General features: G+C 43.4%; 102 protein-coding genes and 4 pseudogenes (1 of these 106 running past the window's edge). 52 read left to right on the top strand and 54 right to left on the bottom strand.

The features are described from left to right. From RM347_RS16750 to RM347_RS16740, 3 genes are all read right to left on the bottom strand, one after another. On the bottom strand, nt 1-390 hold the 5' portion of the coding sequence (locus tag RM347_RS16750) for an SET domain-containing protein-lysine N-methyltransferase (RefSeq protein ID WP_322716171.1). 24 nt of this gene lie to the left of the window's left edge; only the first 390 of its 414 coding nucleotides appear in the window; it begins with the start codon at nt 388-390; the stop codon falls past the left edge of the window. 68 nt (nt 391-458) lie between these two features. Next, nucleotides 459-1,835, bottom strand: a complete 1,377-nt coding sequence (locus RM347_RS16745) for an MATE family efflux transporter (RefSeq protein WP_322716170.1) — start codon at nt 1,833-1,835, stop codon at nt 459-461. Between the two features lie 774 nt (nt 1,836-2,609). Next, nucleotides 2,610-4,805, bottom strand: a complete 2,196-nt coding sequence (locus RM347_RS16740; RefSeq protein WP_322716169.1) for a transglycosylase SLT domain-containing protein — start codon at nt 4,803-4,805, stop codon at nt 2,610-2,612. A gap of 706 nt (nt 4,806-5,511) precedes the next feature. Between RM347_RS16740 and RM347_RS16735 the strand changes: the two genes are divergently transcribed. Beyond that, nucleotides 5,512-6,132, top strand: a complete 621-nt coding sequence (locus tag RM347_RS16735; RefSeq protein WP_322716168.1) for a Uma2 family endonuclease — start codon at nt 5,512-5,514, stop codon at nt 6,130-6,132. Nucleotides 6,133-6,368: 236 nt separating this feature from the next. Here RM347_RS16735 and RM347_RS16730 read toward each other — a convergent pair whose 3' ends face one another. Both RM347_RS16730 and RM347_RS16725 read right to left on the bottom strand, forming a co-directional pair. Next, the gene (locus RM347_RS16730) at nt 6,369-6,935 is read right to left on the bottom strand and encodes a phycobiliprotein lyase (protein ID WP_322716167.1); all 567 of its coding nucleotides are present in this window, start codon (nt 6,933-6,935) and stop codon (nt 6,369-6,371) included. A 75-nt stretch (nt 6,936-7,010) separates the two neighbouring features. Beyond that, complete coding sequence (locus RM347_RS16725; RefSeq protein ID WP_322716166.1) at nt 7,011-7,691, bottom strand: HEAT repeat domain-containing protein; 681 nt, start codon at nt 7,689-7,691, stop codon at nt 7,011-7,013. 816 nt (nt 7,692-8,507) lie between these two features. Here RM347_RS16725 and infC point away from each other — a divergent pair. The 3 genes from infC (at nt 8,508) to RM347_RS16710 (ending at nt 13,033) form a co-directional block, all read left to right on the top strand. Then, complete coding sequence (infC, locus tag RM347_RS16720) at nt 8,508-9,041, top strand: translation initiation factor IF-3 (protein WP_086687969.1); 534 nt, start codon at nt 8,508-8,510, stop codon at nt 9,039-9,041. A 409-nt stretch (nt 9,042-9,450) separates the two neighbouring features. Continuing rightward, nucleotides 9,451-12,456 carry an MFS transporter gene (locus RM347_RS16715; RefSeq protein ID WP_322716165.1) on the top strand — a complete coding sequence of 1,002 codons (3,006 nt, stop codon included), beginning with the start codon at nt 9,451-9,453 and terminating at the stop codon, nt 12,454-12,456. A 235-nt stretch (nt 12,457-12,691) separates the two neighbouring features. After that, the gene (locus RM347_RS16710; protein WP_322716164.1) at nt 12,692-13,033 is read left to right on the top strand and encodes a hypothetical protein; all 342 of its coding nucleotides are present in this window, start codon (nt 12,692-12,694) and stop codon (nt 13,031-13,033) included. A 64-nt stretch (nt 13,034-13,097) separates the two neighbouring features. On the opposite strand, the gene RM347_RS16705 is transcribed toward RM347_RS16710, so the two are convergent. The 5 genes from RM347_RS16705 to RM347_RS16685 form a co-directional block, all read right to left on the bottom strand. Further along, complete coding sequence (locus RM347_RS16705; RefSeq protein WP_322716163.1) at nt 13,098-14,102, bottom strand: transaldolase; 1,005 nt, start codon at nt 14,100-14,102, stop codon at nt 13,098-13,100. Nucleotides 14,103-14,250: 148 nt separating this feature from the next. Further along, nucleotides 14,251-15,681 carry a pyruvate kinase gene (pyk, locus tag RM347_RS16700; RefSeq protein ID WP_322716162.1) on the bottom strand — a complete coding sequence of 477 codons (1,431 nt, stop codon included), beginning with the start codon at nt 15,679-15,681 and terminating at the stop codon, nt 14,251-14,253. A gap of 249 nt (nt 15,682-15,930) precedes the next feature. Next, entirely contained in the window at nt 15,931-16,974 is a 1,044-nt protein-coding gene (gap, locus tag RM347_RS16695) for a type I glyceraldehyde-3-phosphate dehydrogenase (protein ID WP_322716161.1), read from the bottom strand. 328 nt (nt 16,975-17,302) lie between these two features. Then, complete coding sequence (locus RM347_RS16690) at nt 17,303-19,150, bottom strand: vWA domain-containing protein (protein ID WP_322716160.1); 1,848 nt, start codon at nt 19,148-19,150, stop codon at nt 17,303-17,305. Between the two features lie 91 nt (nt 19,151-19,241). Then, entirely contained in the window at nt 19,242-19,415 is a 174-nt protein-coding gene (locus RM347_RS16685; RefSeq protein ID WP_322716159.1) for a hypothetical protein, read from the bottom strand. Between the two features lie 136 nt (nt 19,416-19,551). Here RM347_RS16685 and RM347_RS16680 point away from each other — a divergent pair, with 136 nt between their 5' ends. Further along, nucleotides 19,552-19,911: a Rieske (2Fe-2S) protein gene (locus RM347_RS16680; RefSeq protein WP_322716158.1), complete on the top strand. Its 360-nt coding sequence runs from the start codon at nt 19,552-19,554 to the stop codon at nt 19,909-19,911. Between the two features lie 140 nt (nt 19,912-20,051). On the opposite strand, the gene RM347_RS16675 is transcribed toward RM347_RS16680, so the two are convergent. Next, nucleotides 20,052-20,594, bottom strand: a complete 543-nt coding sequence (locus tag RM347_RS16675; protein WP_322716157.1) for an Hsp20/alpha crystallin family protein — start codon at nt 20,592-20,594, stop codon at nt 20,052-20,054. Nucleotides 20,595-21,013: 419 nt separating this feature from the next. Here RM347_RS16675 and RM347_RS16670 point away from each other — a divergent pair, with 419 nt between their 5' ends. Then, nucleotides 21,014-21,223 (top strand): hypothetical protein, encoded by a 210-nt coding sequence (locus tag RM347_RS16670; RefSeq protein WP_322716156.1) that lies wholly within the window; start codon nt 21,014-21,016, stop codon nt 21,221-21,223. On the opposite strand, the gene RM347_RS16665 is transcribed toward RM347_RS16670, so the two are convergent. After that, a complete protein-coding gene (locus RM347_RS16665; RefSeq protein WP_322716155.1) occupies nt 21,220-21,462 on the bottom strand; it encodes a hypothetical protein in 243 nt (80 codons plus the stop codon). The two genes, RM347_RS16670 and RM347_RS16665, sit on opposite strands and share 4 nt — an antisense overlap. Before the next feature lie 264 nt (nt 21,463-21,726). On the opposite strand from RM347_RS16665, the gene RM347_RS16660 reads away from it, so the two are divergent. Further along, the gene (locus tag RM347_RS16660) at nt 21,727-23,031 is read left to right on the top strand and encodes an O-acetylhomoserine aminocarboxypropyltransferase/cysteine synthase family protein (protein WP_322716154.1); all 1,305 of its coding nucleotides are present in this window, start codon (nt 21,727-21,729) and stop codon (nt 23,029-23,031) included. 107 nt (nt 23,032-23,138) lie between these two features. After that, complete coding sequence (gene metX, locus RM347_RS16655) at nt 23,139-24,218, top strand: homoserine O-acetyltransferase MetX (protein ID WP_322716153.1); 1,080 nt, start codon at nt 23,139-23,141, stop codon at nt 24,216-24,218. A 142-nt stretch (nt 24,219-24,360) separates the two neighbouring features. Here metX and RM347_RS16650 read toward each other — a convergent pair whose 3' ends face one another. Next, a complete protein-coding gene (locus tag RM347_RS16650; RefSeq protein WP_322716152.1) occupies nt 24,361-24,537 on the bottom strand; it encodes a hypothetical protein in 177 nt (58 codons plus the stop codon). A gap of 270 nt (nt 24,538-24,807) precedes the next feature. On the opposite strand from RM347_RS16650, the gene RM347_RS16645 reads away from it, so the two are divergent. After that, complete coding sequence (locus tag RM347_RS16645) at nt 24,808-27,420, top strand: tetratricopeptide repeat protein (protein WP_322716151.1); 2,613 nt, start codon at nt 24,808-24,810, stop codon at nt 27,418-27,420. Between the two features lie 539 nt (nt 27,421-27,959). Here the strand turns inward: RM347_RS16645 and RM347_RS16640 are convergent. Next, nucleotides 27,960-29,480 carry a PLP-dependent aminotransferase family protein gene (locus RM347_RS16640; RefSeq protein ID WP_322716216.1) on the bottom strand — a complete coding sequence of 507 codons (1,521 nt, stop codon included), beginning with the start codon at nt 29,478-29,480 and terminating at the stop codon, nt 27,960-27,962. A 216-nt stretch (nt 29,481-29,696) separates the two neighbouring features. On the opposite strand from RM347_RS16640, the gene RM347_RS16635 reads away from it, so the two are divergent. Beyond that, on the top strand, nt 29,697-29,912 hold the full coding sequence (locus RM347_RS16635) for a hypothetical protein (protein ID WP_322716150.1): 216 nt from the start codon (nt 29,697-29,699) through the stop codon (nt 29,910-29,912). A gap of 375 nt (nt 29,913-30,287) precedes the next feature. After that, the gene (locus tag RM347_RS16630; RefSeq protein WP_322716149.1) at nt 30,288-30,968 is read left to right on the top strand and encodes a DUF2996 domain-containing protein; all 681 of its coding nucleotides are present in this window, start codon (nt 30,288-30,290) and stop codon (nt 30,966-30,968) included. Nucleotides 30,969-31,083: 115 nt separating this feature from the next. Here RM347_RS16630 and RM347_RS16625 read toward each other — a convergent pair whose 3' ends face one another. Continuing rightward, nucleotides 31,084-31,578 carry a TM2 domain-containing protein gene (locus tag RM347_RS16625; protein WP_322716148.1) on the bottom strand — a complete coding sequence of 165 codons (495 nt, stop codon included), beginning with the start codon at nt 31,576-31,578 and terminating at the stop codon, nt 31,084-31,086. 667 nt (nt 31,579-32,245) lie between these two features. On the opposite strand from RM347_RS16625, the gene acsF reads away from it, so the two are divergent. Further along, the gene (gene acsF, locus RM347_RS16620; protein WP_322716147.1) at nt 32,246-33,322 is read left to right on the top strand and encodes a magnesium-protoporphyrin IX monomethyl ester (oxidative) cyclase; all 1,077 of its coding nucleotides are present in this window, start codon (nt 32,246-32,248) and stop codon (nt 33,320-33,322) included. A 168-nt stretch (nt 33,323-33,490) separates the two neighbouring features. Here the strand turns inward: acsF and hisD are convergent, their stop codons facing one another. The 3 genes from hisD to RM347_RS16605 all read right to left on the bottom strand — a co-directional run bounded on the left by hisD (nt 33,491) and on the right by RM347_RS16605 (nt 36,652). Then, entirely contained in the window at nt 33,491-34,771 is a 1,281-nt protein-coding gene (hisD, locus tag RM347_RS16615; protein WP_322716146.1) for a histidinol dehydrogenase, read from the bottom strand. A 171-nt stretch (nt 34,772-34,942) separates the two neighbouring features. Further along, entirely contained in the window at nt 34,943-36,319 is a 1,377-nt protein-coding gene (locus RM347_RS16610; RefSeq protein ID WP_428850567.1) for a type I restriction endonuclease, read from the bottom strand. 150 nt (nt 36,320-36,469) lie between these two features. After that, nucleotides 36,470-36,652 (bottom strand): hypothetical protein, encoded by a 183-nt coding sequence (locus RM347_RS16605; protein WP_322716144.1) that lies wholly within the window; start codon nt 36,650-36,652, stop codon nt 36,470-36,472. Nucleotides 36,653-37,185: 533 nt separating this feature from the next. Here RM347_RS16605 and RM347_RS16600 point away from each other — a divergent pair. Continuing rightward, nucleotides 37,186-37,698 carry a hypothetical protein gene (locus tag RM347_RS16600; RefSeq protein ID WP_322716143.1) on the top strand — a complete coding sequence of 171 codons (513 nt, stop codon included), beginning with the start codon at nt 37,186-37,188 and terminating at the stop codon, nt 37,696-37,698. Between the two features lie 155 nt (nt 37,699-37,853). On the opposite strand, the gene RM347_RS16595 is transcribed toward RM347_RS16600, so the two are convergent. Both RM347_RS16595 and RM347_RS16590 read right to left on the bottom strand, forming a co-directional pair. Then, complete coding sequence (locus RM347_RS16595) at nt 37,854-38,435, bottom strand: thioredoxin family protein (protein ID WP_322716142.1); 582 nt, start codon at nt 38,433-38,435, stop codon at nt 37,854-37,856. 150 nt (nt 38,436-38,585) lie between these two features. Further along, nucleotides 38,586-38,801, bottom strand: coding sequence for a chlorophyll a/b-binding protein (locus RM347_RS16590; protein WP_322716141.1), 216 nt, complete (start codon nt 38,799-38,801; stop codon nt 38,586-38,588). Between the two features lie 197 nt (nt 38,802-38,998). Here RM347_RS16590 and thyX point away from each other — a divergent pair. From thyX to RM347_RS16570, 4 genes and pseudogenes are all read left to right on the top strand, one after another. After that, nucleotides 38,999-39,519 (top strand): annotated as a pseudogene (thyX, locus tag RM347_RS16585) (FAD-dependent thymidylate synthase); the annotation flags it as partial. An 80-nt stretch (nt 39,520-39,599) separates the two neighbouring features. Beyond that, nucleotides 39,600-40,501, top strand: a pseudogene (locus RM347_RS16580) (Rpn family recombination-promoting nuclease/putative transposase). A gap of 134 nt (nt 40,502-40,635) precedes the next feature. After that, the gene (locus tag RM347_RS16575; RefSeq protein WP_322716140.1) at nt 40,636-42,129 is read left to right on the top strand and encodes a thymidylate synthase; all 1,494 of its coding nucleotides are present in this window, start codon (nt 40,636-40,638) and stop codon (nt 42,127-42,129) included. A gap of 340 nt (nt 42,130-42,469) precedes the next feature. Beyond that, entirely contained in the window at nt 42,470-43,036 is a 567-nt protein-coding gene (locus RM347_RS16570; protein WP_322716139.1) for a deoxycytidylate deaminase, read from the top strand. A gap of 231 nt (nt 43,037-43,267) precedes the next feature. On the opposite strand, the gene RM347_RS16565 is transcribed toward RM347_RS16570, so the two are convergent. After that, on the bottom strand, nt 43,268-43,948 hold the full coding sequence (locus RM347_RS16565; protein WP_322716138.1) for a tetratricopeptide repeat protein: 681 nt from the start codon (nt 43,946-43,948) through the stop codon (nt 43,268-43,270). 128 nt (nt 43,949-44,076) lie between these two features. Continuing rightward, nucleotides 44,077-46,050: an acetate--CoA ligase gene (gene acs, locus RM347_RS16560; protein ID WP_322716137.1), complete on the bottom strand. Its 1,974-nt coding sequence runs from the start codon at nt 46,048-46,050 to the stop codon at nt 44,077-44,079. A 268-nt stretch (nt 46,051-46,318) separates the two neighbouring features. Here acs and RM347_RS16555 point away from each other — a divergent pair, with 268 nt between their 5' ends. From RM347_RS16555 to RM347_RS16540, 4 genes are all read left to right on the top strand, one after another. Further along, the gene (locus RM347_RS16555) at nt 46,319-46,963 is read left to right on the top strand and encodes a restriction endonuclease subunit R (RefSeq protein WP_322716136.1); all 645 of its coding nucleotides are present in this window, start codon (nt 46,319-46,321) and stop codon (nt 46,961-46,963) included. A gap of 30 nt (nt 46,964-46,993) precedes the next feature. Further along, entirely contained in the window at nt 46,994-47,731 is a 738-nt protein-coding gene (locus RM347_RS16550; protein WP_322716135.1) for a Uma2 family endonuclease, read from the top strand. A 105-nt stretch (nt 47,732-47,836) separates the two neighbouring features. Beyond that, the gene (locus RM347_RS16545; RefSeq protein ID WP_322716134.1) at nt 47,837-48,529 is read left to right on the top strand and encodes a hypothetical protein; all 693 of its coding nucleotides are present in this window, start codon (nt 47,837-47,839) and stop codon (nt 48,527-48,529) included. Between the two features lie 67 nt (nt 48,530-48,596). After that, a complete protein-coding gene (locus RM347_RS16540; RefSeq protein WP_322716133.1) occupies nt 48,597-49,037 on the top strand; it encodes a hypothetical protein in 441 nt (146 codons plus the stop codon). A gap of 107 nt (nt 49,038-49,144) precedes the next feature. Here the strand turns inward: RM347_RS16540 and RM347_RS16535 are convergent, their stop codons facing one another. From RM347_RS16535 to RM347_RS16525, 3 genes are read right to left on the bottom strand one after another with little or no spacing between them, the layout of a single operon-like run. Further along, nucleotides 49,145-49,396: a type II toxin-antitoxin system RelE family toxin gene (locus RM347_RS16535; protein WP_322716132.1), complete on the bottom strand. Its 252-nt coding sequence runs from the start codon at nt 49,394-49,396 to the stop codon at nt 49,145-49,147. Continuing rightward, nucleotides 49,393-49,662 carry a DUF6887 family protein gene (locus tag RM347_RS16530; RefSeq protein ID WP_322716131.1) on the bottom strand — a complete coding sequence of 90 codons (270 nt, stop codon included), beginning with the start codon at nt 49,660-49,662 and terminating at the stop codon, nt 49,393-49,395. Before RM347_RS16530 ends, RM347_RS16535 begins: the two co-directional genes overlap by 4 nt. Further along, entirely contained in the window at nt 49,659-49,718 is a 60-nt protein-coding gene (locus RM347_RS16525; protein ID WP_416211866.1) for a hypothetical protein, read from the bottom strand. The genes RM347_RS16530 and RM347_RS16525 overlap by 4 nt, the downstream gene beginning before the upstream one ends. A 7-nt stretch (nt 49,719-49,725) precedes the next feature. Between RM347_RS16525 and RM347_RS16520 the strand changes: the two genes are divergently transcribed. Next, nucleotides 49,726-50,361 (top strand): EH signature domain-containing protein, encoded by a 636-nt coding sequence (locus RM347_RS16520; protein WP_322716130.1) that lies wholly within the window; start codon nt 49,726-49,728, stop codon nt 50,359-50,361. Continuing rightward, complete coding sequence (locus tag RM347_RS16515) at nt 50,324-50,575, top strand: hypothetical protein (RefSeq protein ID WP_322716129.1); 252 nt, start codon at nt 50,324-50,326, stop codon at nt 50,573-50,575. Before RM347_RS16520 ends, RM347_RS16515 begins: the two co-directional genes overlap by 38 nt. A 225-nt stretch (nt 50,576-50,800) precedes the next feature. On the opposite strand, the gene RM347_RS16510 is transcribed toward RM347_RS16515, so the two are convergent. From RM347_RS16510 to RM347_RS16500, 3 genes are all read right to left on the bottom strand, one after another. Continuing rightward, the gene (locus RM347_RS16510) at nt 50,801-53,329 is read right to left on the bottom strand and encodes a mannose-1-phosphate guanyltransferase (RefSeq protein WP_322716128.1); all 2,529 of its coding nucleotides are present in this window, start codon (nt 53,327-53,329) and stop codon (nt 50,801-50,803) included. 222 nt (nt 53,330-53,551) lie between these two features. Then, nucleotides 53,552-55,243 carry a glycosyltransferase family 39 protein gene (locus RM347_RS16505; RefSeq protein ID WP_322716215.1) on the bottom strand — a complete coding sequence of 564 codons (1,692 nt, stop codon included), beginning with the start codon at nt 55,241-55,243 and terminating at the stop codon, nt 53,552-53,554. A 279-nt stretch (nt 55,244-55,522) separates the two neighbouring features. Then, the gene (locus RM347_RS16500) at nt 55,523-56,761 is read right to left on the bottom strand and encodes a glycosyltransferase family 2 protein (protein ID WP_322716127.1); all 1,239 of its coding nucleotides are present in this window, start codon (nt 56,759-56,761) and stop codon (nt 55,523-55,525) included. A 473-nt stretch (nt 56,762-57,234) separates the two neighbouring features. Here RM347_RS16500 and RM347_RS16495 point away from each other — a divergent pair, with 473 nt between their 5' ends. From RM347_RS16495 to RM347_RS16445, 11 genes are all read left to right on the top strand, one after another. Continuing rightward, complete coding sequence (locus tag RM347_RS16495; protein ID WP_322716126.1) at nt 57,235-57,408, top strand: hypothetical protein; 174 nt, start codon at nt 57,235-57,237, stop codon at nt 57,406-57,408. Nucleotides 57,409-57,955: 547 nt separating this feature from the next. Beyond that, nucleotides 57,956-58,879, top strand: coding sequence for an energy-coupling factor ABC transporter permease (locus RM347_RS16490; RefSeq protein WP_322716125.1), 924 nt, complete (start codon nt 57,956-57,958; stop codon nt 58,877-58,879). After that, complete coding sequence (locus RM347_RS16485; RefSeq protein WP_322716124.1) at nt 58,872-59,525, top strand: energy-coupling factor transporter transmembrane component T family protein; 654 nt, start codon at nt 58,872-58,874, stop codon at nt 59,523-59,525. Before RM347_RS16490 ends, RM347_RS16485 begins: the two co-directional genes overlap by 8 nt. Before the next feature lie 11 nt (nt 59,526-59,536). Beyond that, nucleotides 59,537-60,301 carry an energy-coupling factor ABC transporter ATP-binding protein gene (locus RM347_RS16480; protein ID WP_322716123.1) on the top strand — a complete coding sequence of 255 codons (765 nt, stop codon included), beginning with the start codon at nt 59,537-59,539 and terminating at the stop codon, nt 60,299-60,301. 168 nt (nt 60,302-60,469) lie between these two features. Then, a complete protein-coding gene (locus RM347_RS16475) occupies nt 60,470-60,949 on the top strand; it encodes a hypothetical protein (protein WP_322716122.1) in 480 nt (159 codons plus the stop codon). A 273-nt stretch (nt 60,950-61,222) separates the two neighbouring features. After that, nucleotides 61,223-63,115: an iron uptake porin gene (locus RM347_RS16470; protein ID WP_322716121.1), complete on the top strand. Its 1,893-nt coding sequence runs from the start codon at nt 61,223-61,225 to the stop codon at nt 63,113-63,115. A 139-nt stretch (nt 63,116-63,254) separates the two neighbouring features. Beyond that, nucleotides 63,255-64,433: a hypothetical protein gene (locus tag RM347_RS16465; protein ID WP_322716120.1), complete on the top strand. Its 1,179-nt coding sequence runs from the start codon at nt 63,255-63,257 to the stop codon at nt 64,431-64,433. A 508-nt stretch (nt 64,434-64,941) separates the two neighbouring features. After that, nucleotides 64,942-65,598 carry a DUF1361 domain-containing protein gene (locus RM347_RS16460; RefSeq protein WP_322716119.1) on the top strand — a complete coding sequence of 219 codons (657 nt, stop codon included), beginning with the start codon at nt 64,942-64,944 and terminating at the stop codon, nt 65,596-65,598. A 229-nt stretch (nt 65,599-65,827) separates the two neighbouring features. Continuing rightward, entirely contained in the window at nt 65,828-67,000 is a 1,173-nt protein-coding gene (locus RM347_RS16455) for a hypothetical protein (RefSeq protein ID WP_322716118.1), read from the top strand. Nucleotides 67,001-67,290: 290 nt separating this feature from the next. Then, a complete protein-coding gene (locus RM347_RS16450) occupies nt 67,291-68,391 on the top strand; it encodes an AAA family ATPase (RefSeq protein WP_322716117.1) in 1,101 nt (366 codons plus the stop codon). Further along, the gene (locus RM347_RS16445; RefSeq protein ID WP_322716116.1) at nt 68,391-69,071 is read left to right on the top strand and encodes a DUF4276 family protein; all 681 of its coding nucleotides are present in this window, start codon (nt 68,391-68,393) and stop codon (nt 69,069-69,071) included. The genes RM347_RS16450 and RM347_RS16445 overlap by 1 nt, the downstream gene beginning before the upstream one ends. A gap of 57 nt (nt 69,072-69,128) precedes the next feature. On the opposite strand, the gene RM347_RS16440 is transcribed toward RM347_RS16445, so the two are convergent. Continuing rightward, nucleotides 69,129-71,474, bottom strand: a complete 2,346-nt coding sequence (locus RM347_RS16440; RefSeq protein ID WP_322716115.1) for a putative PEP-binding protein — start codon at nt 71,472-71,474, stop codon at nt 69,129-69,131. A gap of 652 nt (nt 71,475-72,126) precedes the next feature. Between RM347_RS16440 and RM347_RS16435 the strand changes: the two genes are divergently transcribed. Then, nucleotides 72,127-72,594 carry an MgtC/SapB family protein gene (locus RM347_RS16435; RefSeq protein WP_322716114.1) on the top strand — a complete coding sequence of 156 codons (468 nt, stop codon included), beginning with the start codon at nt 72,127-72,129 and terminating at the stop codon, nt 72,592-72,594. A gap of 39 nt (nt 72,595-72,633) precedes the next feature. Here RM347_RS16435 and RM347_RS16430 read toward each other — a convergent pair. The 9 genes and pseudogenes from RM347_RS16430 to RM347_RS16390 all read right to left on the bottom strand — a co-directional run. Then, a pseudogene (locus RM347_RS16430) lies at nt 72,634-73,096 on the bottom strand (IS1634 family transposase); the annotation flags it as partial. A 155-nt stretch (nt 73,097-73,251) separates the two neighbouring features. After that, complete coding sequence (locus RM347_RS16425; protein ID WP_322716113.1) at nt 73,252-74,259, bottom strand: aldo/keto reductase; 1,008 nt, start codon at nt 74,257-74,259, stop codon at nt 73,252-73,254. 170 nt (nt 74,260-74,429) lie between these two features. Next, nucleotides 74,430-75,266, bottom strand: coding sequence for an SDR family oxidoreductase (locus RM347_RS16420; protein ID WP_322716112.1), 837 nt, complete (start codon nt 75,264-75,266; stop codon nt 74,430-74,432). Between the two features lie 72 nt (nt 75,267-75,338). Continuing rightward, a complete protein-coding gene (locus RM347_RS16415; RefSeq protein WP_322716111.1) occupies nt 75,339-76,130 on the bottom strand; it encodes a carboxymuconolactone decarboxylase family protein in 792 nt (263 codons plus the stop codon). Between the two features lie 46 nt (nt 76,131-76,176). Next, nucleotides 76,177-76,335: a hypothetical protein gene (locus tag RM347_RS16410; protein WP_428850566.1), complete on the bottom strand. Its 159-nt coding sequence runs from the start codon at nt 76,333-76,335 to the stop codon at nt 76,177-76,179. Further along, nucleotides 76,322-76,477 carry a hypothetical protein gene (locus tag RM347_RS16405; protein ID WP_428850565.1) on the bottom strand — a complete coding sequence of 52 codons (156 nt, stop codon included), beginning with the start codon at nt 76,475-76,477 and terminating at the stop codon, nt 76,322-76,324. Before RM347_RS16405 ends, RM347_RS16410 begins: the two co-directional genes overlap by 14 nt. Nucleotides 76,478-76,504: 27 nt before the next feature. Further along, nucleotides 76,505-77,563: an NAD(P)-dependent alcohol dehydrogenase gene (locus tag RM347_RS16400; protein ID WP_322716109.1), complete on the bottom strand. Its 1,059-nt coding sequence runs from the start codon at nt 77,561-77,563 to the stop codon at nt 76,505-76,507. A 220-nt stretch (nt 77,564-77,783) separates the two neighbouring features. Next, a complete protein-coding gene (locus RM347_RS16395; protein ID WP_322716108.1) occupies nt 77,784-78,560 on the bottom strand; it encodes an SDR family oxidoreductase in 777 nt (258 codons plus the stop codon). A 119-nt stretch (nt 78,561-78,679) separates the two neighbouring features. Then, entirely contained in the window at nt 78,680-79,051 is a 372-nt protein-coding gene (locus RM347_RS16390; protein WP_428850569.1) for a (R)-mandelonitrile lyase, read from the bottom strand. A gap of 317 nt (nt 79,052-79,368) precedes the next feature. Between RM347_RS16390 and RM347_RS16385 the strand changes: the two genes are divergently transcribed. Beyond that, nucleotides 79,369-80,397: an AraC family transcriptional regulator gene (locus tag RM347_RS16385; protein WP_322716106.1), complete on the top strand. Its 1,029-nt coding sequence runs from the start codon at nt 79,369-79,371 to the stop codon at nt 80,395-80,397. A gap of 210 nt (nt 80,398-80,607) precedes the next feature. On the opposite strand, the gene recF is transcribed toward RM347_RS16385, so the two are convergent. The 3 genes from recF to RM347_RS16370 form a co-directional block, all read right to left on the bottom strand. Beyond that, entirely contained in the window at nt 80,608-81,747 is a 1,140-nt protein-coding gene (gene recF, locus RM347_RS16380; protein ID WP_322716105.1) for a DNA replication/repair protein RecF, read from the bottom strand. 125 nt (nt 81,748-81,872) lie between these two features. Continuing rightward, nucleotides 81,873-84,731, bottom strand: coding sequence for a cation-translocating P-type ATPase (locus RM347_RS16375; protein ID WP_322716214.1), 2,859 nt, complete (start codon nt 84,729-84,731; stop codon nt 81,873-81,875). A 153-nt stretch (nt 84,732-84,884) separates the two neighbouring features. After that, nucleotides 84,885-85,037, bottom strand: a complete 153-nt coding sequence (locus tag RM347_RS16370; protein ID WP_428850564.1) for a hypothetical protein — start codon at nt 85,035-85,037, stop codon at nt 84,885-84,887. Between the two features lie 174 nt (nt 85,038-85,211). Here RM347_RS16370 and RM347_RS16365 point away from each other — a divergent pair, with 174 nt between their 5' ends. Both RM347_RS16365 and RM347_RS16360 read left to right on the top strand, forming a co-directional pair. Then, nucleotides 85,212-86,879, top strand: coding sequence for a transglutaminase family protein (locus RM347_RS16365; RefSeq protein WP_322716104.1), 1,668 nt, complete (start codon nt 85,212-85,214; stop codon nt 86,877-86,879). 599 nt (nt 86,880-87,478) lie between these two features. Continuing rightward, nucleotides 87,479-87,970: a hypothetical protein gene (locus tag RM347_RS16360; RefSeq protein ID WP_322716103.1), complete on the top strand. Its 492-nt coding sequence runs from the start codon at nt 87,479-87,481 to the stop codon at nt 87,968-87,970. 60 nt (nt 87,971-88,030) lie between these two features. Here RM347_RS16360 and RM347_RS16355 read toward each other — a convergent pair whose 3' ends face one another. The 3 genes from RM347_RS16355 to RM347_RS16345 form a co-directional block, all read right to left on the bottom strand. Beyond that, entirely contained in the window at nt 88,031-88,333 is a 303-nt protein-coding gene (locus RM347_RS16355) for a hypothetical protein (protein WP_322716102.1), read from the bottom strand. Nucleotides 88,334-88,397: 64 nt separating this feature from the next. Next, complete coding sequence (locus RM347_RS16350; protein WP_322716101.1) at nt 88,398-89,069, bottom strand: hypothetical protein; 672 nt, start codon at nt 89,067-89,069, stop codon at nt 88,398-88,400. 145 nt (nt 89,070-89,214) lie between these two features. Next, nucleotides 89,215-90,069, bottom strand: coding sequence for a PD-(D/E)XK nuclease family protein (locus tag RM347_RS16345; RefSeq protein WP_322716100.1), 855 nt, complete (start codon nt 90,067-90,069; stop codon nt 89,215-89,217). Between the two features lie 146 nt (nt 90,070-90,215). On the opposite strand from RM347_RS16345, the gene RM347_RS16340 reads away from it, so the two are divergent. The 4 genes from RM347_RS16340 to RM347_RS16325 all read left to right on the top strand — a co-directional run bounded on the left by RM347_RS16340 (nt 90,216) and on the right by RM347_RS16325 (nt 92,647). Then, on the top strand, nt 90,216-91,640 hold the full coding sequence (locus RM347_RS16340; protein ID WP_322716099.1) for a phosphoglucomutase/phosphomannomutase family protein: 1,425 nt from the start codon (nt 90,216-90,218) through the stop codon (nt 91,638-91,640). A gap of 72 nt (nt 91,641-91,712) precedes the next feature. Further along, nucleotides 91,713-91,988, top strand: coding sequence for a LapA family protein (locus RM347_RS16335; RefSeq protein ID WP_322716098.1), 276 nt, complete (start codon nt 91,713-91,715; stop codon nt 91,986-91,988). A gap of 12 nt (nt 91,989-92,000) precedes the next feature. After that, a complete protein-coding gene (locus RM347_RS16330) occupies nt 92,001-92,207 on the top strand; it encodes a DUF433 domain-containing protein (protein ID WP_322716097.1) in 207 nt (68 codons plus the stop codon). Beyond that, nucleotides 92,204-92,647, top strand: coding sequence for a DUF29 domain-containing protein (locus RM347_RS16325; protein ID WP_322716096.1), 444 nt, complete (start codon nt 92,204-92,206; stop codon nt 92,645-92,647). The genes RM347_RS16330 and RM347_RS16325 overlap by 4 nt, the downstream gene beginning before the upstream one ends. A gap of 45 nt (nt 92,648-92,692) precedes the next feature. Here RM347_RS16325 and RM347_RS16320 read toward each other — a convergent pair whose 3' ends face one another. Together RM347_RS16320 and RM347_RS16315 are read right to left on the bottom strand one after the other, a co-directional pair. Then, nucleotides 92,693-92,935, bottom strand: a complete 243-nt coding sequence (locus RM347_RS16320; RefSeq protein WP_322716095.1) for a CopG family ribbon-helix-helix protein — start codon at nt 92,933-92,935, stop codon at nt 92,693-92,695. Nucleotides 92,936-93,205: 270 nt separating this feature from the next. Then, the gene (locus RM347_RS16315; protein ID WP_322716094.1) at nt 93,206-94,249 is read right to left on the bottom strand and encodes a hypothetical protein; all 1,044 of its coding nucleotides are present in this window, start codon (nt 94,247-94,249) and stop codon (nt 93,206-93,208) included. Between the two features lie 267 nt (nt 94,250-94,516). Here RM347_RS16315 and RM347_RS16310 point away from each other — a divergent pair, with 267 nt between their 5' ends. Next, on the top strand, nt 94,517-94,717 hold the full coding sequence (locus tag RM347_RS16310) for a type II toxin-antitoxin system HicB family antitoxin (RefSeq protein WP_114084373.1): 201 nt from the start codon (nt 94,517-94,519) through the stop codon (nt 94,715-94,717). Further along, nucleotides 94,714-94,923: a type II toxin-antitoxin system HicA family toxin gene (locus tag RM347_RS16305; RefSeq protein ID WP_322716093.1), complete on the top strand. Its 210-nt coding sequence runs from the start codon at nt 94,714-94,716 to the stop codon at nt 94,921-94,923. Before RM347_RS16310 ends, RM347_RS16305 begins: the two co-directional genes overlap by 4 nt. 37 nt (nt 94,924-94,960) lie before the next feature. On the opposite strand, the gene RM347_RS16300 is transcribed toward RM347_RS16305, so the two are convergent. Continuing rightward, nucleotides 94,961-95,671, bottom strand: coding sequence for a hypothetical protein (locus tag RM347_RS16300; RefSeq protein WP_322716213.1), 711 nt, complete (start codon nt 95,669-95,671; stop codon nt 94,961-94,963). A gap of 150 nt (nt 95,672-95,821) precedes the next feature. After that, the gene (locus RM347_RS16295; protein ID WP_322716092.1) at nt 95,822-96,544 is read right to left on the bottom strand and encodes a Uma2 family endonuclease; all 723 of its coding nucleotides are present in this window, start codon (nt 96,542-96,544) and stop codon (nt 95,822-95,824) included. Between the two features lie 414 nt (nt 96,545-96,958). On the opposite strand from RM347_RS16295, the gene RM347_RS16290 reads away from it, so the two are divergent. Both RM347_RS16290 and RM347_RS16285 read left to right on the top strand, forming a co-directional pair. Next, nucleotides 96,959-99,559 carry an ATP-binding protein gene (locus RM347_RS16290; RefSeq protein ID WP_322716091.1) on the top strand — a complete coding sequence of 867 codons (2,601 nt, stop codon included), beginning with the start codon at nt 96,959-96,961 and terminating at the stop codon, nt 99,557-99,559. Continuing rightward, nucleotides 99,559-99,750 carry a DUF4351 domain-containing protein gene (locus RM347_RS16285; RefSeq protein ID WP_322716090.1) on the top strand — a complete coding sequence of 64 codons (192 nt, stop codon included), beginning with the start codon at nt 99,559-99,561 and terminating at the stop codon, nt 99,748-99,750. Before RM347_RS16290 ends, RM347_RS16285 begins: the two co-directional genes overlap by 1 nt. A gap of 183 nt (nt 99,751-99,933) precedes the next feature. On the opposite strand, the gene ndhD1 is transcribed toward RM347_RS16285, so the two are convergent. From ndhD1 to RM347_RS16265, 4 genes are all read right to left on the bottom strand, one after another. Then, complete coding sequence (gene ndhD1, locus RM347_RS16280) at nt 99,934-101,511, bottom strand: photosynthetic/respiratory NAD(P)H-quinone oxidoreductase subunit D1 (RefSeq protein WP_322716089.1); 1,578 nt, start codon at nt 101,509-101,511, stop codon at nt 99,934-99,936. Between the two features lie 311 nt (nt 101,512-101,822). Beyond that, nucleotides 101,823-103,925 carry an NAD(P)H-quinone oxidoreductase subunit 5 gene (locus tag RM347_RS16275; protein ID WP_322716088.1) on the bottom strand — a complete coding sequence of 701 codons (2,103 nt, stop codon included), beginning with the start codon at nt 103,923-103,925 and terminating at the stop codon, nt 101,823-101,825. 199 nt (nt 103,926-104,124) lie between these two features. After that, on the bottom strand, nt 104,125-104,511 hold the full coding sequence (locus RM347_RS16270) for a thioredoxin family protein (protein ID WP_322716087.1): 387 nt from the start codon (nt 104,509-104,511) through the stop codon (nt 104,125-104,127). Nucleotides 104,512-104,946: 435 nt separating this feature from the next. Then, the gene (locus tag RM347_RS16265; RefSeq protein ID WP_322716086.1) at nt 104,947-105,663 is read right to left on the bottom strand and encodes an NnrU family protein; all 717 of its coding nucleotides are present in this window, start codon (nt 105,661-105,663) and stop codon (nt 104,947-104,949) included. Nucleotides 105,664-105,875: 212 nt separating this feature from the next. Here RM347_RS16265 and RM347_RS16260 point away from each other — a divergent pair, with 212 nt between their 5' ends. The 5 genes and pseudogenes from RM347_RS16260 (at nt 105,876) to RM347_RS16240 (ending at nt 111,902) form a co-directional block, all read left to right on the top strand. After that, nucleotides 105,876-106,889, top strand: coding sequence for a LysR family transcriptional regulator (locus tag RM347_RS16260; protein ID WP_322716085.1), 1,014 nt, complete (start codon nt 105,876-105,878; stop codon nt 106,887-106,889). 261 nt (nt 106,890-107,150) lie between these two features. After that, nucleotides 107,151-108,554: a serine/threonine-protein kinase gene (locus RM347_RS16255; RefSeq protein ID WP_322716084.1), complete on the top strand. Its 1,404-nt coding sequence runs from the start codon at nt 107,151-107,153 to the stop codon at nt 108,552-108,554. 26 nt (nt 108,555-108,580) lie between these two features. Continuing rightward, nucleotides 108,581-109,105: pseudogene (locus RM347_RS16250) on the top strand (substrate-binding domain-containing protein); the annotation flags it as partial. Nucleotides 109,106-109,178: 73 nt separating this feature from the next. Next, complete coding sequence (locus RM347_RS16245; protein WP_322716082.1) at nt 109,179-110,564, top strand: ABC transporter substrate-binding protein; 1,386 nt, start codon at nt 109,179-109,181, stop codon at nt 110,562-110,564. Between the two features lie 291 nt (nt 110,565-110,855). Continuing rightward, nucleotides 110,856-111,902: a PstS family phosphate ABC transporter substrate-binding protein gene (locus RM347_RS16240; RefSeq protein WP_322716081.1), complete on the top strand. Its 1,047-nt coding sequence runs from the start codon at nt 110,856-110,858 to the stop codon at nt 111,900-111,902. Nucleotides 111,903-111,980: 78 nt separating this feature from the next. Here RM347_RS16240 and RM347_RS16235 read toward each other — a convergent pair whose 3' ends face one another. Then, on the bottom strand, nt 111,981-112,700 hold the full coding sequence (locus tag RM347_RS16235; protein ID WP_012412419.1) for a Crp/Fnr family transcriptional regulator: 720 nt from the start codon (nt 112,698-112,700) through the stop codon (nt 111,981-111,983). Nucleotides 112,701-113,225: 525 nt separating this feature from the next. On the opposite strand from RM347_RS16235, the gene RM347_RS16230 reads away from it, so the two are divergent. After that, nucleotides 113,226-114,017, top strand: a complete 792-nt coding sequence (locus RM347_RS16230; protein ID WP_322716080.1) for a DALR anticodon-binding domain-containing protein — start codon at nt 113,226-113,228, stop codon at nt 114,015-114,017. A gap of 179 nt (nt 114,018-114,196) precedes the next feature. Here RM347_RS16230 and RM347_RS16225 read toward each other — a convergent pair whose 3' ends face one another. Further along, nucleotides 114,197-115,066, bottom strand: coding sequence for a Cof-type HAD-IIB family hydrolase (locus RM347_RS16225; protein WP_322716079.1), 870 nt, complete (start codon nt 115,064-115,066; stop codon nt 114,197-114,199). Nucleotides 115,067-115,343: the final 277 nt, after the last annotated feature.

Here is a 115,343-nt window from a genome sequence, read left to right as displayed (position 1 = left end):
TGCTTGCTCGGACATTGGCTCCAAACGCACGTCTATCATTATTTCCTCATTGGGTTGAATATCTATCAAAGCAAATACTTTGCGTTTTTCAAGGTCAACCACGGCATTGGGATTTCGAGAATGATTTACTGCTGCGAACTTAGTTGAACCCTCAGCCGTTAAACAAATTTCTTCACTAATTCCAATAAATTTACCCTCCCTCAGAAATTCATCGGTTTGATCGGCATATCTAACCTCTTGGTAAAAATTGGAAAAGCTAAAGTCTATTATTTGCTCTCCTTCTAATATCAACTCCTTGGCAAAAAGCCCGTAACCGTCAATTATACTCTTACGAACTTCACATTTTGGCGCATTATCAATGAAGTTTTCTATCTCTTGAGGAGTCAACATAATTACAAGTTTCTATATCTTCAATTTTTTAGTTTTTCTAACTTAAAATTTATTTTATCAGGACATATTCAAGCAGACTCAATCTCAGTAGTCAAAAGATAAAAACGCCCAGTTAAAAGCACTGCACCCATGAGTAGCCCTAGTACTAAACCCAACCATAAACCTATAGCACCCCAGCCAAAAGTGAATGCCATCAGATAGCCCCCACCTAGACCTACTCCCCAGTAAGCGAACATAGTAATTAACACTGGCACTTTGGTGTCCTTCAACCCGATTAAAGCACCAGCAGCAATAGTCTGAATAGAATAAAATATCTGGACTATTGCCCCCACAGCTAGAAAAGAAATTGCCGTTTTAACTATCTCGATATTATCCAAATTACTGGTGTCCAAATACATTGCCACAATATAGTTGGGAAACAGCCAAAAAATTAGTGCGACAATACTCACAATTGGAGTAATAAGCCCAATGCAGACAAATCCGGCTATGCTTGCACCCTTGAGATCATTTTGTCCCCTCAACTGCCCTACTCTCATCGTGACGGCATAGGAAATACCTATAGACACCGTTTCAACAAAACTTTCTGTCTCAACGGTAATTTCATGGGCTGCTAATGTCTCTGTCCCAAACCACCCCATCAGTAAAGCAGTGGCTGTGAATACTCCAATTTCTGCTCCATACTGCAACCCCAAGAACCATCCAGTTTGGAAGATATCTATAAACATATCTTTATCGAACTGATGCAGAGCGCAATCAAGCTGGTAGTCTTTAAAGTATTCGTCGAAGCAAATCCAACTAGCAGCGGCGATAAAATTCAGCCAAAAAATGAGTGTGCTTCCCCAACCGATACCGGCTAAACCAAGGGCTGGTAAACCAAATTTACCGAACATTAACACGTAATTAGCAACCGCATTCAATAATAGTCCAGCTACCGTAATTACTGTTAGGAATTGGGGACGATTGAGGGCAGAGCTAACTTCTTTTAAAATACAGAAACCGAGTGCAGCAGGAAAACCCCAAACAATAGACCGCAAATATGTTTGAGCCAATAACACATTACTTTCTTCTTGGCCAGTCAGCAGTAGGATATAGTCAAAGTGCCAAATGATAAACATCACAGGTAAGCACATCGTCACAGCTAACCAAATTCCTTGACCGGTAGCACGGCTAACTTGGTCTATTTTTCCTGCACCAAAAGCATTTGCGACACTCACACCGGCGGCTGAAAGAATAGAACGACAAACGGAAGCTAGAGTAGAAAAGGTAACAGCGCCTAAAGCACCCGCAGCTAAAGCTTGGCTGTTAAGTAAGCCCATCATCACCCCATCCAATAAAGGAATGCCCGCTTCTAATATTTGAGTAATTACCAGAGGAACTGCCAATTGCAGGCAGGCTTGGACTTCTAATATCAGTTCTGACTTAAATTCTTTTGAAGTTAACTCCATTGGGCACAAAAATTAAGGAGGGTGCTAAAAAAGTAACGCTTAATGTATTAAGATATGTTACCACTTACAGATGCGCTTAACTCAAGCTATTAGCGATCGCCTGATCCTCTCAACAGAAAAACAGCGTAGGCGCAGCCCGCTATAGGCATCGCCCAACCTTGATTATGTATAAAACTTTGCCTTGGAGCCGGAGATTGGGAAAAGTAAAATTATATATAGCAATCGGATTTGATTTATGAAAAAATATAACTATGTGTAGGGTGTGTTACGGTTTCCGCAACGCACCATCCGAAGGTTTTGGTGCGTTAGCCTACGGCATAACACACCCTACGTGTATTTCAAAAATCAAATACTAGTCCTATATGTGCTTCCCTACTCCACATTTTTACCGTGATAAAATCTTTCCAAACTTTTAAAGTTATGCGGTTACGAACTTCAGCTTAATTGATTAAAGTAACTAGCGGGGCACTCCAGCAACAGCCTATGCAGCCCACTAAAGGCGGTAACTAAGTAACTGATTATTCTTTTAATAGATATAAAAAAATCATTTTTTCTAATTAATAACATCTGCCTCAAGAGATATTTTAAAATTATCTGCAAGCAAATATGCTGCTAATAAGAATTTATAGACTTAATTTTCCTTGAAATCTCTGTAAGTCTTAGCTTAGTAGGCTAACTAATTGACGGTAAATTAAACAGATATCACTATGAGTTGTGAACTTTGAATTAAAAAATTGCTTTAACTCAACACTCACAACTCATAACTTTTTAACATTATTGCGTTGGTATTTGTGGGTGTTGAGCAGAATATTTTGTGACGATACCAGAAATCTCAGGGTTGTAAAGTCTCAAATAATTCCAGTAGTTGCCAAATACTTGACGCACGTAATTTTTAGTTTCATCAAAGGGAATTTCTTCAACAAACTCGTCTGGATCTTGTGTGGTTAGAGTTTGCAGCCATTTGGAGACATTGCCAGGGCCAGCATTGTAACTGGCGATCGCCAGCAAGGAGTTATTGTTATATTGATCGTGGGTATGACCCAAATACCATGTACCCAGCATAATGTTATCGTTGGGATTTTCTAGATTTATTGTTTTGAAATCCAACTTGATTTGTGGGGCAATCCATTTAGCTGTACTCGGCAACACCTGCATTAAGCCAGTAGCATCAGCGACGGATTTGATTTTTGGTTCAAATCGTGACTCTTGACGCATCAGAGCAGTCACTAGCAGAGGATTGAGTTTACGCTCAATAGACCACTTTTCAATCTCCCGGAGATAGGGAAATGGATAACGGGCTTGCCAGTAGATGATTTGTTTGCTCAGAGTCTGATATTGGGCAAGTTCTGCTGGTATTTCCCGGTCTTCCAATTTAGAAATTTTGTCGATTCCGATGAGATTTTCTCCCTTAGCCTGCCGCATCAACCCTTCAGTAAATTGCTCTGCTACCGTTGGCTGAATTTTGTTCTGAAATTCCGTTTGCCATTGTAACCAGGCATCGCGGTCTTGACCTAGCAAATACAATTCTTTGAAAGTTTCAGAACCAGCAGGAGGTAGTGGACGCTGGGGCGCGATTACTTCTGGGTTCATGACGCGCACATTGTCAAAGTTGCCGACATTTAGCCCTAACATTGTCGCGGCTCGCCATGCATAGTAAGAGTAGGGAAACTGGCTAATCACATACTCATAAGCAGTTTTAGACTCCTGCTGTTTGCCTAGTGAAGCTGCCCATTTGCCTACCCAAAAGCCTGCTCTCGGAGCCAAAATACTATTGGGGTTATTGGTGACAATTGGTTCTGCCCATTGCCAAGCACCGACGTAATCTTTGGCATTGGCTTTATCTTGGGCGATTTTCCAGCGATACTCTGCCGCTTCATCAGAATTACCGTATTTGGCTATGAGTAATTGCCATGCGGCGCTAGCTGACTTTTGATCCTTGAGAGTTTGGAGAGTTTTGGCTTTTTGTACCAGGGCAGTACCAGCTTGTTTCGGAAATTTACTAATTACTTGATCGAGATAGGGTAAGGCCTCTTTACCTGTTTTTGTGGTTTCTGCTAACCGCAGTAAGGCAGTCCCACTTTCCTCAGTATTGGGAAATTGCTGTACTAGTTGTTTATAGGTAGCGATCGCTTTTTCTTTATCTTTGCCTCCCACCTGTAAACCCCGTGCATTCCGGTAGAGGTTGCGCGATGTTTTGGGTGCTTTGGCGTAAGCATTCGCCGCTTTCAGAAATTGATTATTTTCCCAATAGCTTGTACCAATGAGTTCCCAGTCTTCGGGTTTGAGGGTGGGCTGTTTGACTAGCTGATCCAAAACGCCCACTATGCCTGGTTGATCGTAGGCATATTTAGCCAAAATCAATTGTAATTGTGGCTGATTGGGATTTTCTTGCAACCGTTTGCGGATAATTTCCCAAGTCAAAGGATTGGAAGGAAATTGAGCGATCGCAGTTTCTTGTTGCTTTGGTTGGGCAATCAGATATAACGCTTTCACTGTGGCCGCTTCTTTGGGATACAGTTTCAGCACTCTTTGTCTGAGATCCGAGGCTTTGCCATCCTCGCCTAGCATATCCTCTGCCTGGGCTTGTTTCAGCAAAATGTAAGGCGCGAGGATGGCATAGTCCTTCTCTAGTCCTTGGAGTAAAACCAGAGCTTTTTGCGCTTGGGTTCTTTCAATATAATCACTCGCCAAAAGATAACGAGCGCGATTTCGGTCTGGCGATCGCGATTCTTGGGCGATCGCTGCTAGTTTTGCTGCTCGTTCTGGCAGAGATTGCGATATCAGTGGAAAGACCGCTGATTGGGCAATGCTACCCTCTGATGTTGACTCTAGTTGATTATTACCCAGTTTGAGCCATTTTCCTAGAGATTTACCAATCTCAGGTGCTGATACCATTGCCCCAGCTAAAAAGGCAAACAGTGCTGCACCCGCAATTATCGAAATTTGCTTTTTCTGTAGTTTCTTCAGCATGAATACCCGCTGAAAAGTTCCGGTGAATTTCTTGAAACTCTAGCACTCCTACCCATCAGTGTGTCCAATTTTTAATTTTAGATTTTTAATTTTATGTAGAAAAATACTAATTTTCAATCTTTTAGGTTGCCTGTAATGAGTGAATAGCACATATTAAAGTCTATTACATCTATCTTGGGTATATCATAAATGGAATTGGTCGCTATCACTTGTGCGCTTTTTCCAGGTCATTAGCTGCTGTGCTTTCGCCTGAGATTTAGGTAATTATCGTGGTTTAGAAGAATGGCAAGTATCCATAATTGACCAGATTCAAGGGAAAACTAGTATAGGTAGATGTAGCATCGTAATGAATAATGTGCATTTAGGTGCAATGATTTTTTGCAATTAGCTTGATCGTTTAGCGATCGCATTTTCTGGATCAAACTTGAGTGATTATTGCCAAGATACGCCTTGTAATGCCCATAATTTCCCAGCCAAAGCATGGAAGTCTGCATTGCTGGAATACAAAGCAATAGCTCTATTGTTGCGTGCTACTGCTTCAGAATAACTATTTTATGTGAATAAATACAGCGCTTGTCTGTGATACCAGATGGCTTGGTCATGTACACAGAGCAATTAAAACCAGTATCTTGAACGTGGTGGAAAATCTGTCCGCATTCCCTGAGATTAGAGATAATATTTTTATCATCAGTAATTCTGAAAAGCCATGACTCAAGCCATACCCAAGCTAGTAACCTTTGAGGAATTTGTCGATTGGCTACCTGAAAATTCAGGGATACGCTACGAACTGCATAATGGAAACATTGTTGAGATGGCACAACCAGTAGGGGAACACGAGGAAGTAAAGGGTTTTTTAGCAAGAAAAGTAACAGTTGAATTTGACCGATTAGACCTCCCCTACTTCATGCCCAACCAAGTTATAGTTAGACCTCCTGAAAAAGATTCTGGTTACATCCCAGATGTGTTGGTGCTAAATCGGGCAAATCTGGCAAACGAAAAATTATGGCAAAAAGAATCTACTGTTAGTTTGGGTGCATCGATCCCTTTGGCAATTGAGGTTGTATCAACCAACTGGCGGGACGATTACTACTTGAAGTATGCTGAATATGAAGAGATGGGTATCCCGGAATACTGGATTGTCGATTATGCTGCCTTGGGTGGACGTAATTTTATCGGTAATCCCAAACAACCGACAATCTCTGTCTGTAACTTAGTTGATGGAGAATATCAGATAAGTAAGTTTCGAGATAGCGATCGCATTATTTCCCAAACTTTTCCCCAATTGAATCTTACCCCAAACCAGATTTTTCAAGCTGGTGTGATATAGCGTTTAGATTCGTAATTTCTAAGTGTTCCGTTGACACAACTTACACGACTGGCACAGTGTTTGCACTAGCTTTACAGATGGCTGGAGAGAGAAGAAAGCTAGCAAATGAAGCGATCGCAAGTGAGAAAATTAAATAAGTTTATACCAGCAAAGCAAATAATAAAAAAACTTTCCCTAATACTAACCCATCTCTACTTAATTCCCCCCAGAAGCGGGGGGAATATTTTGTAATCAAACTAACTAGATACTGAATTAGCCGCTTCCGAAGTTTTCGCGGCTGGTGGAAAGCCACCCATGCGAATCTCAGAAGTGAAGGAAGTGATACTAAATCCACCAAAACTCTTGAGGACATTTACCCGCATTCGCAAATTGGGGCTAGCAAACCACAGGCGTTCTTCTGACGACATGGTTTCATCCTCTGTAGTTAGGATTAAAGCACCATCACTGTCAATTTTATAGCGTCCGGCAACTGGAGTTTTATTGGCATCAACTATTTCTCGCAGTAACTTGCCTTGGCCCGGATTATCTGCATCAGGCACAGAAACTAAGACAGTTGAACCACTATGTTTTGCTTGATCCTTGTCCATTGTGCCGTTCCAGGTAATTTTGGTAGCACAGGAAGCAGAACTAGGATTAATTTTGTAATTTTGACAGAGTTTGATCGCTTCTGGATGATCTACTGCCAGCGTCTCAATGATGATGTCTGACTTGCTATGTTCGGATTGGTTAAAAGCCAAATGTTGACTAGTACGATGAGAAAACCATTTACCAGCACTTAACTGAAAAAACTCTTCAATATTCATGAATGAAATTACCCTGCATCAAAATGCTAAAATTCCCACTTAATTATTATTAAAAGGTAGCAGGAGGCTTTAATATTAAGCTTGATTGCCTATTTCTTCAAGCTTCTTGAGACCAATTCTGGCTGCCTCAGCAACATTGAAATGATTGTCTTTTTCTAAGTATTTCAAAGCTGAGACACTCTTGGTAGTGGGAAGATTTCCCAAGGCTTCTGCCAGACGCTGCCTTACTAACCAATCATCTGATTGGGCAAAGCGCAGGATTTTATCAACAGACTCAATGTCTTGAATTTCTCCCAGTGCAGAGATTGCAGCTTGTTGCAACACTACTTCTTTACTATCCAATGCCTGAAGAAGAATTTGACGGGCACGGGGGTCTTTAATATTACCTAGAGAAACAGCTGCACTAAAGCGCACTAGCCAATCAGTATCTTCATAAAACGCCCGTGAAAGCACCTCAAAGGCTCTGGCATCACCCAAATATCCTAAGGCACCGGCGGCATCAGCGCGTATACCATAATCTGGGTCATTTTCGAGAATTCCGACCAAAATTGCATAACATTCTGGCGTCGGCTTGATTCCGAGAGCAAATATTGCCATCGATCGCAGTTGCAAAGATTCGTCGTCTAGTACCTTTTTAATCAAAGGGACTGCATCCTCAGGGGGTACATTACGCAGATTAGCAAGGGCTACCATGCGATCGCGTAAATTCGGACTTTCTAACTGAGTAGAAATTTCTTGTAAGCTTAGAGCTGCCATTTAGTTCAAAGCGTTTTCTTTACTTATCTTAATTTACCTGATCCGTTCCTCAGGCTGTCGCCATAGTGAAGTAGGAGTTTGGCGACTTTACAAAATGGCTCGATTATGAGTGAAAAATAAACAAATGTTACTTACTGCTTGATTGGGGATTGGGGAAGAAGCAAGGGAGCAGGGAGCAGGGGGGAAAATCCTTCTCCCTACCCCCCACTGAGCGCAGCCGTACCACTTGCCTACGGCACGCTACGCGAACGTGGAAGCAAGCTACGCGCAGCGTCTCGTAGAGAAGTGTGCCCCTCTGGCTCTTTTGCCCAGTCCCCAACAAACTGTCATCTGAATGCAAGTACGTCTCGTAGAGAAGTTGGGAAATCCTGAGCGCGACCAGTTGAATTTAGCAGTCAGAAGTAACACTTAGCTGTCTCTAAGGTATGAAGAATTTCAACTTGACAGATTTCACCTAATCCAAGGATTGGGCGATCGCACATGGCAAAATTGCACCGTGCCAATGTTAGCTTAAACTGCCCCACAGAGGACTCAATCTCCCAAGCCAATTGTTGCTGCGATTGGGATAAAGTATTGCTAAATAATTGTAATAATATTTAATATGAGTCTAGGTTGTGTAATTTAGATTAACTATTGCAGAGAAATTCTCTCAGAGTGAGTAGAATGACAAATACTAGCGACGCAACTATTTTATGGATTAGTTACCCTAGAACTGTAGACGATGTTTCCAGTCTTGAGTTACTTCAGTATTTTGCCTCTGAGGCATACCAATCTAGACCACACCAAATCATTTATTAAGAGCTCCCACAAATCATAATGCCTGTGATTGAGAAGAAAAGAACTCGCGATCTGCCCCAAATTAACGAACGAATTCGCTTCCCTAAAATTCGGGTCATTGACACTGACGGTGCCCAACTGGGAATTATGCCCCCACAGGAAGCACTACAACTAGCAGAAGAAAAAGAGCTAGATTTGGTGCTACTCAGTGACAAAGCTGACCCGCCAGTTTGTCGGATTATGGACTACGGGAAATACAAGTTTGAGCAGGAAAAAAAGGCGCGGGAAGCCCGGAAAAAGCAGCACACAGCTGATGTCAAAGAAGTTAAGATGCGCTACAAAATAGAAGAACACGACTACAACGTGCGTGTTAAGCAAGCAGAGCGCTTTTTGAAAGATGGCGATAAAGTCAAAGCTACTGTGATGTTCCGGGGTCGAGAAATTCAACACAGCGACCTAGCAGAAGATTTGCTCAAGCGAATGGCAACGGATTTGGAGCCATTTGGTGAGGTTCAACAAGCGCCTAAAAAAGAAGGGCGAAACATGATGATGCTCATCTCGCCTAAAAAATAATCTTCTAACTGTATTAATAGACCAAGTTTGAAAATCCCCTAGCTATAAGTCAGGGGATTTTTCGTTTAGGGACTTCCAGAAAATAAATTATCCAAATTTACTTAGATAAGATTTTTCTTTCTCCCCCTGCTCCCTGGTCCCTGCCCCCCTGCCTTCACAGCGATAGGATATTTTTTTAGTTGGAAGTCCCTTAGATGCAAGATGTGCACCCAAAGCTCTAAGGTCATTTAAATTTATCTAAAATCGATAGTCCTGAAGGCTGAGTGGGAAACATAATACTCAGTTGCTCAGGACTTTTGCTATTTCCAGGAGATGAGGAGGCAGAGGAGCAGGGGAGCAGAGGAGCAGAGGGGAAATAACTAATACCCAATGCCCAATGCGCGGTGATACTACCAGAAAATAAAACTGCATGGAACTGAAAAATCACTGGTTGGCTGCAAATAAAGGTGCTCTAACACGACTACTACAGTGGGTAAATCTCCGACCAGAGGAGAGCGAACGAACTCAGATGATGTTTATTTTTTACACTACTGTATCTGTAGGATTGCGATGGGCAGAGGATAGTACGGTGGCGCTGTTTCTAGATGAATATGGAACTCACCTACTGCCGTGGATGTATATTGCCAGTGCGGCAATGAGTGTAGGACTGGTTTTTTTATACTCTTGGCTGCAAAAGATTTTTCCCTTACGCCGGGTGATTGTGGCGATCGCACCTTGCATGTTGATGCCATTAGTTTTATTAGTTGTATTACGTTGGGGATCGCAGTTTTCCTACCTGGCACTGATTTCGGTATTTCTGCTGCGGCTGTGGGTCGATGCACTTTATGTGGTCAATGACCTCAACACCTCCATCGTCGCCAACCAACTATTTAACATTCGGGAAATTAAGCGGACTTACCCACTGGTGAGTAGTGGGCTTTTGGTAGCAGATGTGATTAGTGGCTTTAGTTTGCCTTGGCTAGTGCAATACACCACGCTGAATAAGATCATCCTCATCGCCTGTGTAGTGATTTTATTTGGATCGGGGATTCTATTCTATTTAACTCATCATTATCGAGCAGCTTTTCCTGAAACTCCCCAAAGACTAATTCCTGAAGAACAAGCTTCACGACAGCGTTTCCTCAAAAGTCCGCTGAAGCGCTATGTTTGGCAGTTGTTTGCTTTTGTGGGCCTGTTGCAAGTCATTGGGTTGTTAATAGATTTTCAGTATCTGCGCGAACTCAAATCCAATTTGAGCGACCGAGAACTCGCCAGCTTTTTGGGTCTTTTTGGTGGAATGTTGGGACTGTGTGAGTTGTTGTTGCAGTGGTTTATTTCCAGCCGACTTATCGAACGAATGGGGGTATTTTTCACTGCTACGCTTTTACCAATCACCGTCGGCTTTTCACTCCCAGGTGTGCTGGTATTGCTGCATTTATTTCCAGCCATCCAATCGCAAAGCTTTTTCTGGGGTCTGATAATTGTCAAATTCTGCGATGAACTTCTGCGCTACACCTTTGTGATGAGTAGCGGCCCCATCCTGTACCAACCGATTCCAGAAGGAATTCGCAGCCGGATGCAGACTTTATCTGGCGGAACCGCCGAAGCGATCGCTACAGGTTTGACAGGAGCGGTAATTTTTGCAACTCTATTGTTTTGTGGGCGGTTTGTACCCGTACCACTGCAAAAGTGGGTGTTGGTAGCAGAAACAATGCTGATAGCTGGCACCTGTTTAACAGTAGTTTGGGAATTGCGATCGCGCTATGTTGAACTGTTAGTCTTGAGTGTGGCACGGGGTCACTTGAGTGCAACCAATGTGGGTCTGCGATTCTTTAAGCAGGGAGTAGTTAAAGCTTTAGCAGAAAAAGGCAGCGAGGCTGATAAACGCTCTTGCATTGAACTTTTAGCTCAAATGGATTCCCTTGGAGCTGCGGAAGTTTTAGCACCTCTACTAATCAAGTTAACCCCAGATTTGCAGCGCCAAAGTTTGGAAGTGATGCTAATGGGAGGTGCAAATCCTGCTTATCTACCCGCCATCCGTCCTTTGTTAGAACAATCTCAAGAAACGAACCCCGAAGTTTTTGCCCTAGCCCTGCGCTACGTTTGGTTAGCTGAACCAAATCCCAATTTAAGCCTCCTAGAAGGATACTTGAACCCCCGGCAAAACTCACTCATCCGCGCTACCGCCGCCGCTTTAGTCTTACGCCAGGGAACGCCCATGCAAAAGGTAGCTGCTACCAAAACCATGCGCCGGATGTTGACTCATAAGCAAGAACGGGAACGGGTAAATGGAGTCAGAGCGCTCAGAGAAGCAGTCTATTTGCAGGCGTTGCGGATTCACATCCCGAACTTATTACAAGATGAGTCGCTACGAGTGCGCTGTGCAGTATTGGAAATGATTGCAGCAACCCATTTAGAAGAGTACTATTCGGCACTGATTGCAGCACTTTATTACAAATCAACCCGCAGTACAGCAATGTCAGCCCTCATGCGACTAGAAAATGAAGCTCTAGAAATGCTGTTACGGTTGGCTACCAATATTTACAAACCGGAAGTAGTGCGGATGTACGCTTGGCGCACCATTGCTCAAGTCGGCACCCAGGAAGCATTGGAGACTTTATGGGAAAACTTGGAAACATCTTGGGGTACTACCAGAGATCATATTCTTCGCAGCTTACTAAAAATACACAAACAACCAGGAATTACAGGTTTAGTGGATCGGTTTTATGAAAGTCGGGTAGAAAATTTAATCAAACAGGAATTAAAGTTTTTAGGTGAGATTTACGCCGCATACATAGACTTTCAAACATTAGACGAAAAAGAAAATCATCAATCCAGTGAGAGGGTTGTGATTGTCTCTGAGTTACTGCAACGCGCCCTTTTAGAATTGGAATTGGATGTCAAAGAGCGACTCTTACTGCTACTGAGACTGCTTTACTCGCCAGAAAAGATGCAGGCAGCAGCATTTAATCTGCGATCGCTCTCAGTGGTAAACTTAGCGCGGGGATTAGAGATATTAGAGCATACCGTAACTTTGTCTTCAAAGTCTTTATTGCTGAATATTTTAGATAACCGACCGCAGTCAGAAAAGTTACAATATCTTATAGAAGCCAAGATTGGAGAATATGAAAATATGGTGGTTAGCGATCGCCTCCACAGATTGCTGATGTTGGGTAATTTTCTTTCTGACTGGTGCTTGGCTTGCTGTTTCCATTTTGCTCAAGTGACTCGCATCCGACTGACCAGTTCTGAGATTTTAGTGAGTTTGCGTCATCCAACTGGTTTTGTTAGGGAAGCTGCGATCGCATACTTGAATATGGTTTCACATCGCGTTCTCCTGCAAATTCTACCGCAGTTACAAAAAGATCCACATCCTTTGGTAGCGGCTCAAGTTAAAGAGTTGCTCGAAAAATACCAGTTTAAAAATTACAATTGAAAATACCTTTGTTGGAATAATTCTGATACTTTGTTGATGTGAAAAAAATTAGACTTTGCAAGTTATTTACTATTTGTATACACACATTACAACAAAATACAACTACCCATAAGGGTGAAATTACAATATATAATTTCATCCCAAATTAAGTTTAAAAAAAAGTGTATGAGCGATAATTCGCAGGCTTGAAAGTGTTTTAATAAAATTATTACCAAAACTTTAGAGAAGGTAAAACATGAAAGGTTTCAGGAAGTTATCCTCAGTAGCGCTATTGCTATGTGCCTTTGTGTCTCCGCCCTCATTAGCTGAAGCGAAAGATATTTCTTTAAGTAATTCTCTGAATGAACAGAGCGTTGCGCCAGATGCCAACCTGGGTGGAAATAAAACCGGAGAGCTTTTGATTGCTCAACGGCGGTCAGGACGATACCAAATTATTCGACGACGGCAGATCATCCGACGCCGGCAGCCCTTTGGACAATACCAAAATATCCGACGACGGCAGCAGTTCAAACAACGGCAGATTATCCAACGAGGGCAGCCTTACGGACGATATCAGATTATCCACCGTCGGTATTGATGACGGCTGATGCAACTAACTAATGGTTAGTGGTTGAACCACAACCACTAACTATCGTTACCTTCTAATGACTTGCTACTACCTCTCCTTCAAGGCGAACTAGTCGGTCTGCCAAAAGTTTCTCAAGGTCTTCTAGTGCCTTGGTGAAACCTTTAATGCCTTCGTCTAATTTGTCGGTTGCCATGCGATCGGCAGCGTGCATTTTGTCATAGCTAGCTTTGTCAATGGATATCTTTTCGATTGACAAACTTGCTGCCTTGGCGGGGTCAAGTTTACGTGGCAGTTCTGCAACAGTTGACTGCAATTCAGCCAAAAGTGATGGAGAAATGGTCAGCAAATCACTACCTGCAAGTTCAGTAATTTCACCAAGGTTACGGAAGCTAGCTCCCATAACTTCGGTTTTATAACCGAATTTCTTGTAGTAGTTGTAGATTTTGGTGACGGACAAAACTCCTGGATCTTCGGTTGCTGGGTAGCTATCGCGTCCGGTATCTTTTTTGTACCAGTCGAGAATCCGACCGACGAAGGGAGAAATTAGGGTAATGCCGGCTTCTGCACAGGCTATCGCTTGGTGAAGACCAAACAACAAGGTAAGGTTACAGTGAATACCTTCTTTCTCTAGGATTTCCGCAGCGCGAATGCCTTCCCAAGTGCTGGCGATTTTAATCAAAACGCGATCGCGGCCAATTCCAGCGGCTTTATACTGGGCAATTAAGTCCCGTGCCTTAGTAAGGGTAGCTTCGGTATCGTAGGACAAGCGAGCATCCACTTCCGTAGACACGCGACCGGGAATGATTTGTAAAATCTTTAATCCAAAAGCAACTGCCAAACGGTCAAAAGCTAGAGAAACTATCTGTGCTTGGGTGGCTCCGGCTCCAGCATCTTTCTTTGCCTGAAGTAAAGTTTGATCGACAATTCCCTGATATTCTGGCATTTGCGCCGCAGCAGTAATCAGAGAAGGATTGGTGGTGGCATCTTGGGGTTTAAATTTTTCAATTGCCTGGATATCCCCTGTATCGGCGACTACAACAGTCACTTCTCGCAATTGTTCCAGTAAATTCTTAGACATAAAAGACTCCGTGATGTTTGTTTAGGATTTACTTATTCCCCAGTTCTTTACACTCTCTACTGTTCCTTCTATTCTGATTCTGGCAACTTTTCTTAATCATTGCCCAATTTTGCTTACTATCTTGAGCCACAGCCCTATTCTAAGTGCCTTATGCCGAAATTGGCTGTCCAATGGAATGCACTTTGATTAAACTAGTTGTGCCCGATTTACCAATTGGAACACCAGAGGTAATCACTACTTTATCGCCCTTATTGGCTAGACCCATATCTACAACTGTGTTCACCACATTGGTAAACATCTCTTCAGCATGGTGGACTGGTGGGATCAGTAAAGCTTCCACACCCCAAGAAAGCGCTAGTTGGCGATAAGCGGTAATGTCGGAGGTGAGGGCAATAATGGGAGAAGTCGGCCGATATTTAGATACCATTCTCGCTGTACTTCCAGAGGAAGTGTTACAGAGAATTGCCCGTGAGCCTGTTTCATAAGCGATGCGACACACCGATTCTGCCACAGATTCGGTAACGCTGAGACTCCCCGCTTCATGACACCAGGCGTGTTTGCTACCTTCATCTAGAGCCTGTTCTGTCCGCACGGCGATGTTGTGCATCATCTGGACGGCGGCGATGGGATATTGGCCGACAGCTGTTTCACCAGAAAGCATTACCGCATCCGTACCATCTAAGATGGAGTTGGCAACATCGGTTGCTTCGGCGCGCGTGGGATCGGGGGCGCTAATCATCGACTCTAGCATTTGGGTGGCTGTAATCACCGGTTTGCCAGCACGATTGCAACGGCGAATAATATCTTTTTGAATGAGGGGTACTTCATGAATTGGCACTTCCACCCCTAAATCGCCACGGGCAATCATAATTGCGTCGGCAACTTTTAGAATGGAGTCAAAGTTTTCTACTGCCTCTGCCCGTTCGATTTTGGCAATTAAGCGGATGGAAGCGCCAGCTGCTTCAATCATCCGTCGTGCGGGTTCTAAGTCTTGTGGCGATTGTACGAAGGACACCGCTACCCAATCTACACCCAACTGAATCCCAAAGCGCAGATCCAGCAAGTCTTTTTCGGTGATGGAATTAACAGGTAAAGGAGTTTGTGGCAGGTTTACTCCTTTATGTGTGGAAATTAACCCGCCGGTTTTCACTTGGGCGCGAATGCGATCAGCATCGCGATCGGTAACAATCAACTTGACGCGACCATCATTAATTAAAATCGGTTCACCTGGTCGCACCATTGCGAACAGAGTCGGCAATGGTAAGGGTAATTCATCGATACTTTCACCCTTTTCTTGCAAAACAAAGGTAACTTCAGTACCAGCTTCCAGATTTAACCCTTCTGGTGGTAAAGTTCCCAAACGAATTTTGGGGCCACACAGGTCTTGCATAATTGCGATCGGCTTTTGCTGCTCAGTACTAATTTGCCTGAGATACTGAGCCGTTTGGGCGTGGAATTCGTATGCCCCGTGGGAAAAATTCAGCCGCGCCACATTCATTCCAGCTTCTACTAAGGCTTGCAGCTTTTCAGGTGCAGATGTAGCAGGCCCAACAGTACAAATGATTTTGGTTCGACGCATAGGGATTGGGGGTTGAGGAATAACCTGTAAATTTGGAAACTTTGAGCGTAGGCGTAGCCCGTCGTAGACATCGCATAAAGCTTCCAAATTCACACGTGCTTCATATCACTGGTTTTGTAATTAAAAATACTAAATTACGTTTTATTTTTGGGGTATTTACCATTTGACCCAAATCCCAAAAGCCAAAGGTCAAAAGTCAAGGGTCAAAAGTTAATGACCAATGACCAATGACTAATGACTAATGACCAATCAAACCACAGCCGCTGTCGGTGCGAGTTTTTCCTTATGTAACATAGACAACATCAGGTCAATCACACGATTCGAGTAGCCCCACTCGTTGTCATACCAGGCAATTACCTTGAAGAAATTGGAGTTCAACTCAATCCCAGCACCTGCGTCGAAGATACTGGAATGGGTATCGCCTTGAAAATCTGTGGAAACTACCTCTTCGTCTGTGTATCCCAAAATACCCGCTAGTGAACCTGCGGCAGCCTCCTTCATGGCAGCACAGATTTCCTTATAACTAGTGGCTTTGGCAGTTTTGAAAGTTAAATCAACTACAGAGACATCGGGAGTCGGAACTCGTAATGCCATACCAGTTAACCTGCCCTTCAATTCTGGTAAAACCAGTGCTACGGCTTTAGCTGCGCCTGTAGAGGAGGGAATAATATTCTGGCTTGCACCTCGACCACCCCGCCAGTCTTTCTTGCTGGGGCCGTCTACAGTTGGCTGAGTGGCAGTCATCGCATGGACTGTTGTCATCAACCCTTCGGTCAACCCAAAGTTGTCATTGATGACCTTAGCTATGGGAGCTAGACAGTTTGTAGTGCAGCTAGCATTGGAGACAATGATATCCTTGCCGGGGTCAAATAGGTGATGATTTACACCCATTAGTAGGGTAGGAACTGTATCTGGATCTTTAGTGGGAGCGGAAATTACTACTCGCTTTGCACCTGCCTTCAGGTGGTTGGCAGCCCCTTCATAGCCAGTGAAGAGTCCGGTAGCTTCCACTACATAATCTGCATCTAATTGTCCCCAAGGTAACTCTGCTGGATTCCTCACCGACACGCAAGGAATGAAGTGCCCGTCAATGACGATACCATCTTCCTTGGCTTCAACCTTGGACTTTAATTTGCCGTGGGTTGAGTCGTACTTTAATAGGTAAGCGAGGTTATCTGGTGGTACTAGGTCGTTAATGCCTATAAACTCAATGTTGGGGTTATCGATGCCAGCGCGAAGCACAAGTCGCCCGATTCGACCGAAGCCATTGATACCAACTTTCAATTTAGTCAAGATTAAACCTCCCGTTGTGGAAGTTGAACAAAAGGAGAAAGTTAAAAGTCAAAATAGATTGCCTTTTACTCTTTACTTTATGATCCTGACAGTCTCAGTCGGCTAAGGCATATTTACTTGGCATCTTTTAAGGATTGGGCATTGGGCATTGGGCACTTGTACTGAGCGGAGCCGTTGGCGCAGCCTCTCGTAGAGAAGCATTGGGCATTGGTTATTAATTCTTCTCCTCCTCCGCTTCCCCTGCTCACCCTGCCTCCCCTGCCCCCCCCCTGCTCCCTGCCCCCCTGCTCCCTGCCCCCCGGCTTCTTCCCCAATCCCCAGTCCCTAATCAATTGGTAGTAGTGGGTTGCACAAATCGCTTAATTTCACCACAGGCAATATAAGACTTGCCATCGGGTGCGGTTTTGACTTCATCAACGACGTAAAGCATTCCTTCCTCGCGCACCGATCGCGGAAAACGCATATTCCAATCCGGTTCATATCCGTCGGAAACAACCCTAGCACGTAGCTTGCTGCCATCTTTGACACACTGAACTAAAATGCTGTCTCCTACACTGTCAGTTGTGGGAAGATCAGCAGCACTGGCAGGGCCTTTGGAAGCTTTGCCTGTGTTAGTTTGATACGATTGTCTAGGGGCAACAAAGATATCTGTTTCACCGGGTTGAGCAAAACGGGTGATATCACCACGTACACGGTAGAAAGTGCGATCGCTTGAGAGTTCCAGCCCTTCAACAACATAGCGTGCTCCCTCGGCACGAATGGCGCGGGGAAACTGGACATTCTTAGTTGAATCGTAGCCTTCGGACACGACTTTGACCCGCAGTTTACCCCCTTCACGAACGCAGGACAATTCAACACCTGAACCGACTTCATTGACAATCGGCATCGCGTACACTTCATCGCCAGTAGTGACACCGCGACCCACCAGATCGCTGCGATTGCGCGTCATTGTCTGGTAAGTCTGATCCCGCATTTCTTTACGTCCGGCATTGCCTAGAGCTTTTTGAGCAATCCGACCTGCAAAATACTCAAGCTGATCGATCTCTTCAGCAATTTCAAAATTCTCATTCAACCCTCTATCCCGCAAATCTTTCACAAGCGCACGGAGGATTTCTTCAGCTTCTTGATGCCTGCCATGTTCAGCTAGATCGAGAGCAGTCTCTTTGGCCTTAGCGATGGTGAGGCGGCTCAGTTCAAGAATGATATGACTCGTAGAGGCAAAAGCTGCTTCTTCAACAGTGCCAACTTTGGCGACGACATCTACTGTGCCTGACACGCTTTGAATCAGGTCATCTTGCACAACATCGGCGCTGTAATGCAGTTTCATCACAGGTAAATTACCAACTTGAGCGCTTGATATCACCAAACTCAAGCCGAGAAGTTTGTCTTCGCCCTCGTAAAGCTCTCCCAAGGTGAGGACAGCTTTACCAGCGTCATTCTGGCTAACTTTAGCAAGACTTAAAGTATCAACAAGGCTGACACCATCAGCCAACTCCAGCGTAACTTTGAGGTTCTGTCCCACTACTGCTCTGAGACTGTCTAGCTCAATACTAAAGACTTCAGTTGCTTCGTCGATGCTCTGAATAAAGTAGAAGTTGCCTGTGGCCGCTCTTGCCATACCAATCAGCAGGTCTTCATTGAAACCCTGAGCAAAACCTAACGTAGTTGTGGTAATGCCTTCCTCAGCTTTTTGCCCCGATGTCGCCGTGAGTACCTTGGGGTCTTGAATGCCCATATTGGCGTGACCATCGGTCAGCAGAAGAACACGGTTGATTTTTTGCGGATCAAGTCGCGTCTTCACATGTTCACAGCCTTTGAGCCATCCCCCCGATAAGTTGGTAATACCACCTGCTCTAACCTTGCGGATAGAATTTTTCAGTACAGGCTTGTTAGTCACAGCTTGGGGTGGCACAACGCTGTCCACTTCATCGTCGTAAACAACTACTGAGAGAATGTCATCTGGCTCAAGTTGATCCACTACCGACTCAGCGGCTTTGAGTGCATGATGCAAGGGAGCGCCTGCCATAGAGCCTGAACGGTCAATTACAAGAGAAAGGTTAAGGTTACGTCGAGGAGATTCAGCTATGTCAGCACGAAAACGTAGCAGAATATTAGTCTTTAATGAAGATCCTGCGGGAAGGATAGACTGGTCAAATTCGTAACTTGTCTTAATCATTTTTTGTATCCCTTCAAATTGTCTGTTATAAGCTACAAGCCCTACGATGTCAGGATAGGAAGTGCTCTCTTTAGTTTACCCAAAAATCATTTTATTCAGTGTCAAGCTGCAAGTTAATGTAATATTTGTAGCTATTATTTATCCCCAGCGTAGGCATAGCCTGCACTTCTCTACGAGACGCTACGCGTAGCTTGCTTCCACGTTCGCGTAGCGTGCCGTAGGCAAGTGGTACGGCATCTTTGCTCACCAGCCGCTCAGTGAGCATCGTAGATATCGCTCTTTCGGGAAAAGTTTCCGATCTAATGACTTTATCCTTCTCCACTCTCCCAGTACTGAAAGGCGATCGCAATGGTCACAATTGCGGGAAACTGAAAGCAGATTAATTAGGAGAGGAGAACCTAATGAGCTGGACTAAAGTTCTTGCAGTCGAAGCACTTTCCCCAGGTACGCGACAAGTGGTAAAAGTTGGTAACCGGAAAATTCTGGTTTTGAATCACGAAAATCAGCTTTATGCTGTAGATAACACCTGTCCTCACTTAAAATTACCGCTGAAAAGTGGGAAAATCACTGAAAGTGGGGCAATAGTTTGTACCTTCCATCGCAGTGCTTTTGACCTGCGGACTGGTGAGGTAAAAGACTGGTGTTCTTGGCCACCTGGTGTAGGTAAAGTACTCTCGTTGGTTTCACAACAAAAAGCATTGCCAGTGTTTCCGATTCGTGTGGAAGAAGGCAGTATCTGGGTTGATGTGCAAGAGGAATAGTACCCTCTTCCTGAATTTACCGAAACGGTGCTGAGTAAAAAACAATAAAAACCCCAGCCGATGAGTTTAGCTGGGGTTTCTATCACAATTTATCTCTTTCAGAGATTAGGAACTATACATTGAGAGAATAAAACATTTTCTCAACCAGTTTGAACGCTTTGTTGTGATGTAATGTTGGGTTGGGTGTTACCATTGCCAGCTTCTATAGAAGCTGTAGCACTTTGAGATTGACCTAAATTGACTTTGAATACCTTGTTTTGCTCTTGCTCCAGTTTGGGTAAAGTCAAAATTAAAATCCCATCTTTCAGGTCTGCCTTGACTTGTTGATTCTGAACTTTGCTTGGCAGAGGAACTACTCTAGTGAAGCTGCCATACCGGAATTCAGAATGAACTTTAGTATTAGATTGGGAATGTTTTTCGTAACGATGCTCACCAGTAATCGAAACGGCATCTTGAGTGACTTGAACATCCAAGTCTTTAGCTTCCACGCCTGGAATCTCGACTCTTAATAGCAACTCTGAACCATTGTCATGTAATTCAACCGCAGGAACCCATGTTGTTCTCGGTGATGCAGATATCTCGGAGTTACCGCGCTCGGCTGCTGTCAGTTCAGAGAAGAGTTGATCCATTTGACGACGCAGAATTTCCATTTCACGGAATGGTTCCCAACGAATGAGTGCCATATCTCAATCTCTCCTTAACTTTCTAATTCACGTTTGGGTAATCAAACAAAGTTTTAGAGGTATTTAGAGGTTTCAGATATTAAAGCAATTATCGAACCTCTAGCTTTTTAGAGAGAAAGTTTATTTGCTTTCTTTATTTGCTTTGTTTCTTCTCTCTAGTAAGTAATTTAATAAAATAAAAATCTAAAAACAGTTGGGTAAACCGTACAGACAGAAGTTGCATTTACCGTATAAAAATGTGGGGAATAGCGTCGGAGCTTGTCCAGAGTTGTTAGAGGAATTCTATAAAAAACGGTGTTGCAGAATAGTGGGATGAATTAGAGCAAGCAGGGGAGGCAGAGGGGCAGGGAGCAGGGGGATTTTCAGAAGGGGATTGAACCCCACCTGAATATTGCTACTGAAGAATTCAGTGGGGGACTGTGACCCCTGCTCCACTTCGTTCCGCTGCAAGGGAAGTAGGAGACAGTTTTTTCTTGCCTCTGCCTCTTTTTGGAGCGATCGCATCTATTCATGTTTTCAAAAAGCGTAGACGCTTCCTCGACTTATTGCAGATATGGTCCCCTTGCTCATCCCAAGCAGCATCAGAAGTGCCAAAAGTCATTCAGTATGCCAAAAAATTCCCCTCTTAACCTTGGGGGCGATCGCAATGATAAGGATAAAGCCACTCACACTTGAAAAGTCCGTGGGTATGTTTTTCAAAAAAGGTTCCAGCATGACGTCCAGGTGATATGTCGATCCCAGCCTTGGTTTTAATTTCGTACAGCCAAGGAAAGGCTACTACTAAAACAGTAATGACACCGAAGATGGAGAAAATCGTGGTTCTAGTTTTGGGCAATCTTCGGGAATTGCTGTTGTGGTTCTGAGGCATACGTAGTACAGGTGACAAACTAAGAATCTATCTTAGCCTAAAGCTAAAAATGTCGTCCGAGGCGGGGATCAATATTGTCTGTTTTCTGATAAAATCTTCACCCAGATTTAGGAGAAGCTTGTTTTGGTTTTAGCTAAAGATGGGGAATCGTGGGGGTGAACAGTTAAAATACGGTAAGCCTTCCAAATAACCGTTGATTAATCCAACACAACGCAGAAATAGTATATTACTTGCTTATATAATTGGAAACTCGAATAATTGCTTATGTCTGAACAATATCGTTTTGAAACCCTGCAAGTTCATGCTGGACAAGAGCCGGCTCCTGGAACTAATGCTCGTGCTGTACCCATTTACCAAACGACTTCTTACGTTTTTGACGACGCCGAACACGGAGCGCGGTTGTTTGCTCTCCAGGAATTTGGTAACGTTTACACCCGGATCATGAACCCGACGACGGATGTATTTGAAAAGCGGATTGCTGCTTTAGAAGGGGGTGTAGCAGCGTTAGCAACAGCTAGTGGGCAGGCGGCACAATTTTTGGCAATCAGTACGATCGCTCAAGCTGGGGATAATATTGTTTCCACTAGTTTTCTGTATGGGGGAACATATAATCAGTTCAAAGTATCCCTACCACGTTTAGGTATTAACGTCAAGTTTGTTGAGGGAGATGAGCCAGAAAGTTTCCGTCAGGCGATTGACGATCGCACCAAAGCTTTATATGTTGAAACCATTGGCAATCCTCAATATAACATTCCTGACTTTGCCGCTTTAGCTCACATTGCCCACGAAAACGGCATTCCTTTAATTGTGGATAATACCTTCGGTGCTGGTGGATATTTAGCTCGACCCATTGAACATGGTGCAGACATAGTAGTAGAATCTGCAACTAAATGGATTGGTGGGCATGGTACTTCCATTGGTGGCGTAATTGTCGATTCAGGTAAATTTGACTGGGGTAACGGCAAATTTCCTCTGTTTACTGAGCCAGCACCTGGTTATCATGGGCTGAATTTCCAAGAAGTATTTGGCCCTAGCGGTTCCTTTGGCAACATTGCCTTTATTATTCGTGCCAGAGTCGAGGGGTTACGGGATTTTGGCCCATCCTTGAGTCCATTTAATGCTTTTCTTTTACTGCAAGGATTAGAGACTCTCTCCCTACGTGTAGATCGGCATGTGAGCAATGCTCTAGAATTGGCACGGTGGTTAGAGCAGCAAGAGCAAGTATTATGGGTTAACTATCCGGGGCTTCCTAATCACCCGTATCATGAACGAGCGAAGAAGTATCTCCGGCATGGGTTTGGGGGAGTTTTAAACTTTGGCATCAAAGGTGGATTGGAGGCAGGTAAAGCTTTTATTAATCATGTAAAATTAGCGAGTCATTTAGCAAATGTTGGTGATGCGAAAACCCTCGTTATTCATCCCGCTTCCACAACTCATCAACAGCTAAGTGATGACGAACAGCTTTCAGCAGGTGTGACACCCGATTTGGTGCGCGTATCAGTGGGAATTGAACATATCGACGATATCAAAGAGGATTTCCAGCAGGCATTCCAACAAGTTAGGATTTAGTTCTTGAAAAGAGGCAGAGGGGCAGGGAGCAGGGGGCAGAGGGGAAAACTCTTCTCCCTTGCTCCCTGCTCCCTTGCTTCTTCCCCACTCCCCACTCCCCACTCCCTATGATCTACTCAGACTTCGTCTCACCGCAAACCCAGTTTTACCAGTTGACAGAGCCATTTCAACTTGAAGGCGGCGAAATATTAACTGGGGTTCAGGTTGCTTATCGCACCTGGGGACAGTTAAATGCCCAAGGCAATAATGGGGTACTAATTTGTCATGCCTTAACTGGTTCGGCTGACGCTGATGATTGGTGGGAACCTTTGTTTGCTTCAGGGAAAGCTTTCAATTCAGAACGCGATTTTATTGTGTGCAGCAATATTTTGGGAAGTTGTTACGGTACAACTGGGCCAACTAGTATCAATCCCATAACGGGAAAGCCTTATGGTGTATCCTTCCCTGAGATTACAATCCGAGATATGGTTCACCTGCAAGCTGCACTACTAAAATATTTGGGTGTTCAATCTCTGCGTTTAGTAATTGGTGGCTCACTCGGTGGGATGCAAGCAATTGAGTGGGCATTATTATATCCAGAAAAGGTGAAAGCGATCGCACCCATTGCTGTTTCTGGTAGACATTCAGCTTGGTGTATTGGATTAAGTGAAGCCCAAAGACAGGCAATTTATGCCGATCCAAACTGGCAAGATGGGAACTACACCCTGGATGCGCCCCCAACTCAAGGACTAGCAGTGGCGAGAATGATGGCGATGTCTACTTATCGTTCTTGGGATAGTTTTACAATCCGCTTTGGGCGGGAGTATGATGCATCTGAGCAGTTTACTATAGCGAGTTACTTACAGCATCAGGGTCAAAAGCTAACAGAACGATTTGATGCCAACACTTACATTACCCTCACCAAGGTAATGGATCGCCATGATGTTGCACGCGATCGCACAGTTCCTAATTTATCAGATTATGAATCTGTTCTGCGAAGCATCCAGCAACCGACTTTAGTTGTCGCAATTGATTCTGATATCCTCTATCCTCCAGTAGAACAACAAGAATTAGCAAATTTAATCCCTAATGCTCAACTGGCGTGGCTGAAGTCAACCCACGGACATGATGCATTTTTAATTGACATGGCTGCATTGAATGAAATACTAATCTCTTTTCGGCAAAATTTAGATTTTTCAGCTTCTTAACTCGACAGATTGAGAAAAAAGCTTGGAGTGCCGAGTTATGTGATGGAATGATGGAGTTGAAAAGGCGATCGCATTTAAAATGATTAGTGCGATCGCTCAAAATCAGCCTATCAAAGCAGACTTGTTTTGTATAACTGTACCTTTAGACATTGGGTTTATTTTTACTGTTCTTTGCGTGACTAATATAAATGATTACCAAGCAGTAAATAGCTAAAGGAGTTAGTGCGATCGCCACAGGTGGGTAAATCGTGTAGAAAGTAGCCACAATTTCGGCAACCCCCAAAACCATCAAAATAAATTCAGCTTGTTTGCGTTTCATAAGAATTACTCTTAAAACGTTGATAATTCCATGAAACAATGCACAATCACAAGTTCAGTCCCAAGCTGTCTGAAGTTATTACCGAGTTATTTCCTAGTTATTGCCAATTCCCAAGTTATTCCCAACTTAATACCTAGCCAGATTGCTAGTACAATAAGGCAAAAGGCAAAAGAAAGAATGCTTATTTTCTAGGCTTTTCCCAGATTTTAAATGGGTAGCTTATTTACGCCGCCTTGTACTAGACTCTAAATAAATGTACTGTCATAAACCATGCCGAGAGGAACTAAGGTTCGTCAAGACTGTATTATAAAAGTTAAGCAAGCACTAAAGGTGAATGGTTTCTCGCGACAGCAAGATTTAGCTGTCAAGTTAGGATTTGCTTTAAACACAGTCAACACTTTTCTAAACGGCAGAAATGTTGACCATTTAAACTTTGAAGAAATCTGTAGAGAATTATCACTCAATGTCCAAGAAATAGCTGATTTCAGCGAGACTGATGTAGAGGTAGCACAGGAAGAGCAAAAAACTGATTCGACAGTGCAGACTCAATCTGTTACTGAAGTTGATCTGGGCGGGCAAAATGCCCACCCCACAAGAGAAACAAGGGTTGTATTAAATCAAGCTATCCCAGAAGTACCCGTGTGGAAGGGGCGAGATGAACTCCTTCAAGAGTTGCAAACCAAATTACTGCAACCAGAAAATTCGCTTAAGGTATTAGCACTCATTGGACAAGGAGGTATTGGCAAAACCAGTTTAGCCGTAAAACTTTTAGAAGCACTGGGCGTTAATTGTGGAAGATCCGCCCTAACTCCCGTTGAAAAAGGGGTGAATTTAGAAGAGTGTCCTTACGAATGCGTTATGTATTTCAAAGCGCAAGAGGGGACAAGTTTTGATGATGTCGCAGAATTTCTACTAATTGAAGGCTTGGGTATTCAAACAGCAGAGACGTTGAAAACTGCTGATGAAAAGATAGCCAAAATTATTGAGGGGTTGGCGCAAACACGCACTCTTGTAATGCTGGATAACTTAGAAAGTATTTTACAGCCTGCCAACCATCCGCAAGCAGGACGGGCGATTTCAGCAGATTGGGGTAAACTGCTAAACGCCCTAGTCTATCAGCAGCATCAATCTCAAACTTTATTAACCAGTCGAGAAGTGCCAGCAGATTTGGCAGATAGGCATTATGAGGGTGCAGAACCAGATTCAGAATTAGTGTATATCGAGAGAATTTCTGGAGTGGCGACAGTCGCGGGAGTTGAGATTTTGCGACAGCGCCAACTGAGAGATAGTGTACCAGATTTGCAGTGGATATCTGAGCGCGTTGAGGGACACGTATTTTTGTTAACCCAACTGGCGGCTATTGGTAAGGGTAAGCCTGGGTATCTGCGGAAGCATCCAGAATTAGTGACGAAAAAGGCTGAACCCATTCTCAAAGAACAACTGGCAAGACAAAGTGAAGCAGCGCGAGATTTACTCAGCCGGATGTGTGTGTTGCGGGTGGGGATAGATATCCGAGGTTTAACTTTCTTGCGGTTATATACAGATGATTGGGATATATATTTTTCACCTTTAATAGCAACAGATTTACCAGACCCTGCTGAGTTAACAGATACTAAAATTATTAGTAAAACTAAAGAAATTGTAGAGTATTTAGTTAATAGCAGTTTAGTGCAAGAGCGTTATGATGAAAAAAAGTGTGAAATATTTTATGACTTGCATCTGGTGATTGTGGAGTTTCTCAAAGCAGAATTTAAAGATGAACTGCCCAATCTATTCAAAATTGTTTATAAGTTCTATTATTCTGGCAAGGATATTGAAAATCCTAAAATTTTAGAAGACCTGCATCCAGCACTGGAAGCTCAATATTTTGCTTTTCAGTTAAGTAGATATGATGAATCATTAGAATTGATAATCGATCCATTGAGTAAATACCTCAGACGGTGGGGATACTGGTCTTTAATAATAAAGCTATATGAGGAAATATTACCGTATAGCAATGATTTTCATAAGTCTTTGATTTGTTTAGAGATTGGATATGCATATTTTAAATATGGTAATTTAAAAATTGCAGAAAGATATTTTAAAGAAGTTTTATGTATTGAATCAAATCGAGGAAATAATGAATATATAGCTAATTGTTTCTATTTAATAGGCAATATTAAATTTCATATAGGTAGTTATGATGAAGCATATGATATGTATCAAAAAAGTTTACAACTATGGGAAGAATTAGATTCTAAACTTAACAAAACAATTATTTGGAGTTCGCTAGGACATATTGAGAATAATCGAGGTAATGTGGATGAAGCCGAAATATTATATAAGAAAGCCTTCCAGCTAAGACAATATCTGAAAAGTGATGAGGGCATAGCAATTTCTCTGACTTCCTTAGGAGATATTGAATTGAATAGAGGACATTTAGAGGAAGCTAAAAATTTTTATCAACAAGCTTTAGAAATTCATATACAATTAAGCTCACGTCCTCGTATAGCACATTTATATTGTTCATTAGGATACATTGAACGCAAACATAGTAAATGGAATGAAGCTAAAAGTTTCTATCGGCAATCTTTGAAATTGTGGAGAGAACTAGGCGATAATTCGGGTATAGCGATATCAATTGGTTGTCTAGGAACAAATGAACTCGGAAGAGGCAATTTAAAGGCAGCAGAAAAGCTTTTAAAATATGCTTTAGTAAAGATGCACGAATTAGGAATTACTGGACATATTGCCAAAACTAATTACTCTCTAGCACACCTTGAGCGTAAGCGCAGCAATACAGAACTTTCCCAACAGCATTACAACACAGCACATCAAATATTTCAGCAATTGGGTGCGGCGAAGGATTTGGAAAGAATCGAGCGCGAGTGGGAGCTAGATTAATCCTAATGATGAGCGAAAACAGATTAATTTCCATACTTGCCAATAATCCCAAAAGTGAATATTTGCAATTTTAGGAATACGTAGGCGTAGCCCGTCGTAGACATCGCTACAGGCTTGTGTTTTGAACGAATGGGCTTGTGTTCTGAACGAACGGCCTTGTTTTCTGAACCAATCGTTATGCACATAATAGCCAATTTGGGCAGTGCGTAAGTTCTATGTAAATATTTTTGTCCGACTACTTACAATACGGTTCGGTTAAGGTTATTTGATCAAAATAATAGATTCCAAACACTCAATAAATCCCCGTCAAGACGAAGGACTGATCATTGTAGAGACGGCGATTTATCGCGTCTCTTGCCTTAACCAAACAGTTTTGCGACTACTTAAAAGCCCAACATTCCAAGTTTTGAAGCTCAAGTGATGAGGTTCAGAGGTACAACTATAAAGATACATATACTGCTACAAAAACAAATGTATAGCAGTGATTTATGATTCCCAAGATGTGTTAAAGCGAAGTACATTAGCACATTTGTGCCAACCTACGAACTGTGAACAAGCGACTGATAATTAGATATGCGATGTTTGACAACAAGCCGTTCTGTATCTACGCATCCTTTGGAAATATACTTTTTCAGCAACTTACCCACAATCGAAATACCTTGCTCAATCTCCTCTGGCGGCATACAGAAAGTTAGACGCATCGCTGGATAACCCTGTTTATCAGGGAAAAATGCCGAACCGCACGCCAAATACACATTTTGTGCCAAAGCTTCCTTACGAATTGTGCCAATCGGAAAATCATCTGGTAACTGTACCCAGAGAAATAATCCACCCGTGGGAACTGTCCACCGGATCTCTTCAGGAAAATAACGCTCCAAAGCTTGCAACATAGTATTACGACTTTGCAGATTATCTGTACGAAGTCGGCTGAGGTGACGGCGGTAATGTCCTGAAGCGAGATATTCGCTAACTATTGTTTGCGAAATACTGGATGTGTGCAAGTCATGGAGCAACTTCCGCTCAATAATTGCTTGATAATGCTTACCTGTAACTACCATATAGCCCACTCGTAAACCCGGCATTAAAGTTTTAGAAAAGGTACTTAAATAAGTCACCAAATTATTTTTATCTAAAGCTTTAATTGGCGCTGGCACAGCATCAAAATTTATTCCTTCATAAGCATTATCTTCTAAAATAGGGCACTCATATTTTTCGGCTAATGCTAATAATTCTTGACGATGAGCTTGTGTTGTCGTCAATCCAGTCGGGTTGTGAAAGGTACTAATCGTATAAATTAATTTCGGGCGGTGGCTGTGGAGATATTGCTCTAATAAATCTAAATTCATTCCCTCCGCAGTCATGGGAATGCCAATAATTTTAGCTCCTAAATTTTCTAAAATAGAAATTGCACCATAATAGGTGGGAGCTTCGACAATCACCCAATCACCAGGTTGTACATAATAATTCATAGCTAATGACAACCCTTGCTGAGAGCCATTAGTAATAATTAAATCCTCTGGAAAAACTTCTAATCCTTGATGTACTAGCATCTGGGCAATTTGTCTGCACAGAGTTAGTTGCCCTTGAGGCATCTCGTGGGGAAAGAAAATATCAGCATCATCTTGCCTTAATGCTCGTCTAGCAATGAGGTTGATATCTTTTGGTGGACGAGGATAACCGTAGCCAAAATTAATCATTCCTGGCTGTGTTTGTGCTTGCACCAGTGGAGTATACATCTCATAAAAAGAACACTTTCCTGGTTTTGTAATTATGACATTTTGGGCTGGAGCGAATTTAGATTCTAGGTTGGCGCTTTTAAGAGAAACGCTGCTGACAAAGTATCCTGAACCTTGACGGGCAGAAACAATACCATCTGCTTCTAAAACGTTATAGGCTTCAATAATCGTGAGTTTGTTAACTTGTAAACTCTCTGCCAGAGAGCGGATAGAAGGGAGGCGATCGCCACTTTTGAGTGCGCCAGATTTAATCAGACGACTGATGCGATCGCGAATCTGTAAATAAATGGGTTTGTGTGACTGCCGTTCTAACAAAATTTTCATTTTGGCGCACTCGTCAATGACTAAATAATCATCAATACTGGCAATATAAGCTATTTTTACCAACTTTACCTAGTACAGTTAGGAGTTTTTTTACTATACCAGTTGAGATGCTTCTTAACTGTACTAGATCAAATACGCCAAAACTGTACCTTCTCAGTTAAAAATTCTTACGTAAAAGTAAAAGTAATGGTTCACTATTTATCAGGTGCTTTCACTATGAATAAATTTAATTTTTTGTTAAATTTACAAAAATATTGGCAACATTTTGTCATCTGGATGAGTAGCGGTTCTGACCTCCAAGTTTGGTACGAATCAGACCGTCGTGGTCACACTTCTTGTTGGCACGCCTACGATCCGATCACTGGACGCTCTGCCTGTTTTGGTTCTGAAGAAGAAATGCGAATTTGGATTGATAAATGTTACTACAGATAGCATTTATAGCGTTTTTCGTTTATATGTGATACACCCTGACCTCACTTCTATTCCTCTCTCCTTTTAAAAGTAGGAGAGAGGCTTTGATTCTTACTCGCCAACACTCGTAGAGGAGCCAATGCGTTGCATATTTCTCCCGTTGTAGCAACTGATATAAGGGATTGTTCTTCTTAGGTCTGTATTGGAATCAATTGAGAAGCGTTAGCGAGTCTCCGTACCCCTACTCTTAAAGCTTGCTAGTAAGAGCGTCTCGTAAAGAGCTTCATTACAAATTAGGAATTTCGCGCAGCGGTACTAGTATGTCAAAATAAAAATACCCGATACCTCAAGGTGAGCGATCGCTCCAAAAGCTAGATTAAAGGATTGACCTGAGCAATGGCAGACCCAACCAATCACAATCAAGCGGGAGAAGTAGCTCCCAGCACTGTTGACAAGCAAGCTCCCAGTGTGGCGGAAGAACACGCTCCTAGTACAGACTCACCCGAAGCCACAGATATTCCTACTGCTAACGCGCCAGATCCGAAAGCCGCAAACCCCGAAGATAACCCCAATGCTGCTAAACCGGCTGCTGCATCACCCAAGCGAGAAAAACCCGCAGGCGCAGTAGGCGAAAAACCCGCCGCCGCAACAGGAGAAAAACCAGCCGCCGCAGCTAAAGCCGCCAAAAAGGAAAAAGCCCCATCTGTTGAAGATAAGCCATTTGTAGAGTTCATCGAGCAAGACTACTTGCCAGCTTTACAAAAAGCGATCGCTCAACAAGGTGTGCAAGATTTACAGGTGTCTTTTGCCAAACAGAAGGTTCCAATCACTGGCTTTGAATCCGCCGAAGAATGCTGGCAAATTATCGGCTGCTGGTCGGAAATCGGTCGGCGTCAGTTTAACCTGTATTTCCCCGAAGAAGATATTCAAGGGAAAAAGGGATTTTCCTGCAATGAAGGCAAAAAACCCAGCACTCTTGAGTCATTCTTAATCGATGAGCGCAAAACTACCCTCGATTTGTTGGTATTTGGCTTAGTTCAGCGCTTGGAAGGTCAAAAGTGGTTAGGTATAAATTAGTCATTGGTCATTGGTCATTGGTCATTGGTCATTAGTTTTTAACAAAGGACAAAGGACAAAGGACAAATGACAAAGGACAAATGACTAATAACAAAGGACAAATGACTAATAACAATTAAAGTTCGTGGAAATGGTAGGTAACGGCTCCAGTATTGGGGTCGTTATCTATTTTCACATAACCTGATTTGTACATCTCCTTAAGAGTAGCTTCCACTTCAGCAAAGCTAGCTCCGGTAAACTTCACCCCTTGAGTCACAGTTAAAATACCACCCTTGCTTTCCGCCGCTTCGATCAGCTTCATCATAAGTTGGCTACCAGTTGGGCGGTGGACTTGAGAGGCAACCACTGCTTGATTCAACGGCACACCCAAGGGAGATACACCCGCTTTTAATCTCAGGTTACGTTCGTATTCGTCAACCATGCCGGGGATAAACAACAAATCCACAACCTGCCCTATACCAAATACACCACCAGTCAACAGCCACAACAAACCAGTCCCGATCTTGCCATTGTAGAAACGGTGCAATCCTCCCACCCCGATAAATCCGACTGCACACAAGATGTAAGAGACAAGAAGTCGGTCTTTCTGCTGATTGTTTTCAAGATTCATCTTGTTTTCAACCCTTTGGATTTGCTCTTGTTATCTAAAATGGTTAATCCATACTGTTTTTTATACTAAGCATGGATAGCTAGACTTAAATCTTGCACCAGTTGCTTTATGGCAATTTTTGTAAGTAGTTACTGCTGTTAGCTCCAACTCTGATTTGACGTTGTGGGCAGTATCCAATCTACAGTTGTTGATAATAGTGCAAGATATCACCAAGTAATTAGAATTTTTCAGTAATTCTGCTAATCATGGATTGTTAATTTTAAGATGAGCAACATAATTGATTAAACTGCATTAATTTATTGTAGTAAGAACCACAGAAAATTACTGAGATAACAGGGCTTTGAGAATACAAGAGGTGCGTGTTACTCCACTTGATCTAAACAGTGATAATTACTGAACTACGTTTATTTGACTACTTATCCGCGATTCTTAGTTCCGCAAACATTGAATGATTGTTGCAACTCTTAATCTTTTGCTTACAAATTTCTAACCCGTACCTTGGTAGACTGAACTTTATACAATTGGATTATTGTGGGCTGTTACGCTTTAACAGAACATTACCCTTGGCTTTCTGGTGAGGCAGTCGCTCAGAGGGGTTTTCCCCATGAGGAACTGTTGAACCCGAAGGGTCTACTTAAGATAATAAAGACGAAAGAGCAATCAAGACATGGTAGATTCCCTCAAAAAACCAGGCTTTGAAGAAATCCGGCCAGGGATTAAAGTCCCGGCAAAAGAAACCCTGTTAACACCTCGGTTTTATACTACCGATTTTGATGAGATGGCGCGGATGGATATCTCCGTAAATGAAGACGAGTTACAAGCCATTCTCGAAGAGTTCCGCACTGACTACAACCGCCATCACTTTGTTCGGGATGCTGAGTTTGATCAATCCTGGGATCATATTGACGGGGAAACTCGCCGATTGTTCGTTGAGTTTCTAGAACGTTCCTGTACGGCAGAGTTTTCCGGCTTTTTGCTGTATAAAGAACTCGGTCGTCGCTTGAAAGGAAAAAGCCCCGTCTTGGCAGAGTGTTTTAACCTGATGTCACGGGATGAAGCACGTCATGCTGGCTTTTTGAACAAAGCTTTGTCGGACTTTAATCTGTCCTTAGATTTAGGGTTTTTGACTAAGAGTCGCAGTTATACCTTCTTTAAACCGAAATTCATCTTCTACGCTACTTATCTTTCTGAGAAGATCGGTTATTGGCGCTACATCACCATTTATCGCCATTTAGAAGCACATCCCGAAGACCGGGTTTATCCAATCTTCCGGTTCTTTGAGAACTGGTGTCAAGATGAAAACCGTCACGGCGATTTCTTTGATGCGATCATGAAATCCCAACCGCAAATATTGAATGATTGGAAAGCACGGCTGTGGAGTCGGTTCTTCCTATTGTCGGTGTTTGCGACAATGTATCTCAATGACATCCAACGCAAGGACTTTTATGCCACCCTGGGATTGGATGCGCGAGAATACGATATCCATGTAATTCAGAAAACTAACGAAAACGCAGGTCGGGTGTTCCCACTGATGCTGGATGTAGAGAATCCAGAGTTTTATCAGCGGTTGGATACTTGTATAAGCAATAACGAGAAGCTGGGTGCGATCGCTAACTCCAACACTCCCAAATTCTTGCAATTCTTCCAAAAACTGCCACTTTATATCTCCAATGGCTGGCAGTTATTGCGCCTGTACCTGATGAAACCGATTGATACTGTTTCTGCTCAAGGGGCAGTTCGTTAATTTATAACAGGTTTGCGAAAGCTTTAGTGGTTCTGCTGTTTGCAGAGCCACTTTTTTTGTCAAAAATCATCTTCTTCATACCTTGACCCCTACCGCTCAACCTCTTGTCAATTCTTAAATTTAGAATTGTTGACTGGGAACGAGGAACTGCAAAATTATCTCAGCTTATTATTCCAGACGCACAGATACACTACCTGCATGGGCCGGTAAACCTTCTGCTTCTGCTAACGTCACGGCTGCTTTGCCTAGTGTCTGTAATGCTTGTTGATTGCATTCCAAATAAGTAATCCGCTTGAGAAAGTCGTAGACACTCAAGCCAGAGGCAAATCGGGCAGAACGTGCAGTAGGCAGTACATGGTTGGGGCCTCCTACATAATCGCCAATTGCTTCTGGGGTATAACGTCCTAGAAACACGCTACCAGCACACTTAATTTGATTGGCAAGCAATTGTGGGTTGTCTACACACAATTCCACATGTTCTGGAGCTAGTTGATTGAGCAGTGGTATACTTTCTGCCAAATCGCTGACAATAATCACGGCTGCATAATTTTGCCAACTGGCATTAGCGACTTCTTTGGTAGGCAGATTAGCGAGAATTTTTTCAACCGCAGCTATCACTTGCCCGGCAAAAATTTCCGAATCAGTAATCAAAATTGACTGGGCGCTAGGATCGTGTTCTGCTTGCGATAACAAATCCCAGGCAATCCAGTCTGGGTTATTTTGGCTGTCGGCTACCACCAGAATTTCGGAAGGACCGGCGATGCTGTCAATGCCAACAGTACCAAATACTTGACGTTTAGCTTCAGCAACATAAGAATTACCAGGACCGACAATTTTATCTACGGGGGCAATGCTTTGTGTACCATAGGCTAATGCTGCGATCGCTTGCGCGCCACCAATGCCATAAATTTCCGTAATACCAGCAACTTGGGCAGCTGCGAGTACGGCAGGATTAATCTCACCGCCAGGCATCGGTACTGTCATAACGATTCGTTCTACGCCAACAATTTTGGCAGGTAGGGCGTTCATCAGTAAAGAACTAGGATAGCTAGCACGTCCTCCAGGTACATAAATTCCCACTTGAGACAGCGATATCCAATTTAATCCCAGTTTTACCCCGGCTGTATCGGTGTAGCCAATATCTTGCGGTAGTTGTTTTTGATGGAAAGCCACAATCCTCTCAGCAGCAAATTCCAGTGCAGCTTTGACATCAGCAGGACATTGTGCCGCGTGTTCGGCAATAAAGGTTTCGCTCAGATGCAAAGACTGGGGATTGTAGCGATCAAAGCGGCTAGTATAGTCCTTGACTGCGGCATCACCACGCACTTTGACATCAGCTAGAATCTCGCGTACTGTCCCACTAACATCAACTGTAACTTCCCGGCGATCGTTGACAAGGGTTTTGAATCTACTAGAAAAATCTTTGTCGGTAGTTTGAAGCAGCTGCATAAACAGTACCTTGCAAGCGGTGAGTTTTCTAATTAGTTTAACGTGGGTTCGACGGGTTAAAAAAATTATAAAAAAAAGGCTGAGACTGTATTTGGATAAAAAATACTGGTCAGCCCGCTTACGGATTTGTTCAGACAGTTTGGTAATATCTTCAATGGATCCCATCTTGAATTAAGCTGATTTTTCCATTCTTATTACATCTGGGGTAAATGCTTGATGCTTGGCTGCTTCTACCTCGTAACATCTGAGAATCAGTGATGTCAGCTTATCGAAATCGCTGACAGAAGAAATAATTACTTTTGATGCGGCATCCCCCAGAGAAGCTGCTACTTCCTGCACTTCAAAGTTTGAAGCTAGCGACTTTACTTCATCTACACTTAGCCGAGTAATAAAACTTTTTTTCTGCGAAGACAGATATAGCCGCAAAAACCACCAAGTACTTTTGCCAAGATTGATACCAAAGTAGGAGGTAGTATCTCTGTACTTGAGTTCAAAACTGTAGCTCTTTGAAGTTTGCGTAATCGCTTTAATTTTTTCAAAAGCTGTGAGTTCTTCAGTTGTTGTTACTATTCTTGATTCTTGAGAGTGTTCGGGTTGTTCCTCTTCTTCAATTTCTGGTTCTACTTCAACTTTGACAGGTTGAGACATTTCTCGGCTAAGTGAGCTTGTCATTAAGTCTAGTAAACTTCCCTGAATCGACTTTTTAATAATTGGGTTAAATTTATTAACAACCTTAGTATTAATATTACCTGAGAACTCATACTTGGAATCAGAAGCACGAAGTTCAGATACTAAAAAATGAATAAATTTTTCAGAAGGAGAGCGCAGAAGATTTCCTACAAGCTGAGTCATGCCTTTTACATATACCATTTCCTCTGCATGGTGAGTAATAGCTGCCACATCAAAAGTGTCACGGTGGAATACTTTAAGGTTTTCAATATCTTTAGAATCATATTCAAGGATATTAAAAATGAAAAATGGCTCCTTGTCCATCATATTTGGGTGACGTAAGTCAGTAAAAAAACGGTATTCAATACCATTAGTGACGACAGCTACTTTTGCTGTCAGAAGTGCATTAAAATATTTTCTTAATTGTCCATCGTGTGCATCAGCTTTTTGTCCACGAGCTTTTGCCTCTACGAGCATAACTATATTATTGTTAATAGCTAAAGCATAATCTACCTTTTCAAACTGTCCTGCTTTCCTAGTAGCAAAATCCGCTACATATTCGGGAATTACTTCACTAGGGTCATAGACATCGTAGCCAACAGCACTCAAAAAAGGAACAATCAGTGCCATTTTAGTAGCTTCTTCGCCAACAACTTGGTCAAATCGCTTACGCACTTGTTCAGACACCTTAGCAATATCTTCAGTGAATCCCATCTTAGTTACTCCTGGTAGATTAGTGATTATTGATACGTCTTTTTTGGAAAATAGGAGTGATTGTAAAGTAATGTAGTACATTTGAATTGAAAGTGTTAGTGCGATCGCCTTCCTTATCACTCCTATAAAAGTATTCCCAAATAAGTACCAGCCAGTAACACTCATGACCTGTTCACAAGTGCAATGGTATTGGTAATAAATAACAATAAATCAGAATGATTTTTGATGAAGCCAGTCTATAACGATTCTCAAAAGAAAAATGCTCAAGCTAATTATTAAAGCCCACAGATGAATTCGTAGGGTCTTTAATACAAGCTAACTTGTCGCTGCTGCTTTGTTGCCATTATGGTTGCTATTTTTGCTGCTATTGCTGTTCACACTGGTAATGAATAACGGTTGCTGTGAACTGGGAGTTGGTGACTCGCCTCGCAGTCCCTTATGGCGCTGATTCTCAGGAACACCTCCGCGCCATGCTGTACTCCACACTGCTTTTACCATTTACTCAGCACTCGTTACTCAGTACGGGCTAAACACCCCGCTATCCATGTACAGCACTGTTTCGGTGAGAAAGGTTTTCGTGAGTTTCTACGGTTATAACAGAAGCCGACATTAGGATACACTGGCTTTTGAATACACCGGAAGTTCATCAGCGACTTAGTTTGTCGCTTCTGGTGACTTCTTTCCTAGTATCCTATCGCTTTTGGCTGTATGAAACTTACTCCAATCTACGGTAAGTCTCTCTCAAGAAGGTTTCTTAGCATTTAAAACGACTCCCACTGTTTTGAGGCTATAGCCTTAGAATATTTACAAGCTTTACTTACGAATTAGCTCTCTCTAGAAGAAGTACCGTTTTTGCTGTGTAAGCTGACATACTACCTGTTTCTATCCAGCTTTGTGTAGCTTATTAACAAATCAGCGGATTCATTAATATTAACCCTGCTTTACTATTTAGTTTCTTACCCTGGCCTATTTAGACTGCTTAGTGTTCATTTCATCATTTTGTTCAATAGCTTTTAGCCCTTATCGCTCCCATGCTGACCCATCACCGCAAGCCCGTGTGCTTATCACTTATTTCCACTGACCTACCAATTTGGTCTGTTGTCGAAACTGCCGGAACATTGTATCAAAAAGATACTGATAGATTCCATTTGTTGCTGACTGCACCGCCCCTAATTAGCTGCGAAGTAGAAAGTGTCGTAAGTCCAGAAGACACACTTCCCCAAAGTAAGAGCAAAGCTTACGCCCCTAACAGTCCCAGGATTTTGTGGCTAGAAATTTCCCCTTACCGAGTCATCATGACTATGCAAGGTAACGCTCAAGTGAGTTACCGTCACTTTTGGGAACAGGGCGTTTATGGAATTAGCCGCTATTGGTTGCCAACAGAATCATTGCAACCTAACGATCCTATTCGTTTACGAAATTTTACTAGTAGCCTAACCCTCAACGGACATCCCTTACCAGAGCATTTGCGTCTGGAATATGAATTGTGGGCAGAAAAAGTCCAACTAGGATGCTACATACTAAATTTGGAAATTAAACATTAATAGTTGTGGGCAGTAGGGAGTAGGGAAAAGTTTTCACAATGCCCACTTGCCCTGAGCGACTCGTGCCGAGCATCTCGACTTACTTCGACTACGCTCAGTACAAGTCGCTCGATGGAGCCGGAGCCGAGGTAAGCCGAAGGGATGCCCAATCCCTTTTAACCAAAATAACTGGGTTGGTTTCCAGGTTTCCATTTAATATTGCAACCAACACTCGGCTTTTGCTCACTCGTAACAGGTTTACCCGCTAGCACTGCTTCAATGGCTGCGCGTAAATCTGCACCTGTTACTGGTTTACCATTACTAGGGCGGCTATCATCTAATTGTCCCCGATAAACAAGTTGCCGTTGCTCATCAAATACAAAAAAATCAGGTGTGCAAGCTGCTGTGTAAGCCTTTGCCGTTTCCTGGCTCTCGTCGTAGCATAAGGTAAAATTAAACCCTTGTTCTGTGGCAAATGCTTGTAACGACTCTGGCGCATCATCTGGGTAATTTTTTGCATCGTTAGCACTGATCGCAACGATCGCTAAATCACTTGTAAAATAATCTTTTCCTAACTGCACTAATTCTTGTTGAATGTGCTTGACAAATGGGCAATGGCGACAAATAAACATTACCAACAGTGCTCTTTTATCTGCAAATGTAGAAAGTGAAGTTGCCTTTCCAGATACCACTTCCGGTAGATTAAAATCTGGTGCTTTTGTGCCTAATGGCAACATAGTTGAAGCAGTTAAAGCCATAGTTAATCCAATATTTTTACGCTGATAACGGCTTTTGCTATCAGTATATTTTTACTCTAGCACTAAGTTTTCCATAAATTAAGAGACGGTAAATTTACCGTCTCTTATATCTCTTATATTTGTTGAGAATTACGTTCTAGAAGTTTGTTTTTACAGACTTGCCAAAACACCAACGATGCCGTGTCCTGTAAATACTTCTAATGCGATGAGAGAGACAAAACCAATCATTGCTAAACGACCGTTGAGCAGTTCTGCATAAGGAGTGAAGCCAGTGCGATCGCCTTGCTCATCTATATAAACTTTTGGCTCGATCGCAAAGTTGTTCAGTTTGCCTTGGTCATCAATTATAGCAGTGCTTGTACGCATGGATTTTTCCCTGTCTTCTCTTTATGTAAATAACTGTAACAACTTTATTAATATTTGTAAAGTAATTTAATCTGATCGAGTAGAAGTCCAAGCCAGAGAAGAGATATGATGAATCGAGTTCAAAGCCATGTCTCAGCAACAGGCTGCGCTCCTTGTTCGCAGGCACTTTCAATCACAAATCCATTCCCCAATAGCTAATGCATCGATTTCGAGTAAAGGTTATTGCGAAAACACCAAACCCGCAGCAGGTGATTTATGCAGCGATGCACCAAGACTATACCGATGGGTTCGTGTTTGATGAGCGCGACTCCTGGCCCTCGGAGTCACAAAGCGGCGAAGTTATTGTTAAGCGACTTTTGCGGGTGAAAGGGGACACTATGGGCCTCTAGAGCATCCCCAGATTGTTTTCAACTGTGGTTACTTTCCCCACAGTGTTATGCAGCAGGCTCGTACTCATCGTGTGGGTGTATCATTTAATGTTCAGTCTTTTAAGTACACAGGCAACCAATTTATTGATGTACTAGAAGGTAAGAAAGACATAGAAGATGTTTTTTACCTACGCTCTGTTGGTTATTACACTGATAGACAAGGCAAAAAATACCATTATTTACCAGAGCAACGAGCAGCAGATTTGGAGTGGTGTCTAGAAGCAGCTAAACGATATCAAGCTGATTTTGAGGGTGGAATGTCTGAAGAACACGCAAGAGGTAAAGTACCATAATCACATTTTGGGGCAATTTCTGAATCCTGACTCCTGAGTTCTGAATTTTTCTTATAAAAAATTTGTAAAATGCTTTCATGCGTCGAGACTCAATATTTTACAAGCTATTTCAACAGTCTCCCACTTTGCTGTTTAGACTAGTGGCAAATCCTCCAAATAATGCAGATAGTTATCGTTTTGATTCAGTGGCTGTCAAAGAACCAAAATTTGAAATTGATGGGGTATTTCTACCACCTGAAAGCGATGGTGCTGGAGTGGTATATTTTTGCGAGGTGCAGTTCCAGAAAGATGAACAACTTTATGAGAGAGTATGGGCTGAATCTTCGTTATATTTCTACCGCAACCGTGCCAGATTTAGCGACTGGCAAGCAGTGATAATTTACCCGTCGAGCAGTATCGAACAAAGTGAAGCAGTACGGTCTTGGGGTCCCCCCAAGTGGAGTAACTGCTGAACCCGAAGGGCGATATTCATCCTCATCGCTCATTGCTAAACGGTGGACAAGTACATCGGGTGTATTTAGATGAATTAGGGGATATTCGTCAATTACCTATATTGGCGCTGATGGTATTAACTACAGTGGATGAAGAACAAGCTCCAGAAGAAGCAAGGTATTTGTTAACAAGAACCACTCAAGAAGTGCTATCACCATTGAGTCGCGCCATAATTGAATTAATAACAACGATTATGGTGTACAGATTTGAACAATTAACTCAAGCGGAGGTAGAGTCTATGTTAGGAATTACGCTTAAGGAAACGCGAGTTTACCGAGAAATTAAAGAGGAAGGACGTGAGGAAGGACGGGAGGAAGCAACAGCTAATCTTATTCTCCGGCAATTGACTAAGCGATTTGGGGAACTTTCTGAGGAAATACGCTCCTCAATTTCTGATTTACCTTTGCCTGTTCTGGAAGATTTGAGTGAAGCACTGTTAGATTTTACTAGTTTGGCCGATTTACAGGTTTGGCTAGAAGCGCGATGAAGCTTTAGACTATCTCATATAAACATTTGCAGGACGATGCATATTCAAAAAGTTCTATGCACTCAAAGAACCTAGTACCAATTTAGATTTAGTGATATAATGAAAGATTGTTAATTTTTTGAATTTAGCCCATCATGACAGCAACGGGTAAGGCAACCCAATTCGAGTACAAAGCACTGCACAAGCCTAACCAGCTTATTTATGGTCTAGGTCAGACGGCAGTGATTACAGGATGGACAGTAAAGCAGGCGATCGCTAAACACTTGCAACCGCAAGAGTATGCTGTAATCGGGCAACTATACTCGCCCACAAGGGGGATAAACTTACTGATTCGCAATTTGCTATTTAATCCCCACGTCCGCTTTTTGGTTGTTCTCAATGCTACAAGGGAAGATAATAACGCGGGTGCGTGTCAGTGCTTGCTGGACTTTTTCCGTAATGGCTTTGAAGAAGGTGTGTGTGATACTGGGTTGCGTTCCTGGGTAATTCGCTCCCCTATCCCTGGATATATTGATCTTGAAGTGGAAGCTAGTGATTTAGAACACCTGCGACATTCTGTAGATTGCAAAGAAGTCAAATCAATTGTTGAGGCAGTTAGTCTAGTTAAATCTTATGCCCAATTAGAAGCACTTTCTCCTTGGGGTTCGCGGTTAGAATTTCCTATGTCTCTCGTTGAGGCAAGTGTTTTACCAGGCTCGCGTTACGGACACCGAATAGAAGGTAAGACTATAGCCGAAACTTGGGTAAAAATCATTCATCGCATTAAGACAACAGGAACAATTAGACCAACTGGCTATGATGGGCAATGGCAAGAATTAATTGATTTAATGGCAATTATTACTGATGAGCCTGTTGACTTTTATTTTCCCAATCCGAATTATTTGCCAATTGATCGCCCTTTTCTTAAAGAATACGTTTCGCAGATTTTAGATGATGCACCTTATAGGGAAGGGTTGAAATATACTTATGGTCAACGTTTACGTTCCTGGTTTGAGCGCGATCAAATTGACCAGGTAATTCAGAAGTTAATTGGAGAAATTGATGCTGCTAGTGCAGTGATGAATTTATGGGATGTAAAAGACCATGAAAAAGGTGGTAGTCCTTGTCTGAATCACATTTGGTTGAGAGTGGTTGATAATGAATTATCATTAACTGCAACTCTTAGAAGTAATGATATGTTTGCTGCATGGCCTGCAAATGCAATGGGATTGAGGGCTTTGCAACAACATATTAGGGATGAAATTGCTCAACGTTCTGAGTATGACTTGAAAATGGGGCCACTCATAACTATTAGTCAGTCTGCTCATATATATGATGATACCTGGGACAATGCAGAGAGGCTAATTACAAATCAATACGCTGCAATTTTGAATCAGCGTAGCTATTATGACCCCTCCGGCAATTTCCTGATTGAGGTTGATGGCAAAGAGATAGTCGTTACCCACACAACCCCTGGTAGTGGTGAGGTGATTAAGTCTTATCGTGGAAAAAACCCCCTCAGCCTACTAAGAGAGATTTGTGCTACCTCTCCAGCAATTCAGCCTGAACATACTGGTTATTTAGGTATAGAACTACAAAAGGCTAGCAACTGTATTAAAAGTGACAAGACTTATATTCAGGATCAGTAAATTAAAAAACTGTAATTCATATATAAATAACTAGCAATCCTAGTGTGAATATCGGCGTGCTAAATGTATAAATTAATTTGCAACACGCCACAATATAACTTAAAATACGTGGGATCAAAGTAGTCTTTTCATCAAGACAGTCAGAGCGTCCTATATACGAAACAGGTAAAAAATATCAAGATTTCCACGCGGCATTCCCACTGTTATTGCTGAAATACAGTTTTACGATCATGAAGATGCTTTGAATCAGCTTAAAAACATTTTGGCGAAGTGGAACCCAGAGCATCCACAGTTTCCGTTGTCAGCAAGGCAGTAAAATAAAGTTTGAAATTGACAGATTATGCAAGATATTTCTCCAATCGACGAACGTCATCAAAGACCAACATGGGATGAATACTTCCTCATGTTGGCTAAACTTGCAGCAACTCGCTCAACATGTTTAGCTTTTCCCGTGGGTGCTGTGATTGTGAAAAACAAGCAGGTGGTGGCAACAGGTTACAATGGCTCACCATCGGGTTCAGCACATTGTACGACTCAAGGATACTGTTATCCAGGGCTAAGTAGCTGTGATGCTAGTAAAACTTTACCCTCAAGGGCTGTACACGCGGAAGCAAATGCGATCGCACAAGCAGCAAAGCATGGGACTTCTACAGATGGTGCAAGTATTTATGTCACTCTAGAACCTTGTCTGTCTTGTTTGAAATTAATTATCTCCGCAGGAATTAAGGAAGTGTTTTATGAAACTTCTTTCAATAGCGGCGAGAAAGCATTAGTGAGAGATTCTTTTGTGAATGAAGGTCTAGTCACTCTCAAGCAAGTTCAGCTTTCTGAAGCTACAGCAAAAAGAGCAGCTTTGTTCCTACTATCTTCTACATGTGTTGTCAGTTTTGACATCGTCACCAAATAGTAGAAATTCCACCAGGAGAAATTATTTGAATCCATTTTTGCATTTTTATTGCAGGACGCAAAGTTTCTAAAAACCTTTCTTTGCGCCTTTGCGTGAAACTATACTTATCCTCCTTCCCACGACTTATTACAGAGATGTCTATCCTTTAACCCGATCGCATTTCTGGCAAAAGATCCTTAAAGCTAATTGTCAGGAACTCTTCTGCATTTTATCCACTGAATAATATGATTTTCATGAAACACCAGGATCGTCAGCAGTTTTAATCTCTTTCAAAATTCGTTCGACTTGGTTAACTTTTTCCCCTCTATTCTGTTCTTTGAAGATATTTAAAGCTTTTTCTAAAGAAGATAGCGCCTCGTCTTTTTTATTTGTTTGCCACAATGCCAGTGCAAAATTAGTCAGCCCCTCGCCATAATTAGGATTAATTTCTAGAGCTTTTTTATATTCAGTAATGGCTTCTTCCCAGCGACTTTGGCTAGCGTAAACAATACCGATCGCATTGTAAGCTAGGGCATATTTTGGCTGGAAGCGAATGGCTTCGCGATAAGAGCTAATTGCTTCTTCTGGTTTCTTTTGCCGAAAAAGTACATTTCCCAGTTGAAAGTGTCCGAAGGCGTCTTCTGGGAATTGTTTAATTAATTTGCGTAAATTTTCCTCTGCACCTGTCAAGTCTCCCTGATTAAATAAGGTATTGGCTTGTTGCAGGAGCTGCGATCGCTCTGATGGCCCTGTGTCTGAAAACTGTGCTAGTTTTTGTGGTTGTCTCTCAACAGACTGTTCAGGCGAATCCAAAGAAACTTTGGCAGTCACCGCTAACACTAATGGTGATAGACCAATTACAGTTATGATACTCAGCATCATGCCGCTAAAAGATTGAACAAATGCTGATTTGAGTTTGCGCTTCACCTTCATGGTCCTAAGTGCCTCAATAATGTTCTAATCTTTATGATAAATTGGCGTGCGTTAGCGCGTAATGCATCACAAGACAGACGGTAAGGGCAGCAAATATATGCGCCCCTACTAAGCTCATTTGGAATTATTTACGCGCCTTCCCGCAATTTATCCAACACGCTTCTATCTTCCAATGTCGAAGTATCCCCAGATACCTCTTGACCCGCAGCTAGATTCCGCAGCAAGCGCCGCATAATCTTACCCGATCGCGTTTTGGGCAAAGCGTCTGTAAAGCGGATTTCTCCCGGACGTGCGATCGCACCTATTTCTTTGACAACGTGCTGTTTGAGTTCTTTACTCAGTTCCTCACTTCCTTGATAAGTACCTTCTAAAGTTACAAAAGCAACTACTTCTTCGCCCTTAAGTTCATCTGGCTTACCCACTACCGCTGCTTCTGCAACCGCTGGATGAGAAACTAAGGCTGATTCTACTTCCATTGTACCGAGACGGTGTCCTGATACATTCAGTACGTCATCCACACGACCCATTACCCAGAAGTAGCCATCTTCATCTTGTCTCGCGCCATCACCAGCAAAATAAGTGTAGTTACCATCTTTGGGTGGGATGTGTTCCCAGTAGGTGCGGCGGAAGCGTTCTGGATCGCCGTAGACTGTCCGCATCATTCCTGGCCAAGGATGGCGCACCGCCAGATAACCGCCTTCGTTATTGGGTACGGTATTTCCTTCCAAATCCACGACATCTGCAATAATTCCTGGGAAGGGAAGAGTTGCGGAACCGGGTTTGGTGGGAATTGCTCCTGGTAGCGGTGTAATCATGATACCGCCGGTTTCTGTTTGCCACCAGGTATCAACAATTGGACAGCGATCGCCACCAATTACTTTGTGATACCACATCCAAGCTTCTGGGTTAATTGGTTCGCCAACGCTTCCCAGCAAACGCAACGAAGACAAGTTTCGCGCATTTGGATGTTGTTCACCCATCTTAATAAATGCCCGAATTGCCGTAGGTGCAGTATAAAAAACATTAACGCCGTATTTTTCAATTACATCCCAGAAACAGCCAGGATTAGAAGCACGGGGCGCACCTTCATACATAACCGTGGTTGCACCGTTGGAAAGGGGGCCGTAAACAATGTAGCTGTGTCCAGTAATCCAACCTACATCAGCGGTACACCAATATACATCTGTGTCTTGCAGGTCGAATATCCACTTGGTGGTTATATGGGTATACAAATTATAACCAGCAGTTGTATGCACTACACCCTTCGGTTTGCCCGTGCTGCCAGAAGTGTAGAGGACAAACAGCATATCTTCGCTGTCCATCGGTTCGGCGGGACAATCTGCTGATACACCTTTTTGTAAATCATGCCACCAATGATCGCGTCCACCCAACTGCATATAAGTTTCCTGTCCAGTGCGCTTGACAACTAGGACATTTTCAACACTGGGAACAGCGCCATCAGCTAAGGCTTTATCTACCTGTTCCTTGAGAGGAACGATCGCATCTTTGCGCCAACCACCATCAGCCGTGATTACCAGTTTAGCTTTGGCATCAATTAAGCGATCGCGCAAAGCTTCAGCACTAAAACCACCAAATACTACGCCGTGGGGTGCGCCAATTCTGGCACAGGCTAACATCGCGATCGCAGCTTCAGGAATCATCGGCATATAAATACCAACGCGATCGCCTTTTTGTACACCCAGTTGCTTCAAAACATTGGCAAACTGGCAAACTTCCCGGTGCAGTTGGGCATAAGTGAGGGTACGCGAATCCCCTGGTTCTCCTTCCCAAATCAGTGCTGCTTTATTTTTGCGCCAAGTAGTGAGATGTCTGTCAAGGCAGTTGTAAGAAATATTAATCTTACCACCAACAAACCATTTAGCAAAAGGCGGTTGCCAGTCTAATACTGTATCCCATTTTTGGAACCATTCTAATTCTGTTCCAGCCAAATCTGCCCAAAATTGCTGTGGATCTGCTTTGGCTTTAGCATAGAGACGCTGATAGTCTTCCAGGCTCTTGATATGGGCGTTTTGTGAAAATTCCGAGGCAGGATAAAAGAGGCGGTTCTCTTGTAGGATTGATTCTATAGTTGGTTGAGACATGGTTATGAATCCGATTTGTGGTGTTACAAAAATAATACGGGAAGTGTGAAAGCCACAATGAACTATATTCTTAACGGAGATTTGTGCAAAAGTGCTTAGAGTTTCGTTAAGATGCGTGAATGTTAAAGATGTTGCAAGATGTAAATATAGTGCTTCTTAGTTGAGTCCTTTCCTACCTCTCCCTAAGCCTCTCCTAAGTGTAGTGAGGTCAGAGTATATTGTATAGAAACGAGAAGCGCTATAGTCTTCACAAACAACGCCTGAAACTATGACACTCACTGTTGAAGCTAGCAGCCTATCTCTCAACGATGTTCATCGTCTTCTTAAATTAGAAGAACTTTCCAATGGTTCATTTACAGATTTATTAAATCTAGAACCACTCTCAGAATTTGAACAGCAAGATTTATTGCGAATTAGAAATGACTTCCGTCGTTACTTAAATGCAGGTAAAATTTCTGAAGGTTTAGTTAAATTCTTAACAATTGCACCTTTAATGCGGTTAGCAGGGTTTTACGATGTGCCAATTCGGTTGACAATGGAAGATAGCATTGCGATCGCAGTCGAAGATGAAGACAAAAGAATTACCGGACGGATGGATATTTTAGCAATCAACAATCCTCAAAGTAATATTGCACCGCCATTTTGGGTTGTAGTGATTGAAACGAAAAACAGTGCGATCAATGTAATTGAGGGTTTGCCTCAATTACTAACTTATGCTTTTAAGAGTTTAGAGCAGCAGTCATCAGTTTGGGGTTTGGTAACTAACGGACAGCTTTATCAATTTGTTTATTTAAGACGTGAAGATCAGCCAATTTATCAGTTAATGCCATTATTAAATCTGACTGAATCTCCCGGTGCAATTAAGTTGTTACAAGTTCTTAAAAGCATCTGCAAGTTACCGAATTTTCAGTAAAATGAACGTATAATTGCGGGGCGATCGCTGATGTCTGAACCTGCTACTTTAGAAATCATCTCCGATCGTGTTTTAGAGGACGAAGTTATTTTTCCTCCTGGCGATATACTGAGTGATGAACCACCCTTCGAAAGTGACCTGCACCGTGACCAAATAGATTTGCTGATTCGCATCCTCAAATTGTGGTGGCGAGAACGACAAGATTTCTATGCTTCTGGGAATTTGACGATTTACTACAGTCCTAACCAGAAAAAATCAGAAAACTTCCGTGGCCTAGACTTTTTTGTAGTTTTGGCACCCCAGAAAAAAGACCGTAAGAGTTGGGTAGTTTGGCAAGAAGACGGCAAATATCCCAATCTGATTGTGGAAATTTTGTCAAGTTCAACGGCAGCAGTTGATAAAGGTTTAAAAAAACAAGTTTATCAGGATACCTTCAGTACACCAGATTATTGCTGGTTTGATCCTGCAACAATGGAACTTCAAGGATTTCATTTAGTTGATGGGAAGTATCAAGAAATTCAACTTACCACTGATGGACGTTTGTGGAGCCAGCAGTTAGAACTTTATTTGGGAGTTTATGAAGGTAAATTAAGATTCTTCACTACTGAAAATCAATTGATACTATCATCTGAAGAATTGGCTGAACAAGAGCGTTTACGTGCCGAACAGGCAGAAGAACGAGTCCAACAGGCAGAAGAACGCGCCCAACAGGCAGAGCAAGAAATTGCTCGACTACGGAGGTTTTGCGTATACAGGGCATCGACCTAGAAAATATTTAATGACATCAGGAAATTGAAAAGACATTTTCAAGTTAAAATTTAGTTAAAACTGTCTGTGTGAAAAAAGCGTTATCTTCTGAAAGTAGGGCATCGTTTGCAAGCAAAAGAGATTAAGGATAAGCTAAAGTACCTTATCGAGCAAGCATCCTCGATAGATCCTAATTTAGCGAGAAGATTAGATGAAATTAATCGTTGGGTAAAGAATATCAAGCCAGGTTCCTTGACTGCAAAACCCTTTGTCATTGCCTTTCTACTAGAGGTGATTACAGATTCTACAATTTGGCTGCTAATCAAATCCTTACCTTCAGAAGAAGAACAAAAAGCAAAGTTCGAGCTGATGACGCCGATTGAGAGATATTGGTATGGTTATCTCTTTCCTAGATGGATCAATGCAAGTGACTCCAAGTTTTATATTTGGAAACAAAAATTGATGGCAGGCGAATTTAATCAGGTTGATGATGATATCATTAAATCAATAGCCCAAGATGTTGTGAGTCGAGAAGGTAGTTTTTGGCAGCGTTATATCGCCGACCTATCGATGGCAACAGACCTAATTGTTAGTAATCGTAACAACCAACCACTGTGCATTCAAGTTACCAGTGTCTGTGAAGAACTTAATTACCAAAAGTATCAAGCTTGGCAAAATACACTGCGATCGTGGGAAATCGAGAGAGGGCTGTTCTTGAGTTACAATCCCAAGGACGCTAATTTTGTTAACCAGTTAGTCAACGTGGCCCTGTATAACAGTGATTACCTTTCTGGTGGCAAATATTTAAAATTTTCGTGAACTTTCAGAAATTTGGTATTTCAGATTTGTGTTCTAGCCTACATACTTACCTGCTATTACAGCTTTTATGGCTAACAAAAGAGAAACTCACTGCAACAATCAAGTAGATACATTTGCTGAAGCTTTAGCAACAGCGCGACAAATGCAGCAAAACTGGCTAACTTATGGGGTTGATTTTGTCAATTTTTACGTTGAAGATGTAGATGGAGACTGGCTAGAAACGTGGGGACATGACGAAATATTAGGTAATTCTCGATTAGATACTATTAAAGAGTTTTTGGTGAGTAATGATAGTGTAGCTGTTAGGGTAAGACAGCATTTAGGAGAGCGATCGCTATTTGATTTTGCAGTAAACTTAGAAGAATCTTGGAGAACTTCTGAAACCAATAACAGGTTATCTGCTGTGAAAAATCTGTTAGCTGGTGAAGGAAATAGTGTTGATACAGACGATATTAGGTTAGTGGATTTAGTAAATAGTCTGCTGGTAAAGTTGGCAGAAATTTTGTGAAATTTGGAATTGCATATTGGTAAAGGAAATTTTGAACTCAAAGGTTTTCATGTTTTATTTTGGTTGCGATTAGGTGGCATATAGGCGATCACTTTTTCAGATAAGCTTTAATAATCTTTGAGATGTGCAATCTTTATCACTGTTAGTAGTAAGGGTTGATCGTGAATCTGGTAAATAATGCGGTATTCACCCAAATGAACCTTATACAGCCGTTCGGTATCCTTCAAGGGGTGAGCATCTTCTGGATATGGATTTAATGCTAGTTCTTCTAACTTTTGTGCTAGTCGTTGCTGCACCTCTAAGTCCAACTCTGCAATTCTCTGCACAGCCGAAGGTGCTAATGTTACTTGGTAGCTCATATCCCTAGCTCCCTTTTAATGTCTTCAAAGGGTGTTGTCCCCAGCCCTGCAATTTCCTCTAGTACCTTATAAGCATCTCTTACATCAGCCTCATCTAACCTTGCTTCAATTAGCTCATTCATCTGCTCTGTTGAGGTAATTTCAATCCCTGGTTCTTCTCTAAGTTTGTCCGTTAACGCATGAAAAGCTTCTTGATCGTCTCGATGTTTCAACACATAAGCTCTTAACTCTTGTTTGGTCATCCCTTGAAAATTTGCCTTAGTCATAAATATCTCACTTTCCCATTTGGCAATATTTCTACTTCAAAGCTTTGTCCAGCCAGAATGTAAATGCGTTGGTATAAGCTTTCAGATCCAGCAAGGCAAAAACTTCGAGACTGGATTGGAGGTATAAATTATGGTGATTTCCAAAAGTTAGTAAATCTAATATTGAACAAGCTCGATTTACAAAGCTTCGAGTCAAATCGGCTATGTAGTCGCAGGGACTTTTGGGCTAATTACAGTAACCGCTTTGAACGGCTTCGGATCTTGTTACCTAAAACATCACAAATTGCCATAGGGTATCAAATCCAAGGTGATGTTAATCTACTAGAGGATGATGGTAGCGACGCGACAGAAGTCTGTATATTCGATTTTGGTGAGTGGTTTGTAGTCGAATTCTTTCGTGGAAGAGGTAGTGAGACGCGCTTGCTTCCTAAAAATTCCAGAAATCAGCAAATCCTTTTTGGTGAATCAACACTTTCAGTCAAGCGGATTCGCTGTCTGGGTGGCGATAAGCACGATCATGTTTATCTTTGGCAGGAATTTTCCCCCACTTGGCTTAAAAATCATGGAATTCTGCCTAATCCAAATACCCAGTCTTCCAGAAAGCCTACAGCAGATCAATTGCGAAGGCGAGAACACAGGCTTGATTCGTGGCAAAGAGAAATTGAATATCTGGAACGGGAAGCTAGAGTCTCTGCATAGTGTAGCTGTTAGGGTAAGACAGCATTTAGGAGAGCGATCGCTATTTGATTTTGCAGTAAACTTAGAAGAATCTTGGAGAATTTCTGAAACCAATGACAGGTTATCTGCTGTCAGAAATCTGTTAGCTTGTGAAGGAAATAGTGTTGATGCAGATAGTATCAGGTTTTTAGATTTAGCAAATATCCTGCTGGTAAAGTTGACAGAGATTTTGTGAAATTTTTAGTTGCCTAGTGATAGATTAAATTGCTCTTAGCGGTTTCTTAGGATAACGCTAATTCGTAATTGGCAATTAAAGAATTCAATTACAAATTACGAATTACGTTAGCGCAGCGTAAAGCCTTCTCTACGAGACGCTACGCGTAGCTTGCTTCCCCGCAGGGGTACGCTTAGAGCGAGTCTATGTTCGCTTTTAGCGTCTCGTAGAGAGCGTCATTACGAATTACACTTCGGCGGGTTGATATTCTTGTTGTCTTTCCACAAAAGTCTGCACACGAGTGCGGTAGTTTCTCACTGTCTCATCTACCCATTCGCGATCGTTGCTATTTGCATACAAATGCACCAGTGGTTCGCTGGCATCTGGTAAAACTAACAGCCAACTGTCATCATAGGGTTGACAAATTTTTACTCCATCGATGAGTTCTAAATTTTGAGCTGGGTGAGTTTCCACTAAGTAACGCATCAAAGCACCCTTAGCTGTCCACGGGCAACGGACTGTATAACTTTTGTGAATTACACGGGGCAATTCTGACCGCGCAGCAGCAAGCGATCGCTCCTGTATAGTCAACATCTCAATTATCTTCGCAATGCAGAACATGGAATCAAATCCCGGATGCAGTTGCGGGAAAATAAAACCAGTCTCTCCACTACCTCCCAATACCACATTCGGGTTTTTCTGACAAGCTTCCATTAAAGCTGTAGGGTTGGCTTTGGTACGAATCACTCTGCCATCATGGCGACGGGCAACTTGTTCAATAGCACTGGAAGCATGAACTGGAACTACTACCGTTCCTCTGGGGTTAGCCGTTAAGATCATGTCTACCATCAGTGCTGTTAAAGTTTCCCCACGAATTGGGTAGCCTGATTCATCAACTAAAATCAGTTGTTCTCCATTAGCGGATACTTGCACACCAAAGTTAGCTTTCAATGCCTCCACTACATGACCTAACTGAGTCAGCAATCCTTCGCGATCGGTGATTGACATCGCCGTTTTATTGACACTGGCATTCAGTACGACTGCATCAGCACCAAATTTATCCAACATTTGGGGTAAAACTGCCCCGGATACAGCATAAACATAGTCAATCACCACTTTTGCGCGACTGTTGCGGAGTGTATGAACATGCAATAGTTTCTCAAAAGCAGTGCAGTAGCGATCCATGACTTGGCTAGGATAAGATACATCGCCAATTTCATGAATTAGCGCCCGCCGCATATCCTCCTTAAAGTAAGCCCCTTCAATTTTCTTTTCCAGGGCTTTGGTGATATTAATGCCCTTAGCATCCATGAATTCAATCAGAATGTAGTCAGGGCGATCGGGGTGTACCCGCACATGGATACCACCAGCTACCGACATTGTGGGTATAACCGTGCGGGCAATGGGAATAGCTGTTGCATCGAGGTTTTGAATATCAATACCTACTGACATCAAACCAGCAATAAGCGATCGCGTCACCATCCGAGAGACATTACGCTGGTCACGGGAAACCGTTACCTTAGAACCAGGTTTTAAAGTAGAACCGTAAGCGGCTCCCAATTTCACGGCGAATTCTGGGGTGATGTCGATATTAGCTAATCCTTGCACACCACGTTGCCCAAATAAATTTCGTTGGGCGGTGTTTCCCCAAATCAAGTTAATATTTAAAACTGCCCCTGACTCAATCTTTTTACTGGGCCAAACACGCACGCCAGGGCTAATTTGGGCTTCTTCTCCCACCGTGGAAAGCGAACCCACAACAGCAGCTTCTAATACATGGGCGCGGCGGTCTACACGAGCACCACGGGAAATTACACAGGCAGAAAGATGTGCTTCATCGCCAATGAATGCGCCATTCCACACTATGGGACGTTTGAGATTAGCATCAGCGCCAATAGTGACATTATCACCTATTACAGTTCCCGCCTCAATCTGGACTCTTGGCCCAATGCGGCAATTGTCACCAATCACCGCTGGGGTTTCAATCACAGCCGTCTGGTCGATGTAAGTATTTTGACCCACCCATAACTCATGGGAAACTTCTTTGTAGGCAAAATCTAGTTGCACTTTCCGATCTAACGCGTCATACTGAGCCTCACGATAAGCATCTAAGTGACCAACATCACACCAGTAACCTTGAGCAATGTAACCATACATTGGCTCATCTTTTGCAAGTAGCAAAGGGAATAAGTCTTTGGAAAAGTCGCATTCAATGTTTGCTGGCAGATATTCTAAAACTTCTGGTTCGAGAATGTAAGTACCAGTGTTGACAGTATCGGAAAAAATTTCACTACTAGAGGGTTTTTCTAAAAATCGCCGAATCCGTGCTTCCTCATCGGTAATTACCACTCCAAATTCAATCGGATTGGGAACCCTGGTCAAAATCAAAGTAGCTTTTGACTTATTTTGTTTGTGAAATGCGATCGCTGCCGTTAGGTCGAAATCTGTTATGCTATCACCGCTAATGACTAAAAAAGTTTCATCAAGGAGTTCAGCAATGTTTTTCACACAGCCTGCTGTACCCAAAGGCTGATCTTCTTCGACGGCATAAGTCATTTGAACGCCAAAATCGCTGCCATCTTGAAAATAGTCTCGCAAGACATCAGGTAAATAATGCAATGTCGCAATAACTTCTGTAATTTGATGTCGTTTGAGGAGATTGATAATATGTTCGGCAATTGGTCGATTTAGAATAGGCACCATCGGTTTGGGCAGATCGCAAGTTAACGGGCGAAGTCGGGTTCCCGAACCGCCTGCCATTAGTACTGCACGCATAAATCCTCCTTAGCTATCTACAGCCTTTGCTGCTTGAAAACGTGTCAGATATATTTTCTTCTTCTTTCTCTAGTCTCCTATGGATATCGATATTTGAGGAACTTCCACAAGATGCAGATTGGGCATGGGGTACAAGAGGCAGAGGGGCGGGGTGCGGGGGGCAGGGGGAAACTTTTCTCCCTTGCTCCCTGCTCCCCTGCCCCCTACTCCCCATTCCCCATCTTATTGACAATGATAAAGTTCATATTCGTAGCCGTCTACGCTTGGCAAAGATTGACTATCAGATATAAGGCATGTTTTGACGGCTTCTGCTACGGGTGCGTGAAAGTTTACCAGCCACAAGTCAAAAGGTCGTGGTAACTTCTTTAAAGTATTTTCTAGAGCAATGGTGGAAGTATTCGGGTCTTGGGCTTGATGGGCAAGGAGAAACAGAGGATTTTTGAGTGAATTGGCAAGTTTAATCTCCCTAGCTACGCCCATCATTTCCCCAGTGTGTACATAAGTTTTGTGGGTGGTGGCAATCAGTACTGGTGTTGGGGATATTTGTTGGATTAGTTGCACAAAAAGGTCAGGGCGATAATATTTTTGATAGCCGAGATTGCAGATTACTGTAACTGCACTGAAAAATCCCATTAACCAAATTAACATCACGGCTTTTTTCCCATTTATTCCCCATCTGCCTATGCTTTTTATCTCATTTTTCTCTTGTTCTCTTCCCATCAATTCGTTGGGAGGATGCCAACAAACTGCAAGACTTGCCCCAAGTAAAACAACGATCGCGGGAAAGTAAACAAAGTTATAACGAGCACCCCTGGTGAGGTCAATCCCCAAAAAGTACGTAAAGATAAAGAATAAAGCGATCGCGCTGATTACGACTCCTATAAACACCTGAATCATAATCCGGTTTTCTGGGTGCTTTAATTGAATCTTGATTCCACGCAGCAAAATTGGTACTGCCCAAATAAAGAAAATCAGCATCACCACTCCAGAAGGAATCACAACCAATAGCTGTGAAGATTCAACTGGTAACAGGCAAATCATTGCAATCAATGTTCCTAAAGCCTGAAAAATTGGGCTTAACCAATCTAGTCCAACGCGCGAACCTCGAATCCATTCGGTCAAAAGACCACGATTTCTATTCTCTAAAAAGATTGGTAGCCAAATTAAACCCGCCACAAAAGTACCTGTAGCAACAGCATAGATGCGCCGCCAGGAAGGAGAGAAAAAGAGAGAAAATTTGCTGTTAGTCTGCAATTGAAGCCAAGCAAGAAAAATCAAAACTACGGCTTCTGTGCAGAGGGTGAGGGTGAAAAAGTAATGAGTAGCAACACCTAAAGCATTAATTCCTACCCATAAAAGTGCTATCCAGATGGGTAAAGGTGTGCGGTTTTGAATATGACGTGTGGCAATTACTAAGCAGGTGAGGGAAGCAGTTACCCATAAGATTGCCAAAGTGTAATGACGCGCTTCTTGTGCTAAAAATACACCGTAGGGTGATATTGCCATCATGGCAGCAGTTAAGTGTCCCACTAATGACGAACGAAACGCTACCTTACCTAATACGTAAACACATGGAATGGAGGCAGCACCGATGAGGGCTGGTAGCAATCGCGCCCCAAACAGCGATACTAATCCTCCGTCGCTGGGAAATAATTTCATCCACAGGTAAGCCAGCACAAAATACAGTGGTGGATGGTTATCTTGTGTAACTAAGTTATGAATGACATCACCAACGGTAGCCACTGGGTTTGGTTGCAGTGGTTGCAATAGGATATCAGGTGCGATCGCTTGATCTAGGGGAACTGCTAAAAAAGTATTTCCCAAGCTAAACACTAAGGTGGAAAACTCATCAGTCCAAGGAGGCTTTGCAGTCAAGTTGGCTAGGCGCAAGCTGATGCCGATGATTAACCACATCAAGATCAGCAAAGGGTGAAGCCAGGAGGGAGGGAGGCGAGTCTGCCAATTATGCCAATACTTGTGTTGTGAGCCAGAGGTTGTATCTGCTAGAGACAGGAAATGAATAGCAGATGCAGGTAGCAACGAGATAATTTTTCTGTAAAAATAAAATGCACCTTGGAAAAAAACTCTCATTGCCGGGCCTCACACGAATGGATTTGTAGATTTGACGTATGAGATTTAAGTTCGTTTTAAAGTCTAAAAACAAAAATCAAAATCTCAAATCCCTCGTCGTGATTATTTTACATCGGTGACCCGCCAGCTAAGTTTCAAGTTAATCCAGAAATTCCAGATGGTAGCGACTGCGATCGCTATCAACTTAGCTAAATACTCATTTATCCCCAAGACATTATAGAGAAAGTTAATTATTAGAGCTTGTAATATAACTCCTGCCAAACAGATCGCACTAAACTTCAAGAATCGCTTCAAACGTTGATGCGGATCGCGTTGCCCCTGAGAAATATCACCAAAAGTCCATAAATCATTCCATAGGAAATTATTTATGATTGCCACTCCGGCCGAAAGAATCGTACTGCGAGTTAAACCTAAATGAATCACAGTACGCAGTAAGTGAAACACCGTTAAATCTACAAACACACCACTCAAGCCAACAAATCCAAAACGGACGAATCGACCAACTGGAAAATTGACTTTTCTACTCAATCGTCCTACTCGCCCTGTGGAAAGCCGCAACCGTACTAAGTGGTGGATGTAATCTATATATTGTTTCCACGTAACTTTACTCTCACCCTCTTTGCGTTCGCAAAATACATACCCAACTTCTGCAACTTGGTCTACTTTTCCGCGCCCGATTACTTCTAGGAGAATTTTGTATCCGACTGGATTGAGTGTTGCATTGGCGATCGCATTCCGGCGCACCATAAAATAACCACTCATGGGGTCCGAAACTCTGCCCAGTACCCCAGGTAAAATTACCAAGCCTAACAACTGAGCACCACGAGACAATAAACGCCTAACAACACTCCAGCTACTAACACCGCCTCCTTCGACATGACGGCTGGCTACTGCCAAATCTGCTCCCTGCTTAACACTACGTAACAGTTGCATCAGCACCTCTGGTGGATGCTGCAAATCTCCATCAATCACCCCCAACACATTCCCCCTAGCTACTTGCCACCCACGAATCACTGCTGAAGACAGCCCCCGTTCCTGTTGGCGTCGCATCACCCGTAACTGGGGGTATTCTGTCGTCAAGGATTCCGCTATCTCCCAAGTTCGGTCTGGACTATCATCATCTACCACTATCAGTTCATAGTTTCCTGGAATAGATTCATCCAGTAACTGACTCAATATGCTGACCACATTTTTGATGTTGTCACGCTCTTTATAAGTAGGTATTACTAGAGAAAGATAGTTAGATTCACTACTTGTACCCACACGGTTAGGGGGCAAATCTGAAATCTTTAGTGGGCCGGTTGGTACTGTTAACAGTGAGTTGGATGAGTTTGTCTTCATATTGAAAATTGCAGAACGAGGATGTGTAAAATCCGTAGAACATAGAGCCAAACATCTGCTGACTTTATTGACTGAACCTAGTTACTCAAAACTTGAGGAATACTTTTGTTACAGTTAACTGTTCTGAAAAGTTTAGTAATTCCTGCACCTCAATTCAAAATATTTTCCTAAACTTCATCTAAACTTTAAATTTAACCACTTATTTTCATGGTATCGGTCGACGTTTAGATAATTTTTTATACAAACAATTAATACTGTACCATTAAGTCAGCATATATACAGTTTATCAAGACTATATGAAGACTTTTTAGTATTAGTAAAGCTAATATACCAATCTAAAATCATTAATGAATGAGAAAATCGCTAAGTAAGTATACTGTAGCGAATACGACTAAATGCAAGATGTAGTATAGTGGTGAAATCACTATAATAGTTTATCAAAACATAGCTAAGACAACGGGAAAGCGGTCAAGATGTTGCTCTCGGAATATAAACATGAGGTGATTATCCCAATATTAAGAGTTTCTAGTGAGTTCATAACTTCAGTAGAAAAAATTACTGGTTCACCAAATCTTCAAATTGGTGGTAAACAAGAAAGTGGTGAGTACGAATCAAGAGCTAATTGCATTCTGAATCCTGAACTTTGACTTCGGAATTTTTCTTGAAACCAGACAAATATCAAGACAATTTAGTTACATAGCTATTTTCAAGTAAATAGACTCGCACTTTTGGAATACAAGACCTTGCGCCCCTACTGAGCAGATGTGGTTTAAATAAAAACTGCTGTAAATAGTAATAACTATCTGTTGACGGGAAGAGCAGCAAAGCAATTCAAAATTCAAAATATTCGCGTAGCGCCTGGTAGAGAAGAAATACAATCTTAGGCAGTATTTTGGCGATTGATCGTATGCAATTAAATGCATATTAGCTTATTAAAGTCAAGATTTTGCCGATTTTCCCAGAATTTATCAAAATTTAGTGACATATATAAAATTAAAGTTAACAAAATTTAATATATTAAAAAATAAGTATACTATTTAGCAGCCATTGGATTGTAAATCTCTCAAAAGAAACAGCATAAAATCCTCCAAGAGGGCATTGCAAACAAGGTGAAAATTTTGTTTGTTATTAATTTAATGCCTTTGTTTTATTGCTTGTATTGAGTAAATAAACATCTAAAATACAGGGTAGATCATGCATATTCCTGACGGATTTGTTTCTGTTCCAGTGGCAGGGGCTACTGGTTTAGCCAGTGTGGCAGCACTTTTTATTGCCTTCGAGCGATCGCAAGAGGCTTTTGGTATCCGTCGTGCTCCCATACTCGGACTAACCACCGCCTTCATTTTCGCCGCCCAGATGATCAATTTTCCTGTAGCAGGAGGTACCAGTGGCCACTTGTTGGGGGGAACCTTAGCGGCGATCGTTTTGGGCAGTCCTTGGGCAGGAACATTGTGTATCGCCACAGTTTTAATTATTCAAGCCGTGCTATTTGCTGATGGTGGCATTACAGCCTTAGGAGCAAACATTTTTAACATGGCAGTGGTTGGTGTTTGGGTAGGCTGGGTTTTAACCCAAACCTTGCAGCGACTGTTTGGCGGGTCTAGAGGACGCTTACCTTTGGCTGCTGGTATTGCAGCTGGCGTTAGTGTAGTCGTAGCTGCTATAGCTTGTGCTATTGAGTTAGCCCTTTCAGGAACTGCACCCGTAGCCATAGTTTTACCAGCTATGACTGGTGTGCACATTCTAATTGGCATTGGCGAAGGTCTGATTACCGGGGGTGTGCTGACTTATCTGGCCACAGCCAGACCAGATTTGTTACCAGGGGAACAGCAGGAGTTTCGCGGTTGGTCAGTGCCTGTTGTCACCATTTTCTTGATTGCAGGAGTGCTATCACTCTTTGCCTCAGCATGGCCTGATGGTTTGGAGAAAGTCGCCGAAAACACGGGCTTCATCGACTTAGCCAGTAAAGTGCGGATAATTGTGCCGACTCCCTTAGCTGACTATGGGATTGAAGGTTTGGGGGCAATTGGCACAAGTATCGCTGGACTGGTGGGATCTGCGGTTTGCTTTGCTGTAGCCTTTGGGATTGCCAAGGTGGTGAAACCGAAGAATGCTTAAACTTTCCTTGCCGCTACGTTTACAACTATCTCTAGTGATTGTGGTAGGAGCAGCTTTATTAAAGCATCATGCTTGGTATGGACTAAGTGTATATGGCGCGATCGCACTTTTATGGGCTTGCTTCTTGCGTGTACCAATTCGCCAATTAGGAGGATTACTCGGCACAGAATTGATTTTTTTGTCATTGCTAGCATTACCCCAAGGATGGGAGCGAGCTAGTTTTTTGTTAGTTCGTTCTCTGGTTTGTCTGGTTACCATGAATAGTTTTTTGTTAACCTTACCGCCCCACAGTTTCGGCATCGCCCTCAAAAGCTTACCCGTACCAGCACCTTTAAAGGAAAACTTGTTGTTAGCTGGGCAATATATGGAAATTTTGCTCTCAGAAGTGACGCGGATGCGTCGCAGTGCTGAATTACGCGGTTTGACTGGAACTGCGGGATGGCTGCGCTACGCCAGTGCTGCCATGATTGGAGCCTTGTATCTCCGCAGTCTAGACAGGGCAGAGCGAGTTTATGCAGCAATGGTAGCTCGTGGTTACAACGGACAATTGCCCATAGATTCTAGCCTCAGACCAAAAGAACGTTTTGCCCTATTAGTAGCTTGGGCGATCGCTACTGGTGTAACCCTAACTTCTTACAAATATTGAGTTTGTAAATTTTGAAATCTTTAACTTCTAACCCCCAACCATCAACCCATAACCCCCATGCAGCTGTAGTCGAGGTTAAAAACTTGGTGTATGCATATTCCCATCAAGAGCCAGTATTACAAGAAATATCTTTTACCTTGAACAAAGGCGATCGCGTGGCGTTGATGGGAGCAACTGGTTCTGGAAAAAGCACCTTGCTGGAGAACCTAATTGGCTTAAAACAACCGCAATCTGGGAAAATTACGATTAATGGCATCCCCGTAGAACCGAAAACTTTACCCCAAGTGCGTCGTCAAATTGGCTTTAGCTTCCAAGATGCCAACGACCAACTATTTATGCCGACCATCTTGGAAGATATTACCTTTGGGCCACGTAATTATGGAATGTCACCAGCAGAAGCTAGCGATCGCGCCCGACAGTTATTAGCTGATTTTGGTCTAGAAGCCTACGCCAATCGTTCTGCCCACGAACTATCTGGTGGACAAAGACGCCTAGCCGCCCTAGCCTCGATTTTAGCCCTAGAACCAACAATTCTAATTTTGGATGAGCCAACAAATGGTCTTGATCCAGCATGGCGGCGTCATTTGGCGCAAGTGTTGTTAAGGTTACCTGTGGAGGTGATATTAATTGCCTCTCATGACCTACATTGGCTAGGCAGAGTTACTCAACGGGCTTTGGTGCTATCAGGTGGTCGCATTCAAATAGACAGCAATATTCAGCCGCTTTTGCAAGATGGTGCTACTTTAGACCAGTTGGGTTTGCCAATAGATTGGTGATTCCAGATGAGGGGAGTGGGAAGTAGGGGAGGCAGGGGAGCAGGGAGCAGGGAGCAAGGGAGAAAACTTTTCCCCCTGCACCCCGCCCCTCTGCCTCTTGTGCCCAATGCCTTTTTTATTAGTAATATTGGATACTATATTCTCTGTTTTATTGCTGTTGGGGTGTTAATGTTTCTTTCACATAAATATACTGTTCTTGCTCCTGTTAGCCTAAGCATTGTTTTGTTCATTAATAGTTGCACTGAAAATAAAGTCTCCCAGTGCCAGCGACTGATTCGAGTTGTGAATGCCGGAACTTCTCTGATTGATCAAAATAAAGGAACGCAGGTGATAACCAGCATACAGTTATCTAAAGATTTAGAATTTGTGACTAAATCGATTAGAGAACTGAATTTAACAGATCCTAAGCTGAAAGAATTTCAAAGCGGTTTTGTCAAGATTTTTCAAAATCTTAGTCAAGCGATCGCTAAAGCAGGTAGGGCGCTTGGTGCGACCAAAACAGCACAAGCCTCGGCATCTGGTAGAGAAAAAATCCAAAAGGCGAGAGCCGAAATTGACTCAACATTAACAGCAGCAGCTACAACTATTGGCAAGCAGTCAGATACGTTAGTGAATGAAATGAACAAGTATTGTAGCCAGCCAGAATAATCTATCTGATGGAGGATTAGACATCTGATATATTCAAGCATCAATCAACATCCGCCAATCCGACCTCGATAGGGTGCATCCAGTTGTGGCTTAACAATGGGATGCCGCGCCTCTGAGGCACGAGATTCATTATACATTGTTAACTCCGGTGGTAGCCGTTGGAGCACTTCTCGGCACACTCATAACTTTTATCACTTCTTTTAGCAAAAATTTCCTGATATACACCAACTTTGTCTGTCAAAAGAAATATTGGTGCAAGTCAAATGAAATACCATGAGTGATATTAGTCTACTGATGGCGGGTGTGCTAGCAACAGCGCCAATCTCTGCGCTTAATTTACCAGAACAGCCTGTAATTCTGCCAGATAATCCGGTGCAGGAGTCAACACAGGAAAGTTTATCTCAAGTTGTCTCGCCTGCTGAAATTACACCGCCTGAATTTGTGCAGCCAGATGTAACCACCTCATCAGCTATAAAGAATAAGTACGGAAATATACTTAAAAAAAGTAGAGAAAAAATTCAATTCATAAATTCCCCTAACTTACTTAAATTAAAAGATACTCAAGCTGTAACAGAAGTTGCACAGAACCTGGAAAACACAGAAGAATTCTCTCTATCTCCCCATCCCCCAGACTCAGATAACCAAATGTCTCAAGTCACCTCAGTATCACAACTCCAGGACGTGCAACCCTCCGACTGGGCTTTTGATGCTTTGCAGTCTTTGATAGAACGCTATGGCTGCATTGCTGGATATGCTGATGGAACTTATCTGGGGAATAGTAGTATCAGCCGTTATGAATTTGCGGCTGGTTTAAACGCTTGTTTGGAGAAGATTAACGAAGCGATGCCTGCGGCGGGCTACGCCTACGCTAATAATAAAATTAATACTGTTAATAGTGAAGATTTAATCCTGCTACAAAAGTTGCAAGGCGAATTCAAAGCAGAATTACAGCAATTACAGCAGCGTGTTGAGGCTGTAGAAGAACGAACTAGTGAATTACAAGGCAATCGCTTCTCCACAACTACCAGATTATTTGGTCAAGCCATTTTTAGCGTTCAGGGAACCAATAGCCCTGATGTGGATTTATTTCCTAGAGATGGAGTACCTGAACGTCAGGGAAAAACCAATCTGACTTTCACAAGTAGCGCCCAGCTAACCTTAGCAACTTCATTTACAGGGCGAGATTTGCTGTTAACAGGGCTGTCTGCTGGTAATTTAGCTTCTAATGCATCCTTGCTATCTACCAATATGGGGCGGTTGGGGTTCGAGTCAAATACAGATAACAATCTAGTTATTAGTGACTTATCTTATCGATTTCTGGCCTCGGATAACTTGGGAATAGTCGTAGGTACGGCGGGAGTCAACCCCATCAACACCTTTCGCGGTATTAGCCCTTTAGAAGGTTCTAGCGATGGTGCAATTTCTCTATTTGGTCAGCGGAACCCGATTTTAAGTATTGGCAATGCCACTGGTGGTATCGGCTTTGATTGGCAGATTAGCGATCGCATCAGTTTGCAAGGCATTTATAGTGCAGAAATCCCCAGTTTTCCTGGCAACATCATTCAGGGCGGATTATTTGGCGGTAGATTTACTGCTGGCGCTCAGTTAAGTTTAGCACCCACAAATAATATTGATATCGGCGTACATTATCTTTATTCCCACTCCCCAGATGGCTTACTGGGAAGTGGTATCGGCGATTCTCAACTGATTTCGCCTTTTGCAGATGCAACAGCTTTCGATACTCAAGCCATTGGCGCTACCGTTGCTTGGCGAATTAACCCTAATTTGCAGTTGGGCGGTTGGGGTGGCTTTACTTCTTCCAAACCATTTAACCTTCCTGGAAGTGTGGAAACCACAAACTGGATGGTGTTCGCGGCTTTTCCCAATTTGCTGCGTCCTGGGAATTTAGGGGGCGTTCTCGTAGGACAACCGCCCAAAATTACTTCTAGTACTTTACCCGAAGGCTTCAATTTTCCCAACTTTTCAGATGGGGGGACAGCAGGTGGACGTAGTGACACATCAATTCACGTAGAACTTTTTTATCGCGCCCAGTTGAGCGACAATATCGCCTTGACTCCCGGCTTATTCGTCATTTTCAATCCCGATCACAATGCTGCTAACGATGCATTAGTAGTTGGAGCATTAAGAGCAACTTTCCGGTTTTAATTTTGTACTGATGTAAATGTAATAAAATACGCTTTTTTTCTACTGCCTAATTCAGTAGTTAGATCCTTGCATCAGCCAATGGGAGGGAGGAAAATCCCTGCGTATTTTTTTCATAGGTAATTAAAGGAGCAAATTTTTTATGAAATTACATTCATCAACTCAGTTGGGTTGTGCAATAGTTAGCAACAGCTGTTTAGCCGCAGTCATGATTGCTTTAGGTGGAACAAGTGCTTTGGCTCAAATCACAATTCAAAGCACTGGCACATTATCAGGCACTATCCAACTTCCCAGTATTAATCCCAATTTCAATCAAAGTATTACTCGTGTTGATACAGATGATACAGGGACTTACTCCCGCAACTTAGGAACTAAGAATAATCCTAATTACGTTCCTGTATACAAGTCAGACTATGTGCAGGTCAGAACACGTAATGATGGAAGTCTACATTACTATGTTGACTTTAAAGGGATTCCCATAGTCTCCTTTAATGGCGTTCTCACTTCTCCGATTCTCTCTGAGGGTGAATTGACACCCTATAAATACCAAGGACAATTGGCAGGAACTACATTTCAAGGAGTAGTTCAAGATGAATTTAATCTCACAAAAGCCTTATACACTGGTACTGTCACCGATCCAAACACTGGAAACCAGTATCAGGGCACTTTTGAAGTAAGTGGATATGGAGTACGGTATAGCGATCGCAATGGTGGTGCAACCCCCACAGTCTTTGATTTCAAATCCGATCTCCCAGGTTCGCCAAAGGTGACATCTTTGGAAATGACTAACTCTCCCTTGGCGAAATTAACAATTAAAGTACCTGCAACTGCAACTCTCATCACTCCCACACCAGTAGTTGGTGGCGGTAGCACACCCACGCCCCCGCCAGTAGTTGGTGGTGATAGCACACCTACTCCCCCGCCAGTAATTAGCGGTGGTAGTACACCTATTCCCCCACTAGTAATTGACGGTGGTAGCACACTCACTGTTACGCCAATAGTTGATGGTGGTAGCACACTCACTGTTGCACCTGTAGTTGATGGCGGTAGCACATTCACTGTTGCACCAATAGTTGATGGTGGTAGTGCGATCGCTTCCTCGACACCTACAACATACACATCTGGATCTAATTCTCCATCGCTCTCTACTACACCTAATATCGAATTCAGTAGTGGTAATTCTCTAGAGGTTAATCAAGTAGTTGTCAACCCTGCAACCCTTGCTCAACCTGCTTGTTCACAGGATTCTGCCAATAACTGTACAATACCTACTTCACCCAAACAAGCGATCGGCCCCCGTAGTCGAGTACTACTGCGTTAGTTAGGGACTTTCACATAAAAAATATCCAACGACTTCTTGTAGGGTGGGCATCTCGCCCGCCCCTAAGCAAAGGCTGACTTGACAGACTACAGACCTCTTGGCAAAAATTTTAAGGTGCTTTTGGAACTCTAGCAGGGCAAAATGAAATCAATATAATAGCCAGGACAGGGGCAACATTGCAATTAAAAAAGTCTACCGGAAGTTATTCGTGGCCTTTTTATTGCTCAGGCTTCCTTTTAGTGGTAGATTTTACCCTGATGATTTTCTGGCTATACTAGTGATTTAAGCTGATTGATTGATAAATTTCATCCCCCAGTATAAAAGACATAAAACTCTAAATTTCAGACATATATCAGTGTACATTTGCTCTTTCAGGACACAAAACCCTTGTCTGGTCTTGGAATAAATAAATTTTCTAGGGGGTAAAAAAATTTTATCAATCACTCAGGTTAAGACTAACACTACAAAGTGAATCTAGATCAATCAAACGTCTTCTCAGTTAGCACCTATGAAAGAAGAATTGATAGCCAGAGTTGTGCAGGTCTTGCGAATTAATATGAGTTGGATGACTTGGAATTTATTTCTGGCTTTTATACCTTTAGCTTTGAGCGTGTGGCTATTTCGCTTTAAGCGGGGCGGCTCTTGGCTTTGGTGGCTAGGATTCCTAGTTTTCTATGCTTTCTTACCGAATGCACCATATTTGTTGACTGATGTAATTCACCTAATAGATGATATCCGCACGATTCAATCGGTTTGGATGATTACTTTGGTACTCATTCCTGTGTATTTGTTAGTAATTCTCAGTGGATTTGAAGCTTATGTAATATCGTTAATTAATTGGGGTTACTACTTACATCGCATCGGTAAGAGCCAATGGATTTGGCGCGTTGAGTTGATTACCCATTTTCTCTGTGCTGTTGGTGTTTATTGGGGGCGATTTTTGCGTTTCAACAGTTGGGATTTTATTACTCAACCCGATGCTGTACTTACCAAAGGGGTAGAAGAAATTCTTGGAAAACAGCCCCTCGTGATTATTGCTATCACCTTTGTGGTACTTGCCGGTTTGTACTGGATTATGAAACGAGTAACTTTAGGTCTTAGCCAACGAGATAGTAGAATAGGCATAAACTCAGGACGCACAAACTCTAAAACGCCAAACATTTGATGAACGTGGCAATTTTGGCTTTGAAATTTGGAGTTTTAATTAGTAATTCCCTTGATGAATATTGCCTATCAAAAGAAAGATGCAACTAAACCCTCCTTGAGGTGAAATAAACTCAGAAGCAAAAGGTTGGATTTCGACCGCGATCACCTGAGAATAACGTCCTATCAGATCATTGAATATCGATGATCTGGTCTGATGTATCTGGTCACGTTGATAGGAGGGATATAATATGCAATTAATCTCTAGAGAGGAAATAAAGACATTAATAGAACAGCCAAAAGGAAATTGTGTTTCAATTTATATGCCAACGCACCCAGCAGGGGCAGAAGTGCGACAAGACCCGATTCGCTTTAAAAATTTGGTCAAAGAAGCGGAGACTCGTTTAATTGATGCGGGTTTGGAACAGAAAGAAGCGATCGCATTGTTGGAAAAATCCCATGAAATTGATACCCAAGAGTTTTGGGAGCAAATGGGAGAGCAAGGGCTGGCGATTTTTATTTCTGAAAATATTTTTCGCTATTATACCCTGCCAATTGATTTTCAGGAATTGGTCGTGGTTACAGACCGATTTCACATCAAGCCACTGCTGCCAATTTTAAATGGCAATGGTCGTTTCTACATGCTGGCTTTGAGCCAAAAAGATGTCAGGTTCTTTGAGGGAACGCGCTACAGCTTCAACCAAATAGAAGTGGAAAATATCCCTAAGAGTCTAGATGAAGCTCTCCTAGAGGACGAAATTCAAAAAGGAGTGCAACACCGGATCGGTACATCCAAAAGGGGAGCCGCCAATGCTTCTATGCACCCTGGTACATTTCACGGACAAGGAAGTCCCGACAGAGATAAGCGCCAGGAAGACATCCTCCAATTCTGTTACGCCATTGATGAAGCATTGCATGAGAAATTACGGGAGCAAAAAGCACCTTTAGTTTTTGCTGGGGTTGAGTATCTTTTCCCAATTTACCAAGAGGCAAATACTTACCAGTATTTGATGGATGAAGCTATCACCGGTAATCCAGAAATTCTCAGCGCCCAAGAGTTACATAACGAAGCTTGGGCGATTGTCGAGGCTGATTTTCAAAAGTCACAGCAAGGAGTTCTGGAGCAATTTCACGAATTGTTTGGTGGTGATAGTGGTAAGGCATCTAACAACCTGCAAGAGATTGTCTCGGCGGCTTATTACCAACGAGTGGATTCATTACTAGTTGCAGTTGGTCAGCAAAAGTGGGGATTATTCGACCCAACCTCAGAAACGGTTTATTTACACCCAGAAAAAGAAACTGGTGATGAGGATTTGTTGGATTTTGTTGCTGCTCATACTTTATTAAACGGTGGCACGGTTTACGCTGTTCCCCCAGAACAGATTCCATATAGCACACCTGTTGCGGCGATTTACCGATATTGAACATTTTCGCGGTGTTGTATAAAGTTGAATGTGCTATGTACAACACCAACAATGATTACTATTCACTCTTTTAAAGGATGTCTGAGAAGTTAAAAATGTCATGCTGAACGGAGCGACAGCCTAGTGAAGCATCTCATCGACCCACAGTAAATTGTGATTCTTCGCTCCACTTCGTTACGCTTAGAATGACTAATTATACCTTCGTACACTTTTCAGACATCCTCTTAGAAGTCTGTGGGTGTTATACAAGAGGAAGCAAATACACATTTACGGATTCAGGAGACCGACTTTTGAACAGGCTGCAACGATTAACCCTTAACGGATTCAAATCTATTAAGGCGATGGATCTTGAGTTGCATCCCTTAAATATCTTGATTGGAGCAAACGGAGCAGGCAAAAGCAATCTCATCTCGTTCTTCAAGATGCTTAATGAGATGATGGCTGGACGCTTTCAACAATATATCGGTATGTCAGGGCGTGCTCAGTCCCTGTTGCACTTTGGGCCCAAGATAACTCCTCAGATAGAAGCAAAACTGGAGTTTGAAGTCGAAAACGGAGTGGATACCTATGATCTGCGGTTATTCCACGCCGCAGGTGATACGCTGATCTTCGCTGAAGAGACATTGAGCTTTCTGCAAATGGGTTGGACATCCCCAAGGATTGACCAGTTGGGTGCAGGGCATCAGGAAACAAAAATTAGTGAGGCAGCAGAGGAAGGTAAACAAACAGCCAGGACGCTCAAGTACTTGCTTGATCGTTGCCGTGTATATCACTTTCACGATACATCTTCTACGGCGGAAGTGCGGCAATCCTGTTACGTTGGCGATAACCGATGGCTCATGCCTGATGCCGGAAATTTAGCTGCATTACTTCTCAAATTCCGCGAAGACAATTTTTCAGCTTATCAACGTATTATCGGAACAATCCGTTTAATTGCACCATTTTTCGATGACTTTGTTCTTGAGCCAGATGCATCTAATCGTGTCATTCTGAATTGGCAAGAAAAGGATTCAGATAGGGTATTTGGGCCCCATCAATTTTCAGATGGCACTTTACGCGCTATGTGTCTTGCAACACTACTCTTACAGCCAGAGGATAAACTACCAGAACTGATCGTTGTTGATGAACCAGAACTAGGTCTTCACCCCTATGCTCTAAATGTTGTGGCTGGCTTGTTTAGCAAGGCTTCGCTTCATACACAAATTCTTATCAGCACCCAATCTAGTTCTTTCTTGGATAATTTTGATCCTGAAGATGTGATTGCGGTCAACCGAGAGGGTAAGGAGTCGCAATTCAAGCGGCTTAATCCCACAGAATTAGAAGCTTGGCTCGACGAGTACAGTCTGGGAGAAGTCTGGGAGAAAAATATCATTGGCGGAGGGCCGCATTAATGGTGCGCCTCTACCTATTTGCTGAAGGACAAACTGAGCAGACATTCGCCGATAACATCCTAAAACTATATCTTGCTCAACATAGTGTTTTTATGGACAAGATTATGCTGATTGCTCATGCCAGAAAGAAAGGTCATGTGCATCGCGGTGGTGGTCGAAAGTACAAGCCTATGAAGGATGACATCGTGCGCTTTCTCAGTCAGGAGAAAGGCTCTAAGGTGTTTTTTACTACTATGATTGATTTGTATGCTATTGCGCCTGATTTTCCGGGATTTGCTGAAGCTGAGAGTCTGCGACAAAATCCTGTACAACGGGTCGAATTTCTAGAGCAACACTTTGCAGAGGATATCGGTGATTACCGATTTATCCCGTACATTCAGTTACATGAATACGAGGCATACCTTTTTGCTGATCCAACGTGCTTTCAATATCTTGATGCTCGTCGTACAAAGGAGATTGAGACTCTCCACGCAATCGCTAATCAATATGAAACACCTGAGTTGATCAACGACGGACAGCAGACAGCCCCCAGTAAACGCATCATCGCTCAGTTTCCTGATTATGGAAAAGCAAAGCCTGTTTTTGGGCCACAGTTGGCTGAACGAATTGGACTAGAAGTAATTCGGAGCAGGTGTCCCCACTTCAATACATGGCTGTCACGGCTAGAATCATTAATTTAATTATGGCAATTTTAGATTTTAGATTTTGAATTTTACATTGAAGAAAAAATTAAATATCTAAAAATGAAGTTTTCGTCGGGCTGCTGCTAAAATTATGCGTTGTTCAGCACGAGCGATCGCTTGATATGTTCGCTCCACTGCTTCCGGTTCCACGGAAATGGAAGTAATACCCCATTCCACTAACTTATCGATGATTTCTGGATAGAGAGCTGGTGCTTGACCGCAGATTGAACAAGGGATACCGGCACTTTGAGCCATCTGGATGAGTTGAGCGATCGCACTCATAACTGCTGGATGACGTTCATTAAATACTTTTGCTAGCTGTCCTTGTTCTCGATCCACTCCTAGCAATAATTGGGTCAGGTCATTTGTACCAATAGAAATTCCGGCTACACCTGCTTTGACGTATTCTGGCAATAAAAACAGTACGCTTGGCACTTCTGCCATCATCCACAATTGAAACTGCGCTACCTCGGTTAAAAGAGCTTGCTCAACTTTGCGACGACAAAAGACAAATTCTTCCACAGTCCGCACAAAAGGCAACAGTAGGTTGACATTGCTGTAGCCAGCTTGCTGTACAGTTGCTAAAGCTTTCAGTTCTAGTTCAAATACTGCGGGATTTCGTAAATAGCTAAAAGTGCCACGTTCACCTAACATCGACTGGGGCGAAGATTGTAAACTATCACTCAATGATGGTAAATCCTGCGATCGCCAATCTAAAGAACGGTAAAAAACTGGTCTTGGTGCAAAAGCACGGGCAAACTTCATAATCTGCTCAGACCAGCGCTCTAATAATTCTGCCTGACGCCCACCTAAAATCCAATTATTGGGATGTTGCCCGTCCAATATATTTAGTACCATCAATTCTGAGCGCAACAATCCCACCCCATCCACAGACAAGCTTTGCACTTGTTCTATTAAAGTGGACTGACTCAAATTAACCAGCAGTTGGGTAGCAATCATAGGTAAATGAGACGTAACAGCTGGATGGGGCACTTTCGGCTTGGGGCGATCCTGGGAAAGAGGATTTTCTTTTCCCACTCTCTCCATCTCCTCCTTTGAGTCTCCTTTGATCCGATAAACTTCTCCTCTGTCGCCATCAAGCAGCAGTCGTTCGCCAGTTTGGATTAAAGTGGTGGCAGATGTTGCGTTTACTACTGCGGCGATACCTAATTCTCTAGCTAGAATTGCAGCGTGGCTGGTTAATCCCCCTTGTTCTGTGATAATACCAGCAACTTGTTGCAATAATGGTAACCAATCAGGAGTAATCGTTGGTACTACTAAAATCACTCCCTTGGGTAGTTGTTCGGGTTTCTGTTGCGGATTAATTACAAGGGCAGTTGCCACAATACGTCCCCCTGCTGCCCCTAGTCCCCGAATGAAGTGTACGTGGGGAATTGATTGGGGAGGACTAACTTGTGTAATGTAGAGCTTGCTAGATGTAGTATGCCCGGCGATAGTCCATTTAATGGTAAAGGTTTCACCTAGTTCACTCACCAGTTGAGTTCCTAGAGAAATTATTTGTTGTAAGTATTCTTCTTGTAAAGCGTATTGTTTTTGTTGGGCTTCCTGAATTAGGTAGGTACTCAGACAAGTGCGATCTGGTGTTAGTACTGAGTTCAGCACGGGTTGCGAAAAAGCTCCAGGTGCTGCATCATCGACACTATAAGCCAGCATTTTATTGCCCAACTGTTGCTCAAGCACAACCCCAGTTTCCGGTTGAATGTAGTAAACATCTGGCTGGACTTCGCCAAGAGCGATCGCAATTCCTAATCCCCAAGTAGCTTCAATTTCCCACCCAGAGGAGTTGGCTCGGAGCAAGCCACTGGCGATCGCATTTTCAACCGGTTGCACCAAAACTGCTAAATTAATTTGTTGCAGGTTAATTCCTGAGCGCTGCCAATATAGTAGACTTCTGGCACGAAATATCTGGCTCCAGGTACGCTTTAGGGCAAAAGCGATCGCTTCAGGTTCGCACTGGCAAAATACCGACTCCAGCAAACCAGATATATTCTTCATCCCTGGGGTAGCAGTTGATACTGCCAAGGTAGGTCGAAGAATCAAACAGCCAGTTTGCCATTCTCTAGCTGCTTGGAAAATTGTACTCATCCACTGCTGTGGCACAGTTGCAGTGAGAATTTCTTGGCGCAAGCGACTAGCCACCTGCTGAAGTTGACGCCAATTAGTGACATCCAGGTGTAACGAAGAATGGGGTAAGTCAGCCACTAATGACTCTGAACTATTGAGATTTTCGAGAAATTGTCGCAAAATTTCTGCCGAAACGACAAAACCAGGCACCACCGGATAGCCACGCTGCATGATTCTGCTTAAGTAAAATGCTTTGTCACCTACTTTGGCGCGGTTTTGTAGTTTAATTTGGTCTAGCCAGTAGAGTTTATCCACTCAATTTGTTAGTTGTCAGTTGTCTATTTGTAGCCACAGCTATTTCTTCCTGGTACGTTATCAGCCATTAATCTACTGACTCCCTACTAGGACTAGTTTTCAGCATTTACATTGAGTTTGCCGACCTTGTTAGTGGTTAATTGCTAGTTACAAGGTGTATTGCTGTAATTCGACTCCTTTGTAAATCAAATTTTTCCCTTCATTTGCCTCCCTTCCCTAAAACTGGGGGTTTAGTTCTTTGATCTAGTTGTACATGGCTGTATCATATTTAATTATTGAGTGTATGGGTTAAATCTCGCAATTTAAGGTAAAATTTTATAATTCAGTAGTTTTAAATAGCCAAAAAACTATTTAATAAACTTAAAAGTCATGTTGTTTGCCCAAATTATAATCAGTGTAATAATTTGACAATGCAAAACTATATTGACTGACTAACAAAAAATTATTGGAAAATAATCCTAACAATGCAATATATTAATATGTAGCTTAAAAAGCATTTCTAAATTGATAGAATCCAAATATGAGATAGACTATTGCACTAAACCTATTGGATTAAACTCCATTAATAAAAGATTAGAATAATTTTGTACTTTTTTTATAAAAATATTACCAGTTAACCTAGTATATAGAATTATCTATACCAGATTTAGCATTGCCAAACACTTACTACCTTGCAACTAATGATTGGCTGAATATCAGCTTCCGACTATGCATTGCATTACTTATTGGAGCAATGATCGGCTTAGAACGCCAAATTAGGCGCAAACCAGCCGGTTTAAGAACTCACATGCTGGTGAGTTTTGGTTCAGCCGTGTTTACTTTAATAATTATGCAGACAGGTGGGTTGCAAACTAGTCCTGATGCACTTAGCCGCGTCATTCAGGGGATTGCAGCTGGTGTAGGATTTCTCGGTGCTGGAGAAATTGTGCGCCAATCTTCCCAAGAATCACAGCAACTTGAAATTCATGGACTCACCTCAGCAGCGGCTATTTGGGTTTCAGCTGCATTGGGAATTGCTGCCGGCTGTGGTTTATGGCAGTTAGGATTAATCGGTGGGCTGCTGACTTTTTTGGTTCTCAACGTTTTTAAAAGGTTAGAAAAACATCAAAAAAATTCATAATTGCTGTATGTTCGCTCAATTTTGAGGGGTGAGAGATAATTATGTCTTGCACAGCTTAGAATGCAACTGATAAAGAGATTCAGGCATTTGCATTAATGAAAGAATGTGTTTTTGAAGATCGTTAAGAGGTGTAATGAAGATGGTAGAATCCGGGAGAAAGTAGAGAGTAAGATAACAAAAAGCCTGAAGCATTTGTTCAGCAGATGGACGAGAAGTTTCACGTTTTGGGTTGCCATCATAAAGACCAGCCTGCGTATTGTTGAGCCTGTTGAAGTGCTTGCCGTACCACAAACTCCATCAGCGTAAACACTCCCAAGGCTAAGTTCAACAAAAACATTAAGCCAGTTATTCGGTCAAGGTGAGTGGAAATAAATAGGTAGGGCAGGCAAAGAACCTATTTTAAAGCGGTGGAAGCCACGCTCTAAAAGCCATTCCTGCCCATAATAAATCACCGCTTGTGGTAGGTCAGTTTAGTAGTTAGCGCATTGGTAACATATAGTCGCCCTATTCCTTGCCCCTCATAACATTAATTCCTCTTGCCATCTCAAAATCAGCGAACGAACAGTAAGTACATTCATTGTCATCGTTTCTTCTTCATGGTTAATGAGGAATCAGCGGCCTCCAAGGAATGCAACCAGAGAACACATTTTTTGCCGTTCAACGACCGGTCATTTGCTCCAGCTTTTCGGGGTACCGAGTCCCTTGCACCGCGATCTTGGAGGCAGCGTCATCAATGTCATGCAAATCGTCCGGCGTGAGATCGACTGAGACTGCCCCGATGTTTTCGTCCAAGCGATGCAGCTTCGTGGTGCCTGGGATCGGAACAATCCACGGCTTCTGGGCTAGTAGCCAGGCGATCGCGATCTGAGCAGGTGTCGCCTGCTTCCGTTCCGCGATGCTGCCGAGCAGATTAATCAAGGCTTGATTCGCCTTGAGAGCCTCTGGCGTAAAGCGAGGCAGGGTGCTGCGGAAGTCGGAACTGTCGAAGGTCGTGCTTTCGTCGATCTTGCCAGTGAGAAAGCCCTTGCCCAGCGGGCTGTACGGGACAAAGCCGATTCCGAGTTCCTCAAGGGTTGGTATCACCTCTTTCTCAGGAGTCCTCGTCCACAGTGAGTATTCGCTCTGGAGAGCTGTGATCGGCTGGACTGCGTGCGCGCGACGGATCGTTTGCACTCCTGCTTCAGAGAGTCCAAAGTGCTTAACCTTACCTTCCTGAATCAGTTCCTTCACCGCGCCTGCCACATCTTCGATCGGCACATTCGGGTCAACCCGGTGCTGATAGAGCAGGTCGATTGTCTCGACCTTGAGTCGCTTGAGCGAACCCTCCACGGCCTGCTTGATGTGCTCCGGTCGACTATCCAATCCTGGCGCACCCTTCATCCCACGGGGATCGGAATTAGGACTCAGGTCGAATCCGAATTTGGTAGCAATGACCACTTGCCCACGGAAGGGAGCGAGGGCTTCGCCCACAAGCTCTTCGTTCAAGAACGGACCGTAGACCTCGGCGGTGTCAAAGAATGTAACACCGCGTTCGACGGCGGCCCGGAGAAGAGCTGTCATCTCCTGTGTATCTTTGGGCGGACCATAAGAAAAGCTCATTCCCATGCAGCCCAGCCCGATCGCCGAGACTTCCAGATTACTGTTTCCAAGTGTGCGTTTCTGCATTTTTTGAACTCCTGTCTTTGATTTAAAGGTCGAACTGTCTTAATCTACGATCGGGTCTGGTATTGTTCGTCGCTGACCTGTTCCATTTAGTCCACGGGCTTGTCGTCGAGTTCTGAATGGCGATGTGCATCATGTCCGTGGATTTGATGATGATGCTTCTTGTGCGATCGCTAGAACGAACCATCTGTTGATTTCGATAGCTCTTCATGGGCACGCGTCGCCTGCAACCGTTCCTCGACAGCCGGCGCGATCGCCGCAAGGGCATCACTTCCGGCAACGAACAGCTTCGGCGGATTCTCCATCCCGGCGATTTTGACCAGAGCATCGCCCAACTTTGCCGGGTCACCCTGCTGCGTGCCGTTGTAGGCCGACCACGTTTCCTGGACGTTGCTCTCGGCGGCATAGTCTTCGATGGTGTTGCTGGGCCATCTGACATTCTGGTCGTCCAGAAGGTCCGTGCGGAAGAAGCCAGGTTCGACGAGCGTCATCTTGATGCCGAACCCCTCGACCTCGACCGCGACCGACAGCGAGATGCCCTCGACCGCGAACTTCGATGCGGCGTAGGCGGCACAGTGCTTAAACCCGACAACGCCAGCAACGGAGCTAATGTTGATGATGTGGCCCGATCGCTGCTGACGCATAATCGGCAGCACGGCACGCATGACGTACACCACACCATAGAAGTTCGTCGCGAACTGGCGTTCGATGTCGGTCGTGGTCATCTCTTCAAAATTACCAAGCAGGCTGTAGCCCGCATTGTTAACCAAAACGTCGATGCGACCGAACCGCTTCACCGCCTCCTCAACGGCTGTTTTCGCCTCTACCTCGTCGGAAACGTCCAACTGGGCAAATGCAAGATTCTCGCTTGCAACATCGCGCAAGGCATTACGCACTTTATCGAGGTTTCGGCCAGTCGCGACTACACGGTCACCGGCCTGCAATGCTGCCTTGGCGGTTCCGGTTCCGATGCCGCTACCAGCGCCTGTGATAAACCAGACTTTGCTCATAATTATTTTCCTTTTACTCGAACTTAATCAAGCCCTGTATTGTTCATTGCTCGTTGCTCGTTATCATCGCCATTACTCCGTCGCCACTTCATTCAGGCATTTCAACGCATTCAGTGTTCGGGGATATCCCACCCAGGGCAACAATTGTGTAATCAGATCCAGCAGTATGTCTTTGCCGTTTCCGACATTCAGGTTGCCTTGAATGTGTCCCTTTATCTGTGATTCAACCCCGCCCAGAGCAATGAGGATAGACAGTGTGATGAGTTCCCTGACACTTATGTATACGCCATTGCGGGTGTAATAATCGCCAAAGCAATTGGCAGACAGAAACCTTTGAATGTGCAGCTGATCTTTGGGCGATCGCTCATACATTTGATCGATCGTCTCGCCGAATATGGCTTTTTGTACTGCCAGCCCTTTGTCGTAGCGGGTTTCCGGGCTGGTGGTCGATTGCCCTTCCAACGGTAATTGAATGCCCCTGCTGGACATCACTTCATTAGTGGCATGAACGAAGTCAAATGCTTTCGCCATACCCACGTAGGGTACCGACTGATACAGGATCTCCTTGATTTCAACCGGCGTTACTCCGACATTGAGCGCAGCGGCCACCATAACCCTGTATTCGCTTACTGCCTGGCTGCCGATGATAGACGCCAGAATCAGCATGACCCTTGTCTTTGTATCCAGTTTGCTCTCAGCAATTACTTCGTCGAAAGCGAAGTTGTCAAAGACTTCGATCAGTTCAGGATCGGTTACTTTCAGGGTCGATTTATGGTTTGGAAAGAGTTCCTCATGATTTTTATGTGCCGCTTCACTTATCTTCACAGAGGATTGAGTTCTGTCCTTCTGCGGTGTATTTGTCATCCGCACCTCCTTTTTTGAGTCACAGTTCTATGGTTGGCAATTCCGTCTATAATCCCGTTCGCTTTTCCAACTCTTCTGGATAGCGATCGCCTTCCACTGTAATTTGCGCCAATGCCTCGTCGATGCTCTTCAATTCGTCCTGCGTCAGCTCAATGTCCGCTGCCACAATGTTTTTTTCCAGGCGGCTCAATTTAGTTGTGCCCATTCCCGGCACAATCCACGGCTTGGAGCAGGGAGATACTTTCTTGCTTGTCGAGGGTATGGCTGTAGGCATAGTTCAACCCCATGCAGCCCAGCCCAATAGCCGAGACTTCCAGATTACTGTTTCCAAGTTTGCGCTTTTGCATTGTTACTCCTTCGAGGTTCCACCTCGGTTATGCAGATTTAAGGGATGCCATATCAATACAGAAGCGGTATTTCACATCGGACTTGAGCAGTCGCTCGTAGGCTTCGTTGACCTTCTGGATAGGAATGACTTCGACATCGGCAGTGATGTTATGCTTGCCGCAAAAGTCGAGCATCTCTTGGGTTTCGGCAATGCCACCGATGTTTGAGCCAGAGAGATTGCGGCGGGCCATAATCAGGCTGAATGCCGAAACATCCAGGGGAATCGGGGAAGCGCCGACCAGGGTGAGATTGCCATCAAGGCGGAGTAGGTTGAGATAGGCGTTGATGTCGTGCTTGGCGGAAACGGTGTCGAGGATGAAATCGAAGCTGCCAGCGTGTTTGTGCATCTCTTCGGCATTGTGGGAGACGACCACTTCATTGGCACCCAGGCGGAGCGCGTCTTCCGTCTTGTCGGGTGAGGTGGTGAAGACGACAACGTGGGCACCAAAGGCACGGGCGAACTTCACGCCCATGTGTCCCAGCCCCCCAAGACCGACCACGCCAACTTTCTTGCCCTCAGTGACACCCCAGTGACGCATGGGTGAATAGGTTGTGATCCCAGCACAGAGGAGCGGTGCAGCCCCGGCAGGATCGAGGTTAGAAGGGACGCGCAGAACAAAGCGTTCATCAACGACAATGCTGTCGGAGTAGCCTCCATAAGTGACCCCTCCCAGGTGCTTATCTGGAGAGTTGAAGGTGAGGATCTGATTCGGGCAGAAATTTTCAAGGCCCGCTTTGCAATTAGGACAGATCCTATCCGAATCAACTAAACAACCGACTGCCGCAAGGTCGCCGGGCTTGTACTTGGTTACTGCCGAACCGACTTGGGTGACACGACCGACAATCTCATGACCGGGAACAATCGGGTAGACCGTGGGTATGAATTCGCTCCACTCGTTACGCACTGAATGGAGGTCGGAGTGGCAGATGCCACAGAAGAGGATTTCGATCTGCACGTCGTGTTCGGTCAGATCGCGCCGCTCGATTGTGTCGGAAGCGAGTGGTGCGGTCGCAGTGGCAGCAGAGTAAGCTTTGGCGTTGTACATAAATTGATGCTCCAATCTGGAAAATAAGCTGGTTTCCTTCTACTCGGTCTTGAATCTGTCTTGGTATTGTTCGTCGCTGACCTTTTTCATCCAGTCCACGGGCTTGCCGTCGAGTACCTCCTGAGTGGCGATATGAGTCATCGCCGTTGGCGGTGAAGGTGGCGATGGCGACAATGCTTTGTGTCGTGCGTTTAGGGTTTGATCGTGTTGGCGACGAACATCACTGCACCGTTTGGCCGCCATCGATGACCATAGCGTGCCCAACGACGAAGGCAGCCGCGTCCGAGCACAGCCAGACGACGGCCGCAGCGATCTCCTCAGGCTTGCCCATCCGTCCGACCGGCTCCTCCGCAATCACCTTCGCGCGCCCTTCGTCCGTGCCGCCGGTGAAACGACCCATCATCGGGGTGTCGATGTAGCCGGGACAGACGGCGTTGACGCGGATGTTCTGCGTGGCGTAGTCGAGGGCCGCCGCCTTGGTCAGTCCGATCACGCCATGTTTCGCGGCGGTGTACGCGGGGCTGCCCTTGATGCCGATGATTCCCGCGCCCGAGGACGTATTGACGATCGCGCCGCGTCCCTGCTTGAGGATCAGCGGGATCTCGTGCTTCATGCACAGGAAAACGCCGCGGAGGTTGATGTCGATAATCCGGTTCCACTCCTCATCCTCGTACTCCGCGGTCGGAGCTGCCTTCCTCGGCTCGATGCCCGCGTTGTTGAAGGCGAAGTCCAGCCGCCCGAAGGTCTCGATGGTCTTGGAAAGAGACGCCTTCACGTCCTCGGTTCGCGTCACATCGCACTTGACGGCGATCGCTTGTCCGCCCAGTTCTTCAATCATGCGTGCCGTTTCTTGATTGCTCGGTTCTGAAACATCAGCAACCACCACGCTGGCACCCTCACGGGCAAACGCCAGCGCCGTAGCTCGACCGATGCCGCTCGCTGCTCCGGTCACAAACGCAACCTTTCCTCTGTAGCTTTCATTCTCGTTTGTTGTCATTTTTTACTCCTTTGCGGGTTGCCCATTAGGGAAGTCTTGATTGGAATTTTCATAATCGATTGCCATGTCGTGGAGCCAAGGACGTAGATATCGACTCTGAGAAATCTCGGAGATAGAGGTCAATTGGGATACTGCTCATCGCTGACCTGTTCCATCCAGTCCACAGCCTTGTCAAGCTGTTCCTGAAGGGCGATGTGCGTCATCGCTGTCGTGGCTGTAGCGCCGTGCCAGTGTTTCACTCCCGGCGGAATTTGAACCACATCACCGGGTCTGATTTCCTGAATGGGTTTGTCCCATTGCTGGACATATCCAGATCCAGCCGTCACGATCAAGGTCTGTCCCAATGGGTGGGTGTGCCATGCTATCCGAGCACCAGGCTCGAACGTGACACTGGCACCAAGTGGCTGGATCGTGCGCCTCGAACAGGGGGTCAATGCGGACAGTGCCGATAAAATACTCAGCCGATCCTTTGGCGGAAGGTTGTGAGCCACTTCTTTTGATGTCCATTTCCTTAATTCCTTCACTTGATGCCATTTGGCTGGCCCAATCGTAGAGGTTGAGCACTTAGCGCTTGCTCTATCGGTAGGGATGGATTTTTTAAGAAGCAAGGTTAGCCTTGATGCCAATTTGGTTGTCAGTAGGCAAGTCTCTTGCCCAATCAAAACTGAGTTTTCTCTTGAATAAAAATCCAGAATGTTTACAAGAAGCTGAAATCATTTTTCATTGCTTTAGGTTCATTCTAAGAATTCTCAAGGGTAAGGAATAAAACGATCGTCTAAGATAGTTGTACAATCCTGCAAACTTAGAAATGAACGCTGCCAAAACGAGTGAAAAGTCCGATATCGATTTAATGAACGACCCGCAGGCAAAGCGCGAGGCAGACAGAGCGCAAGCCAACCGAGCCGAACTGACTGAGCGGATTGCCCAGGCAATTCGTCAGGATGGGACGATTGAGCCGCTGAAAGGATTGCACTTCAACCGCTCCTCCTCGCCTTCGGAATGTGTTCATAGTGTCTCTATCCCTGCCTTTTGTGCGATCGCTCAGGGCAGCAAAGAAGTTCTTCTGGGCAGCGATCGCTATCAGTACGACCCAATGCATTATCTGCTTGCTACGGTCGAACTGCCGATTGTTAGCCAAATTCTTGAAGCGTCCAAGGAGCAACCGTACCTTAGCCTTCGCCTCGATCTCAACCCCACCGTTGTCGGCTCGGTCATGGTCGAGGCCGGTCATACCTTACCGCGAAGCCATGCCGATGTGAGGGCTATCGATGTGAGTCCCTTGGACGCAAACCTGTTGGATGCAGTAGTGCGGCTCGTCAGGCTCCTAGATTCCCCTGGCGAAGCTCGATTCCTTGTACCGCTGATCGCAAGAGAAATTATCTATCGGCTCTTGATGGGAGAGCAAAGTGGTCGGCTGTGTCACATTGCTGTCCTGGGTGGCTACTCTCACCGCATCGCCCAGGCTGTCGAGCGGCTTCGTAAAGACTTTGACCAACCACTTCGCATTGAAAACATTGCACGAGAAATCGGAATGAGTGTATCAGGCTTCCACCATCACTTCAAGTCAGTTACCGCAATGAGTCCCTTGCAGTTCCAGAAGCAACTGCGACTCCAGGAGGCCCGTCGTCTTATGCTTGGTGAAGATATGGACGCTGCAAGTGCTGCATACCGAGTGGGTTACGATGATGCCTCACACTTCAACCGGGAGTATAAAAGACTCTTCGGTGCACCACCGATGCGCGACGTGGAACGGCTACGGGAAGTAATTAACCCATCCCTCGACAACAAAAACATCGCTTCTCTGACGACACATTCCCGCGTACGCTCGTTTTCTTGAATTGCCGTAGGATTTCGAGTGATTGGTACTAATGACTTTGGAACAAAATTTTAGTGATACCAATTTTATAACCTTGTTTTAGTGGCTTTTGCTCAATCGCTCGTAATGATGCACCTAGTGATGCAATTTCTATTTTCATCGACTATTTGATGTTGTTGAGGCATATCTCAACTGGCTGTAAATTTAAATTTATAACAAACAAAAACCAAGTTACTGTGGGATTATTTCTCCTGCTTTCACAAAAAGAATTTGGGAGGACTTCAACCATTGGGAATCAAAAGAACCCAAGTGAGTGGTAGTAATCAGAGTCTGAAAGCGGTCTTGAATGGCATCAAGCAATTGATTTTGGCGCGATAAATCTAGTTCGGCAAGAACATCATCAAGTAATAACAGCGGTGACTCTTTGACGACTTCTTCAATTAATTGTAATTCTGCTAATTTTAAGGCTAGAACCAGCGTTCGTTGTTGACCTTGAGAACCATATTGACGAGCAGGTGTCTGGTTAATAGTTAATTCTACTTCGTCGCGATGGGGGCCGACAAGGGTAGTACCTTGGTGCATTTCAGCGATCGCTCGCTGCTGAATTTTTGCTAAAAAAGCTTGCTGTACTTCTTCTGGATGGTTATCCTCTAAGGGAATATTAGGCACGTAATTGATTTGCAGAACTTCTGTACTGCCGCTGATACTGGCGTGCCAAGCACTAGCAATGGGAGCTAATCTTTGGATGGCGCGATCGCGTCGTCTAATTACCCTGGTTCCTGTGGTAGCTAACTGTGCATCCCACACCGCCAGTTCTGTTAGCGTAGCGGAGCGTAGTCCGTGCTGAGTGTCCAGTGCTGAGTCTTGAGTTTTTTTTAAAAAGGCATTGCGCTGGCGTAACACATGGTTATACTGCTGCAAAATGTGAGCATAAACTGGTTCGAGCTGAATTAAGAGTGTATCTAACCAGTTGCGGCGACCTTCCGGGCCGCCGCGTACTAGTTCTAAATCCAGGCTGGAAAATTGGACTGCATTGAGAACGCCGAGAAAATCCATTTGACGGCGGATAGATTCACCATTGAGAGCAACGCTACGGCGACCATTGCGCCGCAGGGTTAAGGTAAGTTCACTAACGCCTGTTTGTCGCTCAAGGGTGGCATTAATTTGGGCTGTGGCTTCCCCTTCTTGAACTAAATCGCGATCGCGGGTCATTCGGTGCGATCGCAATGTCGCCAGCAACTCCACCGCCTCCAACAAATTCGACTTTCCCTGAGCGTTATTACCTACCAAGATTGTTTTGGCAGCAGTAAAATCAACCTTTTGGTCTTGATAATTACGAAATTGTCGGAGGTTTAGAGTTTTCAGGTACATAGAGAAAAGTTAGGGGCAAAGAGTAGTTAGGAGTTAGGAGTTAGGAGTTAGGAATTGAAAACTCATATCTTATAACTCATAACAGACGCGATTAATCGCGTCTCTACTCATAACTACTCACTTTTTCAGACAGCCTTCTTGCCCATAATCCGCAAAAATATCTTCTCCGCTTCAATCCACACAAACATTAAGGCACTGAAGCCAATACAAACCCCTAATTCCTCTAGAGTTAGGTAGTGAGTACCAAAGAAATCTCGCAGGGGTGGGACGTAAATTAGCATCAACTGCAAAATCGTGGTGACGACAACAGCCGCTAGTACAAAGATATTGGAGAAGGGATTCATCTCGATGGTCAGTCGGTTGTTGGAGCGAATGGCGATCGCATGACCCATTTGGGCAATACACAAGGTAGTAAATACCATTGTTTTCCAAGCATCGCGATTACCCTGATACCCAGGGGCATGGGTATGCTGATAAGCCCACCACATCAAGGCAATGGTGATAATGGCAAATATTATCCCAATGCGAATCATGTAAGAACCCAATCCCCTGGCGAAAATACTTTCGCGGGGGCTAAAAGGTGGACGTTGCATCACATCCGGTTCTGGAGGTTCCACAGCTAATGCCAAAGCTGGTAAACCGTCTGTTACCAAGTTCATCCACAAAATTTGTAAGGGGGTAAGGGGAACGCCTCCCAAACCAATTAAGGGTGCGGCTGCAATTGTCAGAACTTCGCCAATATTACTGCCGAGGATGTATTTAATAAAGCGGCGGATATTGGTGTAAACAACTCTACCTTCTTTGGTGGCGCTGACAATAGTGGCGAAGTTGTCATCAAGTAATACCATGTCGCTGGCTTCTTTACTGACATCAGTGCCAGTAATACCCATTGCAATACCAATATCAGCTTGTTTGAGGGCTGGGGCATCGTTGACGCCATCACCTGTCATCGCTACAAATCTGCCCCGGCGTTGCAGTGCTTGGACAATTCGCAGTTTGTGTTCTGGGGAAACCCTGGCATAGATGCTCACTAAGTCAACATTTTGCTCTAATTCCTGGTCAGTCATCCGTTGCAATTCTTGACCTGTGAGCAAGCGATCGCCTTCTTGGGCAATTCCCAAATCAGTAGCGATCGCTCGTGCTGTTAATTGGTGGTCGCCAGTAATCATTACTGGGCGAATGCCTGCATCCCGACATTCTTGGACTGCTGCCCTCACCTCTGGGCGTGGCGCATCCAGCATTCCCACTAATCCCAGCCACACCAAGCCTTGCTCAGATGTCTCATCTGAACCTTCTGGTGGGATCTGTGCCAGGGGTTTGTAGGCAAAACCTAGCACCCGCAAGCCTTTACTCGCCATTTGGTCATTTTCTGCCAAAATTTTCTGGCGTTGTTCTTCAGTCAAGGGGGCTGAGTGATTGCCCAAATGAATTTGAGTGGAACGTGCCAAGGTTAACTCTGGAGAACCTTTGGTAAACATTAAATAAGGTTCAGATTGGAGAAAATTAGCGATCGCTGGGTCAACGCCTCTCGAAGACGCTTCACCTGTGGCGACTCCCTCCACCTGAGAAATCACGCTCATCCGCTTACGTTCCGAGGAAAAGGGAAATTCCGCAACGCGCGGTAACTTACTGTTCCACTGGTCTTTTTCGATTCCCGCTTTTCCCGCCAGGGTGACTAACGCCCCCTCTGTAGGATCTCCTAAAATTGCCCATTCACCTTGTTCTTTTTGCAACACTGAATCATTACAAACAGCACAGGCAACTGATAACGCTGAGATTTCTGGAGACTGCTCTAGAGAAATTTTTTGACCATCTAATTGGAAGTCCCCCGTGGGAGCATAACCTTCGCCAGTGACGCGAAAAGTTTTGTTATTGGTGGAAACCGATTGCACTACCATTTTATTTTGAGTCAGCGTGCCGGTTTTATCAGAACAGATGGTAGTTACAGAACCCAGTGTTTCTACTGCTGGCAATTTGCGAATTAAGGCATTCTGGCGCACCATTCGCTGGGTTCCCAGCGCCAAGGTGACGGTAATTACGGCTGGTAAACCTTCTGGTACCACAGCAACCGCCATACTCAAGGAAACTTCCAAGAGTTCTTGGATGTTTTTAAAACCTCCGTCTTTGATCACACCGCCAACGACGACGATCGCCACGAGAATCAAAGAACCCGTAACCAGGACATTACCTAGTTGAGTCATCCGTTGCTGTAAGGGCGTAGGCTCACTTTCCACCGACTGCAACATGGTGGCAATTTTGCCTAGTTCTGTAGTCATTCCGGTGTTAGTCACCAGAACCTTAGCCCGTCCTTGGATTACTTCGGTTCCTTGAAAAACTAAATTTAGGCGATCGCCTAAATCTGTTTCTTCTGGCAATTTTAATGTTGCCTGTTTATTCACAGATTGGGCTTCACCCGTCAGTGCTGACTCTCGCACTTGTAAATTCGACTGTTCTATTAAGCGTCCATCTGCGGCTATCTGCATCCCAGCTTCCAGCAGCATTACATCCCCTGGAACTAGTTCCTTGGCTGCTATCTCCACCAGTCTGGCGTCGCGAATAACCCGCACTAAGGGAGAGGTGAGTTTTTTCAAGGCTGCCAAGGCTTTTTCGGCACGGCTTTCTTGGACGTAGCCGAGTATGCCATTGAGGATGACAATCGCTAAGATAGCGATCGTATCTTTAAATGGCACTTCACCGGGCTTCAAACTGCCCGCCCGCAAAGCCATCAGGTCTAAAAACCCAGAAATCAGAGCCACGCCAATCAGCATCAACAACATAATGTTTTTGAACTGATCCAGCAGAATTTCCCAAGTACTACGGCCAGCAGTTTCTTCAAGTTCGTTGGGGCCGTATTTTTGTAATCTCTGTTGAATTTCTTGGGGTGTTAAGCCGCTGTCTGCATTACTATCGAGCAGGTCTAGCGCTTTATCAACTTCTAAACTATGCCAAACGGCGGCACCTTCAGGCAGAGAATTAGCAGACATCGTGTAGGTCACAGCAAATGGTTACAAAATTCGATCATAATTTAGTGATGGCAGGAATTCCATCTCCTAAAGTTACATTAAGGCTGTCGCCCAGTTGTATGAGTGTATATGTAATTCTTAACATTTGTAAATTTATACTTTTTTGAGATAGTGTTATTTCTCACGAAAGAGTTTTTCGGAACACATTATACCGATAATTGTGAGTAATAAAGCTTTGAAGCTTTGTTGCAGAGCGTATGCCACAATTAATTTTAGGCTGCCATTGCTTTCATTTACATCTAATTCAATAGCCAGGATGTATGGCACGATTGCATTTCTTAATTTTGAATTTTGCCCAAAGTTGAGCCAGTCTATTTCTGTATTTCGCCTTCAAGCGAACTGGCGTGCCAGGAGGGTTTCCTGATTTAGCAAACTTTTCCAGCTGAATTTTCAATTTTGAATTGCCCAGGCGTGCTAAACCATTCAAGAAATATGCTTAATATGAGTTTTGCACTCCCCACGACCGCAAGCCAGATGTTTGGGCAAAAAACAATTCGACCGCTGACTGCTGCTACCCTGTGTGGCATTACTTTCATTAAAGATAGACTGATTGCCATTGACAGTATTAAAGGGCATCTACTGGAGATTGATCCCACCTCTGACAACAGCAAAATTCTCAATCCCCATCAAGTTAAAGAATTTACCGATGTCACTGGTCTAGCTGCGTGGGAAGATACCCTGTGGGTGAGCCGAGAAAATAGTGTTTACTTGTGTAAGTTCAATGCTTTGGGTCTAGAACATTTTGTGACATTGCCTTATCCGGCTGACGGCGTTGCTGTTTGGGAAACAACAGTTTATGTCAGCTGCCAAAGGCTGGGCTACATTCTGATTTATGACCGCGAAACGCGAAAAGAGATTACCAGATTTTATGCCCCTGGAGTTGGGGTAGAGAATTTAGCAGTGACTCAGGAAATGCTATGGATTTGCGATCGCACCGAACAATCAGTTTACGCGATGGACAGAGCCACAGGAGAACTTCAATTCAGCGTTCTGACACCATTTGAATGTCCCACAGGCATAGCGATACATAAAAATGACGAAACAGGCAAAGAAAGTATTTACGTCGCCTACGCCTCAGAGGAGCCTTATATCCGGGACAACCCCAATGCCGATCCGAGTCATGAGCTAACCTTCCGCGATCGCACTTTCATTCACCCTCTGTATTATCATTACCAGCCAGATAAGCGCTATGCCCTCTCTAATGGCTATCTCATTGAAATGTCTTATGCAGAGGAAATTGCACCCTTAGACGAGGTTTATTTACCTGATGTCGAATGGCGCATTGCCCTACCATCAGAAACTGAGCGTCAAAAGGTGAAACACGTTGAACCAATTGGTATACCCTTTACCGAAGAAGTGATAGAAGGGCAACGTGTAGCAGTCTTTAAATTTGATTCTCTTACCCCAGGAGAACGGCATATATTTGGCTGGAAAGCACTTTTGGAAGTTCGCGGGATTAAGTATCGCATCACACCCAGAGATGTAGAAGATATACCTGAACTGTCCCCAGAATTACAAACACGCTACCTAGTGGATGACGACGATTTAGCAATGGATACTCCCATTGTTCGCCGCGCCGCCAGAGAAGCAATTGGTTCTGAAACCAATGTGCTGCGGAAAATGTACAGCATCCGCAACTATGTCTATGATGAGTTATCCTACGGTATTAAACCTTACATTGACACGCCAGATATAGTTTTAGAACGGGGCGTTGGTTCCTGTGGCGAATATGTCGGCGTTTTACTTGCCTTATGCCGTTTGAATGGCATCCCCTGCCGCACCGTAGGCAGGTACAAATGTCCTCCTCATAGTGACCTACAAGGAGTGCCGCTACAACCAGACTTTAATCATGTTTGGCTGGAATTCTACGTCCCGAATTTTGGCTGGTTACCAATGGAATCAAATCCTGACGATGTAGGTCAAGGTGGGCCTTATCCGACGCGCTTTTTTATGGGCTTATGCTGGTATCACATTGAAATTGGTAAAGGTATTACTTTTGAAACTGTGACAAGCCAAGGTGCGCGACTAACTAAAGAAGATATCCCCATCGGTGATTTGGCGATTAATCATATTCGATTCACAATTCTTAAAGAATTACCGGACTTTTGAATTAGGGTATTGGGCACTTGTACTGAGCGTATCGCTAAAGTGAAAGCTCCGCTAACGCGTAGCGTCTGGTAGAGAAGCCGTAAAGCCTGCGGCATAGCTACGCTTAGGGCGCAGCCTCTCGTAGAGAAGTATTATTGGGCATTGGGCATGGAGAAGAGGACTTAGGGACAAGGGGAAAAGACTTGTTGCAAGTTCTAACTTTTGTCCCCTTGTCTCCCCTGCCCCCTCTGCTCCCTTGCTTCTTCCCCGTCTCATTAAGCGATTACGCCAGATGGAGAAGCGGTGGAGTTGCAGGAGATGATACGGTTTTAAACTAGGGGACAACTCAATTTAAGGATTATACTGCGGGCTAATCAAAAAATTAGTCAAGTAATTTTCTTAAGTGTCTTAAATGATTTGCTTAACTGTCTTAACTGTCCTTGCCTTTTCACTTTGATGGTGAGAATATTTAAATGCATCTATAAAAATAGTAAGATATCAGCAATTTCTCGAGGGATTTAATGGGTCAACACTAATTAAAAACCTGGATAATAATTCTTGCATTTTATAGATAGCATTTGCCTAATAGTAAATTCTCAAAAAAATCAAAGAGGTAATTCATGAGCAATCTTAAAGAAGCAATACCTGCTTCAGAATTTATGAAAAAGAACTTAGGTATTTCAGAAGCTCCTACTGAAGCGTACCTTAACTACGGATATGCACTGCTCGCTATTGCTGGAGCTGATGGAGAGGTTTCAGAAGCCGAACTTAATTGGTTACTAAATCATCAGCGTATAGTTGGTGCTCCTGAAGAACTAATAGAAAAATACAAAACATTTGACTACAAAAATGCTGACTTAGAAAACCTGCTGAGTAAGATTACAGTTGATGTTTCTACTTGGTCGAAATCAAGGTCATTGTTGTATCATGCAATTCAAATGTCCCGTGCCGATAATAATTACTCAATCGAAGAGCAAAAAGCTGTAAAAAAAGCAGCTAAACTGCTGAAGGTTGAAGATGATATTGCGCTTGCTCTCAATAGGTTGATAGAAACAGAAGAAGCAGTAACTGCATTACGTAAGGCGCTACTACAAACAGAGGTTTTAGCTTAGAGATATTCCAGAGAGTAGGGTGTGTTATGCCGTAGGCTAACGCACCTTAATACTCTCTGCTTAACCACAATTTTCATCTAGTTCTAAACTCTTATTCCTATTCAAGTATTCTTCAAACAATTCAAAAAATTTCTGTAGTGCCTCATGCTCGTCTACAGAATAGAAAATAATTATTTTAGACCATGACTGACCTGAGTTAATTCCATATTTTTCTTCAACCCATGATTGAAAACCTTCAAATTCCCTTTCTGGCTCTGTTGGAGGTACGCCAACTTCTTTTCGAGCCAGACTGTATCCTCGCAAAAGCATATCTAGTTCAGTGATTGGACTAGTTCTTAAGTATATACCCAGCCTTTTCTTCATGCCCTTTAGAATCTCGTTGTAAATATCAAATTAATTGAACAGCCACATCACGCTTTTATTGAAGTCAATCTTTCCTATCATGAGGGGATGAATTATCTGGCAGTATATCAGCACGAACCACATCGCTAATCCATTCTCCCTGAATATTATTGTTATAATAATTTGCATAATCATCCCATGTCATGGTGTCGCCAGTTGAGTATTCATAAACGACTCCACGAGTTTGATTATTACCATCTCCATCATTTAAACGAATCCAAGTTACATAATCACCAGATGGAGGATAACCACCACCAAATTCAATACCTGGAGGTTGAGCTAAACTTCTAATTGCCCCTGGCGCAGGTCGCCAACTTCGAAAATGATGAGTTACAAATTTGTCAGGAGAACCAGACCTCCTGTAATGTACTGTTTGGTGAAATTTGTAATTATAAAGAACTGAAGATTGACCTTGTGGCCCACAAACCAAATTAAGTGGATAAAAAGAACAATATCTCTCCTTAGCTTTATTTGAAACCTGCTCATTTTGAGCTTTAGTTGTACTGCTAATTGTAGCCTTAGCAGTAGAAGCTAATTCCGAGCCAGCAGCGACACATTCAGCTTGAACAGCACAAGCGTCTAGAGACGACAGCAATGCATAAACAGGTTGAGGTAAAATCCCTTTAAAAATGAGAAGTAAAAGAAACGTCCAAATTCCTACTAATCTAAATACAGATTTATTTGTGGCTAATCGCACTAGTCTTAACTCCTTACAACCAAAGATAAAAATCGGTGTATTTGACATCTAGGTTGTCTGATAGGAGAAGAGAATCAGTCCAGTAAAAATACGAGTATTTAGTAGATTTTTTTGAAAATTGAACCAAGCTACATAGGTAAACCAATTAGCTATTAACTCTTAAACTGGGCAATGGATACGATTGATGCTGCTTAAAATCGGCAAACTCACAGATTGAGTTAAATGGGCAAAAACGGCAGTGAGAGCCAGGATTAGGAGGGAAAATTTTACTGAAATTACTAGTTTCTTCCTGATATTTTTGCAAATCGTGCTGGTGCTTGTGAGCAATATTCGCTAACTCAAATTTTAAGGATTCTAATTCACTATTGTTAATACTAATTAACTCAGATTTTTTACATATTTCTAAATTATAAAATGATGCAACAGCTTGTCTTCCAGGGTAAAGATAACGAGCAGCTAGCAAATAAACTAATGCCTGTCGTTTGTCAAAAGCTGATTTACCAGTTTTGAAATCTAAAATATGTAAAGTTCTATCAGACTCAATAAAAACGCAGTCCATAGCCGCGTATAAGCGAAAGCAATAGTCTTCTTGTTCAACTACTATCGGTTTAGGAAAGCCTTCATCACCCGGAGTTAATTGGATAATATCTTTATCCAAAAGCAACGGTGCATCGTGATATTTTTGCAAAATGTGTAGCACGCGTTGCTGGACTTGAACGCTTGAGTTGCCTAATTTAAGTAGCTGTGCAACTCTTTCTACACCATCTGCTTGCTTCAGCAGATGCCTGTGATGATGAAACTCATAAATGCCTTTTTGGGCGAGTATGCCAATCCGCTGGGGCGCGGTGGCTTGCCCTAAAAGAGCTTTGACTTGTGGTTCGTGTTGCCGCGCTTTGATAAACCCCCGTCTCATCTGGCAATGCCAGCGTTCTTGCCCGGTCGCTGGGGCAACTAGAGACCAAAGGTGATAACTGGCAAAAGGTCGATCGGGGGTTGACATTGCTCAGAAACAGTGAGAGAAAATACGGTGGGGAGAAGTTTTAGCTAAGGCTTCCTTAGAAAAGAACTTCGGGGGATACTTGCTGCTACACACGCTTTGCGGGAAGCTTTAATAGTACTGATAATGTACGGGAGCAAGCGGCAAAAATGCCCAGCAAGATAAAATTCGGTACCGATGGATGGCGAGGGATTATTGCCGATGACTTTACTTTCCCCAATGTGCGGAAAGTAACAAGAGCAATAGCCACTTACTTAGAAAAAGTCTACACAAAAGACAGACCAGTACTTATTGCCTACGATACTCGCTTTTTAGCTGACCAGTTTGCCCAAACAGCGGCCCAAGTACTGGCAGACTTGGGTTGGACTGTGAAAATTACTGATCGGGATTGCCCCACACCAGTAATTGCCTACAACGCCCGTTACCTAAATTCCGCTGGGGCGTTAATGTTTACTGCTAGCCATAATCCAGCACCCTACTGTGGAATTAAATATATACCCGATTATGCTGGGCCTGCCACTCCAGAGATTACTGATACTATTGTGGCAAATATAGAAAGTGCATCGGATGAGTTGCCTGGGAGCAACCCATCAGGTTCAATTTCAATTTTCGATCCGAAACCAGATTACCTGAAATTTATCTACACTCTACTTGATGTAGAAAAGATCAAAAGCGCTAATTTAAAGGTAAAGTACGATGCTTTGTATTCTACCTCTCGCGGCTATTTAGATGAAGTTTTGCAACATAGTGGCGTTCAGTTAGAAAGTTTCCACGATTGGAGGGATGTTTTATTTGGGGGTGGAATGCCAGAACCCAAAGGAGAACAATTAGTTGAGTTAGTGGAAGCAGTAGTCCGCGATCAAGCTGATTTGGGCTTGGCAACGGATGGAGATAGCGATCGCTTTGGTATCGTTGATGAACAAGGAACTGTCCTCACTCCTAATACTGTGCTGTTAGTTCTAGCACGTCATTTGATCAAAAACAAAGGTAAAACAGGCGCTATCGTCCGTACTGTGGCCACAACCCACCTGCTGGATAATTTCGCTGCTAAAAATGGGCTGCAAATTTACGAAACAGCAGTTGGTTTTAAATACATCGGCGAAAAAATGCGGGAAACTGCGGTGTTAATCGGTGGAGAGGAATCAGGTGGTTTGAGTATTATTGGGCATATTCCCGAAAAAGACGGGGTATTAGCCGATATGCTGGTGGCAGAAGCGATCGCCTATGAAGGCAAACCGCTGAGTCAACTTGTCAAAGAAGCGATCGCCGAAGCCGATGGCCCACTTTACAACAATCGCCTAGACTTGCACCTCACAGAGGCGCACAAAACCGCCGTCATCGACTCCTTTACTAAAAATCCACCTATAGAAGTAGCAGGAATTAAAGTCAAGGAAGTGGGGCGTAAGGACGGGATTAAGCTGTATTTAGAAGAAGGTAGCTGGGTTTTACTACGTCCTTCTGGTACAGAACCATTGGTACGCGTCTACCTAGAAACCAACACTCCCGAAAAACTCACCCAAATCGCCCAAGAGTTAGAGAGTGCCATTGCTAAACTAGAGGCAGTAGCAGTTTAATCAGTCAGAATTAGGAGTTAGGAGTTATAAGTTAAGAATTATTAACTCCTAACTCCTAACTTTTATCAAACTATGAAAATCGCTCCTTTTTTGACATCTCTAGTTTTAGCGGTTTGGGTAATTGCGATCGCAATCATTTCAGTCCAAAACGCCACACCCGTATCGTTAAAATTCTTAACATTCCAATCGATTCAAATACCAATGGGTTTAGTGCTAGCTTTTAGTGCCATTGTCGGGTTAATTGGCATGGCACTGCTGCAACCTCTGTGGGGACTTGCTGGTATTGGTCAGCGTAATTCTCGATTAGAAGACGATGCCGAATTTTTTGTTGATGATGAAGATTTTTGAGGCTTGATAGCTGTGCAGTATCAAAATATTATTACAATCGAACCAGGAAAACGAGGTGGTAAGCCTTGTATTCGAGGAATGCGAATTACTGTATACGATGTTTTATCTTATTTGGCCTCTGGCATGACCTACGAGGAAGTGCTTGATGACTTTCCTTATTTGACACAAGAAGATATTTTGGCTTGCCTAAGCTATGCAACCGATCAAGAACGGCTATGAGTGCAACTTATAAAGCAGATTTTAACTTGTGGATTGAACAGACAGCCCAACTATTGCGATCGCATCGCTGGCATGAAGTTGATGTAGAACATCTGATTGAAGAGGTTGAAGGCTTGGGCAAAAGTGAACGGCGGGCTATTGCCAGTCAACTAACTCGCTTACTTTTGCATTTGCTGAAGTGGCAATATCAACCCCAGCGTCGCTCAGATAGTTGGCTCGATTCCATCACTGATTCTCGCACACAAATTGAGTTAGCAATAGAAGATAGTTCTAGTCTTAAGAGTTATCCTACAGAGCAACTTGAGGAAAGTTATCAAAGGGCGCGTCGGCAAGCAGCCAAGCAAACGGGGATACAAATTTCCGTATTTCCAGAAGAGTGCCCATATTTTTTAGAGTTAGTGTTGGATGAAGACTGGCTACCGGAAGCAAGCGATATTTGATAAGTGTAATTGTGACTGTGTGGTATAAAGCGGACAACACGCCACTTAATATGCATTGGTGAGTCTTGCAAAAGTCGCTTTTACTTCATTATCATCGGCAAAGTCTCCAGTATCCGCTTCAGCAATCCCCTTTTGAATTTCCTCGGTTTGCCACTGATACCTCTCTAAATAAGCGGCTACTGCCTCATTAAGGATGTAGCTGCGATCGCAGTTGCAATGAATTGCGATCGCATCAAGTGCAGCCTTGCGATCGCTATCTATCTGAAACGTAATATTTTCTTTGCTCATCGTCTCAAAAAAGTTGTGTTGCAATATGTGGTAATGCAACATAATTTATAGTGGAGTGGCGATCGCTATTCTCTCACTTCAAAATACCACATCAGTATCATTAAAATTCTTAATATTCCAATTGGTTTAGATCCCAGCAGATTTAGTCTTAGCTATCCAGGGTATGAGGTGAAGTAAGCCTAATCATACAATACACTTTGATGACTAGGCTGATAGCTTTAGTGTTCGCTCTTCTTAAGGTTTACAATAGCATCCAAATATCGTTATATTTCAAATTATGCTATTGAGCAATTCTCGCTCTAATTTAATGTTTATTACTTCATCTAATCCCAATAAAAACCTGCGATCATCGTGGTTATCTTTAATACCTAATGCAACATTTTTCAGTTTACCTTCATAATCTAAAATTTTTGGTATGAACATTTCAACTAGGGATTTCACCAAAGGTATGAATATTTTAAGTTCATGAGCTACTGGAGCACAATAAGCTAATTTAGAAGCGACTTGAGTTGCTTCGTGAGTAAAGCCAGCTATATTATCGGTAGCTAAAAATTCATTCATTGCATCATTTAAAAACTTCAACTTTTTCATTGATTCAGAAATTTGCTGCCTTATTTTTAGCATCAAATCCTTAGTTAAATTAATTTTATCAATTCCTGTATTCACTTCTGATTCATACTCTCTTACCTGAATTAAAGCTTCCTCCTGCAAGCGAGTAAGTATAAAACCAGTAATTAATACTGCCGGACTCACCGCAATATTAGCAGATGCCAGTAGAGATAAAATTATCGTGCTTCCTGCAATTATCCTCATTGAAGATTTACTTAAACAATTCCTTGTAGAGTTGTTGGTTTGTTTGACAGATAAGTTGTGAGATATAATTTCTTCCACTGCTAATTTTACAGGATTTGTAAGATTAGTTAAGTAATAAGAGCTTTTCAATGAATCAACAGGATTAGTATCAATTATGAGAGACTGCTTAATTTCATTAAAAGTATTTTTACATTCCTGAATTTGCTGAATTGAAAGTTCACTGGGATGCAGATTTTTTATCTTGTCAATGTTCTTGTCAAAGAAAATAAAAATTTTTTCAGTATTGGATATGGTATCTTGTCGAAGTTGATTGTACTGTTCTATAAGATTCTTTGTAAAGATTAAATCTCCTTCCAACTCCCTAAAAGTTTCATCATAAAGACTTGAGATTTTTTTAAACTTCTCTTTTTCTGCGTCTATGTTGGAAATTGCCCTCACACCTGCAAATGCTCCTACAGAAGCACTAGCTAAAGCAATAGTGTCTAAGATAAGTAGAATCATAAGTACTCCTTGCAATTTGTATTTTTTTGCCCTTTTTCTAAGTGTTTAACCTAAAAATCAGGGATTGGTTATACATAGACTTCCCTAATTAAGCCAATTATCACCATTGAGGCAGTATAAATAAGCAATATTTATGAAACTGTGTTAAATGCAGGATCATCACTTATAACTATCAATTTATGTCTCACTTAGCATCGCAACTACTTGTACAATCGCACTCGGCTTGACGCTAGAATATTAGTCGCAATCTTGTGGAGATGATTGGTAATGAAAATTAAAGCAGTTATCTGGCAAGAAGACGGTGTGTGGTGTGCTTCTGTACCTGCACTACCCGGATGTCACACTTGGGGAGACAGCTATGAACATTTGTTAGAGATGCTGCAAGATGCAATTCAAGGTTGGTTGGAAGTTGCTAGCGAACGAGAAGAACTTGACCCGGAGAAACAGTTGGTTGAAATATCGCTATGAAAGCGGTTTCAGGTAAAGCACTTTGTAAAATTTTGGAACGGCAGGGTTGGGAATTGAAACGGATTACTGGCAGTCATCATATTTACGTAAAAGAAGGTATTGATGTAATCCTCTCCGTTCCGGTTCATAGTAATCGAGATTTACCGATTGGAACTTTGAAAAGCATTATGAAAGATGCTGGACTTACCGAAGAAGATTTGGACTAAAAGCGATCGCAATTATCCCAAGTTCACATAACAGCAGTTAAGTTGAGCAGTTTTGGGTTAGTTGTAGCTTCAGATAATCAATAAAGTCCAGAATTTCTGTATCAGTAAGTTGTAGACGCGATCGCTTGCCATATTTCTGCTGCAAATAATCCCTTCCCTGCTCTGGTGTCCAATTGAACTGGGCTAAATACGTGTCACTTTGAGATATCAAAACTGCATGAATTTCTGATGTCGTTGTATTCGCAGATACTTGTATTATCTCTTGATTTGAATTTTGAATTTTATTAATTTTTAAACTTACTTTTTGCCCTAAAGCTTGCCAGTCTAATTCCTTATGTCCATCCCAACTAACACCTATAGAGGGATAAGTTACTGGATCGTAAATATTACAGAATACTACTTTTTTATCTCCAGGACTAACGGCAATAGTAAGTGGATGACGCAGTTGTTCAAAAGTAAGAATATCTAAAGACAGCAATAAACCTTTACAAAAATAGGTATCACTTCCTGAACGGATAATATAGGGTTTGTCTGCCAAAACATTTAAATCTGTTCTGATAACTTCTCCGAATGTATTTTCAACCTTTTTATTAACTTCTATCCCTGTAATTACCCCAGTCAAGGCTCTTTCATAAACTGGAATGCGTCTTTCATCTTCAGCAAGCATATACCAACAGTGATCGGGTTCTTTGCTGACAAAAACATATTGAGGTCTTGGGACTGCTCCAAATCCTAATTTAACTTCCATATTTTTGATGAAGGTTTTGGTAAATATATTTATTGAGCAACTAGTCATGAAGATTTTTACCGTCAAGCTATTAGTTGCTTTACAGATATAATTTCCTAGCCAGGAAGCTAATTAACATTAAGGCAGCAAAAATTAGAAAATCTGGTAAATCTATAACAAAGTTTCTGGATCAACACCTAGCGCATTCAACCTTTCAACTAACATTTTCACCTGTTGTTCTGCTTCCACTCGTCGCTGTTCTTCAAAAGCTGTGCGTTCTTCCACTTCCCTAATGCGTTCTTCTGGTATCAGCAATCTTTGCCCTTCTTCGTCATACCAGTACAGCCACTCCCGCACTATACCTTGATAAATTCCTCGTTCTCGCCCAATTCCTAAACCAATTTCTGGCAGCCAAACGGGATTTCCTGACATTAAGATATATTCCCCATCGACTAAGCGATACACTTCCAAAGGTGACTTTTTACGCCGCAGGGGACTATACACAACGTAGTACAAAATTCCTAAATCTTTGGCATAAAATTCTTTCTTGATGCTATATTCTTCTCGATATATTTGGGAAACAACTTCTAGCGCTAAAATTGGCAGTTGCTTTTCTTCCCACAGCACATAACTTAGGCGTAAATCCTCATCAACGAAGCGTTTAACTCCTAAACTGAGAAATCCATCAGGGACAATAGCTGGTTTGTCTGGGTCATAATAAATACCCATATCAACACCAAAGAACCAATCCCAGCGATCGCACCAAACCAAAGCCAGTATCGTTTTTAGCAAGCCGGGAATTAAATTTTGGAGTTCATTATCCACAGCGGTATCATCTGAGTCGGGTAGTTCTTCGGAAGATGGCAAACAATGCAGCGGATTGTAGTTTAACATGAGCGGTTTTGCCAAATCTGATTCTAGATAGATTGTAGGTAATCTATTGATGTGCGATCGCATAGCAAAAATCAAAAACCATTTTTAGCGTAGGCGTAGCCCGTCTTAAACATCGCCTTCTTCTCAGTAATGAAATATTTACAAGTGTAAAATCCTTTCATTAGATTCGTGGTTTTTCGGTACTGACTACCAGAGTGTCTAACTGACAATAGCAAAAAAGGGTGGAATATTGTTCAACTAGAACATTCCAGAAGTCGCAGAGTATTCAATTTCATGGTGAATTTGGTAGCTGGGCTGATTACCTATACCTACCAGGAGAAAAAGTCTTCTCTCAACCTTGACTCAGAAAATGTCGCACAGCTGGAACTTAGCTGATTTTTAGCCCGATTTTTGAGTCGTACTTAAGTATCAGATATGTCACCACAGATCCATTCGCAAATTTTAATCAAAAATTTCCTAACGGTTTTTTTGCCATTGTCAGCGTTAGTTGGGGGTATTTTAGGGACTATCTACTACCAGCAGATACAAACTGAGAAAGTTGTATTAAAAACCAATGAACTCGGCAAGGTAGATTTACAAACAAAAGTAATCAGCGGAGACTTTCACTCGGTTGTATCAGATTTGATCGTTATTTCTAGACAAAATGAGTTACAGGGTATTTTAAAAAGAGTAGATGGAGAACAACAGGCACTTTCCAAAGAATTCTTATTATTTTCTCGATATAAAAAACTTTACGACCAAATTCGCTTTTTAGATCAATCAGGTAAGGAAGTTGTCAGAGTTAACTTCAAACAGGGTGAACCAGAGATTGTCCCTGAAGAAAAACTGCAAGTGCAAGCCAAGCGCTACTGGTTTAATGACACTTTGCGGCTGAACCAAGGACAAGTGTTTGTCTCTCCCCTTGACCTGAATATTGAACGAGGTCAGGTTGAACAACCCCTCAAACCAATGATCCGCTTTGGCACTCCCGTTTTTGATAGCCGTGGACAGAAACGAGGCATTGTCGTGTTGAATTATTTCGGCAGCAAACTGCTGGATAATTTTAATCAAGCCCTCGCTAACGCCACTAGCCAGGGAATGCTGCTGAATGCTGATGGTTACTGGTTAAAAGGGGCGAAATCTGAGGATGAATGGGGATTTATGTTTCCCGATCGCAAAAACCGCACTTTTGGCAAAACTTTTCCCCAAGCATGGCAGCAAATTTCTCAAAAAGAATCGGGACAATTCCAAACTGCTGAGGGAATGTTCACTTTTACTACAGTCTACCCGCTTGTCGAAGGGCAAAAATCTAGTACGGGAGCAGGGCAGGCTTTTGCCGCAAGCCAAAATCAAATTGACACTAAGTCTTATCACTGGAAGATTGTCTCATGGGTGTCGCCAGAGACATTAGCGACTAAATCAAACCGATTTTTGAGTCAATTGCTACTCCTATATGCTGGGTTGGTAGGACTAATTGGCATTGGTTCTTGGCTACTAGCAAGAGCTAGTGTCAATCGTCAGATGGCCCAGGAAGAGTTAAGGCAGTCTGAAGCCCAGTTGCGAGAGCTAGTTGAGCGGGAAAAAATTCTGAAAACTTGTCTATCTAGTCAAATTCGTAATTCGCTGGATCTAAATACGATTTTGAGTACAGTAGTGGGTGAAGTTCGGGAACTGCTCCAAATTGATCGATGCCAGTTTCTTTGGTGTAATAAAGAAGATGAATCTACTAGCTTTGAACTCAGTCAGCAAGCTTGCGCTCCCGATTTACCAGAACCCTTGGGCTGTTCTCCTATCCAGAATGTGGAAGCACTGAGTGAGGCTGTTCTGGAAGGGAATTTGCTTTGCTTTGATGACATTGCTACAGATTCCTGGCTTGATTCCAGGAATCGGAATTTACTGGTGACATTGGGCTTTAAGTCTCTACTAACAGTTTCGGTGCAAACTCAGTCGGGTCGCTTAGGTGTGATTGTCTGCGAACATAGTAGGGCGCTTCGTTCCTGGAGTGATGATGAGGTGGAACTGATTCGAGGTGTGGCTGACCAGTTAGCGATCGCCATTGACCAGGCACAATTGTATAATCAAAGCCGCGATGCTACTGCTGCTGCTACTGCTCAGGCAGAACAACTCAACCAAGCTTTGCACAATCTCAAAGAAACCCAAGCTCAACTAATTCAGACCGAAAAAATGTCGAGTTTAGGTCAATTAGTGGCTGGTGTAGCTCACGAAATCAATAACCCAGTTAACTTCATTTACGGCAACCTTACTCATGTAAATGAATATACACTAGGCTTACTGGAACTGGTAGAACTCTATCAAAAGTCTAATCCTAATCCAACATCTGAGGTACAAGCTCATATAGAAGCGATCGACCTTGATTTTATGGCTGAGGATCTACCTAAAATATTAGTTTCAATGAAAATGGGAGCTAATCGCATTCGTGAAATAGTTCTATCCTTGCGGAATTTTTCTCGACTTGACGAGGCGGATATGAAGCCTGTCAACATTCATGAAGGTATTGATAGTACACTGCTGATTTTACAAAATCGCTTCAAACAAACGCCTGGAAATACCGGAATTGAAATAGTAAAAGAATATGGTGATATTCCGTTAGTAGAGTGCTATGCTGGACAACTCAATCAGGTGTTTATGAATCTGATCAGTAATGCCATTGACGCCCTGGATAGTTGTAACAGTCAGCGAACTGCTGAGGATATAGAAGCTAACCCCAGCCAAATTGTAATACGTACTAAGTTACGCAACTCGGATCGCATAACTGTACAAATTGTAGATAATGGCCCTGGCATGACCGAAGTAGTTAAACAACGATTATTTGACCCTTTCTTTACCACAAAAGCCGCAGGTAAAGGCACAGGATTAGGACTGGCAATTAGCGCTCAGATTGTCACAGAAAAACACAACGGATCTATTTGGTGTATTTCGGAACCAGGACAGGGAGCAGAGTTTTGGGTTGAGATTCCGATTCAGCAAAGTTCTAAGCTAGCTACTGTAAGTACTACTACTCTATCCAGACTTTGATGCTACTCTGGGCAAATAACAGGCTTATTTTAAAGTTACTACAAAGACGAGTGGGAGAATTATCACCACAATTGCAAGAGCGTATCCAATCTCTTTCTTTAAATAAGTTAGAAACCCTTGGTGAAGTTTTGTTGGATTTTACTGCTATGGAAGATTTACTTTACTGGTTGCAAACAAATCAATCAGTTTAAAATCTATTTTTATGAAAATTGTAAAAAATAAATCTACTCACTTACCTCATACAGGATTTTTAAACTCAGTTCGATGATTTTTTGACTTTACCGAATTAAAAGTTTCGAGTGAGTAACAAAAAGGGCAGGTATAAAACCCGCCCTCAAAGTAATAAATATTTAAACTAAACTAGCGATCGCAACTTAATTAGCGATTTGGGGCGCACTCAAAGAAACCTTTGCTGCTTCTTCTTTTTGCTGTGCTAATGTCGGCACGGAATCACGCAATCTTGCCGTCAATTGTACAGTTGTAGCGTCATACATTTGAGTCAGCAACTTAGGATAGAAACCAATACCAATAATTGGCACTAACAAACAAGCAATAATAAATACTTCGCGGGGTTCAGCATCTATTAAAGCTTGGTGAGAAACTAATTCCTTGTTCTCTTCTCCGTAGAAAATTTCCCGCAACATCGACAGCAGATAAATGGGAGTTAAAATCACTCCAACTGCCATCAAGAACACCACAATGACTTTGAAAGTAGAGCTATAAGCATCGCTAGTAGCAAAGCCAACAAATACCATTAATTCTGCCACGAAACCGCTCATCCCTGGCAATGCCAAAGAAGCCATTGAACAGGTGGTGAACATGGCGAAAATCTTCGGCATTCTCTTACCAACACCACCCATTTCATCCAACATCAGAGTGTGTGTGCGATCGTAAGTTGCGCCAACGAGGAAGAACAAACTCGCCCCAATTAACCCGTGGGAAACCATTTGCAACACTGCCCCACTCAATCCCAAATCGGTGAAGGAGGCAATACCAATCATCACAAAGCCCATGTGAGAAATTGAGGAGTAAGCAATTTTTCGCTTGAGGTTTCGCTGGGCAAAGGATGTTAGGGCAGCGTAAATGATATTAACTACCCCCAAAACCACCAACACTGGTGCAAAAAAGGCGTGGGCGTCGGGGAGCATTTGGGCATTCATCCGAATTAAGGCGTAACCGCCCATTTTCAGCAGAATACCTGCCAATAACATGTGTACGGGTGCTGTTGCTTCACCGTGGGCATCAGGTAGCCAAGTGTGCAAGGGAATAATCGGCAACTTGACGGCGTAGGCAATCAAGAAGCCAGCATAGAGGGCAAGTTGAAAATTGAGGGCGAAATCTTTGAGGGCGAGCGATCGCATATCAAACGTCACCGTATCGCCGTAAAATCCCATTGTCAGGGCAGACAGCAAAATAAACAGCGAACCGCCAGCGGTGTATAAAATAAATTTGGTCGCTGCATATTGCCGCCTTTTGCCTCCCCAAATCGACAGCAGAAAGTATATCGGTACTAGTTCCAGTTCCCACACCAGGAAAAATAACAGCATATCCTGGACAGCGAACACGGCAATCTGACCGCCATACATCGCCAAAATCAAGAAGTAAAATAGCTTCGGCTTGAAGGTAACAGGCCAAGCTGCTAAAATCGCCAGCGTGGTAATGAATCCAGTCAAAATAATTAGGGGCATAGATAAACCATCAGCCCCTACTGACCAATTCAAATCTAGTTGGGGTACCCAGGGGTAACTCTCCACCAACTGCAAATCTGGATTGGAGAAATCATACCCAGTATAAAAAGCATAAACAATTAGTGCAAAATCTATCAGCCCTACGATTAGGGAGTACCAGCGCACTGTTTTGCCTTCTTTATCCGGGATGATGGGAATCAGTAGTGACGCCGCTATCGGAAACAGAATAATCGTCGTCAGCCACGGAAAATTAGCTGTATTCATGGCAATTGGTCTGCTATCAAAATCATGTTTGGCAAAAAGTCACTAGCTATTAACTAACAGCTTTTTGGGGATTTGGTCTTGCTCGTTAGGTTGATTTAATAAAAATAAAGAAAGATGAAGGTAGGTAAATGTATATCCTTGCCTTCATCTTTAGTGAGTGCTGAGTCATGAGTGCTAAGTGCTGAGTCATGAGTAGAGTACTGAGGTGAAGGTGTAGATTTTGCTGAGTAAAGATAGTGTATTTCCATCTTCACTCAGCGCTCGGCATGGGCTAAACGCCCCACTACCGCTAACAGCACTCAGCACTAAAACTAGGTGACACCAAAGACAATCACTAAGCCCAAAACCGCCCCAAACACAATCAAGGCATAAAATTGAGCGCGACCGTTTTCTAGGTACTTCAGACCTTCACCGCTAACAAGGGTGAAAAAGCCTGTGAGGTTAACAGCACCATCGACAACGCGGAAGTCAACTTCCATAACTTGTCTGGCTACGCGACGCAAGCCGAGGACAAAAACCCGATGGTAAATGTCATCAAAGTACCACTTGTTGAGGGATAACTCATAAAGTGGTTGGATTTTAGCAGCGATCGCAGCCGGGTCAATCTTACGGCGCAAATACATCAGCGAAGCTAAGGTAATCGCAATCAAGGAAATTCCCACTGAGGCACCCGCCATAATGTAGAATTCCGTCGGATTGAACTCGGCGGTTTTTTCTAGAACTTCGGTGAGAGTTTCGCTAGGAGGAAAGATAAACTCTTCAAAATAATTGGCGTAGGGAGTTCCCACCAAACCAATGAAAATCGAAGGCACAGCCAACAGTGCCAACGGCAGAGTCATTGTCCACGGAGACTCGTGAGGCGAGTCGCTGTGATGCCCGTGGGAGTCATGGGAGTCGTGGTGCTCACTAGTTGCCGCCAATTCTCCTTTCTTCATCGCCCCAGGCCCAAAATTCGGGACTGGTTCTTCTGACTCTAATTCCAGGACAATTGTCGCCGCAGCCTTCTTGAGTTTTTCCTTGATTTTTTCGTCAGTACCCCGGAATTTGCCTTCAAATGTCATGAAATACATTCTAAACATATAGAAAGCTGTAATCCCAGCAGTTAGCCAGCCGATAAACCAGAGAAGTGGGTTAGCCTCAAAAGCCTTCCCCAAAATTTCATCTTTTGACCAGAAACCAGCAAAGGGTGGAATACCAGAAATTGCCAAGCAACCAATCAAAAAGGTAGTTGCTGTAACGGGCATGTACTTCCGCAGTCCGCCCATCAAGCGCATATCTTGAGCTAGGGCAGGGTCGTGACCAACAACACCTTCCATGCCGTGAATTACTGAACCTGAACCCAAGAACAGCATCGCCTTGAAATAGGCGTGGGTCATCAGGTGGAATAGTCCAGCACTGTAGGAGCCTATTCCCATTGCCATCACCATGTAACCGAGTTGGGAAATGGTGGAGTAAGCCAAGCCCTTTTTGATGTCGTTTTGGGTAATCGCAATGGTTGCCCCCAAAAACGCTGTAAACGCCCCAGTAAAGGCAATGACATTCATTGCGGCTGGAACGTCTTCAAATACTGGGTACATCCGAGCAATAAGGAAAACACCCGCTGCCACCATTGTTGCCGCGTGAATCAAGGCAGAAATGGGGGTGGGGCCTTCCATTGCATCTGGTAGCCAGACATGGAGAGGGAATTGGGCTGATTTAGCAACTGGCCCTAAGAAAACTAAAATCGCAAACAGGACAGCGAGAAAATTGCTGATAGAACCTGATTGCACAAGTTGGGCGAGGCGATCGCCCATAACAGTAAAATCAAAGCTGCCTGTTGCCCAAAACAGCCCCAAAATGCCCAGCAGGAGACCAAAGTCGCCCACGCGGTTGGTGACAAACGCTTTTTGAGCGGCATCTGCTGCTGACTTGCGATCGTACCAAAAGCCGACCAGCAAGTAGGAACACATCCCGACCAGTTCCCAGAATATATAAATCTGTACTAGGTTGGGACTGACCACCAGACCTAACATTGAGGAGCCAAACAAACTGAGATAGGCGTAAAACCTCACGTAACCGGGATCGTGAGCCATGTAGCCATCGGTGTAAATCATGACTAACAAGGCTACCGTTGTTACAATCACCAGCATTAGGGCTGTCAGGTGGTCAATAGTGTAGCCCATGCTCAGGTGAAAATTACCTGCTGCCGCCCACTCCAAGGTGCGAATATAAGGCGCGTGTCCTTGAATTTGACTCCATAGCAAGGCAAACGACAGCCCCATAGCTGCTCCCATCATGGAGATAATCACCACAGCGTTAAGCTGCCGTAGGCGGTTTGTCACCTGATTCAACGAGATTAACCCTAGACCGACCAGCATTGCCCCAAAAAGAGGGAACACCGGAATCAGCCAGGCATACTGATAGATTACTTCCATCACTGACGCCTACTTTTAGAATTCTTGAATAGCGTGTCGAAACTGTTAATAATTGTGACACACACCCTTTAGGATAAAATAACCCACCCAAGGCTGATTGGGTGGGGTGTTAAGCATGGTTTTAGATTTGCCGAGAATACTTCTGAATGCTGAGTGCCCGGTCCTGAGTTTAATTATTACTCACGACTGGGCACTCTCTTCAAGCTGACCGACACTCTAAGTCCACTGTTTTTGAACTTTTGTAGATTTTAGGGCAATTGCTGTAACTGGCTTTAATGTCTTCTAAAGCTAGACGTAAATCTTCTCTGCCGCGAAAGCCTTCCAAGCGATGGCGAACAGCGCCGTTTTCAATCAATAGTAAAGTGGGTAGTGATTTTAGCCTATAAGTAGTAGACAATTTAAAATTTTGATCGGCGTTAACCCCAACTAATTTAATTTCTTCCCCGCATTGGGCTTGAAATTGCAACAACAGTGGGTGAATAATCCGACACAAGCCACACCAAGGTGCTTCAAAATTAACTAAAACAGGAATAGGAGATTCTAAAACTTCTTGAGTAAATGTCCGCTCACTAACCGACAACACCATGACGCCTCTTGGTTTATAAGGTTTTTATATCAAACTAGCTATCAGCACTGAAGTGAAGGATTGGCAAGTCAGTAACTGGCGATAGATGCTTTCAGGACACAAATTTCAGGACACAAAATAATTAGGCAAAAATTGAGCGCGTTAATGTGTCTCTGACAAAAAAGCCACCGTTGAAGTCGCGCTGGCTTTTTTGAATGTTAAACTCCTGATTGCCGTGGTCAGACTGGGGATTTGACTGAATCTGCTACTTTCTCCCAAGGTTAAAGACAACTGACCGACGACTACCAATATAAAATCTCAAGCTGACTTAACGCACCCCCACTGAATAGATGTTTGAATTTATCCTACATTGATTTGGGGCAATTGATAAGCTGAAATTTTCATCTATTTGGGATTTTTTTGAGATTTTTTCCTGACATTGGGGATCGCCTAGAGTTACCATCCTATCCTACTAGTTGCTTCCAGCAACAGAGGGTGCGACCACCAAAGCAAAGCTATAAAAATGGCAACTCCCAAATAGGCAGGGCGGAGAAATTCCTGCCATTTGAGAGATTGACGCCCGTCAATAATTGCTTTAAAGGGAATAATTGAAGTCCGCTGTTTGGCAATTTCAAAGGCTTCTCCATAGCGATCGCTCAAGCGACGATCCCCGTGCCAAACCCCAAACAAGTGATGCAACACCAATCCAATGGAAGTTACCAGGGTAAAGGTAGTACCCAGCCACAGAGTATGGGCAACACACCAGATTATTTGTCCCACCATCTGGGGATGACGGGTAATCCGAATAATTCCTGTTTCGTAGAGATGAACTTGGGGCTTTTGAATAGCAGCAATTTCTAGTAGATTGAAGGTAGCAGGATATAAAAACAAAAACGAGATTGCTGACAGCAGCCAAACAAATTCTCGCACTCCTAGCACCCCTTGTACCTGCCAAAGTTGCAAACCATCATAGCGGTGCCCAAAAAAGTAAATAATTAATATCACAGCCAACGGTAGGCTGACTAATGCAAAGAGAATGCGATAAAGCCTTGGGCCAATGTATTTTTCTGCCCAAGGGCGCAAAGCAGCGCCTCCACTATGAGCGATCGCAAAAACTATTTGTAACCCCAGTATGACAAAATGACTGGGTGTCAACCAAGAAATCAGCAGCATATACACGGGTGAAGTAATTTAAAGAAAACTGAATTCAGTACAACCAATACCACAAAGTATTCAAAAGGGGACTTTAGTCAAGATGTTGTGCTACTGTCTTTTTCGAGTCAAGCCTTCAAGTTTAATATGCAACAAATCATGTCCGGCTGATTGCTGCCAAACCGGATTTATTGCGTGCATCCGCTCCTTTAAAAGTTTGTGGGTTGAGCCTTATGTCTGACCTTCCTTTCACTTTAGATCAGTTACGTATCCTGAAAGCGATCGCACAAGAAGGAAGCTTCAAGCGTGCCGCTGATAGTCTTTACGTTTCCCAGCCAGCCGTGAGTTTGCAAGTGCAAAATCTCGAACGGCAGCTAGATGTCCCCTTATTCGACCGTGGAGGACGACGCGCCCAATTAACTGAAGCCGGGCATCTACTTTTAAGCTACGGTGAAAAAATCCTCAGTCTGTGTCAGGAAACCTGCCGCGCGATCGAGGATTTACAAAATCTCCAAGGCGGTACTTTGATTGTCGGTGCTTCTCAAACCACCGGCACTTATCTTTTGCCCAGAATGATTGGTATGTTCCGACAAAAATATCCGGATGTGGCAGTGCAATTACATGTTCACTCTACCCGGCGGACTGCTTGGAGTGTCGCGAACGGACAAGTTGATCTGGCGATTATCGGCGGTGAAATTCCTGGTGAACTGTCAGAATCTTTAGAAATTATTTCTTACGCTGAAGACGAACTAGCGCTGATTTTACCTGTCTTTCATCCCTTTGCCAAACTTGAAAAAATCCAAAAAGAAGACCTATATAAATTACAATTCATTGCCCTAGATTCCCAATCGACTATCCGCAAAGTAATTGACCAAGTGCTAGCACGCTGTGAAATTGATACTAGACGTTTTAAGGTTGAAATGGAATTGAATTCCATTGAAGCAATTAAAAATGCTGTGCAATCTGGTTTGGGGGCTGCCTTTGTTTCAACTAGTGCGATCGCTAAAGAGTTACAAATGGGCGTTCTGCATTGTGCCAACATTGAAGGCGTTGTCGTCAAACGGACACTATGGCTGATTTTTAATCCCAATCGCTATAGATCCAAGGCCGCAGAAGCCTTTAGTCAAGAAATTTTGCCCCAGTTTGCGAACCCAGGATGGAATCAAGATGTGTTAAAATTAACACAAAAAAACATAGTGTTAGCTACATTGGATGCAGCAACGCCTATCTCCTCCGGCGAAGACTAACAATCCGATCATTAGTCCTACCCTTAGGGCGTCTATGTCATTTGTCCTATGTTTTTTGTAAATGACCAATGACCAAATAATTCGTAATTCGTAATTCGTAATTATTATCTCCTAGCTTTTCGCATAGCCTGTCGTAGGCAAGCTAGGAATTTGATATCAGCAAAAAAGTTTCCTGTTCTTGATCAAGAGATTTAGTTTCTATATAACCTGAGTGAACTAATACGAATTACGAATTATTTTGACTAATGACTAATCAAGAAAATGGAAGTTTACTGTACTCGTCCACGTTGCCCACGTCCACAGAACTATTTTGCCGATTTAGATGATATTACAACGCTGAAAACAACCCAGCAAAAGTATTGCACTACCTGTGGTATGCCACTGATGCTAGATGGTCGATACGTACCAATGAAGCTGCTGGGAAGGGGCGGGTTTGGAGCAGCTTTTTTGGCACGCGATCGCCGAATACCGGGAATGCGTCAATGCGTGGTTAAGCAGTTTCAACCAGCGGGAAATTTAACCTTAACTCAACTGCAACAAGCGCAGTTAATGTTTGAGAGAGAGGCAGAAGTTTTAGCACAACTTGGTAACGACCACGAACAAATTCCTGACTTGTTTGCTTTCTTTCCAGTGATAGTTAATAGCTTGCAACCAGGACAGCAAGACCAATTTTTTTACTTGGTGCAAGAATACATTGATGGGCAAAACCTAGAGGAAGAATTAGTTCAGCAGGGAAAATTTTCTGAACAGCAAGTGTTGGAGGTGCTGCAAGAAATCCTGAAGGTGCTAAAGTTTGTCCATTATAGAGGAATTATCCACAGAGATATTAAACCCTCTAACATCATGCGCCGTCGTGACGGTAGACTTTTTCTACTAGATTTTGGCGCAGTTAAGCAAGTAACAAATGTTGCACTTGGTTCTGCTGCCTCTTCCACAGGAATTTATTCTATGGGATTTGCACCCCCTGAACAGATGGCTGGGGGCCAAGTATTCCCATCTACAGACTTATACGCGCTGGCTGTAACTGTTATTACCTTGTTAACAAATCAGGAAGCAATTCAACTGTTTGATGCCTATAGTAACCAGTGGAAATGGCGAACCCAGGTAACTGTCAAGCCTCGTCTTGCTGACATATTAGACAAGATGTTGCTACCTGCTGCTAATCAGCGCTTCCAGTCAGCCCAGGAGGTTTTAGATGCACTTAACTCACAGGCAGCTCAAGCCCCTACACAACTTAATTCGCCCTCTGTAACACTTCCGCCACAACCACCCAAAGGTTCTAGTCCCGTCGTCCCCCGCCCTTCACCAACTCAACCAGCGTTTTCTACAGTGGAATTGTTGGGTGGAGCGGCATTTAGTGGATTTGAGGGTGCATTGATCGCGATCGCCCTCTTCAGTCTAGTAAAATCACCAATAGTTACTTTAAGTGTTGCATCTGTAATTTTGGGAATACTAATATTTGCCCAAACCAGGCGGTGGATTGAAAAGTTTGATTTATTAATTATTCCAACAATTACTTTTGGGATTATTTTTTTTGTCCCCTTTTTACGGGGGGGTCTTGACATTCTCTCAGTAGTTATTTTAGCAGTTGCAGCAGGCTTAGTAGCTATTTCACTGACAGCCGTATTTCGACTTATTTATAAATTATTATCTCTGTTACTTTAAAAAAATCCTGGTGCTAACAGCCACCTATGTCTCAGAAAAACGAAACACTTAGTCTTTTCTTAGCCGTTGTCATCACCATTGGTTTAATCTTTGGTGGTCTATGGTTTCTTATGGAACGGTGGGCACAATTAAGTGGAACTATTCCTAAGTCTTCGGGGAGTGGCAACACAAGTAATCCCATAAACCAGTTTGTCAACAGATGTAACGTGGCAAATCTTCCACAGGGGACATTCAACTATGGTGGTAGTAAAACCTGGGCACCCATCCGTAAAGAGGCAGACTCCGTACTGCAAAGCCTCTGCCCTCAATTTACTTTACGCTACACTCAACCTCCTTCAGGTAAACCAGGATCTGGAACTGGTATTCGGATGTTGATAGATAATCAACTAGCTTTTTCTCAATCTTCTCGCTCAGTTAAAGCTGAAGAAAATACAGAAGCTAAACAAAAAGAATTTAATTTGAAAGAAATTTCGGTGGCGATTGATGGTATTGCGATCGCAGTTAACCACAATCTCAACATCCCTGGTTTAACTGTTGCCCAACTCAAAGACAAGTAGTTCGCTTGTTATTTCAAGACATAAGATTTACAAATAATAAACTTTTCTTCTTTATTCAAATTTGTTCATGTCACAAAAGAATGAAACCACAATTTTAGCTTTGACCCTGCTGCTGACAGTTGGAATAGTTGGCGGTGGTTTTTGGTGGTTTACTAACAATGGGGTCAAAATTGGTAATACCATCACTCAAAATCAACAAACAGGTAGCAAAGACCGCATTAGTTTTGGGGAAAAATCCTTTACTCCAGGTGAGATTTCTCCAGTGAAAAAAGAAGGAGTACAGGCGATCGCTGCTAAAAGTTATGACAAAGCGATCGTCAATTTCACAGCTGCCCTAAAACTCAACCGGAACGATCCAGAAACACTAATTTTTCTTAACAACGCCCGCATCGGTTCTTCCAAGAGCTACACCATTGTGGCTTCTGTACCATTCGGCACTGACCCTAATACTTCTTTAGAAATTTTACGTGGAATCGCCCAAGCCCAAAATCAAGTTAATAGCTCTGGAGGAGTCAAGGGAGTACCGTTGAGGGTAGGGATAGCTAACGACGACGACAATCCAGAAATAGCCAAGCAAATCGCTTCTAACCTAGTCAGCAATTCCGAAGTATTAGGTGTAGTTGGACCGAATACTAGCGATTCCACCTTAGCCGCAGGTACTATCTATACTTCTGGACAACTTGTAGCAATTTCCCCTACCAGCACATCTGTAAAAATTTCTAACTTTAGCCGCTACGTTTTTCGCACGGTTCCCAGTGATTTTATGGCTGCGAGAAGTTTAGCCAACTATATGGTGAGAACCTTGCAGAAAAAAAATGCAGTGGTTTTCTTTAATTCTCAGAGTAACTATAGCCAGTCTTTAAAGTCGGAGTTTGTTTCATCTGTTTCCCTAGAGGGTGGACAGGTATCCAGCGAATTTGACTTATCCAAGGCGGATTTTAGTGCAGCTAAAAGTGTAGAACAAGCAACTAAGCAAGGTGCAGAAGTGTTGATGTTAGCTGCTAACACTGAAACTCTGGATAAAGCGCTGCAAGTAATTCAGATTAACCAGAAACGGTTAACTCTGCTGGGGGGAGATGATGTTTACACCGCTAAAACTTTAGAAATTGGCAGAGAGCAAGCTACGGGGATGGTAGTGGCAGTTCCCTGGCATATTGATGGCGATCCTAAGTCAGATTTTCCTCAGAAATCGCGGCAACTATGGGGTGGTGATGTGAGTTGGCGAAGTGCCCTCAGCTATGATGCCACTGTAGCTCTGATTGCGGCATTAGAACGCAATCCCACACGATCGGGAGTTCAACAAGCACTCTTCTCCTCTGACTTTTCTACCAGCGGCGCTTCTGGCACAATTCGATTTTTAGCATCAGGCGATCGCAATGCGCCAGTCCAACTTGTAAAAATTGTTCCGGGTTCTCGCTCCCGCACTGGTTATGACTTTGAACCAGTACGATAATCAGCAATAAAAAATTAAAACTTAACCAATACTTAACCTGGGAAAACCCTCAAGATGGGAAATTAAGCCTTATGGGGAAAAATTTTACTGTCAACTTTTTCTCACCAGCACTCAAATCTTGAGACAAGAGACGAATAATCCAGGTGAAATTTATTATACATTGGCTTCTAAAGTAGTCAGAAGTTAGGATTTGTCAGAATTTGCTAACAAAACACCCGTCTTCCAAATACAATCTCAAGTAGCAAGCACCTATCAAGCACTTATATTGAATGGACGCGGGAGTAATTTGCTATGTCCCAAAAAAATGAAATACCTATTCTTGTATTATCAATTTTAATCACTGTCGGGCTAATAGCTGGCGGTTTTTGGTGGTTCAGCAGAAAGTCTGGTGTGGAGATAAATAAAATTAGTTCTGGAAACACCAACACGCCCCAAGCCGCATCAGGAAAACCTAGCAGCGGGACTTTCACCTCAGTACAGGATGTTCCTACAGGATTATTCAATTACGGAGGCAGTACATCTTGGGCACCGATTCGACTAGTAGTTGATCCAGCAATTCAAGCTGCGCGGCCAGAGCTACGGCTGCGCTATGTAGAACCCAGCAATGCATCTCCTGGTTCTGGTACTGGCATCCAGTCCTTGATAGACGGTCAACTAGCCTTTGTCCAATCCTCACGACCAGTTTTAGATCAGGAATTAAGCCGTGCCCAGCAGCGTGGGTTCAGTTTGAAACAAATTCCTGTGGCAATTGATGGTTTAGCATTTGCAGTTAACCCCAACTTGAATATCCCAGGATTAACGGTAGACCAGTTAAAGTCAATTTACACCGGAAAAATCAATAATTGGAGCCAGGTGGGCGGCCCCAATATCCCGATTAAGCCCTATTCCCGCCGCATTGCTGATGGCGGTACAGTCGAACTTTTTGTCCAAGATATCTTGGGTGGTCAAGCTTTCAGCTCCAATGTGGAATTTGTCTCGACAACCACCCAAGCCTTGCAAAAATTGGCTGGTAGTCCTGGCAGCATCTACTACGCTTCTGCCCCAGAAGTGATTCCTCAATGCTCAATCAAAGCCTTGCCGTTGGGGCGGACGCAAGGGCAATACATTGCTCCATACCAAGAACCTTCTGTCCTCCCGTCTGAATGTCCTGGTAAACGGAACAAATTGAACATTGAAGCTTTCCAATCAGGAAAATACCCGATTACCCGCAATCTGTTTGTGGTGGTCAAACAGAATGGTCAGACTGAGCAGCAAGCAGGTGTCGCTTACGCCAACTTACTGCTGACTGAACAGGGACAGGAACTGATTACCCAAGCTGGGTTTGTTAAAGTTCGCTGACACCTGCGATCGCCTCCGGCGAGGCGGAGCCTATCGTACTCAGACAGAGTGGCGGAAATCGCCGCTCTGAACTGTGCTTTAACCAGCTCTATTAATCGACTCTGCTGGCAAGCAAATGAGATTATCCCCTTGAGTCAGGATTAAGCCACGTTGACGCAGCTTACCCATCAAGCGGGTGACGGTGACACGAGTGGAACCAATCGCGCTACCAATTTGGGCATGGGTGAGGGGGAAAGGCAAACAATAACCGCGAATCACATCAGGATCAGTGTCGCTCATTGCTGGCTCTCCATATTCCTCAATCAACAATGTGAGAAATCCTAAGAGTCGGTCAATTGTGCGGCGTTGTCCCAAGGCACTCAGCCACAGCAGCTTACGCTGGTGCTGATACCTAAAGGCATCCATAACTTCGCGACGGAAGTGAGGCCAATTGTCTAAATCATGCCAGTACATCCACAGCACCGCAGTTTGGTCAACATGGGCGTAAGCCTGGAGTGTGAATGGTGATTGGGCAACAATTTCAAATGGCTGTCCCGCTCCCACAAAACCCAAGAACGCTTCTTCTGGAGTTCTGTTGATTCGTCGAGACGTTAGCTGACTAGCAGTCGCACTAACTTGGGCGGTTCCTACCATGCGGATCGCACCCCTTTGCACCAAATACAGCAATCCAGGTCGAGCTGGAATGCGCTCATCTTTGCTAAAGGTACGGCAGCGATAGTGTTCTTGAGCCCAGTCAAGAATGCGTTGCCAAGTCAAAAAAGGCCGTGATGCCTCAGAAAAGGAGGATGGAGATTGCATAGGTAACAAAGAGCGTTCGGCTGAAGACAAAGACGTAAATAAAAGGGTGCAAGGAGTGTCTTTGTGTTGGCGAGGCAGGCTTAACGCCTAACAGCGCCAGCCAATCCAAAGAATAGAAAGCAAATTACTCTCTACTCTTTTGTTATACTTCCTACTGTACAATGATGGTAGTAAAGTTTACTTACTATTCATCGATTATTCATCAAATTTTATCCTCTTCTCATTTTTCTTCATCTAAATTAAATTTATACCGCAAGGTAGATGACAGAAAAGTAACAAATATATTTTACATGATTATTTCAATAAAATTACGTGCATTATAAATTACTAGTTAGCAAATATACGTCCATTAAACAGCTAATATGGAGTTATTTAATAAAATCACTAAGTATTAATACTTGCAGACGAAAATATATATGCACAAAAGATGAAAAAATCCCTCTATATAAAGGTAGAGATGATAATAGAGTTTTGTATATCTCAGGTGTAGCTCTGCGACTATCAAAATCTCAGAATCGAAAAGCGATGGAACTTGCCAGTGCGATCGCCTCAGATACATCAGGGATTTGTGGGGACGTTTTTAGCATTCAAATAGTTCCCCCTGGTTGGATACATTTTGAATTGACTCACTCAACCTTAGCGACTTGGTTACAAAATCTCGCAGTCGGAAGTTCAGGGGGAGAGGGGGAGATGGGGGGCAGGGAGCAGGGAACAGGGGAGGCAGGGGAGGCAGGGGAGGCAGGGGAGCAGGGAGCGGGGAGCAAGGGAGAAAAGTTTTCCCCTCTGCCCTCTGCATCCCGCCCCGATGACTCTTTTCAATGCCCAATACAACTCTTGGAGAGGCTGCGCTCAGTACAAGTGCCCAATTTGTTTACTGTTCAATACACCCATGCACGCTGCTGTTCACTAGTGCTTCTGGCTCACCGAGAGGGATTGATTAAACTTAAAGAACCAGTTCCAAATACTAGTCCAGCTTTTTGGGATGTTATCTCTCCCAACCCTCTACCTTGGCTCAACTGTGACGGAACACTGCGGCTAAATCACCCAGATGAGCGTCGTCTAATTAGCGAATTAATACAAGTGGTAGACAACATAGAGTGCCCTGATATTGGCGGTTCTGTGAAATGGGAAAAAGTAGCACTGAATTTGAGCCAGGCCTTTGAAAAGTTCTGGTCTAATTGCCGGATTTGGGGTGAGGTGAAAATTACATCACCAGAGCTAGCCCAAGCCAGACTCGGATTGCTCATGGCTACTCAGTCAGTATTAAGATTTGTCCTAGAGGAAAACCTGGGTGTTTTTGCGCCTTTGGAGTTATAAATCGGTAATGTCGCTTAGGTAAAAATAAAAACTTTAATATAGCTATTGACTCAATGCATCACCTCGGCTACATTAGCAGGTGTGTGAGGAGCGAACCAGCAGGGGCACCGAGACGAAACACGGCCAGTCGTCGGTGTCCTTTCTGATTTATATGGGTTACGTCTGAAAAAGTGCCCTCACTAGAGCAAAAACTTTTCAATTGCTACTGCTGCTCCATCTTCTTCTACACTAGGAGCTACCCACTGCGCGATCGCTTGCACTCCTGCTGGTGCATTGCCCATAGCTACACCAAGTCCGGCATACTCTAGCATTTCCGCATCGTTAAAGTTATCGCCAATCGCCATAACATTGGCTAACTGTAATCCCAATAATTCTTCGGCTAGGTAACGTACAGCAGTCCCCTTATTCACAGAGGCGTTAGTTGCTTCAAAAAAGGTAGCAACAGATGTTGTCAGATAAAGTTCAGCAGGTGTGTATTGGCGGCGCAAATTGCCCAATAGCTTGTCGATTACATCTGTGTCATCAGACAAAGCAAGAATTTTTGTCGGTTCATTTGTTAAAGTTTGGCGCAAATCACCCACGGGAATCGCGGTAACACCAGAACGTTCTGCATAAATTTGGGTTTCTCTAGTTAACTCACGGACGTATAGCTGATCATTGATGTAAAAGTGGACAGATAGGAGCGATCGCAACTCAGGCTGTTCAAAATAGTCGAGTAGCTGGTGGGCAATTTCCCTGGAAACAGCCCAATGGCGATGAACTTTTTGGGTGATCGGGTCTTGAATCCAGGCTCCCTGATAGGCCATTAATGGTAAGGTAGAGCCGATGTCTTCGTGGAAGCGCAAGGCTGAACGATACATTCGACCTGTAGCGATCGCTACTTGAATTCCTCGTGCTTGGGCCGCAACAATTGCTTGCTTTACAGGTTCACTGAGAGTGTTAGAGTGTCCAGCGATCGTGCCATCTATATCCAAAACTAGTAGTTTAATGTCTTTTGCAGCAGCCTGATAATCAGTAGATGCCAAATGTGTGGCAGATGCTTTCTGCATAATTTCCTAGATTTTAAGTTCCAGTAAGAGGTTAACAGGCTCTAGCGACCAGTGGGGAGTAGTAGAAAAAATTGGGTTCTCTAGTCAACCCAATTTTCCTACTTTGAAGATGCTAAGTCTATATAGCGGTTCTCAGTTGGGTGCAATATAGTAACAGCAGTGAGTGAACCATCCAATAATGTCTTTTTTGGTGACTGCATCTAGGGCAGTTGTAATAGCTTCATCTAACTCAAGATAAGTTCTAGCAGCTTGCGATCGCAAAAATTCTTTGACTTTT

The sequence above is a fragment of the Nostoc sp. ChiQUE02 genome (genome assembly GCF_034531305.2).
Taxonomy (GTDB): Bacteria; Cyanobacteriota; Cyanobacteriia; order Cyanobacteriales; family Nostocaceae; genus Nostoc.
This window is presented reverse-complemented; position numbering and strand designations above follow the sequence as displayed.

What these genes read in the sequence shown, in the direction of transcription:
- RM347_RS16640 (WP_322716216.1), bottom strand. Translation starts at nt 29,480, where the DNA reads ATGAAAATTTTGTTAGAACGGCAGTCACACAAACCCATTTATTTACAG.
- metX (WP_322716153.1), top strand. Translation starts at nt 23,139, where the DNA reads ATGATCTACTCAGACTTCGTCTCACCGCAAACCCAGTTTTACCAGTTG.
- RM347_RS16470 (WP_322716121.1), top strand. Translation starts at nt 61,223, where the DNA reads ATGAGTGATATTAGTCTACTGATGGCGGGTGTGCTAGCAACAGCGCCA.
- RM347_RS16745 (WP_322716170.1), bottom strand. Translation starts at nt 1,835, where the DNA reads ATGGAGTTAACTTCAAAAGAATTTAAGTCAGAACTGATATTAGAAGTC.
- infC (WP_086687969.1), top strand. Translation starts at nt 8,508, where the DNA reads ATGCCTGTGATTGAGAAGAAAAGAACTCGCGATCTGCCCCAAATTAAC.
- RM347_RS16420 (WP_322716112.1), bottom strand. Translation starts at nt 75,266, where the DNA reads ATGAGCAAAGTCTGGTTTATCACAGGCGCTGGTAGCGGCATCGGAACC.
- RM347_RS16275 (WP_322716088.1), bottom strand. Translation starts at nt 103,925, where the DNA reads ATGGAAGTAATCTATCAGTATGCCTGGCTGATTCCGGTGTTCCCTCTT.
- acsF (WP_322716147.1), top strand. Translation starts at nt 32,246, where the DNA reads ATGGTAGATTCCCTCAAAAAACCAGGCTTTGAAGAAATCCGGCCAGGG.
- RM347_RS16410 (WP_428850566.1), bottom strand. Translation starts at nt 76,335, where the DNA reads ATGGGCACAACTAAATTGAGCCGCCTGGAAAAAAACATTGTGGCAGCG.
- RM347_RS16610 (WP_428850567.1), bottom strand. Translation starts at nt 36,319, where the DNA reads ATGAGTGTTACTGGCTGGTACTTATTTGGGAATACTTTTATAGGAGTG.
- RM347_RS16335 (WP_322716098.1), top strand. Translation starts at nt 91,713, where the DNA reads ATGAAAATCGCTCCTTTTTTGACATCTCTAGTTTTAGCGGTTTGGGTA.
- RM347_RS16730 (WP_322716167.1), bottom strand. Translation starts at nt 6,935, where the DNA reads ATGAATATTGAAGAGTTTTTTCAGTTAAGTGCTGGTAAATGGTTTTCT.
- RM347_RS16575 (WP_322716140.1), top strand. Translation starts at nt 40,636, where the DNA reads ATGACAGCAACGGGTAAGGCAACCCAATTCGAGTACAAAGCACTGCAC.
- RM347_RS16230 (WP_322716080.1), top strand. Translation starts at nt 113,226, where the DNA reads ATGGAACTTGCCAGTGCGATCGCCTCAGATACATCAGGGATTTGTGGG.
- RM347_RS16590 (WP_322716141.1), bottom strand. Translation starts at nt 38,801, where the DNA reads ATGCGTACAAGCACTGCTATAATTGATGACCAAGGCAAACTGAACAAC.
- RM347_RS16565 (WP_322716138.1), bottom strand. Translation starts at nt 43,948, where the DNA reads ATGAAGGTGAAGCGCAAACTCAAATCAGCATTTGTTCAATCTTTTAGC.
- RM347_RS16715 (WP_322716165.1), top strand. Translation starts at nt 9,451, where the DNA reads ATGGAACTGAAAAATCACTGGTTGGCTGCAAATAAAGGTGCTCTAACA.
- RM347_RS16505 (WP_322716215.1), bottom strand. Translation starts at nt 55,243, where the DNA reads ATGTGGTTAATCATCGGCATCAGCTTGCGCCTAGCCAACTTGACTGCA.
- RM347_RS16455 (WP_322716118.1), top strand. Translation starts at nt 65,828, where the DNA reads ATGCAATTAATCTCTAGAGAGGAAATAAAGACATTAATAGAACAGCCA.
- RM347_RS16520 (WP_322716130.1), top strand. Translation starts at nt 49,726, where the DNA reads ATGCGTTGGTATAAGCTTTCAGATCCAGCAAGGCAAAAACTTCGAGAC.
- RM347_RS16465 (WP_322716120.1), top strand. Translation starts at nt 63,255, where the DNA reads ATGAAATTACATTCATCAACTCAGTTGGGTTGTGCAATAGTTAGCAAC.
- RM347_RS16340 (WP_322716099.1), top strand. Translation starts at nt 90,216, where the DNA reads ATGCCCAGCAAGATAAAATTCGGTACCGATGGATGGCGAGGGATTATT.
- RM347_RS16475 (WP_322716122.1), top strand. Translation starts at nt 60,470, where the DNA reads ATGTTTCTTTCACATAAATATACTGTTCTTGCTCCTGTTAGCCTAAGC.
- RM347_RS16510 (WP_322716128.1), bottom strand. Translation starts at nt 53,329, where the DNA reads ATGCGTGCAGTACTAATGGCAGGCGGTTCGGGAACCCGACTTCGCCCG.
- RM347_RS16645 (WP_322716151.1), top strand. Translation starts at nt 24,808, where the DNA reads ATGCCGAGAGGAACTAAGGTTCGTCAAGACTGTATTATAAAAGTTAAG.
- RM347_RS16665 (WP_322716155.1), bottom strand. Translation starts at nt 21,462, where the DNA reads ATGCCTCAGAACCACAACAGCAATTCCCGAAGATTGCCCAAAACTAGA.
- RM347_RS16605 (WP_322716144.1), bottom strand. Translation starts at nt 36,652, where the DNA reads ATGGTAAAAGCAGTGTGGAGTACAGCATGGCGCGGAGGTGTTCCTGAG.
- RM347_RS16690 (WP_322716160.1), bottom strand. Translation starts at nt 19,150, where the DNA reads ATGATTAAGACAAGTTACGAATTTGACCAGTCTATCCTTCCCGCAGGA.
- RM347_RS16265 (WP_322716086.1), bottom strand. Translation starts at nt 105,663, where the DNA reads ATGCTGCTGATTTCTTGGTTGACACCCAGTCATTTTGTCATACTGGGG.
- RM347_RS16625 (WP_322716148.1), bottom strand. Translation starts at nt 31,578, where the DNA reads ATGAATCTTGAAAACAATCAGCAGAAAGACCGACTTCTTGTCTCTTAC.
- RM347_RS16705 (WP_322716163.1), bottom strand. Translation starts at nt 14,102, where the DNA reads ATGTCTAAGAATTTACTGGAACAATTGCGAGAAGTGACTGTTGTAGTC.
- RM347_RS16600 (WP_322716143.1), top strand. Translation starts at nt 37,186, where the DNA reads ATGCTGACCCATCACCGCAAGCCCGTGTGCTTATCACTTATTTCCACT.
- acs (WP_322716137.1), bottom strand. Translation starts at nt 46,050, where the DNA reads ATGTCTCAACCAACTATAGAATCAATCCTACAAGAGAACCGCCTCTTT.
- RM347_RS16735 (WP_322716168.1), top strand. Translation starts at nt 5,512, where the DNA reads ATGACTCAAGCCATACCCAAGCTAGTAACCTTTGAGGAATTTGTCGAT.
- recF (WP_322716105.1), bottom strand. Translation starts at nt 81,747, where the DNA reads ATGTACCTGAAAACTCTAAACCTCCGACAATTTCGTAATTATCAAGAC.
- RM347_RS16385 (WP_322716106.1), top strand. Translation starts at nt 79,369, where the DNA reads ATGAACGCTGCCAAAACGAGTGAAAAGTCCGATATCGATTTAATGAAC.
- RM347_RS16360 (WP_322716103.1), top strand. Translation starts at nt 87,479, where the DNA reads ATGAGCAATCTTAAAGAAGCAATACCTGCTTCAGAATTTATGAAAAAG.
- RM347_RS16365 (WP_322716104.1), top strand. Translation starts at nt 85,212, where the DNA reads ATGAGTTTTGCACTCCCCACGACCGCAAGCCAGATGTTTGGGCAAAAA.
- RM347_RS16235 (WP_012412419.1), bottom strand. Translation starts at nt 112,700, where the DNA reads ATGCAATCTCCATCCTCCTTTTCTGAGGCATCACGGCCTTTTTTGACT.
- RM347_RS16540 (WP_322716133.1), top strand. Translation starts at nt 48,597, where the DNA reads ATGGCTAACAAAAGAGAAACTCACTGCAACAATCAAGTAGATACATTT.
- RM347_RS16650 (WP_322716152.1), bottom strand. Translation starts at nt 24,537, where the DNA reads ATGAAACGCAAACAAGCTGAATTTATTTTGATGGTTTTGGGGGTTGCC.
- RM347_RS16345 (WP_322716100.1), bottom strand. Translation starts at nt 90,069, where the DNA reads ATGTCAACCCCCGATCGACCTTTTGCCAGTTATCACCTTTGGTCTCTA.
- pyk (WP_322716162.1), bottom strand. Translation starts at nt 15,681, where the DNA reads ATGCGTCGAACCAAAATCATTTGTACTGTTGGGCCTGCTACATCTGCA.
- RM347_RS16710 (WP_322716164.1), top strand. Translation starts at nt 12,692, where the DNA reads ATGAAAGGTTTCAGGAAGTTATCCTCAGTAGCGCTATTGCTATGTGCC.
- RM347_RS16535 (WP_322716132.1), bottom strand. Translation starts at nt 49,396, where the DNA reads ATGAGCTACCAAGTAACATTAGCACCTTCGGCTGTGCAGAGAATTGCA.
- RM347_RS16685 (WP_322716159.1), bottom strand. Translation starts at nt 19,415, where the DNA reads ATGCTCACTGAGCGGCTGGTGAGCAAAGATGCCGTACCACTTGCCTAC.
- RM347_RS16285 (WP_322716090.1), top strand. Translation starts at nt 99,559, where the DNA reads ATGCTACTCTGGGCAAATAACAGGCTTATTTTAAAGTTACTACAAAGA.
- RM347_RS16300 (WP_322716213.1), bottom strand. Translation starts at nt 95,671, where the DNA reads ATGGAAGTTAAATTAGGATTTGGAGCAGTCCCAAGACCTCAATATGTT.
- RM347_RS16555 (WP_322716136.1), top strand. Translation starts at nt 46,319, where the DNA reads ATGACACTCACTGTTGAAGCTAGCAGCCTATCTCTCAACGATGTTCAT.
- RM347_RS16405 (WP_428850565.1), bottom strand. Translation starts at nt 76,477, where the DNA reads ATGCAAAAGCGCAAACTTGGAAACAGTAATCTGGAAGTCTCGGCTATT.
- hisD (WP_322716146.1), bottom strand. Translation starts at nt 34,771, where the DNA reads ATGCAGCTGCTTCAAACTACCGACAAAGATTTTTCTAGTAGATTCAAA.
- RM347_RS16305 (WP_322716093.1), top strand. Translation starts at nt 94,714, where the DNA reads ATGAAAGCGGTTTCAGGTAAAGCACTTTGTAAAATTTTGGAACGGCAG.
- RM347_RS16355 (WP_322716102.1), bottom strand. Translation starts at nt 88,333, where the DNA reads ATGAAGAAAAGGCTGGGTATATACTTAAGAACTAGTCCAATCACTGAA.
- RM347_RS16240 (WP_322716081.1), top strand. Translation starts at nt 110,856, where the DNA reads ATGTCCCAAAAAAATGAAATACCTATTCTTGTATTATCAATTTTAATC.
- RM347_RS16595 (WP_322716142.1), bottom strand. Translation starts at nt 38,435, where the DNA reads ATGGCTTTAACTGCTTCAACTATGTTGCCATTAGGCACAAAAGCACCA.
- RM347_RS16660 (WP_322716154.1), top strand. Translation starts at nt 21,727, where the DNA reads ATGTCTGAACAATATCGTTTTGAAACCCTGCAAGTTCATGCTGGACAA.
- RM347_RS16290 (WP_322716091.1), top strand. Translation starts at nt 96,959, where the DNA reads ATGTCACCACAGATCCATTCGCAAATTTTAATCAAAAATTTCCTAACG.
- RM347_RS16630 (WP_322716149.1), top strand. Translation starts at nt 30,288, where the DNA reads ATGGCAGACCCAACCAATCACAATCAAGCGGGAGAAGTAGCTCCCAGC.
- RM347_RS16415 (WP_322716111.1), bottom strand. Translation starts at nt 76,130, where the DNA reads ATGACAAATACACCGCAGAAGGACAGAACTCAATCCTCTGTGAAGATA.
- RM347_RS16320 (WP_322716095.1), bottom strand. Translation starts at nt 92,935, where the DNA reads ATGAGCAAAGAAAATATTACGTTTCAGATAGATAGCGATCGCAAGGCT.
- RM347_RS16680 (WP_322716158.1), top strand. Translation starts at nt 19,552, where the DNA reads ATGAGCTGGACTAAAGTTCTTGCAGTCGAAGCACTTTCCCCAGGTACG.
- RM347_RS16445 (WP_322716116.1), top strand. Translation starts at nt 68,391, where the DNA reads ATGGTGCGCCTCTACCTATTTGCTGAAGGACAAACTGAGCAGACATTC.
- RM347_RS16425 (WP_322716113.1), bottom strand. Translation starts at nt 74,259, where the DNA reads ATGCAGAAACGCACACTTGGAAACAGTAATCTGGAAGTCTCGGCGATC.
- RM347_RS16460 (WP_322716119.1), top strand. Translation starts at nt 64,942, where the DNA reads ATGAAAGAAGAATTGATAGCCAGAGTTGTGCAGGTCTTGCGAATTAAT.
- RM347_RS16260 (WP_322716085.1), top strand. Translation starts at nt 105,876, where the DNA reads ATGTCTGACCTTCCTTTCACTTTAGATCAGTTACGTATCCTGAAAGCG.
- RM347_RS16550 (WP_322716135.1), top strand. Translation starts at nt 46,994, where the DNA reads ATGTCTGAACCTGCTACTTTAGAAATCATCTCCGATCGTGTTTTAGAG.
- RM347_RS16725 (WP_322716166.1), bottom strand. Translation starts at nt 7,691, where the DNA reads ATGGCAGCTCTAAGCTTACAAGAAATTTCTACTCAGTTAGAAAGTCCG.
- RM347_RS16315 (WP_322716094.1), bottom strand. Translation starts at nt 94,249, where the DNA reads ATGATTCTACTTATCTTAGACACTATTGCTTTAGCTAGTGCTTCTGTA.
- RM347_RS16675 (WP_322716157.1), bottom strand. Translation starts at nt 20,594, where the DNA reads ATGGCACTCATTCGTTGGGAACCATTCCGTGAAATGGAAATTCTGCGT.
- ndhD1 (WP_322716089.1), bottom strand. Translation starts at nt 101,511, where the DNA reads ATGAATACAGCTAATTTTCCGTGGCTGACGACGATTATTCTGTTTCCG.
- RM347_RS16295 (WP_322716092.1), bottom strand. Translation starts at nt 96,544, where the DNA reads ATGTTAAACTACAATCCGCTGCATTGTTTGCCATCTTCCGAAGAACTA.
- RM347_RS16310 (WP_114084373.1), top strand. Translation starts at nt 94,517, where the DNA reads ATGAAAATTAAAGCAGTTATCTGGCAAGAAGACGGTGTGTGGTGTGCT.
- RM347_RS16740 (WP_322716169.1), bottom strand. Translation starts at nt 4,805, where the DNA reads ATGCTGAAGAAACTACAGAAAAAGCAAATTTCGATAATTGCGGGTGCA.
- RM347_RS16485 (WP_322716124.1), top strand. Translation starts at nt 58,872, where the DNA reads ATGCTTAAACTTTCCTTGCCGCTACGTTTACAACTATCTCTAGTGATT.
- RM347_RS16635 (WP_322716150.1), top strand. Translation starts at nt 29,697, where the DNA reads ATGAATAAATTTAATTTTTTGTTAAATTTACAAAAATATTGGCAACAT.
- RM347_RS16255 (WP_322716084.1), top strand. Translation starts at nt 107,151, where the DNA reads ATGGAAGTTTACTGTACTCGTCCACGTTGCCCACGTCCACAGAACTAT.
- RM347_RS16225 (WP_322716079.1), bottom strand. Translation starts at nt 115,066, where the DNA reads ATGCAGAAAGCATCTGCCACACATTTGGCATCTACTGATTATCAGGCT.
- RM347_RS16570 (WP_322716139.1), top strand. Translation starts at nt 42,470, where the DNA reads ATGCAAGATATTTCTCCAATCGACGAACGTCATCAAAGACCAACATGG.
- RM347_RS16500 (WP_322716127.1), bottom strand. Translation starts at nt 56,761, where the DNA reads ATGAAGACAAACTCATCCAACTCACTGTTAACAGTACCAACCGGCCCA.
- RM347_RS16530 (WP_322716131.1), bottom strand. Translation starts at nt 49,662, where the DNA reads ATGACTAAGGCAAATTTTCAAGGGATGACCAAACAAGAGTTAAGAGCT.
- RM347_RS16395 (WP_322716108.1), bottom strand. Translation starts at nt 78,560, where the DNA reads ATGACAACAAACGAGAATGAAAGCTACAGAGGAAAGGTTGCGTTTGTG.
- RM347_RS16400 (WP_322716109.1), bottom strand. Translation starts at nt 77,563, where the DNA reads ATGTACAACGCCAAAGCTTACTCTGCTGCCACTGCGACCGCACCACTC.
- RM347_RS16375 (WP_322716214.1), bottom strand. Translation starts at nt 84,731, where the DNA reads ATGTCTGCTAATTCTCTGCCTGAAGGTGCCGCCGTTTGGCATAGTTTA.
- RM347_RS16495 (WP_322716126.1), top strand. Translation starts at nt 57,235, where the DNA reads ATGTTGCTCTCGGAATATAAACATGAGGTGATTATCCCAATATTAAGA.
- RM347_RS16270 (WP_322716087.1), bottom strand. Translation starts at nt 104,511, where the DNA reads ATGGTGTTGTCGGTTAGTGAGCGGACATTTACTCAAGAAGTTTTAGAA.
- RM347_RS16245 (WP_322716082.1), top strand. Translation starts at nt 109,179, where the DNA reads ATGTCACAAAAGAATGAAACCACAATTTTAGCTTTGACCCTGCTGCTG.
- RM347_RS16325 (WP_322716096.1), top strand. Translation starts at nt 92,204, where the DNA reads ATGAGTGCAACTTATAAAGCAGATTTTAACTTGTGGATTGAACAGACA.
- RM347_RS16490 (WP_322716125.1), top strand. Translation starts at nt 57,956, where the DNA reads ATGCATATTCCTGACGGATTTGTTTCTGTTCCAGTGGCAGGGGCTACT.